The organism is Mycobacterium sp. NGS66, from assembly GCF_059812225.1.
Genome location: NZ_JCALCG010000018.1, coordinates 1 through 115343 on the forward strand (window position 1 = coordinate 1; position 115343 = coordinate 115343).

Below are 115343 nucleotides of genomic sequence, written 5' to 3' on the forward strand. Positions count from 1 at the left end.
GCCAAGCACCGAGAGCAATAGGCTACCTACGAGTCTCGACCAACAGACAGGCCGAAAACGGTTACGGCCTACAGGCACAACGGGATCAAGTCGAACAGTTCTGCAGAGACCACGGCCTGCAGCTGGTTGGCCTGCACATCGACGTGATGAGCGGACGCAAGACCGATAAGTTGTACGGACGCATTGCCGCTTTGAGCGCTATCCAGGCCGGTATCGCGAATGTGTTGGTAGTCAACACCCTTGACCGCTCATCCCGCAGTATGGCTGACGGAGCGAAGCTGGTAGCCGATGCCAAGGCCGAAGGCTGGCGCATTGTGGGCCTGGACGGAACCGATAGCGACACAGTATCGCAACTGGTCGCACACGCCAGACTGCTTGTAGCAGAGGAAGAACGCGAGCTCATTTCCAAGCGCACCAAACAGGGGCTCATCAAGGCCCGGCAAGCCGGAAAGCAGCTCGGCAAGCCCTCGACCATTGATCGCGCCACGGTACGGCGCATCGTCCATTTGCGCGCTGGCGGTCTAGGGACCAAGGCAATCGCGAGAGCTTTGGACCACGACGGCATTTCTGCACCGCGTAGTGACACATGGAGTTACAGCACGGTGCGCGGTGTGCTGGAAAGGGAAGGTGTGGCTTGATGAACCGCGAGCAACAGCAGGACGACAAGCAGGACACCCCGGCGGAGACTGAGCCGCAGCCCTGCGGTGAGCCGACGTGCAAGGACTACTGTCCTCCGGAGCCGATAGACGACGAGGACTCGCCCGCAGAAGAGAGGACCGCTCACTCCACAGGAACGGAGCTCGCATAATGGCCGCAACGATTCGCAAGCGCGTAACAGGCAAGCTGGATAAGTTCGGCAATCCCGTTGTGTCCTATCAGGTGCGCTGGCGTGAGCCTGTTCGTGATGATTTCGGTGCACCGACTGGCCAGTTCAAGCAGACCTCAGAGACGTTCGACACCGAGCGTAAAGCGAAGACTCATCTCCGCAAGGTCGAGGATCAGCTGGAAAGTGGACGCGGTGTAGACCCGAGCAGCCAGAAGGCCAAAGCCAATCGACCTTTAGGCGGCTACGCGAAGCAGTACTTCGAGAGCTTGGTCGGCACTGTAGACGACTCGACCATCGAGGGTTACGAGAAGATTTATCGCACCCACATTGGGCCTGTATTCGGTAGCAGGCCAGTTGCTTCCATCACGACAGCCGATGTGACTTCGTTCCGCGCTGCCCTGCTAAAGCCGCATCAACGAGACCAGGGCGGGCAGAAGGTGACGCGCTCTCCTAAGACGGTGAAGCACATTATAGGAACTCTGCGGCGCATCCTGGACACCGCTGTCGACGACCAGGCCATTGCCGGCAATCCGGTGATAGCGGGCCGCAGGTACACCACCAAGCGCCGTGTTACCTCAGACGGCAAGGCACCCTTCAAGCACCGTCCGCTTACAGCTAACCAGGTAGCGGCGGTAGTCGACTGGATTGAGCGAAACGGCTCCCAAGGCCGCGGCAATCAGGTGTACGCGCTGGCGGTGCTGTTCGCGGCGCATACCGGCGTTCGGGCCAGCGAGCTACAGGGTCTGCAGATACAGGACGTCACCTTGTCCACCCTCCCCGCCACGGTTGGGAGCATCCGAGTAGTTCGCACCGCCAAGCGCAAGGGCCGGGAATGGATCTACGGCACGCCCAAGAGTGAAGCCAGCTCGGATCGCGTAGTGCCGCTAGCGCCGTGGCTGGCAGATGATATGAGGGACTACTTGTCCCGAATTCACCCGTTCTCTGCCACCAACGCGGCGGGCAACAAGTACATACCGCACGCTCCCCTGTTTCCTGGCCGTCGCAATCGCTATGTGTTCGATTGGGCCAAGCCGGTTCACGCGGGCAGTCTGCATGAGCACTATTTCGCGCAGGCCTGCCGGGAATGCGGTCTAGGGTCCGTACGGTTTCACGATCTGCGCCACACCTTCGCAACGATGAACCTGAGCGCAGGCGAGCACTACATGCAGGTAAGCAAGTGGCTGGGTCACTCCACCTTCGTACTGACGCTAACCACCTACGCGGACTACATCAACGAGGACGAGCTGTCGGCGCCGAAGGTCGGCCGAGGCGTCCCCGCCAAATACTCGGTCGGCACCACGAGGAACCGCTCCCGCTCAGAGAACGTCATACAACTACATGGGTAGCCAAGGAGCAGCACCAACGTGGGTCAGTGATCTTGACTCGGTGTTGCTCGACGAAATCATTGCCTGGACCTCGCAGGATGTGCCCGGCCGCACGACTAAGCTGCACGTCATGGCCAGCTTGTTCGGCAAGAACAAATTGCGCGAGCGCGCGCAGAAGATTGCGACGGCAGACGTGCAGTGGGCTATCGACATAGTCACGACCTGACACAACGACTATCACCACGGCTCGCTCAAGAAGGACAAAGAGACCAGTCGAGAGCAGCAGTACAACCAGGACTTCTTTATCAAGGTCCTGGGCTATAAGGAGAAGCCTGCGAACCCATACACCTTCGAGCCCAAGAGCACGACGGTCGAGGGCGACTTCCCCGATGCACTGTTAGGACACACGGATGTCCTGGCCAAAATTGCAAACGTCTCCGCCGTGGTGGAGCTCAAAGGTGCGGCGGTCGATCTTGACAAGCCGCAGCAAGGCCACAACAACCGAAGCCCAGTCGAACAAGCGTTCGATTACAAAACGCAATACCGCTCGTGCCCGTTCGTCGTTGTTAGCAACTTCTACGAGTTCCGGCTGTACAACGACAACCGGCTTGACCGCGAGGTCTGGACGCTGGACGACCTTGTCGATCCAGAAGACGACTACCTCAAGTTCAAGACGTGGTATGTGCTGCTGCACGCGGACAATTTCACGGCGGCACACGGTAAGTCGGAAACAGAACTTCTCCTCAGCGACATTCGCATGGAGCAGGAGGACATCAGCGAGCAGTTTTACGCTGACTACAAGTTTGCACGTGAGGAACTGCTGCGTGACATCTGGCGGCGAAACCCAAAAACACGCACCCAGTTCGACCGAGCAATTGAGAAGGCGCAGACGATCATCGACCGCATCGTCTTTGCGTGCTTTGCCGAGGACAGCGGTCTGCTGCCAGACGATATCGTCGTGCGTGTCGAGCAGTTCGCCGAGAGCTCACCGATCGATGAGCCAGACCAACTTTGGGCATGGTTGAAGAGATTCTTCTCCGCAATCAACAGTGGTAGCGAAAAGCTAGGAATTCCAGACGGATACAACGGCGGATTATTCGCCGAGGATGCCGCGCTCAACGCGCTTGAAATCTCGGACGAGCCCCTGAAGCGGCTTACCGCGTTGACCAAATACGGGTTTGTGGAAGACCTGACCGTCACGATCTTGGGGCACATCTTCGAGCAGTCAATCACTGACTTGGAGGCGCTGAAGCGCGAAATCTGGAACGACGAAAACATCTTTGAGAAGCCGCTGCCGGAACCGAAGGTAGGCAAGCGGAAGAAAGAGGGCATCTTTTATACGCCGGACTACATCGTTCGGTACATCGTTGACAACACTCTGGGCGAGTATCTGCGGCGGAAAGAGGATGAACTCAAGGTCAAGCACCGACTCAAGGAAGATCTGACGCCGAAAGTCTATGAAGACCGCCAGCGCAAGGTTTACGTTGAGTACCAACATATCCTGCAGAACATCAAGGTTCTTGACCCTGCTTGCGGTAGCGGTGCCTTCCTTGTCTATGTCTTCAGCTACTTGCTGGCCGAGAACTTGCGCGTTGATGACATTCTTGAAATCGGCCTATACTCGCACGAAGATTTTGTACGAAATATCCTCAGCGACAACATTTTCGGTGTTGACGTCAACGAAGAATCAGTGGAGATCACCAAGCTGAGTCTCTGGCTCGCAACCGCCCAGAAGGGTAAGAAGCTGACGGCATTGGATGCCACGATCCGTAACGGCAACAGTCTCGTGGATGATCCAGCTGTGGTGGGCGACAAGGCTTTCGTTTGGGAAGAGCAGTTTCCTGAAGTGATGAAAAACGGCGGCTTCGACGTGATCGTCGGCAATCCGCCCTACGTCCGCTCACGCGACAACGTGCTCGACGAGATCGACGAATGGGTGCGAGCAAAGTACAACACCGTTCAGGAGAAAGTTAACCTCTACATGCTGTTCATGGAGCGGTCTCTCCAATTGCTAAAGGATGGAGGCTTTTTCGGCTTCGTGGTACCAAACTCCTGGCTGGGCATGGAGTCTGCACGCAAGCTTCGCGAGCTACTCCTGAAGGAAACGTCGTTGCACAGCTTCGTCAACTTGGTGGGTGAGAGCTTCCCCAAGATCAATGTCGAGACAGTGATTTTCACGCTGCAGAAGAAGCCACCGGAAGGAAACACGGTCAAGTTCCAAACCGTGTACGAGCAGCGTATCGAGAGTACTGACTACGAAGTCGTGCCGCAGGAGCGATGGCTGGGGACGCAAAAGCTCATTATCGACCTCAAGAGCAAGCAGGCTGAGCACAAACTGATGGACCGGCTTGACAAGCTTGAGCAAAGGTTCAAGGACAAGTACGAGCCGCGAGTCGGCTTGCAAGCCTACGAGACCGGAAGAGGCACCCCGGTTCAGTCGAAGGAAGATGTCGAGAACCACATTTACGACTACGACCACAAGTTTGACGATGACACCTACCGCTACTTGGCAGGCGGTGATGTTGGCCGTTACAAGCTGCTCTGGTCTGGCCTGTGGATGCGCTGGGGCGTGTGGCTCTCGCAGCCGAAGGAATTCAGATACTTCGACGGGCCGCGTGTGCTCATTCGCGAGATCAGCGGCGTGTACCCGCACGTGCTCAATGCGGTTTACACAGAAGAGACGTACCTCAACAACAAGAGCATCCTGAACCTTCTGCCGAAGGATGGAGGCTACTCGCTGAAATTCGCCGCCGCGCTCCTCAACTCTAAAGTGATGGGTTTCTACCACCAGAGGCGCGCATCGAAGGGCAACCGGACGCTGTTTCCCAAGATCGTCAACGATGACCTGAAGAACTACCCCCTGCCTAAAGCCTCGTCCGAGGTGCAGGACAAGATCGGCGCGCTGGTCGACGAGATGCAAGTGCAGCAGGCGAAGCTGCTTAGCGATTCCGCGAAGTTCAACGATCTGTTGAAGGCCGAATTCGGTAAGGGTCTCAAGAGCCGTCTTGTCGGCTGGTGGCGGCTGCCGTTCGATGAGTTCCTTCAGGTGATGGCTCTTAAAGGTTCCCTGAAGAAGAAGGACGAGTTGCGCGAGGTCTACGACAAGTACCAGGCCCTCTGCACCACGCATACCGAAGAGATACGGCGGCTGGACTCCGAGATCGACAAGGCGGTCTACGGGGTCTTCGGCCTGGACGACGACGAGATTGCGCTCGTAGAGACCAACACGTAGCCCGCGAGCCGTTTCGTCCTCGTTGGACCGCACGTTGCCGTCGCTGGCGGTACGAAGCACAGCACAAACATCTGTGGACGCGATGTGGACGCGGAGGGCTGGCTGGCCCCTGACACCTACTGTGTCCTGGCCACGAGACATCCCTGACCTGCCAGAACACTCGTGCCCCCAGTCGGACTCGAACCGACACTGGGCGGATTTTAAGTCCGCTGCCTCTGCCAATTGGGCTATGGGGGCTGTGCAGCTTAGAGCCTATTTCGCGCCTGCCGTCGGCTCCTTTTCTGGTCGATAGCCTTTACCAGCGCGTCAGCCACGCCGCTCAAATTTTCGTTGAGGAGATGGCGTGTCGGTCGAACGTAATCGCCGCTGTCGCGTGTCCATGGAGCCGTCGCACGAGGTTGACGTTAGCCGCCAGCGCTGACCGCCAGGGACGCGGTGGTGTGCCTCATCCGTGACTGCACTCTCAGTGGCTTCCACGTGGGATCCCGTTGTCTAGCAGAGCATTTACCTGAACCACCACCGAAGGATCGATCCCACCCGACCCCGCGTTTAACGATGCCCGATTCCGTGTCCGACCCTGGTCGTCATCGCTCGAGTTGGACGCTTGACATCAATGAGTGCGATGCAGATCGCGAGAACAGCCGTGGTTGCGACTTCCGTAATAAGTGGGGCGGAGTTGAGTAAGTGGCGGTCATAGATCGCGGGTATACCAAGCGAGTCCCTGACATCGCCGACGATCAGGCCCGGAAACGCCAAGCCCACAACGGCAGCGACAAAGGCGACCAGCGCGCATCCGCGCGCAATGAACCCGAGCCAGCGCAGCCGCGTCGCGCCGATGATCGTGGCAGCGGCCGTAACTGAGGCGATCAGGACAAACCATCCCGGAACACTGACGACGCGTACCTTTGTGCCGTCAAGGCCAGGGAATTGGCCGACGAACAGGCCGAGACCATTCCACCGCAGCAGCGGGTTGCCCATGTAGCCGAAATCGATCCACGGCAGCAACGTCAATCCGGCGGACGAGATGGCCGCGATAAGGGCCACTGCGATGAGGATCCCTTTGGTTCGCACGGCCGAACACTACTGCACCCCCAGCATCAATACCGCACCAAAGACACCTTGTGGTGCCCCAGCGCGACCGAGTCCGGATCAGTGGCATCGCGCCCCACCCTCGCACGCCGAATCCGCGATGTGCATCACGGACGAGGGTCGGCTAGGATGCGCGCGCGGCGCGCCTATTCCTAGGTTGCTGAGCTCGCGAAGGTGACATCTCTATGTCGCCCGACGGAAGCTTGTTAAAACTGCAAGCCTTCTCGTTAAGAAGCCGTAAACGGCTGTCACCCTGGCCCTTTCGATCCGGAATGTGGAGTCAGGGGTCGTTAGCCTTACCGCCAACGCACAGGGGCCGTTACGCGAACGCACAGGGTCGATTTACCGCCTGGGATAGACACTTTCGAACGACGAGGAGCAATAGATGTCGTTTCTGACAGCACTTCCTGAAGAGTTGCTCGCCGCACAAGCGCTGTTGGGGGGAATCACCAGTAACCTGACGGCGCAGAACTTGGGTGCTGCGGCTCCCACGACCACGATTCTTCCCGCAGCAGCTGATCCGGTGTCGGCGCAACAGGCTGCGATATTCGCGACTTTCGGATCGCAGTACCAGACGATCGCCGCCGAAGCTCAGACAATTCAAGAGCAGTATGTGAGCACCCTGGGCACCAGCTCGACCACCTACAGCGCAACGGAAGCCGCGAACGCCGCCCAAGCCGCTCTTCCTGGTGGCGGAGGCCCCCTCGACTTCCTCTCCTGGCTCCTCGGCGGACCCGTCCCGACCAGCGCGCCAGGTCTCGGCGGGGCGTTGGGCCTGTCCGGTAACTTCGCCAACATCCTCAACATCGGCGGCGGGAACTGGGCGTCTGCTGGATCTAACCTGCTTGGTCTTGGCAGTTTGCTGAATGCGCCTGAGGCCGATGCGGCTGCGGCCGCGGAGCTGGCCAACGCGACGTCGCCGGCCACGGCTGGGGTTGCGCCGGCCGGCGGCATGGCCGGTATGGGCGGCGCGATGCCGGTGGCCGCGGTGGGCCAGGCCACCATGGTGGGCAACAGGTTGTCAGTCCCGCCCAGTTGGGCCGGCACGGTCACTTCGGCAACCAGCTCTGCGACGGCCCTACAGACAGTCGGCTGGACCGCCGCTGCGCCACAGGCCGGCGCAGGGGCGATCGTCCCAGGCATGCCCGGAATGGTTACGGGCGCACGTAGCAGCGCCGGCTTCGGTGCCCCACGCTACGGCGTCAAGCCCATCGTCATGCCCAAGCCGACAGCCGTTTGAGAACCGGCGCCGACCATTCGCACATAGTCCACAACCAGCAAGTCGACAGAAACGGGATACAGAACGATGGTCTTGGATTTTGCGGCTATACCGCCTGAAGTCACTTCCGCCTTGATGTACGCCGGCGCGGGCGCGGGACCGCTCATGGCCGCCGCGACAGCTTGGCACAACCTGGCCGCCGAGCTGACCACCACTGCAACCCAGTGGGAGTCCATAATCGCCGCACTGACGACCGAGCAATGGACGGGAGCCGGATCGGCAGCGGCGGCAGCCGCCGCCCAGCCCATCGTGAGTTGGCTGACCACCACGGCGGGGGCCGCCGAGCAGGCGGGCGTCCAGGCCACCGCGTCGGCCGCCGCTTACGAAACGGCCTTTGCGGCCACGGTGCCCCCGCCGGTGATCGCCGCCAACAGGTCATTGCTGGCGACGCTCGTTGCGACGAACTTCCTGGGCATCAATACGCCCGCGATCATGGCAACCGAGCTCCACTACATCGAAATGTGGATTCAAGACGCCACGATGATGTACACCTACCAGGCAGCCTCATTGGCGGCCGGCGTCCTTCAACCGGTCATCCCGATGGCGCCGGCGACCAACCCGGCCGGCGAGGGCCTGCAAGCCGCGTCGGTCGCTCAGGCCAGCGCGTCCACGCCTGTGCAGGCGTTGGCGAATGCGGTCGCGGCTCCGGCAGCTCTCGCTACCCCGACCGACCTCATCAACTCGATCGACGGCTTCCTGGGCACCCCATCCGTTTTCAACGCCATCAACGGCGTGGTGAACACCGGTGCCTGGTTCACCTTCGCCGCCATCCCGAACGGGCTCGCGATGGGGAAAACAATGGGCACCGTCGCAGGGTTCACGCCCGCCGCCCTCGCCGACTCTGTTGCGCCCGTCGCCGGTGAGGCGGCGGTGGCGGAAGGGGCAATGGTGAGTTCGGTGATACCGACCGGCGGCTTGGGCGCGGCGGCGACGGCGAGCCTGGGCCAGGCGGGCACGGTCGGCGGATTGTCCGTGCCGGCCGGCTGGTCCGCCGCCACTCCGGCAAGCACCGTCGGCGCGACGGTTGCCGAAGGTAGCGGCTGGACCGCCGCCGCCGAGGAAGCCGCACCGGTTGCCGCAATGCCTGGCGGGCCGGGGATGGTCGCAGCGGGCAAGGGCGCCGGTGCCTACGCCTCCGGGCCGAGGTATGGCGTCAAGCCGATCGTCATGCCGAAGCAGGTCGTCGTCTGATTCGACAAGGGAGGACACGTCAGCCGTCTGAGCAGGCCGCACTGACTATTCAAGTGGTTTTCGCAACTTCGAGATAAGGAGACATTCATATGGCAACGCGCTTTATGACCGACCCGCACGCGATGCGGGCGATGGCGGGGCGTTTTGAAACCCACGCCCAGACAGTTGAGGACGAGGCCCGCCGCATGTGGGCGTCCTCGCAGAACATCTCGGGTGCGGGCTGGAGCGGTGCCGCCGAGGCAACCTCCTACGACACCATGGGTCAGATGAATCAGGCCTTCCGCAACATCGTGAACATGCTGCACGGTGTGCGCGACGGCTTGATCCGCGACGCCAACAACTACGAGCAGCAAGAGCAGGCGTCGCAGCAAATCCTCAGCAGCTAGCCCGAAACTTGTTGTCGCCCAAGACTTTGATAGGAGAACAGCGATATGACCATTAATTACCAGTTCGGCGATGTGGATGCCCACGGCGCCTTGATCCGTGCCCAGGCTGCCTCGCTGGAAGCCGAGCACCAGGCCATCATTCGCGATGTGCTTGCTGCCGGTGACTTCTGGGGCGGTGCCGGTTCGGTGGCCTGCCAGGAGTTCATCACCCAGTTGGGACGCAACTTCCAGGTGATCTACGAACAGGCCAACGCCCACGGCCAAAAGGTCCAAACGGCCAGCAGCAACATGGCCAGCACGGACAGCGCCGTCGGCTCCAGCTGGGCCTAGTTCGGTCGCCAAAGCCCCTGAATCCCTACGGATTCGGGGGCTTTCGCGTTTGAGCCTTGTCTCGCCCATCGCCACACCGGCCACTTCGGTACCAAAAGCGGGGCCATAAATGCGGGCCGGCCTCTCTAGAGACTGAGGTGGCTGATGTGACTGGTGTGCTTGCCGACGGGCACGGCACCGGTCTGATCAGCAGTGAAATTCCGTGCCCGGTCAAACCTCCGGCAGCATCGTGAAACCGATTGCGTAATAACGACATTCGCGCCCATGGCAACCATAGGCCGGTCGGCGGGCCGCACCGCTTGGCACGCGGACATTTGAGTACTCTATGAACTCGGTGACAACCGGATATGCGCTTGGAAGAATGAAAGCGATGACCGCAATAACGGGTTACGCGAGCAACCAGCGGCCACGCCAGGCCATCCTCGGGCAGTTGCCACGCATCTATCGAGCCGACGGGTCACCGATCCGTGTTTTGCTGGTTGATGACGAACCGGCGCTGACCAATCTGGTGAAGATGGCGTTGCACTACGAAGGCTGGGACGTCGAGATCGCCCACAACGGGCGCGACGCCATCGCCAAGTTCGACAAGGTCGCTCCGGACGTCCTGGTCCTCGACATCATGCTGCCCGACGTCGACGGCCTGCACATTCTGCGGCGGGTGCGCGAATCCGACGCTTACACCCCCACACTGTTCCTCACCGCCCGCGACTCGGTCATGGACCGGGTCACCGGCCTCACCGCCGGCGCCGACGACTACATGACCAAACCGTTCAGCCTCGAGGAGTTGGTCGCCCGACTGCGCGGTTTGCTACGACGGTCCAGCCAGCAGAGTCCGCCGGCCGGCGAGTCGCTCAAAGTCGGCGATCTGAAAGTCGACACCGCCAGCCGGGAAGTCACTCGCGCAGGCCAGCCGATATCGCTTTCCTCGACCGAGTTCGAGCTGCTTCGCTTCCTGATGCGCAACCCCCGCCGCGCCCTGAGCCGAACCGAGATCCTCGACCGCGTCTGGAACTACGACTTCGCCGGCCGCACCAGCATCGTCGATCTGTACATCTCGTACCTGAGAAAGAAGATCGACTCCGGCCGGGAGCCCATGATCCATACTGTGCGCGGTGTTGGATACATGCTGCGACCGCCCGAATAATTACTCGATGAGCGACGACCGGAACACTCCCCGGTGGCTTCCGCGTTCGCTGCGCCGCCAATTGCTGTTGGGCGTATTGCTCGTCGTCAGCGTCGTGTTGGTCGCCGTCGGCGTCGTCTCCGTGCTGACCCTCCGCGGCTATGTCACCACCATGAACGACGCGGAGGTGGCCAAATCCCTGCACGCCTTCACGCACTCATACGACCGCTACCGCAAGGGCGAACATTCCCCGGCGCACGCCACCACTCCCCCGGTGGCCGAGGCGCTGCTCGAGTTTCCCGGGCAAACCCCGGGCAATCTGATCGCCGTCCTGCACGACGGCGTCGTGGTCGGCTCTGCCGTGTTCTCCGAGGACGGGTCACGGCCGGCGCCGCCGGATGTCGTCCGCGCCATCCAAGCCCAGAAGTGGACCGACGGGCCACCGCACACCGAGAAGTTCGGCAGCCTGGGCTCCTACCGCGTCGACTGCAGCATCCAGGGATCCGACGTACTGGTTGTCGGGGTATCGCTGAACCTGGCCAAGCAGATCATCGCCCGCAAGAACATCACCACCACCATCCTGGTGTCGACCGCGCTGCTGATCACGGCGGGACTGACGATTTGGGTGGTCGGCTTCGCCCTGCGACCGCTGCAACGTGTCGCGGCGACCGCCGCGGAGGTCGCCGCGATGCCGCTCACCGGCGACGATCACCGCATCAGCACCAGAGTGCGGCCGCAAGACACCGACCCGGACAACGAAGTGGGAATCGTCGGACACACCCTGAATCGGTTGCTGGACAACGTCGATAGCGCGCTGGCGCATCGCGCCGAATCCGACCTGCGGATGCGGCAATTCATCACCGACGCCAGCCACGAACTGCGGACCCCACTCGCGTCAATTCAGGGGTACGCCGAACTGACCCGTCAAGACAGTTCGGCACTACCGCCGACCACCGAGTACGCGCTGGCCCGCATCGAGTCCGAAGCACGGCGCATGACGTCGCTGGTCGACCAACTGCTGCTGCTCTCCCGTCTGAGCGAGGGAGAAGATCTGCAGACCGAAGACGTCGACTTGGCTGACGTCGCCATGACGGCGGTGAACGACGCGGCGGTTGCAGCGCCAACACACAACTGGGTCAAAAACCTGCCCGACGAGCCCGTGTGGGTGCGCGGCGATCAAGACCGGCTACACCAACTCGTCAGCAACCTGCTCACCAATGCCCGGGTGCATACGCCGCCCGGCGTGACGGTAACCACCGCGATCACCCGCCACTATCACGACTCCGGCGCGCCGTTCGTCGAACTGACGGTCGAGGACGACGGGCCCGACATCGACCCCGAGATCCTCCCGCGGCTATTCCAGCGGTTCGTTCGCGCCGACAAGTCCCGGACCAACGGGTCGGGCAACGGACTCGGGCTGGCCATCGTCAGCTCGATTGTCAAGGCGCATCACGGCTCGGTGACCGCCGAGTCCGCCGGTGGCCGAACCGTCTTTCGGGTGCGGATTCCGCTGATCGACGACCCGGTCAAATCCCGTGCGTAGCCCCACGTTCGACGCGCCGGTGATTCGATTTCCGCGAAACCCGCGCGGCAAGCCGTAAAGAAACCGTTAAGGACGAATGCGCGGGGGCGGCCCGCGGCCTAGCCTCATCCGTGTCCTGCCGATTGGGTCAATGGTGCCCGCAAATCGATCGTCGATCGCACTGACGAAAGACAGCTATGTCCGTGGTGATTTATCTGTTGCTGACGGTGGCGGCCTTTGCCGCGCTCGGCGCCGTGTTGAACTTCGGATTGAAGTCACAGTTGTGAGCGCCGCCAACGTCGTTGGGCTTACCTTGTCCGTGCTGATCGCGCTGCTGCTCGGTGCTGCTCTGGTCTTCCCGGAGCGGTTCTAGTGAGCGCCAACACGGCGGGTGTGGTGTTCCTTACGCTGCTTGTGGTTGCGCTGGCGGCTGTACATGTGCCGTTGGGCGACTACATGTATCGCGTCTACAGCTCCCAAAAGCATTCGCGCACCGAACGTTTCATCTACCGACTGATCGGCGCCAACCCGGAGTCCGAGCAGACCTGGGTCACGTATGGCCGCAGCGTGGTGGCATTCTCGGCCGTCAGCGTGATCTTCCTGTTCATCCTGCAGCTGGTTCAGGACAAGTTGCCGCTGCATCTTTCGAACCCGGCGACCAAGATGACGCCGGCGCTGGCATGGAACACGGCCGTCAGCTTCGTCACAAATACCAACTGGCAGGCCTATTCCGGCGAATCCACTCAAGGCCATCTGGTGCAGATGGCCGGTTTGGCGGTGCAGAATTTCGTGTCTGCCGCCGTCGGCATGGCCGTCGCTGTTGCGCTGGTGCGTGGGTTTGCCCGCCACCGCACCAACGAACTCGGCAATTTCTGGGTGGACCTGGTGCGCGGGACACTGCGCATTCTGCTGCCGATGTCCGTTCTGGCTGCCGTGGTACTGGTGGCCGGCGGCGCCGTGCAAAACTTTCATCTCAACAACCAGGTGGTCACCACGCTGGCCGGTGGCCAACAAACCATCCCCGGTGGACCGGTCGCCAGCCAGGAAACGATAAAGCTGCTGGGCACCAACGGCGGCGGCTTCTACAACGCGAACTCCTCGCACCCGTTCGAAAACCCGACGGCGTGGACGAACTGGCTGGAGATCTTCCTGTTGCTGGTGATCGCGTTCTCGTTGCCCCGCACCTTCGGCCGCATGGTTGGCAGCAAGAAGCAAGGCTATGCGATTGCCGCCGTCGTCGGCGTAATGGCAGCCATCAGCGTCACATTCATGATGGTTTTCCAGTTGCAGCACCATGGCACCGTCCCGAGCGCGGTGGGCTCGACGATGGAGGGAGTCGAGCAGCGTTTCGGCGTGGCCGAATCCGCCGTCTTCGCCGACACGACCACGTTGACGTCAACCGGCGCAATCGATTCCGTGCACGACTCGTACAGCAGCCTGGGCGGCATGATGGCGATGTTCAACATGCAGCTGGGTGAGGTGGCGCCGGGCGGCACCGGTTCTGGCCTGTACGGCATCCTGATCCTTGCGGTCATCACGGTCTTCGTCGCGGGCTTGATGGTCGGCCGGACACCGGAGTACCTGGGCAAGAAGATCAACCCCCGCGAAATGAAGCTGGCTTCGGGCTATTTCCTGATCACGCCGCTCATCGTGCTGGTGGGCACCGCCGTCGCGATGGCGCTGCCAGGTGAGCGCGCGGGCATGGCCAATACCGGGCCGCACGGCTTGTCTGAAGTGCTTTACGCGTTCACCTCGGCGGCCAACAACAATGGCTCGGCGTTCGCCGGTCTTTCGGCCAATACCGTTTGGTACAACACGGCTTTGGGCCTGGCCATGCTGTTCGGTCGATTCCTGCCGATGATTCTGGTGCTGGCGCTGGCCGGCTCGCTGGCGCGTCAGGGTGCGACCCCCGAATCCAGCGGCACCCTGCCCACCCACAAGCCGCAATTCGTGGGTCTGCTGGTGGGTGTGACGGTCATCCTCGTCGCCCTGACGTTCCTGCCCGCGCTGGCGCTCGGCCCGCTCGCTGAAGGGATCCATTGAGTGGCGACCATTACCATGCGGCGTCGCGGCGGCCACTCACCCGGTGAAAAGCTGCAGGGCGGGTTGCTCGACCCACGCCTACTGCTGAAGTCACTACCCGACGCGCTGCGCAAGCTTGATCCGCGCACCCTGTGGCGCAACCCGGTGATGTTCATCGTGGAAATCGGCGCCGTATGGTCGACGGTGCTCGCATTCGGTGACGACAGCTGGTTCAGCTGGCTGACCGTGTTCTGGCTATGGCTCACAGTGCTTTTCGCCAACCTGGCCGAAGCGGTCGCGGAAGGGCGCGGCAAGGCTCAGGCCGACACGCTGCGCAAGTCGAAGGCCGATACCATCGCGCACCGGCTCAAGAACTGGTCGCCCGGCTATCTGGAAAGGGCCGGCGGCGCAACCGAAGACATCGCGGCGCCGCTGTTGGCGCAGGGTGACATCGTCGTGGTGGCCGCGGGCGAGGTGATTCCCGGCGACGGCGATGTGGTGGAAGGTATTGCCTCAGTGGACGAATCGGCCATCACCGGTGAGTCGGCGCCGGTGATCCGGGAGTCCGGCGGCGACCGCTCAGCGGTAACCGGCGGGACCACGGTGCTGTCGGATCGCATCGTCGTCAAGATCACCCAAAAGCCGGGTGAGAGCTTCGTCGACCGGATGATCGCACTCGTCGAAGGCGCGAATCGGCAGAAGACCCCCAACGAGATAGCGCTCAACATCCTGCTCGCCGCGCTGACCATCATCTTCGTGTTCGCGGTGGCGACGCTGCAGCCGTTGGCGATCTACTCCAAGGCCAACAACCCCGGTGTGCCGGACAGCCAGGCCCTGGACGGTAATGGGATCAGCGGCATCGTGCTGGTGTCCTTGCTGGTGTGCCTGATTCCCACCACCATTGGTGCGCTGCTGTCGGCGATCGGCATCGCCGGCATGGACCGACTGGTGCAACGCAACGTGCTGGCCATGTCCGGCCGCGCCGTCGAGGCCGCCGGTGACGTCAACACCTTGCTGCTGGACAAGACCGGAACGATCACGTTGGGCAATCGCCAAGCCTCGGAGTTCATCCCGATGCCCGGGCGGACGCACGGTGACCTGGCAGATGCCGCGCAACTATCCAGCCTCGCCGACGAAACCCCCGAGGGCCGTTCGGTCGTCGTCTACGCCAAAGAGGTCTACGGGCTGCGGGCTCGCACTCCCGGCGAGCTGGCCAACGCCTCCTGGGTGGAATTCAGTGCGGCGACTCGGATGTCGGGCGTCGACCTCGACGGACGCCAGCTGCGCAAGGGTGCCGCCAATTCGGTGGCCGAATGGGTGCGCGGTCACGGCGGCACCGTTCCTGCCGAACTCGGTGAGATTGTCGACGGCATCGCAGCCGCCGGGGGCACTCCACTTGTTGTGGGCCAAGTCATTTCGGTCGGCGACAGCGTGGCTAAAAGCGCAGACGTGCTTGGCGTGATCCACCTCAAGGACGTGGTGAAGCAGGGCATGCGCGGCCGGTTCGACGCGATGCGGCTGATGGGCATCCGGACCGTGATGATCACCGGCGATAATCCGTTGACCGCCAAGGCGATCGCCGAGGAGGCGGGAGTCGACGACTTCCTCGCCGAGGCAACGCCCGAGGACAAATTGATGCTCATCAAGCGGGAGCAGCAGGGTGGGCGCTTGGTCGCGATGACCGGCGACGGCACCAACGACGCCCCCGCGCTGGCTCAGGCCGACGTCGGCGTGGCGATGAACACCGGCACCTCGGCGGCCAAAGAGGCCGGCAACATGGTGGATCTGGATTCCGATCCGACTAAGCTCATCGAGATCGTCGAAATCGGTAAGCAGCTGTTGATCACCCGCGGCGCGTTGACCACGTTCTCCATCGCCAACGACATCGCCAAGTACTTTGCGATCATCCCGGCCATGTTCGTGGCGCTGTTCCCCGGACTGGACCTGATCAACGTGATGCGGTTGCACAGCCCGCAGTCCGCGATCCTGTCGGCTGTGATCTTCAACGCGATCATCATCGTCGCGCTGATTCCGTTGGCGCTCAGAGGCGTTCGCTATACGCCCAGCAGGGCGTCCAAGCTGCTCAGCCGTAATCTCTACATCTACGGCCTGGGCGGCATCGTCGCCCCGTTCATCGGCATCAAGCTGATCGACTTGCTGGTTCAACTGCTCCCGGGGATGGCCTGAAATGAAAGTCACCAACACGGTTCGCCAACACTGGGCCGCGCTACGCGCGCTGCTCGTGCTGACCGTGATCCTCGGTTTCGGCTACCCACTGGTCATCTGGCTGGTCAGCCAGTTGCCGGGGCTGCACGACAAAGCCGAGGGCTCGATCCTCACCGCCGCGGGTAAACCGGTGGGCAGCAAGCTGATCGGCCAGTCGTTCACCGACGCGTCGGGCAACCCGCTGCCGCAATACTTCCAGAGCCGACCATCGGAAGCCGGCACCGGCTATGACCCGTTGTCGAGCGGTGGCAGCAACCTGGGGCCGGAAAGCGTCGTCGATATTCCGGCGGATCCGGCCAAGGTCGCCGCCGGGGCCAGCGCCACCGACGCCGGGTTCAAGCCGAGTCTGTTGACCAAGGTCTGTTCACGCAGTCTGGCCGTCGCTCAACTGGAAGGTTTGGGCAGGGAAGGCGGCGCGCGTCCGTTCTGCACCGGCGGCGGAGTGGGAGCGGTGTTGTCGGTGATCGGGCCCCGTGATCCGCGTGGCGGCGTCGTACACCCCACGCGGGTCGTCAGCGTCAACGAACCATGCGCCACGACACACCAGACGTTCGTGGACATTTACCAAGGCGTGCGGGTCGAATGCGCACGCTACGGCGAAGACTATGCGACCGGCCAGCTGGTGCCGATTCGCGGAGCCGCACCGGAAAATCCGCGAGTTCCAGCCGATGCGGTGACCGCCAGCGGCAGCGGCCTGGATCCGGATATCTCACCGGCCTACGCCGACATTCAGATCGCCCGGGTGGCCAAGGCGCGGCACGTGACACCCCAGCAGATTCGTGAAGTGGTGCAGGCCAGCCTGCACGGCGGGTCATTCGGCCAGCCGGCGGTCAATGTCCTGCAACTCAATCTGCAACTCGACCACCGCTATCCGGTCGCGAGCTAGCGTCGCGGGAGGATGATGGTTGACGTGACCGACGACGTCAGCCTGCGGGAGCAGCATCCCAAGCGCGGGGAGCTGCGCATCTACCTGGGCGCGGCCCCCGGCGTCGGCAAGACGTACGCGATGCTCGGAGAGGCGCACCGGCGCTTGGAACGTGGCACCGACCTGGTGGCGGCCGTCGTCGAGACGCATGGCCGACGCAAGACCGCTGAACTGCTGGAAGGCATCGAAGTCATTCCTCCGCGCTACATCGAATACCGCGGCAGCAACTTCCCCGAGCTCGACGTTCCAGCCGTGCTGGCGCGTCGCCCGCAGGTCGTGCTGGTCGACGAACTGGCCCACACCAACACCCCGGGCAGCAAGAACCAGAAGCGCTGGCAAGACGTCGAAGAGCTGCTGGACGCCGGTATCACAGTGATTTCGACGGTCAACATCCAACACCTGGAAAGCCTCAACGACGTCGTCGCGCAGATCACCGGCATCGAACAGCAGGAGACCATGCCGGATTCGATCGTGCGCGAGGCCTCGCAGGTCGAACTCATCGACATCACGCCGGAGGCATTGCGGCGCAGGCTATCCCACGGGAACGTCTACGCTCCGGAGCGGATCGACGCGGCGCTGTCGAACTACTTCCGCCGCGGAAACCTCACCGCGCTAAGGGAGTTGGCGCTGCTGTGGCTGGCCGATCAGGTCGATACCGCGCTGGCCAAGTACCGCGCGGAGAACAAGATCACCGATACCTGGGAGGCCCGCGAGCGGGTCGTGGTGGCCATCACCGGGGGGCCGGAGTCGGAGACGCTGGTGCGCCGGGCATCCCGGATCGCGTCGAAGTCCAGCGCCGAGCTGATGGTGGTGCACGTGATACGCGGCGACGGACTCGCCGGCCTCTCGGAGGCCCGGATGAGCAAAATCCGTGAGCTGGCGAACAGCCTGGATGCGTCGCTGCATACCGTAGTCGGTGACGACATACCCAGAGCGCTACTCGATTTCGCGCGTGAGATCAACGCCACCCAGCTGGTGATCGGCACCTCCCGGCGGTCGCGGTGGCCACGTTTGTTCGACGAGGCGATCGGTCCCACCATCGTCCAGTTGTCCGGCAAGATCGACGTGCACATCGTCACCCATGAGGAATCGCGACATGGCTTTCGGCTGGCGTCGCTGGCGCCCCGGGAGCGACGTGTCGCATCCTGGCTGGCTGCGTTCGCCGTCCCGTCGGTCATCTGCGCCGTCACGGTGACCCTGCTGGATCCCTATCTGAACACCGGCGGCGAGAGCGCGTTGTTCTTCGTCGGGGTGCTCCTGGTTGGTCTCTTGGGAGGCGTTGCGCCGGCGGCACTTTCGGCGGTGCTCTCCGGGCTGCTGCTGAATTACTACCTGATTGCTCCGCGGCACAGCTTCACCATCGCAGAACCCAACAGTGCCGTAACGGAATTGGTGCTGCTGCTGATCGCGGTAGCGGTCGCGGTCCTGGTCGACGGGGCGGCCAAGCGCACCCGCGAGGCTCGGCGCGCCTCGCAGGAAGCCGAGCTGCTGACCCTGTTCGCGGGCTCGGTGCTGCGCGGCGCCGATCTCGAGACGCTGCTGGAAAGGGTGCGCGAGACCTATTCCCAGCGGGCGGTCAGCATGCTGCGTGAACCCTCTGAGGAAGACCGCCGGGGTGGCAAGCACAAGGGCTACATCGTCGCCAGTGTGGGCAAAGACCCGTGCCTGACGGTTGATTCCGCGGACACCGCGATCGAGGTCGGCGATGACGAATTCTGGATGCTGATGGCCGGTAAGAAGCTGTCTGCCCGCGATCGCCGGGTGCTCAGCGCGGTGGCCCGGCAAGCCGCGGGCCTGGTCCGGCAGCGCGAATTGGCCGAAGAGGCCAGCCGTGCCGCCGCTATTGTGCAGGCCGACGAGCTGCGGCGCTCGCTGCTGTCGGCGGTCAGCCACGACCTGCGCACGCCGTTGGCGGCCGCCAAGGTCGCGGTGTCGAGCTTGCGCGCCGAGGACGTCGCGTTTTCCGCGGAAGACACCGCCGAATTGCTGGCGACCATCGAGGAATCCATCGATCAGCTCACCGCGCTGGTCGGTAACCTGCTCGATTCGTCGCGCCTGGCCGCCGGCGTGATTCGCCCCGATCTGCAACGGGTGTATCTGGAGGAAATCGTGCAGCGCGCCTTGGTCAGCATCGGCAAGGGCGCCACGGGTTTCAACCGATCCGCGATCGATCGCGTCAAGGTGGACGTCGGGGATGCCGTGGTGATGGCCGATGCCGGGCTGCTCGAACGGGTCTTCGCCAACCTGATCGACAACGCGCTGCGCTACGCGCCCAACTGCGTGGTCCGGGTGAACGCGGGACAGGTGGGCGATCGCATTCTGATCAATGTCATCGACGAAGGTCCCGGGATTCCGCACGGGGCCGAGGATCAAATCTTCGAGGCTTTCCAGCGATTGGGTGATCACGACAACACCATGGGTGTCGGCCTGGGAATGTCCGTCGCGCGTGGTTTCGTAGAAGCCATGGGCGGCACGATCCAGGCCGGCGATACGCCTGGCGGTGGACTGACCGTGGTGGTGGATCTCGCCGCGCCGTGTCGAGGCGGTTTGTGATGACCCGGGTTCTGGTGATCGACGACGAGCCGCACATTTTGCGTGCGCTGAAAATCAACCTGTCCGTGCGGGGTTACGAGGTCATCACCGCGTCGACGGGTGCAGGCGCCCTGCGCGCGGCCGCCGAGCACCGACCGGACGTGGTAATCCTCGACCTAGGTCTGCCCGACATCTCGGGCATCGAGGTGCTCGGAGGGCTGCGCGGCTGGTTGTCGGCACCGGTGATTGTGTTGTCGGCGCGCACCGACTCCTCGGATAAAGTCGGGGCGTTGGATGCCGGCGCCGACGACTATGTGACGAAACCGTTTGGCATGGACGAGTTCTTGGCGCGGCTGCGCGCCGCGGTGCGACGCAACACCGCGGCGTCCGAAGTGGAGCAGCCGATTGTCGAAACAGACGCATTCACAGTGGATCTCGCTGCCAAGAAGGTGACGCGACGGGGCGCCGAGGTGCATCTGACGCCCACCGAGTGGGGCATGCTCGAGGTGCTGGTGCGTAATCGGGGCAAGCTGGTTGGCCGCGAAGAGCTGCTCAAGGAGGTGTGGGGCCCGGCATATGCGACCGAAACCCATTACCTGCGGGTGTATTTGGCGCAGTTGCGGCGCAAGCTCGAGGATGACCCGTCGCATCCAAAGCATCTGCTGACCGAATCGGGCATGGGTTATCGGTTTGAGGCATAGGTGCCTTCTGGGCGCGCCTCGAGTCACACCTGTCACTCCAGCCTCGGCTGAGGAGTTGTGTGTCTTTTGCCCGACTCAGAGCGACAACACTTGTCCGCTCATGTCGCGGGCCTTTTCGCGAAGGGCAAGAACCCGCTGGAGAATCCGATGTTCGGTGCCGCGCGGGACGTACGCCGGACCATATCGACCCCGTCTCGGCCGATGCACTCGCCCTCGTCCGATCTCCCAACGTAGGGCGTCCGAGATGGCCTTCGAAGCGCGGCCGCGCACGGAAAAGCCATGCCAATGCAGCACATCGATCATCTCGTCGATGGTCGCCGGTCCGTTCTGGGACAGATACAGCGTCAGCACATACCGCAGCTCGATTCCGCTTATACAAAGACCCATGCATGAACCGTCGCATGGCTGTATCACATCCGCCATTCACTGTGCATCTACGGCCTTCAGTGTGTAACCACGGCGTCCAGTGTGTAACCACGGCGGCCCCAAGGCCGAAATCGCGCCCTGCTTACACTCTCAAAGCCGTTGATTCACAATGGAATGTCGGCGAGCGGTCAGGTGGCATGCGTGTCGCAGAAGTTGTCGCTGCGAGGCGGGCAAAAATGTATACACTCTTCTTTCCGATACGCATGTGACGAACGCGACTCAACCAACGATCGACAGCGCGATCCCGTCCAAAATGTCATGTTCGCTCACCGTCAGCTCGTCGATACCCGCCCGCTCCTGCAGTTCGCGCGCCAGCTCTTCCACCACGATTGCACCCCCGCCGATCACGTCGGCCCGGCCTTCGTGCATCGGCGGCAGCGCGGCGCGCTGAGACCGGGTCATGCCGATCAGCCCGTCGCAGACGGCCAGCAGATCACCCATGGCGACCCGCGAAAGATGGATGGCCGCAGCGTCATACGCCTTCATATTCTGCGCCAGCGCGGACAGTGTGGTCATGGTACCGGCGAGCCCGACCCAAGTGCGGGCCCCTTCGACGGGCACCGTCTGCAGCGCGATGTCAAGCCGTTCACGAACCACCCGCCGTGCCGCGGCGACTTCCTCAGGTGTGGGTGGGTCCGAGTGCAAACACCGCTCGGTCAGTCGCACGCAGCCGATGTCGGCCGAATAGCTTGCCACCACCCGCGATTCGCCGAGCACGATCTCCGTCGAGCCGCCACCCAGGTCGACGACGACGAAAGGTGCACCGGCGCTGTCCAATTCGTCGACCGCCCCATGGAACGACAACGACGCCTCGTCGCTGCCGCTGATCACTTCGGCGACCGCGCCCGGGATGACCGCGCCCAACACATCGGCCGTCATCGCGAAGAAGTCGTCGCGATTGCTGACATCGCGAGCGGCCGACGTGGCCACCATCCTCACCCTTTCCACGCGGTGCGCCGCGAGCAGTGCGGCGTAGTCGGTCAACGCGGCCCGGGTTCGGGCCAGCGCATCCGGTGCGAACTGGCCCGTCGCGTCGACCCCTTGCCCCAACCGGACAATCCGCGTTTCGCGATGCACATCGCGCAGCAGACCGCCGTCGAAGTCGGCGATCAACAGCCGAATCGAGTTGGTGCCGCAGTCAATTGCGGCGACCCGGGTCAGGGCCAATTCAGCACCTCCGCTGTTCCCGGCTCGGCGGACAATATCGCCAACGCCTCGTCGCCGAGTGGATTCACTCCTGGCCCCTTGGCCAGCGAATGCGCGATCAGCACGTGCAGGCACTTGACCCGGTCGGGCATGCCACCGGCGGAGACGGCGGTGCCCAACGGCTCGATCGCGTCGCGCTCGGCCAGATAAGACTCGTGAGCACGCCGATACGCGGCGGCCAGTTCGGCGTCTCGGCGCAGCCGCTCGGTCATCTCCCGCATCAGTCCGCTCGTCTCCAGCCGGCTCGCAGCCGCGGTGAGGACGGGATGCGTCAGGTAATACAACGTCGGAAACGGCGTGCCGTCGGGAAGTTTCGGCGCGGTCTTCACCACGGCGGGCTGGCCATCGGCGCAGCGGTAGGAGATCTCGAGCACGCCCCGAGGCTCGCGACCGAGCTGACGCGCCACCGCCTCCAGGTCGGCCCGATCAACCACCGGGCGACGTGGGCTTCGGAAGTCCCGGTGGCCCAGGCTCTGTGGACGGAACCGGCGGGCCGGCGCTGGGAGGCAAGTGTGGCGCATCGGCAATCGTGTGCCACAGCGAGGTGTACCAGGGGTTGTTGCCAACCGGTTTCGGTGTGTCGGGCCCCGGCTGCGGAGACAGGGTGGCGGTCGCGGGAACTTGGACTTGGAACGGGATGTCCCCCGGCTTCACAAAACCCAGACGCTCGCGGGCCTGCGCCGCGATATAGGCGGGGTCGGCGAGCTTGTCCTTGCGCTGTTGCAGCTCGCCGATCTGTTGGCGCAGTGCGGCTTCGGTCGCGGCCAGCTGATTCATCTCCGTCTGCTGCTGAAAGTAGGTGCGTACCGGGCCGGCGATGGTCAGCGTGAGCACGCAGACGACGATCGCCAGGATCGCAGCCCGTCGCGCAGTGAAGCCCAGCCGCTGCTCGGACCGCTGTTCCACCGATTCGGTGATCGACTGCTTGATGGGTTCGATGACTTGCTCACGCAGGGAAGCGCTGCCGTGCTGGTTCTGCGCGGGTTTGGCCGGCTTGGCTGTGCGACGGGCCCGGGCCGAGTCGCCTGCTTTCCCTGGGCGCGAGCCCGGGGAGCGACGTTTCCCGTTGGCAGCCAAGCTAATTCACCCTACTTCGAGTCCAGGGCGAATCGCGGAAAGGCGAGATCACCCGCATAGCGGGCGGCGTCGCCGAGCGCCTCTTCGATACGCAACAGCTGATTGTATTTGGCGACGCGCTCGCTGCGAGCGGGAGCACCGGTCTTGATCTGCCCGCTGCCGACCGCAACTGACAGGTCGGCGATCGTCGTGTCTTCCGTCTCGCCGCTGCGATGGCTCATCATCGTGCGATATCCGCTGTGGTGGGCCAATGCGACGGCGTCCAGTGTCTCGGTCAGGGTGCCGATCTGATTCACCTTGACCAGCAACGCGTTTGCCACACCCTTTTCGATGCCTTCTTCGAGGCGTTCGGGATTGGTGACGAAGATGTCGTCGCCGACGATTTGCACCCGGTCGCCGATGGCGGCCGTCAAAGCGGCCCAACCATCCCAATCGTCTTCGGACAGCGGGTCTTCGATAGACACCAGGGGGTACGAGCCGAGCAGGCCGGCGTAGAACTCGGCCATCTGCTCGGCGCTGCGGGTTGCGCCCTCGAATTTGTAGCCGGAGCCTTCGGTGAAGAACTCGGTGGCCGCGGCGTCCAATGCCAGGGCCACGTCGGTCCCCAACTTGAAGCCAGCCGCCTCGATGGCGCGGCCGATCATGTCCAGCGCAGCGGTGGTGCCGGCGACATCCGGGGCGAAGCCGCCCTCGTCGCCCAGGCCGGTGGACAGTCCTTCCTTCTTCAGCACCGACTTGAGCGAGTGATACACCTCGGCGCCCCAGCGCAGCGCTTCGGCGAAGCTGGGGGCACCGATCGGGGCCACCATGAACTCCTGGATGTCGACGGCGGTGTCGGCGTGCGCGCCGCCGTTGAGGATGTTCATCATCGGCACCGGCAGGATGTGCGCGTTGGGGCCGCCGATGTAGCGGAACAGCGGCAGCTCGGCGGAATCCGCGGCGGCCTTGGCGACGGCCAGGGAAACGCCCAGAATCGCGTTCCCGCCCAACCGCGACTTGTCCGGCGTGCCGTCCAAATCCACCAGCGCCTGGTCGACGAGGCGCTGATCGTCGGCGTTGAGTCCGATCACCGCGGGGGCGATCTCGTCCAGAACGGCTTGCACGGCATTTTTCACGCCCTTGCCGCCGTAACGGTCACCGCCGTCGCGCAACTCGACGGCCTCGTGCTCCCCGGTCGAGGCGCCCGACGGCACCGCTGCCCGGGCAAATGTTCCGTCGATCAGAGCCACCTCGACCTCGACCGTCGGGTTGCCGCGGGAATCGAGGATCTCGCGGGCACCGACCTGCTCGATTATCGGCACTGGCTTCTCCTTTGCGTGCTAGCTCTCTGAAAGGCCCCCGGCAGCCCTTAGCGTACGGCCTGGGTCAGCGATTCATCCTGCTACAGCGGGTGGTGGGCGGCGTAGGCGGTCGCCCAGTCCCGCACCGCCCGCGCGTAGACGCCCGAGTTGTTGTAGGCCCGCAGCGCCGTGATCCACCCCTTCGGCGTCGCGAGATCCTTCCCGCGCCAACACAAATATCCCGCCGCCGAGAGTGCGGCATCTTCAATGTTGTCCGCGCTGACCACCCCGTCGTTGTTGGCGTCGACGCCGTACAACCGCCACGTCTCCGGAATGAACTGCATCGGCCCCATTGCGCGCGCCACCCCGCTTCCGTCCGAGGGACCGTCGTCGACGATCCGCAGGGTGCCGCCGGTTCCGTCGAGGTGGACACCCCGGATCGGAGGAGTCACGTCCCCGTTGGGGGCTAGCGTCGCGCCCCGGTAGGTGCCGTGATGGCTCTCCACCTGCCCGATGCCGGCCAGCGTGGTCCAGGCGATGCGGCACTTGGGGTTTTCGACCTCGGCCACCCGCGCGGCGTAGGCGTACGCCTCAAGGGCGACGACCGGTATTTCCAGCACCGGCGCGCGCTTTTCCGCCCACTCACGCAATTGGTCCGCGGGTCGGCCGCTGGCGTAGGTGTCCACCGGCGGAACCGGATCCCCGGACGGCGGCGGCACCCCGTCGGGGATGAAAAGGCTGAGGTGCCAGGTGCAACTGGACGCCAAAAGCATGGCGGTCGCACCGATAACGGCGACCGCCCGCAACCAACGTCTCGGCGACACAGTGCTTACTTTGGGTTCCTTGGCTTCCCGCGCATTTCGTCTTGCTTCCGTTTTTGGCGCTAGACCATCGTCCCACGCGATCGTCGGCAACCCCGTTTCCACAGGCCGCCACGGCGAGAATTTCGGCAATTACCGACGGCCTTTACGCTTCTTGGACCCGCCGCCAGACGCCTTGGACTTCTCGGCTTCCTCGACTTCTCCCGCAGAGTCCTCGGTGGCTTCCTCGACTTTCATGGACGGTGCAGCGGACGGCCAGTACGCGCGCCATTCGTCCTCGGTGACCACGCCCAGCGGGGCCACGTCGAATTCCTCGGCAACGTCGTCCCCGCGACGCGCGGCGGCAATGGACCGCTCCACGCGGCGTACCGTGTCGGCGAATTCCAAAACCGCGGTGCGCAGCGCGTTTTCCGCATCGACCTGGGTTGACACCGAAATCGTGGTGATATCGGCGGGAATCAGATCGGCGGGCAGGCCGGCGTTTTCGACTCGCTCAATCACCTTCTGCGCCAACGCCAATGCCGGCTGGCCGGTGTGCACGTCGTCCATCACCGATAGACGTGGCTTTTCGGCGGCCTTGCGCTCTTCCCACTGAGCCAACTGCGCTTCAAGCGAAATGGGATTTCCAGCAAGCACTTCCGGCACCCGGTTGCCCAGCTTCCGGATCAGGGTGGTTGCAACGTCGTCGATAGTGAAGGGCAGTTGCGGCGCGTCCTCGGCGATTCGGGCATGAAACAACACCTGCAGCAAAACATCGCCCAGCTCTTCGCGCAGCTGATCGGCGTTGCCGCTGCGGACCGCGTCCAACAGCTCGTAGGTCTCCTCGAGCAGGTACCTGCGTAACGAGTCGTGGGTTTGCTCGCTCTCCCATGGTCCGGAGATGCGTAGCTTGTCCATCAACGCGACTGCGTCGACCAGCCGTTCGCCCCGCGGCGTCTCCGGCGCGGAAATGAGCCGTGCCCCGGCGGCCAATCGCGCGGTGACGGCGGGGTGGGTGGGATCGGACGACACCAACACCGGTGCTGGGGCTTCGGGGTCTCCGGAGTGCACCGGGCGCGCGGCGGGCAGCGACCAAGGCACCGCGACGGGCATCTCCTCGGTGTACTGCACCTCGCCGCTGAGGAATTCGATGGCCTCGACGGGCACCAGCGACGGGCGGCGTGGGTCGCACAAGACGACGATCATGTGCGCTCCTCACTCGAATTCGCTGCCGGGCCCGTTATACCAATCTCCTGCTGCGGTTTGCCTTGAAGGGCGGTCACCAAGTCCGCGACCAGCTGCAGCAATTCCACATCGCGCAGGCGCGGCGCCCCGACACCCCCCGACCGCGGAATGGGCACCTGGACCGTGGACGTGGTGGCGCGATAGTGCGCCCCCGGATGCATGCGCTTCAGACGCACCTGGGCCGAATCGGGCAAATTCATCGGCGACAACCGCACCGTCGCCGCCGACGGCGCCGAAACCTCGGTGATGCCGGCGGCACGGCACAGCAGCCGTAACCGCGCCACCGCGACCAGCCGCCGGGCGGGTTCGGGCAGCGGGCCGTAGCGGTCGGTGAGCTCGTCGACCACAGCGGCCACGGCCGCGTCGTCACCGGCGGAGGCGAGGCGACGGTAGCCCTCCAGCCGCAGCCGGTCGCTGGCGATGTAATCCGGCGGCAGGTGCGCGTCGACGGGCAGGTCGATGCGCACATCCTTGGGCTCCTCGGCGGTGGTTACCGTCTTCCCGTCGGCGGCCGCCCGGTACGCCTCTACGGCCTCGCCCACCAGCCGCACGTATAGGTCGAATCCCACACCGGCAACGTGTCCGGATTGCTCGACGCCGAGCACGTTGCCCGCGCCGCGGATTTCGAGGTCCTTCAACGCGACCGCCATTCCCGCGCCCAGTTCGTTGTTCTGCGCGATGGTCGCCAACCGGTCGTAGGCGGTTTCGGTCAGCGGGGCGTGCGGCGGATAGAGGAAGTAGGCGTACCCACGTTCGCGACTGCGCCCCACCCGGCCACGCAGCTGATGGAGCTGGGACAGCCCGAACGTGTCGGCCCGCTCGACAATCAGGGTGTTGGCGTTGGAGATGTCCAGGCCGGTCTCGACGATCGTGGTGCACACCAGAATGTCGTAGTCGCGGTTCCAGAACCCCTGCACGGTACGTTCGAGCAGCTCCTCGGGCATTTGCCCGTGCGCGACGACCACCCGCGCCTCCGGCACCAGATCGCGCACCCGCGCGGCGGTCTGGTCGATGGAGCTAACCCGGTTGTGCACGTAGAAGGCCTGCCCGTCACGCAGCAGCTCACGCCGTAGCGCGGCGGCGACCTGCTTGTCGTCGTGCGGCCCGACATAGGTCAGCACCGGATAGCGGTCTTCGGGCGGCGTCAGGATCGTCGACATCTCACGGATCCCGGCCAGGCTCATTTCCAGCGTGCGCGGGATCGGAGTGGCACTCATGGTCAGCACGTCGACATGGGTGCGCAGCGACTTGATGTGCTCCTTGTGCTCGACGCCGAAGCGCTGCTCCTCGTCGACCACGACCAGGCCGAGATCCTTCCAGCGCACCCCGGTCTGCAGCAGCCGGTGGGTTCCGATCACGATGTCCACCGACCCGTCGGCCATGCCGTCGAGCACCGCGCGCGACTCCGTCGTGTCGGTGAACCGGGACAGCCCCTTGACGACCACCGGGAAGCCGGCCATCCGCTCGCGGAACGTCTCCAAGTGCTGGTCGGCCAACAGCGTCGTGGGTACCAGCACGGCGACCTGTTTGCCGTCCTGGACCGCCTTGAACGCCGCTCGCACCGCGATCTCGGTCTTGCCGTAGCCGACGTCGCCGCAGATCACCCGGTCCATCGGAACCGGCTTCTCCATGTCCGCCTTGACCTCGGTGATGGCGGTGAGCTGGTCGACGGTCTCGGTGAAACCGAAGGCGTCCTCCATCTCGGCCTGCCACGGTGTGTCCGGACTGAACGCGTGGCCGGGGCTGGCCTGCCGCTTGGCGTACAGCGACACCAACTCGCCGGCGATCTCGCGGACCGCCGAACGGGCCTTGGTCTTGGTGTTGGCCCAGTCGCTGCCGCCGAGCCGGCTCAGCGCCGGCGCCTGACCACCGACGTAGCGGGAGAGCTGGTCCAGCGAGTCCATGGGGACGTAGAGCTTGTCGGACCCGCCGCCACGCTTGCTGGACGCGTACTCGAGCACCAGGTATTCGCGGCGCGCACCACTGACCGTGCGTTCGACCATCTCCACGAACCGCCCGATGCCGTGCTGGTCGTGCACCACCAGGTCGCCGGCCGTCAGCGCCAGCGGGTCGACGGTGTTGCGCCGCTTGGCCGCCAGTCGCTTGCCGTCGACGTTCGTAACCCTGCTGCCGGTCAGGTCGGTCTCGGTGATGATCACCAGGTTGGCGCTCGGCACTATCACGCCGTCGTGCAGCGGCCCCTTGAGCACCCCGACCACGCCCGGTTTCGGCGCGGCGCCGCATTCCAGCATGGCGGCGGGCGTGTCGGATTCGGCCAGCCGCTCCACGACGCGGTGCGCCGTCCCGGTCCCGGGCGCGACCACCGCGGCGTAGCCGCCGGTCGAGACGTGCCCGCGCAGCATCGCGAAGATGGCGTCGATGTCCTGCTGATGGCCCCGCGCAGACGGCGCCGCCCGAACGTCTAGCTCGATTGCCGCCTCGTCGGACAGCTGGCTCAGCGTCCACCACGGATGACCGGAGCCGGCCGCGGCGACGCGAACCTCGTCCAGCTCGGCAAACCCCGACCCGCCGAGCTGTCCGACGTCCAGCGGCGCTTGGTCATCTCGGGAACCCATTGCTGCGACCGACCACGACGCTTCCAGAAATTCGCGCCCGGTCTTGATCAGGTCGGCGGCGCGGGTGCGCACCTTCTCCGGGTCGCACACCAGCACCGGTGTGCCGTCGGGTAGCTGATCGGTCAGCAGCGCATGGTCGTCCGGCTTCAGCACGGGCAACAGCGCTTCCATGCCGTCGACGGGGATGCCCTCGGCCAGCTTGGTCAGCATGTCCGTGAGGGTGCCGGTGATCGCGCCCTCGTCGGCGGGGTGCCGTTCGGCCAGCGCGGCGGCGCGGGCCCGGACGTCGTCGGTGAGCAGCAGTTCCCGGCAGGCGACGGCGACCAGCGTCTCGACCGCGATGTCCGGGATCGACCGCTGGTCTGCGACGGAGAACATCCGCATCTCGCTGACCTCGTCGCCCCAGAATTCGACGCGGACCGGGTGTTCGGCGGTCGGCGGGAATACGTCCAGGATTCCGCCGCGTACCGCGAACTCGCCGCGTCGGCCCACCATGTCCACCCGGGTATAGGCCAGGTCGACCAGCCTGGCGATCACCTCTTCGAATCCGATCTCGGCACCGACGGTCAGGCTGACCGGTTCTATCAGGCCAACTTGCGGGGTCATCGGCTGCAGCAGTGACCGCACCGGTGTGACCACGACGCGCAGGGGCGGTCCCAGCCGGTCGTCGTCGGGATGAGCCAACCGTCGCAGCACCATGAGTCGGGTGCCGACGGTGTCGACGCCAGGTGAGAGCCGCTCGTGCGGCAGCGTCTCCCAGGACGGAAACACCGCCACCGCATCGCCGAACACGCCCCGCAGTTCGGCGGTCAGGTCGTCGGCTTCCCGGCCGGTGGCGGTGACCACCAGTAGCGGGCCCTGCCGCGCCAGCGCGCAGGCCGCGAAAAGGCGCGCGCTGGCCGGTCCGACCAGCGTCAATTCGTCGGGTCGATCGGAGGCGCGCGCGATGAGCTGCTGGAATGTCGGCGCGGTCAGCGCCAATTCGACGAGCCCCGCGATCGGGGTATCTGGGCTAGCAGGCCCCGGTGCGGTCATGATGCATCCCATTCTAGGGGCGGCAAAGACCGTCAATTTCGGGCCGGGCAGCGTCAAGAAACCGTAAGGAAAGCGTGCTACGCCCCCGGCTGCGCGCAGGTTGAATGCATGACGTTGCTGGACATGGATGTCGCCGACGCCTTCGGCGCCCCCACCTATGTGATCGACGAAAACGACTTCCGGCAGCGTGCGCGCCGCTGTCGCAAGAGCCTGCGCGGCTTTGAGGTGGTGCATGCCGGCAAGTCGCTGCTGAGCCCGGCGGTGGCCCGCTGGGCGCGCGAAGAGGGCCTGGGCATCGACGTCTGCTCAGCCGCCGAGCTGGCGGTCGCCCTGGCCGGCGGCATAGATCCGGCCCGCATCATCCTGCACGCCGAAGTCTTGTCGCCCGAGGAAATGCGCGCGGCGGTGGCCGTCGGGTTAGGGCGCATCGTCGTCGATTCGGGCATCGACATCGCCTACCTCGCCGGCCGGGCGAAGCGGCGCCAGCGGGTGCTGGTGCGGGTGACCCCGGACGTGGACCTTTATGGCCACCGCGCGGTCACACGTGTTCTGGCGCACCCCACCCTCGACCTGATCGGGCTGCATTGCCACATCGGCTCGCAGGTCACCGAACCGGGGCGGTACGGCGCGACGATTCACCGGCTGATCGCCGCCATGGCGGACATCCGGGCCAGGCATGGCGTCATCCTGACCGAACTGGACCTCGGTGACGCGAAGCTCAGCCTGGATCAGCTGGCCGCGGTTATCGAGGACGCCCTCGACGAAGCGTGCGCCGCCGAGCATTTCCCTCGGCCGGCCGTCGCAGTCGAGGCCGGTTAGCTACTCGTCTTGGAGATGCGGATCGGCCTCGAGATGCGTCAGGCCGTTCCACATCAGGTTGACCAGGTGCGCGGCGACGACTTCTTTCTTGGGCTCCCGAGTATCGAGCCACCATTGCGCCGTCATCGACACCGAGCCGACCAACGCCTGCGCGTACAGCGGTGCCAGGTCGGGGTCGAGGCCCCGGCGGGCGAAGTCACCGGCCAGGATGGAGCTGACCTGGCTGACGGCATCGTTGAGCAGGCTGGAATAGGTGCCCGAGCTGATCGAGGCCGGCGAGTCGCGGATCATGATCCGGAAGCCGTCGGTGCGCTCCTCGACGTAGGTGAGCAACGCCAGCGCCACCCGCTCGACCCGTACCCGGGACCGGTTGTTGGTCAGCGACGACGTGATGCCGTCCAGCAGCGCCGACATCTCCCGGTCGACGACCACCGCATACAGGCCCTCTTTGCCGCCGAAATGCTCGTAGACGACGGGCTTGGACACGTTGGCCCGCTGCGCGATCTCCTCGATGGATGTGCCGTCATAGCCCCGTTCGGCGAACAAGGAGCGTGCGATGCCGATGAGTTGGAGCCGGCGTTCGCTCCCCGTCATCCGCGCGCGGGGAGCACGCACTTCCTTCTCGGGTGCTGCCACGTCAACCAGGGTATCGGTTTGTGCGCTGCGTCTTGACCCGTTCACCGCGGCGTTGAGCCTGCGGCTATGGCGCGGTCCACTCGACATTCCTCGCCCTGGCCGCAGGCTCAGCGCCGACATTTCATACTCGACTAAAGTCTTTGAGGGCGCAGCCCGCCGTTGATAGGCAATCCGTCGTGGTGTAATCGGCAGCACCTCTGATTTTGGTTCAGATAGTTCAGGTTCGAGTCCTGGCGACGGAGCTCCATATCGACCCGCGAGCGCGCGTGAAATGCCACGCTTAACGGCGTGTCGGCGTACAAACATGCACCCTCGCGACCGAAGGAGACTCTATGACTGACACCGCGGTCGTGGTCTTGGCGGCGGGGCCCGGTACCCGGATGCGATCGAACACCCCGAAGGTGCTGCACACCCTGGGCGGGCGCAGCATGCTGTCGCATTCGCTGCACACCATGACGAAGCTGGCACCGCAGCATCTGGTGGTGGTGCTCGGCCATGACCATCAGCGGATTTCCCCGCTGGTCGCCGAGCTGGCCGACACCCTGGGGCGCGGCATCGAGGTCGCGCTGCAGGACAAACCGCTGGGCACCGGGCATGCCGTGCTGTGCGGCCTGTCGGCGCTGCCCGCTGACTACAGCGGCATTGTCGTCGTCGCCGCGGGCGACACCCCGCTGCTAGACGCCGACACGCTGGCCGATCTGATCGCCACCCACACCGCTACATCGGCCGCCGTGACGGTGCTGACCACGACGTTGGACGATCCGCACGGTTACGGCCGCATCCTGCGCACCCAGGACGACGAGGTGATGGCGATCGTCGAGCAAACCGACGCCACAGCCTCACAGCGAGGCATCCGCGAGGTCAACACCGGCGTCTACGCCTTCGACATCGCCCCGCTGCGGTCCGCGTTGAGCCGACTGAGCTCCAACAACGCCCAGCAGGAGCTCTACCTGACCGACGTCATCGCCATCCTGCGCCGCGACGGCCAGACCGTCAGCGCGCGGCACGTCGACGACAGTGCCCTGGTGGCCGGAGTCAACAACCGCGTGCAGCTGGCCGAGTTGGGCGCCGAGCTGAACCGCCGCATCGTGGCCGCCCATCAGCTGGCCGGGGTCACCGTCGTCGATCCGGCCACCACCTGGATCGACGTCGACGTGACGATCGGCCGCGACACCACCGTCCACCCCGGAACCCAGCTACACGGGCGGACCCAGATCGGCGGTGGCTGCGTCGTCGGCCCCGACACCACGCTCACCGACGTCACCGTGGGTGACGGCGCGACGGTGTGCCGGACGCACGGAAGCGAATCGTCGATCGGCGACGGCGCGACCGTCGGGCCGTACACCTATCTGCGGCCCGGCACCGTGCTGGGGGCCGACGGAAAGCTGGGCGCGTTCGTCGAGGCGAAGAACTCCACCATCGGCGCCGGCACCAAGGTGCCGCACCTGACCTACGTCGGTGACGCCGACATCGGCGAGCACAGCAACATCGGCGCATCCAGCGTCTTCGTCAACTACGACGGCATCACCAAGCGACGCACCACCATCGGCTCGCACGTGCGTACCGGGTCGGACACCATGTTCGTGGCCCCGGTGACCGTCGGCGACGGCGCATACACCGGCGCCGGCACGGTCGTCCGCGAAGACGTCCCGCCGGGCGCGCTGGCGGTCTCGGCCGGCCCGCAACGCAACATCGAGAACTGGGTGCAGCGCAAAAGGCCGGGAACTCCCGCGGCCCAAGCCGCAGAGCGCGCAGCTCAACGGTCCGATTCCGAACAGAAACCCTGAGTTCGTTTCCTGGCTACCCGGCAATTTTCGGTACTCTTCGCTACGTACCATGGGTAGTCCGCCTTGATCTCGATCGATCCCGAACGCGCGAGGGCAGCACGTTGAGCCACGACTGGACCGATAATCGCAAAAATCTGATGCTGTTCAGCGGCCGCGCGCATCCAGAGCTGGCCGAGCAGGTCGCCAAAGAGCTCGACGTCCACGTCACCGCTCAAACGGCGCGCGAATTCGCCAACGGCGAGATCTTCGTGCGCTTCCACGAGTCGGTGCGTGGCTGCGACGCCTTCGTGCTGCAGTCCAATCCAGCGCCCGTCAACCGGTGGTTGATGGAACAGCTGATCATGATCGACGCCCTCAAGCGGGGCAGCGCCAAGCGGATCACCGCCGTGCTGCCGTTCTACCCCTATGCCCGTCAGGACAAGAAACACCGCGGCCGCGAACCCATCTCCGCGCGGCTGGTCGCCGACCTGCTCAAGACCGCGGGCGCCGACCGGATCGTGACAGTGGACCTGCACACCGACCAGATTCAGGGCTTCTTCGACGGACCCGTCGACCACATGCGTGCGCAGAACCTGCTGACCGGCTACATCAAGGACAACTATCCCGACGGCAACATGGTGGTGGTCTCCCCCGACTCCGGCCGGGTGCGCATCGCCGAGAAGTGGGCCGACTCGTTGGGTGGTGTTCCGCTGGCTTTCATTCACAAGACCCGTGACCCCCGGGTGCCCAACCAGGTGGTGTCCAACCGCGTGGTCGGTGAGGTCGCCGGACGCACCTGTGTGCTGATCGACGACATGATCGACACCGGCGGCACCATCGCCGGCGCGGTAAAGCTGCTGCACGACGACGGCGCCGGTGACGTGATCATTGCCGCCACCCACGGTGTGCTGTCCGAACCGGCCGCCGAGCGGTTGGCCGGTTGCGGAGCGCGTGAGGTGATCGTGACGAACACCTTGCCGATCGGCGAGGAGAAGCGGTTCCCGCAGCTGACGGTGTTGTCGATTGCGCCGCTGCTGGCCAGCACCATTCGCGCTGTTTTCGAAAATGGCTCAGTCACAGGGCTTTTCGACGGGGACGCCTAGATGGGTTCTGGTTCGGGTTCGGGCGGCACCGTCATCTACCACAATCCCAAATGCAGCACCTCCCGCAAGACGCTGGACTTGTTGCGGGACAACGGTATTGAGCCTTCGGTAGTCCAATACCTGAAGACACCGCCGTCGCGGGACGAGCTGGTCCGCATGATCCGTGCCGCCGGGATCGACGTTCGCGCCGCGGTACGCAAGCGTGAACCCTTGTACGCAGAGCTTGGGCTCGCGGACGCCAGCGACGACGAGCTGCTCGATGCGATGGCCGAGCATCCGATTTTGATCGAGCGACCGTTTGTCGTCACGCCGAAAGGCACTCGGTTGGCCCGGCCGATCGACGCCGTCCGCGAGATTCTGTGAAGCGCTTTGCGGCCGCGGTCGTGCTGACCGCGTTGGGGGCGGTCGCTTGCGGGCCGAAATCCCCCGATTTTCAGTCGGTGTTGTCGACGACGAGCAGCACGGCTGTGACCACGACCACCACCACCGGCAAGCCGGTTCCCCTTTCCGAATATCTGCAAAGCGTGGGCGTCAACGGCGAGCCGGTGCCACCGGGCGACCTGCCCGACCTCACCGTGTCCATCCCCACCCCGCCGGGTTGGGGGCCGCACGGCGATCCGAACGCGCACCCGAACGCGGTGATGCTCGCCAAGGGCGACAACTTCCCGGCGGCCCTGCTGGTGGTGTTCAAGCTGCGCGGAACCTTCGATCCCGCCGAAGCGATCAAGCACGCCAATGCCGATCTGCCCGAAGGCTTTCACCAACTGAACGCCTCGACGGCGCCCTTCAACGGCTTTCCCTCGTCGATGATCGAGGGCAGCTACGACGCGCGCAGCGGACGCATGCACAGCTGGAACCGGATCGTCTTGCCGACGGGCTCGACGGGCGAGCGATACATGGTCCAGCTGACGATCACCAGCATGGCCGAGGAAGCGGTCAAGCAGAGCGACGATATCGAGGCCATCATCAAGGGATTCGTCGTCGCGAAGAAATAACGTCCACCGCGAAAATGCAACTAGCTACACGTTTCTCGAGTAAGGCCGTCGGTAGTTGCAATTTCGCGACGGCTCCAAGGGTAGCGCCGGCATCTCCGCGTGTTGGCTCATGGCAGCCAGCATCGCCACCGCAACCTATGCAAAACATCCGCCAGAGCGCGCAGATACCCTCCGCAGGCCCGCGTAGGGTGCCACGATATCGAGGTGACCGATGGTCCACCGATCGAAGAATTGCTGGATCGTGCGGTCGCTGCGATCAATCGCGGTGACCGCGCCGCCGCGACCGCGCTTGCGGCCCAGGTGCTGGCTGCTGACAGCGCCAACGCCGACGCCGAAGACCTATTGGCCGTGCCAGGCAATCCTGGTGAGCTCCGGCGATTGACCATCTTCTTTGCCGACTTGGTGGATTCGACGGTGTTGTCGACTCGGGTGGAGCCCGAGACCTATCGCCTGCTGGTGGGTCGCTATCGCGAGCAGGTACTGCGTGCCGTGAATCGCTACGAGGGTCACGTCGGCTCAACCAAAGGCGACGGATTGCTCGCGGTGTTCGGCCATCCGATCGCCCACGAGGATGATGTGCGCCGCGCGATACAGGCGGGCCTCGAAATCACCCGCGAAGTAGCCAAACTCAGTGAACAGGCCCGCCGCCGCTTCGGAATCGACATCAACGTCAGGATCGGGGTGCATCGCGGCCTGGTGTATCTGGATACCGTCCAGGACGACGTTTACGGGCTGGCCGCCAACCTGGCGGCACGCGTCTGCGGTCTGGCCCCGCCGGGCGCGGTCGTGATTTCTGACGCCGTCGAGACGTTGGTACGCAACAACTTCGAGTTGGAGGCTCGGCCGGCAGCGCTGGTCAAGGGCGTCGAGGATCCCATTACGCACTACCGCGTGGTGGCCGAGCGCGCGTCGGCGCCAAATGCGGGTCACGGTCCATTGGTTGGACGTGACGCCGAGCTGACGTACCTGCAACAGTCTTGGGAGCAGGCGAAAGCCGGAACATTGGGCACTCCGGGGTTGGTGTTCCGGGGCGAGCCCGGGATAGGGAAGTCCCGGCTGGTTGCGGCTGCTGTCGAATTGGCCGACGGGGCCGTGGTCCTGGAGTTGGCCGGGTCGCCGTTTCACACCGACGCGGGCCTGTACCCGGTACGCACGTTGTTGGAGCATCGCTGCGGCATCGCCCGCAGTACCGACCACGCTCAACGACTGCGGTTGCTGGACAACGAAATTCGCGCCCGCGGCCTGGATCCGCAGAGCACGGTGCCACTGTTGGCGCCGGTGCTGGGCATCGATACCGGCTACCAGCAGGTGGCTGCGGAGGGCCGGAAACTCTACGAGCTGATCGCGCAGGCGGTGCACACCTATCTGCTGACCTGCGTCGGCGACGGTCCCGGGCTGGTGGTGGCCGAGGATGTGCATTGGTTCGATCCGTCGACGCGCGAGGTGCTCAGCGCGCTGCTCGGCTCGGCCGGGGGTCGGCTGCTCGTGGTGATCACCGGGCGTCCCGGTAATTGGCTGCCCGCCGGGTGGCCGCACCAGCTGTTCGAACTGACGCCATTGACCGACGAGCAGACCGACATGTTGATCACGGCGCTTGATCCGAACCTCAGCGCAGATGAACGGACGGCCGTGGCCCGACGCTGCGACGGGGTGCCGTTCTATATCGAGCAGGTCGTCAACGGCGTAGGCCAGGCGGGGGTGCCGGAAAGGTTGTACGAGCCGTTGTTCGCCCGGCTCCGCGCCAGCCCCAAAGTGGTGCCGGTGCTCGAGGCGGCGGCCGTCATTGGCCGCCACGTCGACCGGGCTCTGTTGTGCTCGGTGGTCGAACTCGCAGACGATGAGGTTGACGACGTCATCGGCGAGCTGGAAGAAGCCTCGGTACTCGAGTGGTGGGGTGCCGATACCTGGCGGTTTCGCCATGAACTACTCCGCGAGGTCGCCGCCGAACTGGCGCCTCCCAGTGTGCGCCGATCGCTGCACGCCAAGGTGGCCGACGCGCTGACCGAAAGCGCGGACCCGGATTGGCAGCTGATCGCGGGGCACAACGAGACCGCCCAACGGTTCAGCGAGGCCGCGGCGGCCTTTCAGCAGGCAGCGGAGGGTGCGCGGCTTCGCGGCGCACTTGCGGAGGCGCGTACCTACCTGAGCCGGGCCATCGAACAACTCGACCGTGCCACGCCGAGCCCTGACCGCGACAGGCTCGAAATGGGACTACGCCTGGAAAGGGGGCGCCTCGCCGGAGCCACCGAAGGCTATCAAAGTCGCTCTGCCGCAGTGGATTACGAGAGGTGTCTACAGCTGGCCGGCACCGACCTTCGCGACGAGGAACTTTTCGCTACGTTGGCCGCGCTGGCCGGCTACTACGTCTCGCGCGCCGATCTCGACCGCGTGGCACAGGTGCTCGAGTCGCTGCGTGCCGGCGTCGAGCACGGCCGGGACTGGTTCGCTCCGGTGATCGAGGCCTACCGGGGGCTGGTGATGCTGCTGCGCGGCGAATACGACTCCGCTACCAGCCTTCTCCAACGGGCCATCGCCGGTTTGGCCGACATGGACCAGAACAGCGTCTATCTGCACGAGCCAGGCTGGTATGTGGCCAACGAACCGCTGACGTATGCCCACACCCATCTCGCGTTTGCCCGCTGCATGGGTGGTGATTTGATCGGCGCCGAAAGCGAGCTGGCCCAGGCCGCGTACCGAAGCGAGCAGCTCGGATTCCCGGCTGGCCCATACACCGCCTGCTACGCGCAGTTGATCGAGATCGCGATGCGATTCGAAGCCGGCCAGGTCGAGACCGTCGCAAGTATGGCTGCCGAGCTGACTGCTCTCGGTGAGCGGCACGGCTTCGAGGTATGGCGGCTGGTGGGTGTCACCTGCCAGACCGCAGCCCGCGGCCTGGCGGCGCTCGATGCCGGCGATCAGGCCGGTCTGCGCAGTCACATCGCGACCCTGACGTCGCTGCTCGACTCCTTCCGAACCTTCGAGGCGCATTTGTTCGTCACCGGATTCGACGTAATCCTGGGCCGGCTGTTGATCGGCGCCGGTCAACCCGGGGCGGCACGCGAGCGCCTTGAGTTGGGACTGTCGTTGGCTTCGCGCACCGGGATGCGCTGCTATGACGCCGAGCTGCTGCGGCTACGCGCGCAGACGTGGGACGACGAGGCCGCCCGCCGGGCTGACATCGGCGCCGCGCTCGAACTGGCCCGGCGCCAGGGCGCGCGATTGTTCGAGTTGCGCTGCGCGCTGGATGATTACGAGCTTCGCGGTGAGGAAGCAACTTCCGCGGTCGCCAACGCCTTGACGCGCATACCTCGTGACTTTTCATGGCCGGAACTTGCCCGGGCGCCAATAGTTTGAGCGGGGCGCGCAACTTGCCGTCGGCGGCTCGCGAAATTACGACCCCGTTCCGCGCAGATCTACGCGCTGGCGCGGATGGTCTTGGGCTGGTTCCGCCGGATAGTCGACGCCATGACGATCCAGACCGCACTCGAGTGCCCGAACGTTTTCGAAGCCGGGCTGCCCAGCATCGCCTACGACCACCTCACCGATCCTGAGGAAGCGCACGGCGTCCTCGCCGACGCCCGCGCGCAAGCCCCGATCGCGATCGGCCCCTATGGCCCCGAGCTGTTGAGCTACGAGCTGGTCCGCGCGGTGTTGCGCGACAACCGATTCGTCACCGCCCACGCCATGGGGCTGGCGGCGCGCGGCGTCACGTCAGGTCCGCTGTGGGACCGGGCAGTCAACAACATCCTGGGCATGGACGGGGTTGCGCATCACCGCCTGCGTCGACTCGTCTCAAAGGCGTTCTCACCGCGGGCCGCCAAACGGCTGCGCACCCTGACCGTCGAAGTCATCACCGGACTTGTCGAGCCGTTCACTCGCGTCGGCCACTGCGACGTCGTCGCCGATATCGCCAAGGGATTTCCCACCCAGATCATCTGTGCGCTGCTGGGCGCGCCCGCCGAGGATTGGCCGCTGTTCTCGGACTGGACCGACGACATCAAGAAGTTTCTCGAGGCCGGCGTCGCCGACGACGCCCCGCTGATCGAAGCGGCGTGGAATGAACTCGACGCCTACTTGGAGGACCTGATCGACCGTCGGCGCTCCTCACTTACCGACGACCTGATCTCCGATCTCATCCGCGCCGAAGAGGACGGCGACCGGCTCACCCACGACGAAATGCTCATGCTGTGCGCGACCTTGCTCGGCGCAGGTACCGATACCACTCGCCACCAGCTGGCCGCGGCGGTGCAAACCCTCTGCGCCCACCCGGCCCAATGGGCGATGGTTGCCCGTCATCCGGAATTGGCGGCCGATGCGGTCCATGAGCTAATGCGTTACAGCCCAATCATTTTCGGCACTATCCGGGAAGCGGCCGAGGACGTCGAGCTGGCCGGGGTGCGCATTCCCGCCGGCACGCTGGTACTCGCCAACACCGCCTCGGCCAACCGCGACCCGGAGGCCTACGACGACCCGAACCGTGTTGACGTCACGCGGGCCAACCCGGCGGCTATCCTCAACTTCGGCGGCGGAGTGCACTACTGTCTCGGCGCTCACCTCGCGCGGCTGGAGTTGACGGAAGCCCTTCGGGTCATCACGGCGCGGATGCCCAACGCCCGCGTCGCTGGCCCGGTTCCATGGAGAGCCATGAACGGAATCACCGGACCCCTGTCCGTGCCCTTGGAGTTCGACACCATTTAGGCTTCCCAGCCATGGCCGACTGGACCGCTGCCGACTTGCCGTCATTCGCCGGGCGCACCGTTATCATCACCGGCGCCAACAGTGGGCTCGGGGCGGTGACGGCGCGCGAGCTGGCGCGCGTGGGCGCCAAGATCGTCATGGCCGTCCGCAATACGGAAAAGGGCGACGCCGCCGCGCGCCAAATAACCGGCCAAGTCGAGGTGCGTCGACTCGACCTGCAGGACCTGGCATCGGTGCGACAGTTCGCCGAAGGCGTCGATAAGGCCGACATCCTGGTCAACAACGCCGGCATCATGGCCGCCCCGTACGCCCTGACCGCCGACGGCTTCGAGAGCCAGATCGGCACCAATCATCTCGGTCATTTCGCGTTGACCAACCTGCTGCTGCCCAAGCTGTCCGACCGGGTGGTGACGGTGTCGTCGATGGCGCACTGGCCCGGCCGCATCCGTCTCGACGACCTCCACTGGAAAAGCCGCCGGTATTCGGCGTGGTTGGCCTACAGCCAGTCCAAGCTCGCCAACCTGCTGTTCACCAGCGAGCTGCAGCGCCGCCTCGATGCCGTCGGTTCGCCGCTGCGCGCGCTGGCAGCCCACCCCGGCTACTCGCACACCAACCTGCAGGGCGCCTCGGGCCGCAAGCTCTCCGACACGATCGTCTCGGCGGCCACTCGGATAGTCGCCACCGACGCGGATTTCGGCGCTCGGCAAACGCTGTACGCGGCGTCGCAAGACCTGCCGGGTGACACGTACGTCGGGCCCCGGTTCGGCTACGTCGGGCCAACACAACCGGTCGGACGCAGCCGGGCGGCTCGAGACCTGGCTATGGCCCACGCTCTCTGGCAGGTGTCCGAGCAGCTCACGGGCACCAAGTTTCCGTTCTGAGCCGCACGCGAGCTGCGCGAGCCTGCGGCCAGGGCGACGAAATCGGCGAGGCAGTAGCCCTGGATGCAGGCTCGACGCCACCAGCGCAGGCTCGGCAGCAACTGTGACAGAAGTGACAACGGGCAACTCGCAATTTCCGCTCCCACCCGCGCATGCGCTAACCTGACCAGGCGTCACGGCGAGGGTGGCAGGCCAAGCAGCCAGCACCGTTATCGACGGAGACCGACATATTGTCGCGATCCTGGCCGTGGTCACCGGACACATAGGAGCGACACGATGGCAAAGTCAGCAGTCAACCAACTCGCCGTCAAGTTACGTAGCGAGACCGGCAAGGGCGCGTCCCGACGGGCCCGGCGCGACGGCAAGATTCCCGCTGTCCTCTACGGTCACGGCGCCGATCCGCAGCATCTGGAACTGCCGGGTCACGACTTCGCCGCCGTGCTGCGGCACTCCGGCACCAACGCGGTACTGACCCTCGACATCGAAGGCAAAGAACAGCTGGCGCTGACCAAAGCGCTCGACATCCACCCGATCCGGCGCACCATCCAGCACGCCGACCTGTTGGTCGTGCGTCGCGGCGAAAAAGTGACCGTCGAGGTCAACGTGGTCATCGAGGGCGAGGCCGGACCCGACACGCTGGTCACCCAGGAGACCAGCGCCATCGAGATCGAGGCCGAGGCGCTGTCGATTCCCGAGCAGTTGACCGTCTCCGTCGAGGGCGCCGAGCCGGGAACCCAGTTCACCGCCGGGCAGATCACCCTGCCGGCAGGCGTCAACCTGATTTCCGACCCCGACTTGCTGGTGGTCAACGTGGTGAACGCGCCGACGGCTGAGGATCTCGAGGAAGAGGGCGCGGGCGAGGAAGCCGAGGCCGCAGAGGGTGCCGAGGGCGCCGAAGAAGAGGCCGGCGAAGCCGCGGAAACCTCTGCGGACGAGTCCGAGTAGACCCCGCGGAGACAAAAGTGGCCGAACCCCAATTGGTGGTCGGCTTGGGGAACCCGGGAGAGAACTACGCCCGAACGCGGCACAATCTGGGGTTCATGGTCGCCGACCTGCTGGCAGCACGCCTGGGTGCAAAATTCAAGGCGCACAGGCGTTCCGGCGCCGAGGTCCTGACGGGCCGGCTGGCGGGGCGCTCGGTGGTGCTGGCCAAGCCCCGCTGCTACATGAACGAGTCGGGCCGCCAAATCGGCCCGCTGGCAAAGTTCTACTCCGTCCCGCCGGCCGACATCATCGTCGTTCACGACGAGCTCGACCTCGAGTTCGGTTCCATCCGGCTCAAGTTCGGCGGCGGCGAAGGCGGGCACAACGGGGTGCGCTCGGTGGCGTCTGCGCTGGGTACCAAGGACTTTCAGCGGGTACGCATCGGGATCGGCCGCCCGCCTGGACGCAAAGACCCGGCCGCCTTCGTCCTAGAGAACTTCACCGCCGCCGAACGCGCTGACGTCCCAACCATCTGCGAGCAGGCGGCCGACGCCACCGAGTTGCTCATCGAGCTCGGGCTGGAACCCGCGCAAAACCGCGTCCACGCCTGGTAATGCCGAGCAGACGCAAAATCCCCCATTTCGGCACGAAATCGGGGGATTTTGCGTCTGTTCGCCCTACTTAGGTGACCAGCATCAGGGAGTTGGACCGGCGCAGCTTGCCCGACGGGGTCTTCGGGATGGTTCCCGGACCCAGCACCACCACGTTGCGGGGCCGCACGTCGACCTCGGCGAGCACCTCGTGCGCCACCTGGTGCTCGATGCGCCGCACCTCGGCCGGGTCTTCGAAAGCGTTCGACTCGACCGCTACGGCAAACGTCTCGCGGGAATGTCCGGCGTCGAGCCGCACGGCCACCGCGCAACCCGGACGGACACCCTCGACCCGGCCGGCGGCCCGCTCGATGTCGGTCGGGTAGATGTTCCGGCCGGCCATGATGATGACGTCTTTGACGCGGCCACACACCACGACGTGACCGTTCTCCATCAAATAGCCGAGGTCACCGGTGTCGTACCAGCCGTGTTGGTCTTGCGCCGGCAGGAATCCGCCCATCGTGATGTAGCCGGGGGTCACCGACTCACCGCGCAACTCGATCACCCCGACCCCGCGGTGCGGCAGGATGTTGCCGTCGTCGTCGACGATGCGGGCCTCGATGCCCTGCAGCAGCGGCCCCAGTGAGGCCAGCCGGCGGGTGTTGCCCTTGGTGGCCGGCACCGCCCGACGCAGGGCGGCCAGCAGGTCGGCGTCGACCTCGTCGACGACCAGGCCGGCGCCGCACTCGGAGAACGCCACCGCGAGCGTGATCTCGGCCATCCCGTATGCCGGCAGGATCGCTCCGGGGTTCAGGCCGAACGGCCTACCGGCGTCGACCAAATCCTCGACGTCTGCAGGCTCCACCGGCTCTGCACCCGACAGCGCGAAGCGCAGCGTCGACAGGTCGAATTGCCCCGGCTTGGCCTGCTTGCGCAGCCGCTTGGCGAACAACGAGTACGCGAAGTTGGGGGCCGCCGTCATCGTGCCCTGGTACTTGTCGATCAGCTTGGCCCACAGCAGCGTGTCCCGCATGAAGTCCATCGGGGTGACCTTGACCAGCTCGCCACCGAAGTACATCGGCACGGTCAGGAAGCCGATCATGCCCATGTCGTGGAACAGCGGCAGCCAGCTGACCATAACGTCGGTCTCGGCGTTGTACTCGGCGCTGATGAACATCGCCTCGAGATTGGCGAACAGGTTGCGGTGCGTGATCTGGACGGCCTTGGGCGAGCCGGTCGAGCCCGACGTCAACTGCATCAGCGCCAAGTCGTCCTCGCCGACCTCGATGGGGTCGATCGGCTCCGACGCCAGCAGCTGCTCAACGGTCAACACGGTGATGCCACGCTCCTGCAGCACCGGCGCGGCGGCCAGGAAGGGCTCGGAGACGACCACGGCCTTGGCCTCGATCATGTCGACGACGGTCGTGGTGTCCTCGGCCCAGATCGCCAGGTCGGTGCGGGGGGTGGGCTGGTGCAGCATGGTCAGGCTGGCGCCGCGCATCCACAGGCCCTGGGCAGTCGGCGCGATTTCGACCGGCGCACCCGCGAGCACACCGACCCCGTCGCCGCGTCCGATGCCGGCCGCCGCCAATCCACCGGCGATCCGTCGCGCGCGCTCGTGCACCTCGCCCCAGGTGTGCCGGACCGGGGTGTGTGGCTCGCCGGTCACCATGCCCTTGGTGGTCTCGCGCGCGTTGCGGAACATCTTCTCGGTAAATCTGCTCACAACCAACTCCTCGGTTCCGGCACTTTTCCCAAGGTCCGGGATCTCATGCTCCGCCTGCCGAGCTCCACATTCTCGCAGGCGCGCGCACACATTTCGGGCGCGGTTATGTCTCGAAACAATGCTGAGCCGACGAACGCAAGCGCGGACCGCCCAGCGGAGCACACTTGCCGATCGTCATTCGTCACCGCGGGATATCTTAAGCTCCTCTTAAGGAACTGCCAAACTATGACGCGAGGTGAGTGCTAACTCACACGCCGATCATCTGGAATCCGCGGGCGCGGGCACCACCCGGGCGCCGGCCACCGGCCCGGTGGCCACCCGAACGCTGCGGCAGACACCCGCCCCGGACAACTGGGTACCGACGTCGATCGCCGACGCCTCGGAGGCGCACAGGAACGCGCAGGTCGGTCCCGACCCGGAAACGATGCCGGCCAGCGCGCCCGCCTCCACGCCCGCCCGTAACGCCCGCCGCAGCGTCGGGTCCAGGCTGACCGCGGCCGCTTGCATCTCGTTGCCCAACAGCGGTGCCAATTGTTCTGGATCCCCGGCAGCCAAGGCCGCCAGCACCGGGCCCGGTTCGTCGAGTCGGGGCGGATCGCCGGCAGCGCGCAGGCGGTCCAGCTCGGCGTACACCGCCGACGTGAGCAACTCGCTGTCGGCAAAGGCCAGCACCCAGTGGAACGTGTTACGGGACAGCACGGTGGCCAGCTCCTCGCCGCGGCCGGTACCCAAGGCGGTACCGCCGTGCAGCGCGAACGGCACGTCGCTGCCCAACCGCGTCGCGAGCGTGCGCAGGTCGCGACGGGGCAGCGCGAGTTCCCACAGCGCGTTCATGCCGACCAGCACCGCCGCCGCGTCCGCGCTGCCGCCTGCCATCCCGCCAGCGACCGGGATGGCTTTGTCGATCATGATCGACACGTCGGGCGCGCGGCCGACGTGTTCGGCCATCAGCTCGGCCGCCTGCCAGGCCAGGTTGCGTTCGTCGGTGGGCAACGTGTCGGCGCCTTCGCCGACGATTTCCAGCGACAGCACGTCGGCGTTGCGCACGGTCACCTGGTCGACCAGCGAGACGGCATGGAAAACGGTCGTCAGCTCGTGATAGCCGTCCTCGCGACGATCGCCGACCGCCAGGTAGAGGTTCACCTTGCCGGGCACCCGCACGGTCGCCGACCCGGTGGGCACCCACAGCTCAGCGGTGTTGCCCTCAGACATCGATTTCCCGGAGGCCGGCCACCGCAGCAGACTATCGCTGCCGGCAACGGAGCCACACGCGACGGGCCGAAAGGCCGCGGGGGGTTACCCGGCCGCGGCGGCGTTGTCGGATCGCTGCAGGAGCCGGACGAAGTCGTCGATGGACAGTGTCTCGCCGCGGCGAGCCGGGTCGATGCTGGCGGCGAGCAGTCGAGTCGCCGACTCGTTGCCCGAGCCGGCCCACTGGGCGAAAGCATTGCGAGATGTCTTGCGCCGCTGCGCAAACGCAATATCCACCAGCTCGAACACTCCGCGGCGGAAGGCTTCGTCAGCGGGCCACGGGGAGGTCGTATACCGGTCGATGCGCACCAGCCCGGAGTACACCCGCGGGATCGGCCAGAACACCGTCGGCGACACCGTCCCACAGCGACGCACCCGGCCGAAGAATCGCACTTTGACGCTGGGCACGCCGTATTCCTTGCCGCCCGGCTCGGCGGCCAGGCGCTCGGCGACCTCGGCCTGCACCATCACCGTCACGGTGCGGATGGACGGGAACTCCGCCAGCAGATGCAACAACGCCGGCACCGCGACGTTGTACGGCAGATTGGCGACTACCGCTGTCGGCGGCTCGGCAGCCAGATCGTCACGGCGCAGCGTCAGCACGTCCCGGTTCAGCACCGTCAGCCGCTGGATTTCGCTGTGCGAGTGCTCCGCGACGGTCTGCGGCAGTCGCTCGGCCAATACCGGGTCGACTTCGACCGCGGTGACGGTGGCGCCGCGGTCCAGCAACGCCAGCGTGAGCGAACCGAAGCCGGGCCCGACTTCCAGCACTACGTCGGAGCGGCCGATCCCGGCGGTCGACACCACGCGTCGCACCGTGTTGGCGTCATGGACGAAGTTTTGTCCGAGCGATTTTCGTGGCCGGAATTCGAGTTCTCTGGCCAGCCGCCTGATCTCGGTGCGCCCGAGCAGCCGGATGGTCAGTGTGCGCCAGCCCGTCCGCTGCACACCGGCCAGGCGCCCCAGCCCTGGCGCTGCTGCGTCACCTGAGCGATGGCGATCTGCTCCTCACGGGTGGCCAGGTCGGCGCGCGGGGCGAATTGCAGCCCGCCGTTGCGTTCCCAGGTGCCCTGGTCGAATTGCACACCGCCGTAATACCCGTTACCGGTGTTGATCGCCCAGTTTCCGCCTGCCTCGCAGCTGGCGATGGCGTCCCAGATATCCCCGTTGGATATCGGCGGTAATTCCGTGCCGGGCTTGGTCCCGATCCGCACCACCGCTTCGCGGGCCGGCGTCACCACCACGTTGGCGACGGGCAGCCGACCGGTCTCCACGCCGTTGACCAGGGCCACCGCGAAGGTCACATCCTGCACCCCCGGGCTGCCGGGGTCTTCGACGATCTGCCGACTGGCATTGAGCTCCGGGTCCTCGATGCGACGAGAGCTCGGCGGCAGCGGGACGCGCTCGGTCACCCGCTGGATGCGGTGCCGGGTCACCTGAATTTCCATACCGTCGACGATCGGCGACGTCGCGTTGGGCACCACCTCGTCGCTGTCCTGCAGCGCTGCGCCGGCGGCATTCAACAGCCCGGCCACATTCGGTGCCGGCAGGTGCACCGTGCGCACCGCGCCGGCATCGTTGATCTTCACGGTCTTCGCGCTGACCACCGGCAGGGCCATGCCGCTCAACGGAACCCGGCTGCCGCGCGAGGCGGCGGCCGGGGCGGTGTCGGTCATCGCGAGCTGGGCAAGTGCCTCGTCGACGGTCGATGCCGTGGTCCAGACCTGCCGGGACTGTTGGCCGTCCAGTGAGATCTGCAGCGGCCGGCTGCGTCTCAGCACGATGTTGTCGGCGTTGTGGACTTGCACGTCGGCGGCGGGATACAGGTCGTCACGCTCGCCGACGGTGAAGCCGTTCTCCTGGACGATGTCGATGACCCGGGACTTCATGGTCGTCACCCGCAGCACGGTCCCGTCCACGGTCAACGTCACCTTTTTGGCCGTCGAGATGGCGTAACCACCCGCGAACGCGAGCGTCAACAGCAGCCCTCCGACGAGTAACCGCAGCGCCGGCGACGGGGTTTGATTCAGTTTTGCCAGAACACCTAACGATCGCTTATCCCCGACTTCAGCAACCAATTCATCGACCTTTTCGTGCTTTACGCGCCAAAAAAGGGCCCGGCGGCCCACCTCTACGATCACAAGACGGTAACGAATCGGCCAAGACTCGGCAACTCCGACGGCCGCGCGCGGATGAATGTCAAGCAAACGCCGACGAATTACGCGGTCGGTGGCTCAAGCCCATAGACCCGAGCGGCGTTGCTCGTGGTGATTCGCGCCAACTCTACGTCAGAGCTGTCCACCAGCTCGGCAATGGCACGCACCGTATAAGGAAGACAGTAGGGTTCGTTGGCTGAGCCGCGGTAGGGATGAGGCGCCAGGAACGGCGCGTCGGTTTCCACCAGAAGCTGCGCGGCGGGTATCAGCGGGACGGCTTCGCGTAGCGCACGCGCGTTGCGAAAGCTCGCCGTCCCGGACAGGCTGAGCAGCCACCCGGCGTCGACGCACCGGCGAGCCATGGTGCTGCCGGACGAAAAGCAGTGAAAGATCACCGTCTCGGGAGCGCCCTCGGCGGCCAGCACGTCCAGCACTTCCGAGTCGGCGTCGCGGTTATGGATCATCAGCGGCTTGCCGGTCCGCTTGGCCAGATCGATATGCCAGGCGAAGGCCTCACGCTGCGCGGCCGGCTCGGCGCAACCCTCAAGGCGGCCCGGCCAATACATGTCCATGCCGGTCTCGCCGATGGCCACCACCCGCGGATGAGCCGCCAGTCGCTCGATCTCGGCACGGGCGTCGTCGGTGAGCGCGTTCGCGCGCGTCGGGTGCAGCGCCACCGCGGCGTACACCCGCGGGTCCCACTCGGCGGCGCGGGTCACCCAGCGCGCCGAGTCCAGGTCGTCGGCGATGGTCACCACCGCCACCACACCGACCGCCGCCGCCCGCTCGACGATGGCTCTGACATCTGCGGCGCCCCCGGCACCACAGGCATCCAGGTGGGTATGCGCGTCGACCAACGGCGCCAGCGGCTCGGGAGCGGGAGGCGGCCGTCGGTCACCGGACCGGTTGGAGCTCACGCGCACACAATAAGGTGGACTTCGCGATGAAGCCCTACTACATCACCAACGCGATCACGTACCCCAACGCCGCACCGCATTTGGGGCACGCATACGAGTTCATCTCCAGCGACGTCATCGCAAGATTCAAGCGCCTCGACGGCTTCGACGTGCGTTACTTGACCGGCACTGACGAGCACGGGCTCAAAATGGCGCAGGCTGCGGCGGCCGAGGGGCTGCCCACCGCCGAGCTGGCTCGCCGCAATTCCGATGCGTACCAGCGCCTGCAGGAGATGCTGGACATCTCGTTCGACCGGTTTATCCGTACCACCGATGCCGACCATCACGACGCGGCCAAGGAGATCTGGCGACGCATAGAAGCGGCCGGTGACTTCTATCTAGACAGCTACGCCGGCTGGTACTCGGTGCGCGACGAGCGGTTCTTCGTCGAATCAGAGACCGCCGAGGTGGACGGAATCCGGATCGCCGTGGAAACCGGCACCCCGGTGACCTGGACCGAGGAGCAGACCTACTTCTTCCGGCTGTCGGCATATGCCGACAAGCTGCTGGCCCACTACGAGGCCAACCCGGACTTCATCGGACCCGAGGTACGGCGGAACGAGGTGATCAGCTTCGTCTCCGGCGGGCTGCACGACCTGTCCATCTCGCGCACCTCGTTCGATTGGGGGGTGCAGGTGCCCGGGCACCCCGATCACGTCATGTACGTCTGGATCGACGCGCTGACCAACTACCTGACCGGGGTCGGCTTTCCCGATACCGATTCGGAGTCCTTCCGCCGCTACTGGCCGGCCGATTTGCACATGATCGGCAAGGACATCATCAGGTTTCACACCGTCTACTGGCCGGCGTTCTTGATGTCGGCGGGAATCGAGCTGCCGCGCCGGGTTTTCGCGCACGGGTTCCTGCTCAACAGCGGCGAGAAGATGAGCAAGTCCGTGGGCAACATCATTGACCCGGTCGCGCTGGTCGACAGGTTCGGGGTGGATCAGGTGCGCTACTTCCTGATGCGCGAGGTGCCCTTCGGCCAGGACGGCAGTTACAGCGACGAGGGCATCATCACCCGGATCAACACCGACCTGGCCAACGAGCTGGGCAACCTGGCCCAGCGGTCGTTGTCGATGGTGGCCAAGAACCTGGGCGGCGTGGTGCCCGAGCCGGGCGACTTCACCGCCGACGACACCGGGCTGCTGGCCATTGCGGATGGCTTGCTGGATCGGGTGCGCGCCCATTTCGACGCGCAGGCAATGCATTTGGCGCTAGAGGCGATCTGGCTGATGCTCGGCGACGCCAACAAGTACTTTTCTGCGCAGCAGCCGTGGGTGCTGCGCAAGAGCGAGGCCGAGGCCGACCAGGTCAGGTTCCGCACGGTGCTGTACGTCACCTGCGAGGTGGTACGCATCGCGGCGCTGCTCGTGCAGCCGGTGATGCCGACGTCTGCCGGCAAGCTGTTGGACTTGCTCGGCCAGGGTGAAAGTCAGCGTTCGTTCGCCGCGATCGGACGGCGGCTGGCGCCCGGTACCGCGCTGCCGGCGCCCACCGGCGTTTTCCCGCGCTATCAGCCGCCCGGCGACGACGTCGAGTGAGCGGGAATTTCGATTTCTGCTGACGTGCCCGAGCGAGCGGGTAGCGGGGTGTGCGGCGCGAATCGCTCGACGTAGGCAGCCATCCAGTTCTCGTCTCCGCGGAGGAATGGATAGTCGGTGACCACCATGTGCCGCACGGCCAGCATCGGGAACGGTGCGTCCAACGGCCTGAAATCCGGGTTGTGCAAGCCCTTTTCCTGATGGCCAGGGTAAAACTGGCCGACCATCAGGCCGCGCTTGACGAACGCGTTCTTGCATTCGTCCTGGACCGCATCGATCTGGCCGAAATCCGTCACCTCGGGAAAGACAACGACGACGGCTTTGTAGATGGACTCCGGGCGCTCGACGGGCGGAAGTGTGGGCAGGGTCGCTGCGATTTCCTCGAGCAGGCCGACCATCCTGTCGTGGTCCAGGTTGTTCCCGCGGACGAATGCCATCCAGAACAGGTTCTTCTTGATCGAGGTGCCGGTGAACGGGCAGACCGCACCCGTGCGCCCGAGGTTCGGGTGAGACTTGCTCAACCAGTTCTTCGCCCAATGCCTGACGGTTTCGAACTCCTCCTCCGACGCTGCCGGCGGGACAGCATCGGCCAGCGTGGACAGCAGCACCGAAGGCTCGCCGATATCCCTTCTCAGGGTGGGCCGAAACGTCCTGAACCGCAACCTATTTCGCTGCATAGGTGCTCACCATCTCAGCCGCGTCAACAAGATCCGGGGCGCTGGCGCCCGCGCGTTGCCGCGTTGCCGTCGCAGGCTGTCCGGATGTCGATTCCCTCGCTTTGACAAGCGACTCGAGCATGATCGTTGCGAGCACTCCCGCTTGAGGCTGCTGAAGCAGCCCGGCATGGTCACCGGCAAGACGATCCGCAGCCAGGGGTCCCTCGTGAAATGCGCTCCAGCCCAACAACTCTTCCGCTGCGGATGCTGCGGAGGCCTCGCTCATGAACAGGTGCATCGGCACCTGATGTCCGGGCTGCCGATAGCGGCCTGCCATATATGCAGCGCCGCGGCAGTCGAAGTCGCGCTGTGCCCGCAGCGAACCGCCCTTCAGCGCTCGAACCGCCACCTCGGCATGTTCGGCCCATCGCTCGCCCGCGAGCCTTTCGCATAACCGGCCCAGCCGCGATCGCGATATCGGCGGCGTCGTCGATGGTGCCTCGATGTCCACAATGCCCAACCAGTCGATGTGCCGGCCCGCATGGCTGGCCTGCCGGGCCACCTCGTAGGCCAGGAGGCCGCCGAGCGAATAGCCGGCCAGCACAAGCGGACCGGCGGGCTGCCGGTCGCGTATTACCGAAAACGCTTGTCTGGCATGGTCTTCGACGGTGACCGATCGGTCGAACCGACCACCTGGCTGTTCGGGGATCAGCACGTGTACCGGCTGCGCGACACCCCACTGCGCGGTGAAGTGTCGCACGCTCATCGCCGAAGCGAGATCGGAAAAGATGAAATGCAGTGGAGGGCTGGGTGTTACGTCGTCTGCGGCGGGGCTTTCGGCGTCGAGTAAGCTCGCCAGTCTGGCAACGGTCCGACCGCCATCGACGAACGCTGCTACCGACAGCTCGACGCCGAATTCGCGCGCAACGTCAGACATCAAGCGGGCGGCCAGCACGGAATGACCGCCCAAATCATAGAAATCCGAGTGGACGTCGGTGACGGGCATGTCCAGCAGGTCAGCCCACAGCGCGGCGAGGCGCCGTTCGGTGTCGGTCCGCGGAGGCCGGGCGCCGACTCGGCCGGTTCCCGGCCGCGATGGCGGTGCGGGCAGAGCGGCGTAGTCCAGCTTGCCACTGGTGGTTGTCGGCAACGCGCTGAGATACACGAATGTGCTGGGAACCATGTATTCGGGCAACCGGCGGCGCAGCCAATCACGCGCCTCGGCGTCGCTCGGGCGCCCGCGCTCGCCAACGATGTACGCGATCAATCGCTTTTCGCCGTTGGGTGCCTCGCGACCGACCACGGCGCACCCTGCCACGTCTGGGTGCTCGCACAGGGTTGACTCGATCTCGCCCGGCTCTATGCGAAAGCCGCGGATCTTGAGCTGGTCGTCGTAGCGGCCCAGGTGTTGTAACCGGCCGTCGGGTAGGAACCTGCCGCGATCGCCCGTCCGGTAAATCCGCCCGCTGTTGAAGGGATCGTCGCCGAATCGGCGTTCATTCTCGTCGGGACGATTCAGGTAGCCACGACCGACCCCGACGCCGCCGACGACGATCTCGCCGGGAACACCGACCGGTTGCAGCTGGCTGCGCGCATTGGTGACATACACCCGCACGTTCGCCAGCGGTCTGCCCACCGTGATGATGTCGCCCGCGGCCAGCCTTGCGACGCTGGTGCCGGCCGTGGCCTCGGTGGGGCCGTAGCCGTTCCAGACCCCTGCGCACCGTTGCAGCAGGGCCTCGGCCAGTCCGGTGCTGAGCGTTTCACCGCCGGCCGCGGCTCTGAGCCGCCGATCGCCCGGCCAGCCCGCGGCGACGAGAGCCCCCCAGGTGGTTGGGGTGGCGAACATGAAAGTCGCGCCGCTGTGCGCCATCAACCGGCTCAGCGCAGCCGGGTTGACCGCTTGCGGTGCGGTGGCCAGCACCACGCGCGCCCCACACACCAGCGCACAGAAGATGTCGAAAAGCGCCATGTCGAAACTGATGGACGACACCGACAGCACCGTGTCGCAAGCAGTTATGCCGAACTCCCGACACAACTCTCGGGTCAGGTTGCTGACGCCGCGATGCTCGATCAGGACCGGCTTGGGGCGACCGGTAGATCCCGACGTGCAGATCACGTAGGCGAGATCGGCTGACGACACCATCGTCGACGAGGCATCCGGGTCCGGCTGGTAGGCCGCTACGTCCGCCAAGTCGATGACGGTCGCGGTGAGGGCGTCCCTGCCCGTCGGCAGCTCACCATCGGTCAGAATGATGCTGGGCCCAATATCGTTGAGGCAGAACATGTTCCGTGCCGCTGGTTGCTGGGGATCCAGCGGCAGAAAGGCCGCGCCGGATTTGAGGACTGCCAGAATGGCCGCCACCACATCGGGCGTGCGGTCCAACACCAGCGCCACCACGGTGCCGGGCCCGGCGCCCGCCCGCATCAACGACGATGCGATGACCGCCGCGCGGTCGTCCAGCTGCCGATAGGTCAAGGCGGCTTCGCCGACCTGCACCGCTATCGCATCGGGCGTACGTTCCACCTGCGCGCCGATGACCTCATGCACGCACTGCGAAAAGATGCCGTCGTCGGTGCTCCGATTCCAACCCAGCTGACGTCGGCGCTCATCTGGGGTAACCAGGTCGTGTTGGGCCAGCGGCACTTGCGGCTCCACCGCGACGGCATCGAGCAGACGGAGCCAGTGAGATGCCATCTCGCGTGCCGTGTCAGGGTCGAACAAATCCGCATTGAAGACGAGCCCACCGCCAATGCTTCCGTCGGACCGCTCATCCAGCTCAATGCTCATGTCGAACTTCGCCGATCCCACGGCATGCCGAACGACGGCGTCCATCGCATGGACCGACCACCCGTCAGCAGGCGATATCAGCGGCTGAAAAAGCAACATGGTTTGAAACAGCGGGCTAGCGCACGGGTCTCGCCCGAGGCCGAGCTCAGCCACCAGCGTGTCGAATGGCACCGCATCGTTGAGCGCATCGGTGATCACCCGGCGGATCCGGCCTACCAACGCGGTGAAGCTCTCTTCGCCCGAAACGCCACATCTCAAAACCACCGGTGTCACGCAGTTGCCGGCCACCGACGGCATGTCGTCGCAGTCGCGCAGATCATGTGCGCTGCCAAAGACGACGTCGAACGAGTCGGTGTACAGATGTAGCCACCATGCATATGCGGCCGCCAGCGCGTGAAAAACGGTCGCGCCGGTCGCCTGAGCCGCCCGCCGCAGCCCTTGCACGGTGCTGTGTTGTATCGCAAGCGGAATCGTCCCGCCGGCGAAAGACGGAGCTGGCGGCCGGGGGTGATCATGCGGCAGATCGCTTGGTGTGCAGCCGGCAAGCCTGCTGCGCCACTTGGCAATGCGTGCGGCTACCTGCTGACCCCGAACCCAATCGAGCTCCCATTTGGTGTAGTCGGCGTACTGCGCCTGCGGCTCGGGCAGCGCCAGCGGCTTGCCGCTGGCGTAGCTGCGGTACAGGGCCGTCAGCTCGGGGAAAAGCACTCGTTGCAGCGTCGTCTCGTCGAACACCAGATGGTGGACGCCCAGCTGCAGCCGGTAGTCATCCTCGGCGATGCGGATCAGCCGCGGCCGAATCAACGGTCCCTCGGCCAAGTCATAGGGACGCGACGTGTCGGCCGCGGCGATCTCGGTGGCTCGGTGCACGGCGTCTTCGCGACTCAGGTGCGTCAAATCAACGAGGGGCAGCGAGACTTTCGTCGGCTTCCGGACGAATTGGTGCGGCACACCGGCGATCGTTCGAAAAGTCGTGCGCCACACTTCATGTCTTGCGACCACATCGGTGAGCGCGCGGCGGAGCGCTGCTACGTCGAGGGCGCCCTGCTTGCGGATGGTGACCAGCTCGTTGTACGCGGGTGGGTTCGGCGCGAGCCGGCTGAGATACCACACTCGAGCCTGGGAGACCGACAGCGGCAGCGTCGACGATCCGGGCCGTCCGCCGACGGAGCATGTCTCGGTCACGGGAGGCTCACCCATCGCTCGCCCTGCATGGCCCCGAGTGCCGCGTCTTGGCCGTCGTCAGGTACCACACATGCTCCTCCTGTGCGGGGCGGCCGGCAGATACGGCGGTACATTCCCGCAACAGGACCATACCGACTATGCGCTGATACACTGCTTATACATACCATATCGCTGTAAATCCGCGAGTTGTCAAGATTTGAGTATCATGTGCGCCACCCCCGATGGACCAGGCAGCGGGCCCGGAGCGGGTCGACGAATAGGCGGTGGCCAGCGGGCGCCAATGCCGCGGAGGGACCGGCGATCCCGGCGTCGGGGCCGCGTAGGGCACGGCGGGCGTTCCGAGCGGACTGGGTGGGCCGAACGCTGGCGGTAAAAGTATTGCAGTGCAGCAGAGTTCAGAATTCCGTGGAGAAACCGTCGGTAGCGTTTGACGCAATGGGTAATAATCGGCCTCGTGGAACGACGACGCAGCCGGCAACAATCCGAATCTCCAATGACCACGTTGGAGCAGTTGCCGGCGCTGGTGATTCTGGAGCGAATTCCGGTTCCGGTGCTGGCCATCGGCAGCGACGGCAGCATTATGTTCGCCAACACCGCCTTCGCGGAGATGGTCGGCCGCGAGCCGGAAGAGGTCTTGTCACTGCGGTTCCACGAGATTTTCCATCAGGCGCCGGTGTCGGAATCCTTGCTTTCCGTCGTTCACGCGCTGGCGAACATGGTGGTCGAACTGGCACACAAGGACGGCTCGGTGGTGCGGGCGTTGATGAGCAAGTCCGCAGCCATGCGCGCAGACGATCGGTTCGCCCTCGCGACGTTCCAGGATTTGACCGAGCAGTTGTGGGAAGACGGGCACTGACCACGCCGCCGAGGCTGCCGGCTACTCCCGCCCATGGCGCAACGATTCACGCGCCAGGAATTCCCGGAAATACGGAGCTGCTGCCTCGGTGGCGATGCCGGCGAGCAGAATTGCCCACAGTTGACCGATCCGTTCAGCGAAGTCGCCGGCGAAGCCGTCGCCTCCCCGGGAGTCGTCCGGAACCGCGTTGTGCAGCAACCGCATTCCCAGCACGGCGCCGATGATCGATTCGCTGACCGTCGTCGGCTCGACGTCTGGTCTGAGGTCCCCCTCGGCGGCCGCCCGCCGGGCCTGCTCGTTCATCAACTCGACCAGGCCGGCGCCAAAGCGCCCGGCGGCTTCGTTGAATCCGCCCAAAGCGGAGGCCAGTCGCTCGGCCGCCCGGGCCATTTTGTCGGAGGTGAGCACCTCGGCGATGGTGAACGTGCCGTGGATCATGTTCTCCACCGCCGGCGACGACGACCCACAAACATTGCGGAACGCTGCCGATATCGTGTTCGAGCCTTCTTCGATGATCGCCGACGCCAGCGATTCCTTGGAATCGAAGTGGTGATACAAGGCGCCCTTCGTCATCCCGGTCCGCTCGATGATCGTGCCCCACGCGGCAGCGGCGTAGCCGACCTCGCCGAACACTTCGATCGCGGCATCGAGTATCCGTCGCCGGGTAACTTCAGACCGAACCTGGCGGGCCATCGCTCCTGCACCTCCGGAGTTTGGTGTCGCATCGCGTAGATTCCGGATGTCGGAGCCCATATTCCCCGGCCAGGGACCTAACGACTGAAGACGTTACACGCTCGCCTCCGGCGAATCACCGGTCTGGTCAGCGGAATCGGCGCCGGCCAAGCTGGTGTTGATGGCGAGCGCTGTTCGACGCCTGACGAATTGGCTGAAGTAATCGGTCCGGTCCGGTTGCAGGATGCCGTCGAGCACCATGACCCAACTCTTCTCGAAGTGGGTCAGAAAGCGTTCCGGCTCGTCCAGGTTGCTCGTCTGGCGTAGACCCAGATGCAGCGAGACGATGAGCCGAGCCAAATCCACCGGATCACAGCGTTTGTCGACGTCACCCTCGGCGATAGCACGCTCGGCTGCGGTAGCGAACCCGTTGATCCAATCCTCGAACAGCCGCTGCTGCAACCCTTCCGACCGGCCCACCGACTCGAGCAGGTTTATCGCCGCTCGGACCGCATCGGACGTGATGTCATGGATGACTATCAGGTAGGAGGCATCGATGAGGGTTTCCAGACCCGAAAGCCTGCGTGCCAGAACACCATTCAGCGTGTCGGCACCGTCGACGGCCTGCCGCTCGATGATCGCCACCGCCAGCGCGTGCTTGGACCGGAAATGAAAATACATTGCGCCTTTGGTCAGTTCCGCATCGGCAAGGATGTCATCGAGGCCGACGTCGTGGTAGGCCCGCCGAGCGAACTGGTGTGCGGCGGCCCGCAGAATCTGCCGCCGCGTGGTGTCGGCGCGTCCGTCAGTCGAGTTCGTCATGGGCGATGCGGCAACGAGCCGCCGGTGATTTTGGTCACGGTCCGCCGCAAGCGCGCCGAACGGGGTGGGCGAGCCGGCCGCGGCAGCCCGGCCTTCGCATTCACGTTGCCCTCCTCGAGCAAGAGGCGCACCTGGTCAAGAAAGCGCACGTCCGACGTGTCTGGGGTGGCTTTTTCGAGGTTAGCAGCCCGCCGCGGACCGGCGGAGTTGCGACGCTGTTATCCCAACTGCCGGTGGAGATACTTATAGTACGTGTGTCAGGTGCATACCATGCTTGAAGTATGTATAGTCCCCGATCATATTGCTGCCAGTTTGTTGACGAGGTGGCTAGGGCCAGGGTTAGGGGAAGCGCATGTCGTTCTTGACCACACAACCGGAAGCACTCGCGGCATCGGCCGGCGCCTTGCAAGGCGTCGGCTCATCCGTCAACTCCGGAAACGAGGCCGCGGCGGGTCCACTGACCGGAGTCGTTCCCCCGGCTGCCGATCGGGTTTCGGCGCTGATAGCAGTGCAATTCGCCGCGCACGCCCAGATGTACCAGGCGGTGAGCGCCCAGGCCGCGACGGTTCACCAGCAGTTCGTCGACACCTTGGCCATTAGCTCCGGTTCCTACGACGCCACCGAGGCCGCCAACGCGGCCGCGGCTCGCTGACCCGAACGGACGCTACCCAATGCTGGATTTCGGCGGGTTACCACCGGAAGTCAATTCGACGCTGATGTATGCCGGTCCCGGGCCCGCCTCGCTGATGACTGCGGCGGTGACCTGGGACGAGTTGGCTGCCGAACTCACCTCGGCCGCGGCGGCGTACCGCTCGGTGATCGCCGGACTGACCAGCGGGCGCTGGCTGGGCCCGTCGTCGCTGTCCATGGCGTCGGCCGTCGGACAGTATGTGGCGTGGACAAGCGGAACTGCCGCGCGTGCGGCCGAGGCGGCCAGCCATGCCAGGCTGGCCGTGGATATCTACGAAGCCGCCTTCGCGATGACGGTGCCACCGTCGGCCGTCTACGCCAACCGGGCGCAATTGGCGACGCTGGTCGCAACCAACTTCCTGGGCCAGAATTCGGCCGCCATCGCGGCTACCGAGGCCGAATATATCGAGATGTGGGCCCGGGACGCGGCGGCGATGTATCAGTACGCCGCCAATTCGGTCGAGGTCTCCGACGTCACTCCGTTCACGTCACCACCACAGGTCGACAACCCCGCCGGGTTGACCGCGCAGAGCACCTCGGTCGCGAACGCCGCAGGCGAATCAGGGGCGACGCAGGCCACGCTGGCGCAGGTGGTGAGCTCGATTCCGACCGCGCTGCAAGGACTTTCGACGCCGGCGGGGACCACCGGCTCCACCGGGCTGCTCAGCGGACTGACCGGCGGCCTGTCTGATCCGTCGGCCTCGCTCGGCATGGCGACGAACTTGTCGATGCTCGGCCTCGCCCCACTGTTCGGCCTGTCCAGCGTCCTGGGCATGGCCCAGACCATGCAAAGCATGGCGACCACCGCGGCGACGGAAGTGGGCGGGGCCGCGGCGGAAGCGGCGGCGGGTGCGGCCGAAGCCGCAGGTGCTGCCGAAGCAGCACTGGGCGGGAGCGTGTTGGGCAGCATGGGTCAGGCGGCCGCCCTGGGCTCGCTGTCGGTGCCGCCGGCCTGGACCAGTGTCATCCCGACGGCGCATCTGACCAGCGCCGGAGTTGCCTTGCAGAACGGTGGCATGGGCCCGCTCTCCCAGGCCCCGCCGGCGCTGCTGGGCGGGTTGCCGGGGTCGGCGCGGGGGGCGGCCCCGGCGGCAGGCCCGCGCTATGGACAGGTACCGACCGTGATGGCCCAACCGCCGTCGGGCGGTTACGGCTCGGCCGTCGTCTAGGAAGCCAGGCCATGCTAACCCAACATTCGCTAACCCACTGGCGGGCCGCCATTCATACCTCAAGTATGTGGCGGCCACGATATCGGCATCTCGGGTATGTAGACGCAACAGGTAGTCGAGTAGAGGGATGGGTGTCATGAAGGTCGTGCTTTTTTGCGGCGGCTACGGCATGCGCATGCGTAGCACTGATGGCGATCTGGTCCCCAAACCGCTGCAGATGGTCGGACCCCGGCCGTTGTTGTGGCACGTGATGCGCTACTACGCGCATTACGGGCACAAGGAGTTCATCCTGTGTCTGGGCTACGGCCAGACCCTGATCAAGGACTTCTTCCTGAATTACCGTGAGATGGAGTCCAACGACTTCGTCATGCGCGCAGGCAGGATCGAGCTGCTCGACTCCGACATGTCGGACTGGACCATCACTTTCGTCGACACCGGTCTGGAATCGCCGATAGGCGAACGGCTTCGGCGGGTCCGCAAGTACCTGGGCAGCGACGAGCACTTCCTGGCCAACTACGCCGACGTGCTGACCGACGCACCACTGGACACCATGATCGAGCGGCTGATCGATAGCGGCGCAGCGGCTTCGATGCTGACCGTCCCGCCGCAATCGTCGTTTCACTGCGTGGATGTCAGCGCTGACGGCGACATCAAAGAGATTGCGCCGGTGACCAAGTTTCCGATCTGGGTGAACGGCGGTTACTTCGTGCTCAAGCAGGAAGTCATCGACCTGATACCGGAGAACGGCGACCTCGTGGGCGACGCGTGCATGGCGCTGGCAGGGACCGGTCGGTTGCTGGGTTACCGGCACGACGGTTTCTGGAAGCCGGCCGACACGTTCAAGGAGCGCGCCGAGCTCGACGCCGACTACAACGCGGGAATCCGGCCGTGGATGGTGTGGGAGCGATCGCCGCAGGAGTGCCCGGCATGATCCCACTCACCACAAAAACCCTCAATTCCGTTGCCGCCATTGGCGCGCACTGCGACGACATCATGATCGGCGCCGGCGCCACCCTGATGCAGATCGCCCGGCACAATCCCGGAGTCGACGTGCACGTGCTCGTGTTCACCGGCGCCGGCACCGAGCGCGAGATCGAGGAAAAGAACGCTCTCGCGACGTTGGGCGCGAACGCGAACGTGAATTTGACCGTGCTCGACCTGCCGGACGGCCATCTGCCCGAACACTGGCGACACGTCAAGCGTCATCTCGGCGAGTTCCGCCGCAGCTGTGAGCCCAATCTGGTGGTGGGTCCCCAACGTCACGACTTCCACCAGGATCACCGTCTGCTGGCCGAACTCGTCCCGACCGAGTTTCGCTCACATCTCGTGCTGGGCTACGAAATCCTGAAGTGGGAGTCCGACCTGCCGAATCCTTCTGTCTACGTGCCGATTCCGGACGATGTGGCGCGTCAGAAGGCACTGTTGCTGACCGAGAGCTATCCGTCCCAGTTGCAGCGTGACTGGTTCGACGACGAAGCGTTCCTGGCGCTGATGCGAGTCCGCGGGGTGCAGTGCCATACCCGCTATGCCGAGGCGTTCGTCGTCGAGAAGGCGGTGCTGACACCGGGCCTCAACCCATCGCCGACGTAGCCAGCCGCAGCGAAACCCACTTGAAACCGACCGAAGGGAAACCGCATGCGTGTGCTGGTTACCGGCACAGACGGATATCTGGGCTGCCTGCTCGCGCCATTGCTTGTCGAAGACGGTCATGACGTCGTAGGTCTGGACACCGGCTATTACCGGACCGGGTGGTTATGCCCCGGCTCACTCGCCGGCACGCCCGGTCTGGAGCCGCCGACACTGATCAAAGACATCCGCGACGTGGTCGTCGACGACCTGCGCGGGTTCGACGCAATCGTGCACATGGCCGAGTTGAGCAACGACCCGATCGGCGACCTCATCGGTGACGTCACTTACCAGGTAAATCACCGGGGCAGTGTGCATTTGGCCGACTGCGCCAAGCGAGCCGGCGTCACGAGGTTCGTGTACATGTCGTCGTGCAGTGTTTACGGCATCGCCGACGGCACGGTCGACGAGTCCAGCCCGGTCAATCCGCTGACGCCCTATGCCAAGTGCAAGGCACTGGTGGAGCGCGATCTCAGCGCGATGGCCGACGATGACTTTTCGCCGACTTTTCTGCGCAACGCAACGGCTTTCGGCGCGTCGCCGCGCATGCGGTTCGACATCGTGCTGAACAATCTGGCCGGTCTGGCGTGGACCGAACATCGCATCGCGATGACCAGTGACGGCACTCCGTGGCGGCCGCTGGTGCACGCGCTCGACATCGCACAGGCGATCCGCTGCGCGCTGCGCGCCGATCGGCAGAACGTGCACGCACTGGTGGTCAACGTCGGCAGCGACGAGAACAACCGCACCGTTCGCGAGATCGCCGAGACGGTCAGCGCCGAGTTCCCAGGCTGTGAACTGACTTTCGGGCCGCCCAATGCCGACAATCGCAGCTACCGAGTCGCGTTCGGCAAGATTCGCGAGGTTTTCAGCGACTTCCGTGCCGCCTGGGACGTGGCCGCCGGGGCGGCCCAACTACACCGCGTGTTCGAAAGCATCGCCATGGAACCCGAGACATTCCACGGCCGCGGACACACCCGGCTCAAGCAAATCGAGTACCTGCTCAAGACCGGGCAGGTCGACGAACGGCTGTTTTGGAAGGAGGCCTCGTGAAGTACACGCCCACGAGCGTAGCGGGGGTGACGATCATCGACATAGAGCCGCACCGCGACCACCGCGGCTTCTTCTCGAGATCGTTCTGCGCCGACGAGTTCGCGCGCTATGGGCTGATTTCCGATGTCTGCCAAACCAATATCTGCTTCAACAACACCCGTGGCACGGTGCGCGGCCTGCACCGCCAGGTACCGCCGTACGCCGAAGCCAAGCTGGTGCGATGCACCCGGGGGGCCATCATGGATGTCGCACTCGACGTTCGCCCGGAGTCGCAGACGTATGGCAGGCACGTGATGGTGGAACTGAGCGCGGAAAACCGCCGGGCGCTGTTCTTGCCGCCGTATGTGGCGCACGGTTTCCAAACTTTGACCGACGACACCGAAGTCGTCTATCAGGTCAGCGGCCCCTACGAGCCCGCTGCCGAAGAGGGATTCCGTTGGGACGACCGGGCTTTCGGCATCAAGTGGCCGCTTCCGGTCACCGTGATGTCCGAGAAGGACGCCAGCTGGCCGGCATCGGGCGAGGCGCCAGAGATCGCGCCGACCGAAAGTGCGGCGTCATGACGACCTGTACGTCGCCGCCCCAGATGCGGGCAAGGAAACGGGGATAGGCCGATGGGCCACGATACTTTGCACCGGGTCCCGATCCGCATGGTCGTCAGCGGCAGCGTCGTCGAGCGCTGCGACGCAGGCGAGGTGCTGTCGATCATCGCTGCGCGTCTGCAATCCCCTGGTCCCGGTTTGGCGGTGGGATCGGTGAACCTGGACCACCTGCACCACTTTCGCAGTGCCGGCGCCGTGCCCGCGGGCCGCCTGGAATGGCTGTTGCTGGCAGACGGCATGCCGATAGCGTGGCGGGGCCGGTTACTGACCGCCAGGCCGTGGCCCCGTGTCACCGGCGCGGACCTCCTGCCGGCCGTGTTGGCGTTGGCCGCAGATGCCGGCCAGCGGGTCGGGTTCTTCGGCGGCAGCACAGCGACCCATTACCAACTGGCGCAGCACGTGCACGACCGCTACCCCGGGCTGCAGGTCTCGGGCATGTGGGCACCCGACGCAGCCGATATCGAAGCAGACTCAGGCACTTTGGCGGCGGCCATCCGCGATGCCGAGACCGACATCCTGGTGGTCAGCCTCGGCAAGCCCCGCCAGGAGCAGTGGGTCGACCGGTATGGCCATGCGACGGGAGCGCGGATATTTCTGCCGTGCGGCGGCGCGGTGGACTTCCTGGCCGGCACGACGCGCCGGGCTCCGCAGTGGATGCAGCGGTTCGGCTTGGAGTGGTGCTACCGGCTCAGTCGCGAACCACGACGGCTGGCTCGCCGATATCTCCTGCAGGGGCCGTTCGCATTGTTGCGCGCCACCCGAGCCCAACTCATCTGTTACCCGGGCGTCTACTACGCCGGCCCGCCCGCCCATGAGCACGCCGTGCTGCCTGCTGCCGCATCCGAAGCAGCATCCGCGTAACCGGAAGGCACTCAGCATGACCACGACGCTAGGAGCCCGAGACGGTGGATCGCCGGCCAATGCACAGCCGGTGCAGCTGCCGCGCTCCAAAGTGGTATCGCGGTGGCAGCAGCAGTATGCCCGCCGATTGCGCATCACCGACTCGTTAATCGTCTGCGCCGCAGTCGTGCTCGCCCAATATGCCCGGTTCGGACGCGAACTGAACACCTCGGGCTATCCCGCCCCGGTGATGACGCTGTTCTCCTGTTTGTTTGCCGCGCTGTGGCTTTCGTCAATCGCCGTATTCCACACCAGGTCGGCGCGGATCATCGGGGCGGGGATCGACGAATACCGGCGGCTGGCCAGCGCATCCTTCTGGACGTTCGGGATCATCGCGATGGTCACGCTGCTGGCCAAGATCGACCTCGCTCGCGGCTACCTGGCCGTCGCCTTGCCCGTCGGCACGCTGGGTTTGTTGGCCAGCCGCAATGCGTGGCGCAAGTACGTCTGGCGCCAGCGGGCCAAGGGCCGTTACCAGACACTGGTATTGGCGATCGGCGACCGGGCCGGCGTATCACAACTGGCATATGAGCTGATCCGCAGCCCGAAGGACGGCTATGTGGTGGTCGGGGTGTGCATCCCCGGATACGGCCCGCCCCGCGGGGATGTGCTGGTGGTTCAGGGCCGCGAAATACCGATCCTGGGTGACGAGACCAGCGCGCTGGCCGCGATTGGGGATTGTTGCGCGGACACGGTGGCGGTGACGCGCACCGAACACTTCGGCGTGCAGGGCATCCGGAACCTGATGTGGCAGCTGGAAACGATGGACATCGACCTGGTGGTCGCGCCGGGCGTGATGGACGTCGCCGGAGCACGGTTGACCTTGCGACCGATTGCCGGCTTCCCACTATTGCATGTCGAGAAGCCGCAATACGAAGGCACACAACGCTTTCAGAAACGTGCGTTCGACTTCTGCTTCGCGCTGGCGGCGCTTATCGCCACTGCCCCGCTGCTCATCACCGCCGCCATCTGGATCAAGTTGACCAGCAAGGGGCCGGTCTACTATCGCGCCGAACGTATCGGCCAGGACGGCGAGCCGTTCACCATGCTCAAGCTGCGGACCATGGTCGACGGCGCCGACCAGCAACTCGCGCGCTTACTGCCGCTCAACGAAGGCGCGGGCGGCATGCTGTTCAAGATCCGCGACGACCCCCGCGTCACCCCGATCGGAAAGTTGCTGCGCCGATTCAGCATTGACGAGTTGCCCCAGTTCATCAACGTGCTCAAGCGGGATATGAGCGTGGTCGGCCCGCGGCCGCCGCTGCGCCGAGAGGTCGAGAACTACGCCGGCGAAGTCAAGCGGCGACTGCTGGTGAAACCGGGTATCACCGGCTTGTGGCAGGTGAGCGGGCGCTCGGATCTGTCTTGGGAGGACTCGGTGCGGCTGGACCTGTCCTATGTCGACAACTGGTCCATGGCAGGTGATCTGGTGATTATCGCCCGGACACTCAAGGCCGTCCTGGCCCGGGACGGGGCCTACTGATGACGGATAGCCATGACTGAGCCGGCAATGAAGACCGCCTGGGCCGTCGACCCCGAATCGCCGGTCGCGACAACGCCTGCCCCGGTGCAGCCGACGCGGATTGCCTATGCGGTGCTCATCCAAATGATCTGTCGTGCACTGGGAATGCTGGCCTCGGTGATCTCGGTGGCGATGACGGCTCGTTACCTTGGCCCGGGGCGTTACGGGCAGCTCACCATCGCGGTCGCCTTCATCGGCATGTGGACCAGCCTGGCCGATCTGGGAATCGGCACGGTGATCGTGCGCCGTGTGACCGCCGGTCGAGGTGACCTGGAGCGGCTGGTCCGGGTCAATAGCGGCCTGTCACTGGTGTATTGCGTTCCGCTGGCGACGGTTGCGGCGCTGTGCGGATTGATGATCTACCGGGACACCGACGTGCGGGTGATGCTGGTGGTGTTGTCCGGGCAGCTGTTGATGCTGACCATGAAGACCCGATTCGAGCCGGTGTTCTTGGCCACCGTCCGGTTCTCCGCGGTGGCCTTCTCCGACGTCGCCGGGCGGCTGGTCACCCTGGCACTCATCACCTGGCTGGTGACACATCGAGCAGACGTCATCTGGTTCGCCGTCGCGCAGCTCCTGCCGCCCCTGCTGCAGCTCGTGATCCAGGGCGCGGCCGCGGCCCGGCACATCTCCCTGCGCCCCGTCTTCGCCCCGGCCGAAGCCAAAGACCTACTGCGGGAAAGCCTCCCGCTGATGGGTGTAATGGTGGTTGGGATCCTCTATTGGCGCACCGACGGTGTGATCCTGTCGTTGGTGAGCAGTCATGCCGAGGTCGGCGTCTACGGGCTGGCCTACATCATCGCGTTCAACACCGAAGCGTTGTCGACCTTCTTCCTCAAGTCGACGTTGTCGACGGCTACCGGCCTGTTCTCCCGCGACGTTGCGGCGTTCGCCCACTTCATGCGGCGCAGCGTCGAACTGATGTATTTCGTGGCCATCCCGGTCGCCGTCGTCGGCGCAGTACTGGCCGGGCCTCTCATCGGACTGTTGGGTGACGCGGCCTACGTCGGCCGTGGGACGCCCACTCTGGGGTTGCTGTTCATCGCGGTCGCGTTGCGATTCGTCTCCGCGACCTTGGGCCAGGGCCTGTTCGCCAGCCACCAGCAGCGCTACTTCTTCCGGTTGTTCCTCGTGGCACTGGCTTTCAACATTGCGCTGAACCTGGCGCTGGACGGGCGGTTCGGCGCGGTTGGCGCCGCCGCCGCGTTGGTGTGCACCGAGCTGTTCGGGTTGGTCTTCGCCAGCTTGCGTCTGCGCCGTCAGTGCGACTACCGCGGCCCGGGCCTGTTCCTGCTGCGGACACTGATCCCGACCGCGGCCAGTGCCGCTGCCGCACTTCTGCTTTCGGGCCAGCACGTGGTAGTGACCCTGGTGACCGCTGCCGCCGTGTATCTGGCCGTCAGCCTGGCGATCGGCCCCGTGAACTGGTCGATGCTGACCTCGCTCTACCGGAATCAGGTGGCGACATGACGACGGAGATGTCTCGCACATGCCCGACCGTCGGCACCGAAAACGTGCCCGCCGCCATGCCGCAGCGGCCGCTTGCCGTGCTGATCGTGACCTACAAGAGCCACGATCTGGTGGAGCAAAGCCTGGCCAGCGTCGCCGAGCAGCTGCCCGGGCTGCCGGTCTATGTCTACGAGAACAGCGGCGATGCCTACCCTGGCCGTCAGGAGCTGGCGGCCCGTCATCCCGAGGTGCATTGGGTGCTCGGATCGGTGAATCTTGGCTTTGCGGCGGCCTTTAACGCGCTGGTGAAACACACACCGCCCGACACCGATCTGCTTTTGATGAATGCCGATACCCGGCTGCGTGGCCCGCTGACCCGTACCCGGGAGTTGCTGCAACAGCCCTGGGTGGCCGCCGTGTCGCCGACGGTGCGTGACGCTGCCGCCCCACGCCGGGTCACGTGGGATGTCGCGCGCCGACGTACCAAGCTGGTCCGTGCCCTGGTGGCCGCCAGCGGTTACTCGGACTTGCTGCGGGGCACACCGCTCTCACAGCTGTATGCCCGACAGCCGGCGGAATCGCAAGAAATCGATGGCTATATCGCGGGTGCGTGCCTGGCGATCAGCCGTGCGGCCTGGGATTCCGTCGGGGGCTTCGACGAGGAGTTCTTCCTGTACGGCGAGGACGTCGACTGGCAGACGCGCGCCCGCGCTGCGGGCTGGCGCGTGGTGCTCGCCGACGAGCTCGGCGTTGATCACGGCACCGCGTCGGTGAACGCTTCCGGTGGCCCCGATTCGGCGCATGGCGGCGACGTCTCGGCCGAGGAGCGCCGCCGGAACCGAGACCTGCTGCGCGCCAACACCGCGCTCATGCTGGAACGTCAGGCCACCGTCCACCACGGCGACGTATACCTGGCCGGCACAACCCTATTGGACCGCCTGCAACGCTCGAAACGCGCCGCACGCCGAGCGGCGTGCGCAACGCCGAGCACGGGCCTGCCGGCGATCGTCATCACCACCAACCGGCTGGTCTACGGCGGCGCCGAACGCCAGAAGTCGGTGCTGGCAGCCGAATTGGCGCGCCGCGGCTACCCGGTCACCATCGCCTGCGTCCAACGGTTCGGCCCGTTGATCAAGGAGATTCCGCACAGCGTGCGCGTGGTTCGCCAGCCGTGGTGGGCGCCGCACGTCGACCTGCCGGCCGGTCCTGCGGTGGTGATCAGTGGGGACACCAACACCGAGACGGGATTTGCCACAGTGTGGCGGGCGTCGGGCGGCAACCGGCGCTGGCTGGTGGCCCCGCACACTCACCCGGACATGCCGATCTACTCCCGTCCGTTGGTCGCCGCCATGAACCGCGCAGACGGTTTCGTCATGCTGGCTCAGCGACATTGGGACATGCTCGGCGAACACCATCGATTCACGCGGCGGCACTTCGTGGCACCCAACGGCGTCGTGGTTCCCGGACCACCCACACCGCGGATGCGGGCCGCCGACGAGCCGGTCCGGCTGGTCATGCTGTCCCGGATCGAGGAGTTCAAAAATCCGCATCTGCTGATCGAGGCGCTCGCGGGTCTGACCGAAATGCCTTGGACGCTCTCCATATTCGGCGACGGGCCCGACCGCGCCAGGCTGGAGGCCCGTACCCCCGCCGAGTTACGCGATCGGGTGCACTGGCGCGGATGGTCGGACGGCCCCGGACCAGCCCTCGCGGCCGCCGACCTGCTGTGCATGCCGAGCCGCTGCGAGACGTTCCCCTTGGTCATCCTCGAGGCGATGGCCCGCGCCATCCCCGTGGTCTCATCGGCGGTTTGTGCCGTGCCGGAAATGCTCGATTTCGGCAAGGCAGGATTCCTGGTCGACGACATCACGGTGGCGGGATGGCGGAAGCGGCTGGCCGAGATCCTGTCCGACCCCGCCGCATTGCCATCGGTCGGCCGGCGGGGCTTCGAGCGAATGACCAAGCACTACACGGTGGAAGCAATGGCCGATGCCTACATCGATGCGATCGACGAGGTGCTAGGCGCACCAGCAAGAGGTGCCGCATGAGCATCGGATCAGGCTGGAAGACAACGATTTCCGGAAGAATTCGGCGCGACGAGCACCGTCATCCGACGGCCGGCGAAGAGTTTGCGCCGATGTACGAAACGGTGATCTTGGGCGGCGGTCCGGCCGGAACGGGAGCACTCGTCTGGGCCGCGCGGCACGGGCGCCTGGGCGCATGGCTCGACAGCGGAGTCGCCCTGGTCGAGCAGGCCAGCCAGCTCGGCGGCACGCTCGGCCAATACCCACTGAACGCAGGCTCGCTGGGCACGACATTCCTGGAATGTCTCGACGGGCCGCACTGTGAGCCCCTGTTGGCGGAGCTGAGGGCCGATCCCGTGACGGCCCAGCTGGAACGCTGGCGCGGGTGCAGGCCGGCGCTGCGGCTGGTCAGCCGTTTCCAGCGGTGCCTCGGTGCCGGCCTGCTAAGGGAGTTCGCCCGCCATCCGAACAGCCGCGCCCTGACCGGCGCAACCGCGCTGGCAATCCGCCAAGAACGCGACGGATCGATCGCTGTGTTGGTCGCAACCGACGACGGGGGGCGCAGCGTCATCCGCGCGGCCAGCGCCGTCGTCGCACTGGGCGGGCGGCCGAATACCGCGTGGACTGGCGTAGAGCTCGGCAGTGGCCTGTACTTGGGCGATTGGCGGAGCAAGATTTTCGCCAGCCATCGGCTGCTGACGCGCGGCGGCGCTCAGGAGGTGGCGCGACGGCTCGCCCGCACCGACCGTGAGCCGCAAGTGGTCATAGTGGGCGGGTCGCACAGCGCCTTTGCGGCGGCATGGACGCTGCTGGAAGAAGTCCCCGGGCTGAGCTTCGGCCCGCGCGGCGTGCACATCCTCCATCGCAGCGAACCGCGCCCCACGTACGTTTCGCGCGGTGCGGCATGGGCCGATAACTACGAGTTCTCCGAACGCGATGTCTGCCAGGCCACCGGTGAGGTGCACCGGCTCGGCGGATTACAGGGCGACGGCCGCGAAATATGGCGGCGTATACACGGCAAACCGGGAACACAGCGGGAGGAGCGCGCCCTCATCATGCCGATTGCCGGCCTGACGCGTGCCGAGCTGAAGAGACTGCTCGACGACGCAGACCTGATCGTCCCGGCCCTCGGATATCGCCTGGCGACCATCCCGATCTACGACGCGAACGGCCGTCGGGTGCCGTTGGCCAGCACCGGCCCGGCCGTCAGGGCAGACGCTCGCCTGCTCGCCGCCGACGGCACCCCCGTTGCCGGCGTATTCGGCGTGGGGCTGGGCAGCGGTTTCACGCCCTGGGGTGCCATGGCCGGGGAAGCGTCCTTCGCGGGGCAGCACAACAGTCTGTGGCTGTATCAGCACGGCCTGGGCGGGCTCATCTACCACAGCACGCGACGACTGGCACAGCAGATACGCAGTGCCCCAGCAACTTTCGATCCCGCGTTCGCCGCGATCCCAATGGACGCCCGTTCGCAAGATTTCGCGTCGTCGGCAACCAAGGAGGTCTGAGCAGTTGGCTGTCAAGCTATCTAACCCGTTGAGTGCGATGCGAAAGCCCCAGCCCGCACCCGCGCCGCCGACGCCGACGCCGAGTGAAACGAGATCGCGCACGCCGAAAATCGAAACTGGAATGACTTGCCGCCTATGCGATTCGGACCGGCTGCTCAGCGTCTTGGACCTCGGGGCGACTCCGCCGTGCGAAAAGTTCCTCACGGCCGACGAGCTCGACCTGCCAGAACCCACCTTTCCGCTGCATCTGCGGGTGTGCGAGGACTGTCTGCTCTTGCAGATCCCGGCTCTGATCACGCCCGAGGAGACATTCAACGAATACGCCTACTTCGCCTCCTACTCGGATAGCTGGGTGCAGCATGCCAAGAGCTATGTCACCGACACCGTACGACGCCTGAAGCTCGGTCCGGAATCTTTCGTGGTGGAGGTCGCCAGCAACGACGGCTACCTGTTGCAACATTTCGTCACCGCGGGCGTGCCGTGCCTGGGCATCGAGCCGTCGCTGAATGTGGGTGCGGCCGCCCGCGACCGCGATGTGCCCACGGTGTCAGCGTTTCTCGACCCGCAGATAGCCCAGGGCATTCGCGACGAACATGGCCCGGCTGACCTGGTGGTCGCCAACAACGTCTATGCACACATCCCTGATCTGCGCGGCTTCACCCGGGCCTTGCGCCGGCTGCTCGCCGACGACGGCTGGCTGAGCATCGAAGTGCACCACGCGCTGCATCTGGTGAAACTTGGCCAGTTCGACACGATTTACCACGAGCATTTCCAGTACTACACGCTGTTCTCGGCCATCAACGCCCTCGCCACCGCCGGGCTGGCCGTCGTCGACGTCGAAGTTTTGCCGACCCACGGCGGGTCGATCCGGGTCTGGGCGCGGTCCGCCGAAGTCGCCGGGCCGCCGACAGACCGGGTGGAAAAGGTGCTGCGCGCCGAGGATGCGGCCGGGCTGCATCGCGCCGACGGCTACCTACAGTTGCGTCCGCAGACCGAGGCCACCCGCCATGCGCTGCTGCGGTTCTTGTTGCAGTGCCGTGCCGAGGGCAAGCGCGTGGTCGGTTACGGTGCGCCCGGCAAGGGCAACACCCTGCTCAACTACTGCGGGATTCGCAGCGATCTGCTGGAATACACCGTCGACCGCAATCCCTACAAGCATGGCCGTTTCACGCCCGGCACCCGCATCCCGATATACGAGCCGGAGCGCCTCGCCGAGGACCGGCCGGACGTGGTGCTGGCGCTGCCGTGGAACCTCGAAACCGAACTGACTGAGCAGCTCGGTTACCTCTCGCAGTGGGGCGGCCAGCTTTTCTTCCCCCTTCCGACCTTACATCCGGCGCGACGACCATGATCCGGAATGCGTTGTACGCGAAGCACATTGATACGCCAGACGCGTGTCGCGGTGCGGCCATGACCTGTCGGGCCTGTGATGGTACCCACCTTGATCGCGTCCTCGACTTGGGCACGGTGCCGGCGGCAGACCATTTTCCGCTGGCCGGCGAACCCGTGACCCCCGAGGAGACGTCGCATCCGCTCGCGATGGATCTGTGCGTTCATTGCGGACTGGCCCAACTCGCGCACGACGACACCGAGACAGCCGAACCGCGCGGCGTCGAGCCTCAGGCCTTGCGCGACCAGGCTGTGGACGCTATCCGGCAGGTGGCCGGCGCGGGCTGGTTACGCGGAAGCACCGTTCGCGAATTCGGCAGCCCACATGGCGGGTCGTGGCTGCCGCTACTGGTCGACCGCGGTTACTCGACGATCGAGCGTGCTACCGAACCAGCCTCCGTGGTGCTCGATTCCTTTGGCATCATGCATGATTCGGACCAGCGTGCGGCATTCCAACTGCGCGCCGACGCGACCGCGCCGGACGGGGTTCTACTCCTGCAATTCCACTCGTTGTTGACGATTGTGCAGAAGGGCCAGTGGAATTCGCTGCGCCACGGCCACTTTGCTTACTACTCGCTGACGGCGTTGACGCGGCTGCTGGCGGCGGCCGGCATGAGCATAGCCTCAGCGTGGGAGTTCGACCTGTACGGAGGAACCGTCTTGGTTGCCGCGGTGCACGGCAACGCCCAACCCGACCGGAGCGTCACCGACATCTTGCGGCGCGAAAGGGAGTTCGGCATCACCGAGCCGGCCGTCGTACAACGACTGCAGCACTCCGCTCAAGACCACATCGCGCGGCTGCGGGACTGGCTGCTGGCGCAGGCAGGCGGCGGGCGCACGGTCTACGGGTATGGCGCCGGCTCCCGCGTCGGTGCGCTGTTCAGCATCGCGGGGGTCGATCGGCGGCTGGTGCGCGCTGTCGCCGACGCGTCACCGGCCAAACAGGGGCGCCGGATACCCGGCACCGACGTGGTTATCGTCTCGCCCGAGCAGCTCATCGCGGCGGATCCCGACCGGGTGCTGCTGACACTGCCGGACCTCTACGACGAGGTACGGCAGAAGTTTCCGCAACTCGACGGGCGCTGGTCAGTCGACATACTGAATTGAGACCGCCAATGCACCTAGTAGACGACAAGCCAACGCTGCCGAATTTCGCCGAGCACCACGAAGACACCAAGAACCACCCCCTTGAAACGCCGTCCGCGCCACAGGAATACGTGCAACGGTATCTGTCTCGGCAGCTAGCGCACCGGCGCGGCGACCGGAAGTCATTGCGCATCATCGACATTGGCTGCGGCCGCGGCGACACCGTGGCGTGGCTGCGCGGGCAGGGTTGGGACGCCTATGGGATCGATATCTCGCCGGAGTACATACAGCGGGGCCGCCAATACCTGGAGGCGCACGGTGACGATCCCACCCGCTTGCGGGTAATCAACCACGACTTCAGCTATCCGTTCGCAGACAACATGTTTGACGTAGTGTTGTCCGACCAGGTCATCGAACACATCGCAGATCTGGAAGCATTCGCCGCAGAGGTGGCGCGGATCTCGGCACCAGGCGCGAGCGGGCTGCACATCTGGGACGCCAAATGGCGTCCCGTCGAAAGCCACCTCAGGTCGCCGTTCGTGCACTGGCTGCCCAAGGGCCGGTTACGCCGTGCCGCGGTGGCGGCGGCCCTGCGATGCGGGCTCGCCGCACCATATTTCACGCAGTTCCCGTTTCGTGACCGGGTCGAGATCTTTCACCGGTTCAGCGAGGAGGAGACCTATTACCGGTCATTGCGCAGCAGCATCGCCACCATGGAGCGGCACGGATTGCGTTGTGACGCACGGCTGAGCGCACAGGACAAGATCGGGCTTCGTCTTCCGGCCGCGCCGAAGGCGACGCTGCCGGCGCTGGGATGGCTCTACCGGCACATGCTGACGGCGGTGGTGGAGACACGCAAGTGATTGGCCGAGCAGACGCAAAATCACCCTTTTCGGCACGAAAACGGGTGATTTTGCGTCTGCTCGCGGAAGGGCGGCGGCAGTGAATTCGCTTAGGGTGCTGTGGCTTTCGCCGTGGATGCGGCCCCTGGCGCGGGTCCAGGCCGACGCCTTGCGCCGACGGGGAGTCGACGTCCTGCTGGTGACCACCGACCACCACCATCCGGAAGCCGACGCGGCTCGGCCCTACGAGCTGGTGCTCGACCCGCGTGTCCGCGCCGCGGCCACCTGGCCGGCCTGCCTGGGCGCCTGGCGCAGGGTGCGCGACTATCGGCCGCACATCGTGATCGCCGAGTTGGTCAACGATCCGCGCTGGATGGCCTTGGCCGGCTCGGCACCGCGCCTCCAGTTGGTGCATGACGACAACCCGAAAGACGCCGTCGAACAGCGACGCCCGTACGAGCGCGCGGTGTTCGACCGCTGGGGCGCCCGCTCGACGGCCACCGTCGTCTACAGCCAGCATGTGGCCGCCGCGATCGCCGGCCGGCGAGACGTGGCCGGTCACCCGATCCACGTGCTGCCGCTCAGCAGCGACCTCGCTGCCGACCTGGTGCCTCCCTTCGTCGACGCCGACGGCCGCCGCGATCTGGTGATGATCGGACGGCTGAATCCGTACAAGAACCTCGACGTGGTGTTGCGGGCCTGGCAGCAGCATGTGGCCGGGCCGGCGTGGCGCGGCGATGAGCTGGTGCTCATCGGCGACGGCGCCCTGAACCCCGACACCTTGCCCGAACACACCCGCTGGCAGGCCGGCAAGTACCGCTACGTCGACATCCTCACCACGCTGGCACGCGCAAAGGGTTCGGTTGTGCACTACCGGCGCGCGTCCCAGAGCGGGGTGCAGGTGGTGTCGATGCAACTTGGCGTCATGCCGATCGTGTCGGTGGCCGGCGGACTGCCGGAGTTCCAGCCGCCGGGGTGCCCACCGATCGGTGTCGACGACGTCGACGGGCTCGCGGCCGCGTTCGACGAGCTGGCCGATCCGTTGACCGCGGCGCGGCGCGGCGCCGAAGCGGTGCGCCACTTCAACCAGCGATTCGCGGTCGACCACTGCGCCGACGGCCTGCTGGACGTCATCACCGAGGTGCTGCGCCGTTCCCCCCGCGTGCCGGCCGTCACCGGGACGGCGCGATGACGCCGCAATCGGTTGGCACGGTGCCGGCCCGGAGGCTGCCGGGGATGGCCGCCGCCGCCCGCGCCTTCGGCCGCCCTCGCCGCCGCGCCACCGAGCCGAAATCCGGTTGGCTGCCCGCGAACTTCGATCGCTTCATGGCGATCCGACGATTCAGCGCACTAGACGGTTGCCGGGCCTTGAGCGTGATTGCGGTGGTGTGGCAGCACACGTCGGGCAGTCCGGCTCCGTCGTTCCTGCAAAAGGGGTTCCTGGGGGTGGACTTCTTCTTCGCGATCAGCGGCTTTCTCATCACCAGCCTGCTGCTGCGCGAACGAGATGCCGTCGGCGCGATTTCGTTGCGCAAGTTCTACGCACGCCGCGCCCTGCGCATCTTCCCGCTGTACTACTTGGCGCTGCTGATCTACGTCGGGCTGGTTGCTGCGACCCGACGGCACACCCCGGAAGGTATTCAGTTCTTCCATCATCTGCCGGCGTTCGCGACGTATACCTACAACTGGTTCTCCAGCTCCGGCCATCAAGTGACGTTCAATTTCGCCTGGTCGCTGGCCACCGAGGAACAGTTCTATCTGCTGTGGCCGCCGCTGCTGGTGACGACGCTGATGATCACCGGCGGCAAGCGGGTCTGGCCGTCGCTCGCCGTCTTGGTCGTGCTGATCGCCGTATCGCAAGGCGTCGGCCTGATGACGGACGCGTCGGTCATGCCGTGGCGCATTCCGGCGAGCCTGTCGCTGCCGATCCTGCTGGGTGCCGCCGCAGCGCTGGTGCTCACCACCAGGCGTGGTTTCGCCGCGGTGAGCGCGGTCGCCGGGCGCCTGTGGTCGGCGCCGGTCGCCGCGCTGCTGCTGGCGTTGGCGATCATCGCAGACACGCCGCTGCAGGTCGTCGAGGTCCTGATGGTCTTGGTGGTGGTCGCTACCTGCATCGTCGAGTGGACGCCGTTGCACCCCATGCTGCGCTGGCGCCCGCTGGCCTTCGTCGGAGTGATCAGCTACGGCGTTTACCTGCTCCACAACCTGTGCGCGAACGTGGCCCGGATAGTGACCGGCGAGCACGAAGGAATCCCGCTGTTTGTGGTCACTCTCATCGCGGTGATTCCCTTGGCGTACTTGAGCTTCCGGTTCTTCGAGACCCCCGTGCTGAAGCTGAAACGCAAATACGAGACACGCGGCGAGCATGAAGGTGACGAGTTGTCTCGCCTAGCGGCACTGTCGCGGAGCGATCCCGAACCAAAAGCGCCTTAGCTCAACGGATTGCAGGCCGGTCACCGGCCAGGTCGGTCCACAGCTGAGTCAAACGCTGGTGCCAGCGTTCCAGCGCGAAGTCGGCGGCGCGGCCACGTGCCGCCTCGGCCAAGCGCACTCGCAACCGCTCGTCATCGACCAGCGCGGTCAGCGCCCGGGCGATCTCGTCCGGACGACCCGGTGGCACCAGAAAGCCGTTCACGCCATCTGTGACCGCCTCGCCGATGCTGCCGACCCTCGTCGTCACCGGCACCAGTCCATAAGCCATCGCCTCCAGCAGCGCCATCGGCAGACCTTCGTCGTAGCTCGGAAGCACGAAAATGTTTGCCTCGCAAAGCAATTGGTCCCGAGACGATGAGTCGACCCAGCCCGGCACCGAAATCGTGCCGCTCAATCCGGCGGCGTCGACCGCCGCTTGCACCCCGGCCACGTCACCGTCACCGGCGAGGGTCACCCGCAACCGGTTGCGAACGGACTCCGGCAATGCCCCGATTGCGGCGATCACGTCGTAGCTGCCCTTACGCAGCCCCAGCCGGCCCAGCGCCACCACGTGCACCCGCTCCACGCCGGCTTGCGCCACCGAGGACTCGGGAATCCGGACAGCGTTGTGCAGCACGGCAATTCGCTCGGGATCGATGGCCAGTCGGCTCGCGTACTCCGCGACGTGACCGTTACCCAGAACCATCCACCGGTCGGCGACCAGCATGCGTCTGACCGCCGCCCGAACCGGCGCGGGTTGCCGGTCGAACCAGCCGGCGAAGTCGTAGCTGTGCGCGTGGATCACCGCGGGCACGCCAGCCGTCCGCGCCGCCCACAGGGGCATTGCCTTGCGAATCACGCTGCCGCCGTGGGCCAGATGAACGTGCAGCACGTCGACCCGTCGGCGCAGCACCAGCCAACTGGCGCGCAGCATTCCGCGGCCACCGACAACGAGGCGCTGCACCAGTGAGCCGTCCACATACGTCGGCACCACCGTGATCGACATTCGCTCGTCGGGATGCTCTGTCATCAGGGCGGCCACGGTGGCCATCCCGCCGCGGCTGGCTGTGCCGGCCGGCGCCGGACCGACCACCAGGACCCGCAGGGTGCCCGCCGGCGAGCTCACCGGGATATCCCGGCCGGCACGGGCTCGGCCGGCTCGGACTCGGCAACTACGTCGTCGGTCTGCTGTGTCCCGCCGCGCAGGCTGGCGAACGCCATCGCCGCGCCCAGTGCCAGGCCCAGCGTCAGGCCGTTGGGCGACTCCTCGGGCAGCGGGTCGACGTTGCACATCACCAGCAGACCGACCGAGACCGCCGCACTGATCTTGGCCGGCACCGAACCGCGACGCAGCGCCCGCACCACTGGCACACCGGCGAACAACACAAAGGCCGCCATGCCCACCGCCCCGGCCTTGACCAACCACCAGAGATAGAAGTTGTGCGCGTAGGTGGTGCCCAGCGTCTCGGTGAACCCGGTCGGGTCGTTTCCGAACGGCAATTGATACGCATACCCCAACCCGTGGCCGAACACCGGCGCTTTGCCGATTGCGGGAATCAGATGGTCGTTTTCGGCCAACCTGTCCAGCGTCGACTGGTCGACGGCCAGCGCACTGGCCGACACGCCACCGAGGACCCGGTGGCTGTAGGCCGTGAGTTGATCACTCAGCCATGCCCCGGCCGCCGAATGCTGCAGCAGGAACAACGCACCCGGCAGAGTGACCGCCAGGATCGCCGCGCCGACGGCAAGGAAGCCGAAGGTGCGGCGCAGGGCCGACCAACCCAGGTTGGCCAGAAACGCGACAACAGCGGCGATGGTCGCGGAGATGAGGGTGTTCCGTGAGAACGCCAGCAGGGCAATGACGAGGGCGGGAACGCCAAGGACGAGGTAGGTCGCGGGCTGGACCCGGCCGACGATGGTCGCGGCGACCAAGGCGGTGAGCACGGCGACGGCGGGAGTCAGGGCCGTGGTGATGACGCGGGTCACCGACTCACCGGTCTCCACACCTACCTCGCGACCGACCAGCGTGATGCCATGCAACGAGCCCATCACCGCCATGCCCGCCGAAAACCACAGCATCACCGCGATCGCGCCCATGACTCCCTTGATGTAGTCGCCGGTGACGATCAACAGTGCCAACACGAACCCGGCGACCATCTCCAGCAGGAACGTGGCTTCGCGCACCACAGCCGCCGGGGCATGCCCGGTTTCGAAGCCGACGGCCGCGAAGTACAACACGACGACCACGAACATCGCCGGCAACACGAAGTCGGTAAACCGCGGCCGCACGAAGGGAATGAGATAGCAGATGCCCAGCAACAAGGCCAGGTGATAGGCGTAGATCGACACCGGCCCAAACACTTTGCCGACGTGTAAGCCCTGCGGCAGCGACGCCATCGCCAAGAACAGCGCGACCCAGACCATGGCCTCCGGTCTCGACCAGTACACGACCAGGCAGAACATCGCGCCGATCACCATCAAGCCGTAGACGGTGGTGCGCACCGAGAACACGCCGAACAAGAAGCACCCGAACAGGAACAGTCCCAGCAAAGCTGCGTTCATTGCCAGGCGCTGGCGGCTGCGCAGGTACAGAATCACGCTGAGCCGCTGACCTTGGCCCGGTAGGTGCGCGTCGATGCCCTGGCGTGCCGGGCCACCCGGGCATCGGTCAGCACGGTGCCGACCAGGTTGGCCCCGGCGGCACGCAGTGCGGTCAACGCGTCGGCGAGTTCGTCCTGGGTGGTGCGCCCCGCCCGGACCACCAACACCGTGGCGTCGACAGCGCCGGCCAGCAATCCCGAGTCGGCGGTGGCCAGCACCGGCGGACCGTCAACCACCGTGCGGTCGAAAGCGGCCGAAACGTCGCGCAGCACCTGGTCCAGCCGCTCGGGCAGGTAGGCGCTGCACGGCAGGGTGTCGCGGCGGACCGCGCGCGCCGCCAGGACGAACAGCTTCGCAATCGGGCTGGCCTTGACCACCTCGTCGGCGATATCTGGGTTGGCCAGCGCATTGCCCAGCCCCTCCCCGGATTCGACTTTCAGCAGGCCGGCGATCACGGGCCGGCGGGTGTCCCCCTCGACCAGCAGGACATCCTCGCCTAGCTCGGTGAACGCCCGGGACAGATTCAGCGCTGTCGTCGTCGTGCCCTCGCCGCCGAACGGCGCCGCCAGCAAGACTCGACGGGATTCGGAGCCCATGGCGCGCAGCAGCCGGGCCCGCAGGCCGCGAACGGCGTCGTCGAAGGAGATATCGGTGCCATATCGTGGGGCGTTGCCGCGACGTCCGGGTAGCTCCGCCAGCGTCCGCAGACCCGAAAGTTCTTCCAGTTTCTGGCGGGTGCGCACGGTACGGTCGGTGGCCTCGCGGGTCAGCGCCACCCCGATGCCGAGCAGCAGACCGGCCACCACGCCCAGGGCCATGTTGCGCAGCGGCACCGGCTTGAACGGGTGATCGGGCACGCCGGCCTGCTCCACCACCGTCGCCCGGGCGACCGGCCGTGGCTGGGTCGGAGTGGCGGGCTGCGGGTCGGCGGCCGGAGCCGGTGTGGGCACCACGGTCGTCTCACCCGGCTGAGGCTGTCCGTCGGGGTTCGCCGGCGGCGACGTCTGCGGGGCAGGGCTGCTCGCCGGCGCGGCCGGCGCCGGACCCCGGGGACTTCCGCCGAGGGTGCCGACGATCGCCGTGAACTGCTCGGCCATTGCCTGCGCCAGTGCGGCCGCGCGCTTGGGATCGGTGTCGGTGACGGTGATGGTGAACAGCGTCGATTTGGGGGTGAAGGTCACTTGGGTCCGGCTGGCCACGTCGTCCGCGCTGATCGGCAGGTTCAGCTGCTTGACCGCCCGCTCGGCGACCGCATGCCCGCCGGCCACCGCCGCGTAGGACGACAACCGTTCCTGGGCGGCCTGGGTGCCCTGGAACACCTGGGTGAGGTCGGTCTCACCGGAAAACGAGATGAGCACGGTGGCCGACGATTGATAGCTCTTCGTCTGGAATGCGGTCACCGCCGCGGCACCGATCAGGCACGCCAGGAAGGCAGCGGCGAACAGCTTCCAATGCGAAGCCAGAGTGCGCGCGAAAGTGCGGAAATCCACTAATACCCCCGTGGTCGCGATTCCGAGCTGCCCTGCGTCGAACAGTCGAAATCGCGGGTTCGTCTGCTTTGCCCGGGCCGGGCGAAGTCACCGGTCATTATGACCCATGACGGGAGCAAAACCGCAGGCCGCGTCATCGCTGGGCGGCAGCGGTCAGCGCATCGCGAGGAACGTCAAGCGTTGCGATCGAATACCAACCGGAGCCGTCGCGGCCGTCGCGCGCCAACTCCATCGGCGGATAGTTCACCACGTGCGTCCCCTGGGCCTTGTGCTGCTGCCAGGCAACCGAGGCCTGCAGCCGGTAGCGGCCCGGGGCCAATCCCGTCAGTGGCACGGCTACCGACTCGGTAGACGACACCGGAACGGGTTGGTCACCGGAGTTGTCACCGGTGTGGACAAGGGATTTCAACGCCACGGTCGCCGGCAGACTCCGGACGACCGCGCCGGAGAAATCAACCAACCGATAGCCGGGCACCCATCTCTCGGTGGCCGCGGCGGCGCCATAGTTCGTCCAGGTGACCGCGATCCTGGCGGTCCGGTCGCGCATTGTCTGCGACCCCGCCCGGGCCTCCACCGAATACCGGTAGCCCGCCGCGACGTTGGCTTGCGCCCACAACAGGTACAGCTGCGGGTCCATGGCGGTGGTCGAATTGGCGTCCAGAAAGTTCACGCTCGACGTCATCGATACGTGGTAGTTGACCACGTCGCGCAGACCCTTGACGTAATAGGCCTTGGCGTCGGTCTTGGTCGGCGGTGCGCCGCCCCACTCGGTGATCACCGGCGCTTGGGCCAGCCGCTTCTTCAAATCGGCCACGAGCGGGTCTTTGGTCACCACGTAGCGGGATCCGCTGTCGTCGGCCCAGACCGGAAAGGGTGCGTAGACGCCGAGCGCGTCGGAGCGGATGCCCACCGGGGCGACCAGCTTTTTGGTGACGTCGTCGGCGAGCATCTGACGCACGATCTCGGGGTTGGCGACGGTGACGACCAGCTGCGTGCCCGGGAAGGCGTTGACGTTGGCCGCGACCAGCCGCCGGATGGACGCGATGGTGATGTTTTGGTCGCGGAACTGGCTGTAATAGCCGAGGGCGGCCACGCTGTCGTCGGGTGCGGGACCCGGCGCGTTCAGCACGTCGCGCAGATAGGCGATGTGGTCTTCGCTGAAGTCCCCGTAGCCGGAGAACTCGAAAACGCTGAGCCGCTCGTCGTGGTCGTAGCGGCGACCGAGCGCGGCCAGCAGCTGTTCAAACCCGTCCAGATATCCGGGGTCATTCCAGTTGGGCACAACTTGCGTCACGCCGCGCGTGGATGAGCCCGCCGGCGGCCCGGCGTACTCGGTGCTCGCGCCGGGAAGGGCGCGGACCCAGTCCGGGATCTCGATGTTGGTGTCGTTGGGATAGACGGCGTCACAACAGGAGTTGTAGGCGTAGACGCGAAGCGTAAGCCGCATGTTGCGGTCGGCCAGCTTGGCCAGCGCATCGTCGATCACGCTGAAGTCGTACTTGACCTCGTCGGGAGCATTCGCCGGCAGCGACCGCGGATCGCGTGGTTGCAGCTGCCGCCATGACACCCGCATGCTCGCGTCGTATGACGCCGGCCAGGCCGGATACCGCTGCTGCGCGGAATTGCCTTGCGGGAACAGGGGAACCAGCAAGTCTTCGTATTGACCGCGCAGGGGATTGGCGATCTCCTGGACGCCCGCGGGTATCGCCGAACTGACGATCGCGTTCAGCGGCCCGAGCTCGGTTCGGCGGCTACCGCCGCAGCCGTTGAGCGCCAGCGTCGCGCACGCGACAATCAGCAGCGCCTTCGTTCGCAACACCGTCGGCAAGACTAGATGGCTCCGAGCGACAAGGCTTCGCGGTCGGCGAGGAACGGCATCGGCATCCAGCGCGCCGACAATAGCGCCTCCATCGCATTGCCCGGCACGGGTCGCGACAACAAGAAGCCCTGCGCACGGTGACATCCGTGTTGCATCAAAGTCAGTGCGGCAGCGGGTGTTTCGACTCCCTCGGCGACCAGCTGCAGCCCGAAGGCCTCGGCCAGCCCGATGATGGCGCGAACGATGGCCAGGTCACCGGCGTTGGTGCCCAAGTCACGCACGAAACCGTTGTCGATCTTGAGCATGTCGACGGGCAGGGACTTCAGGTGCGACAGGACCGCGTAACCGGTGCCGAAGTCGTCGATGGCGATCTGGACGCCGACCTCCTTCAGCTCGGCGAGGGTCTTGCGGGTGGTTTCGATGTCTTGCACCACCGCGCGCTCGGTGATCTCCAGGCACACCGATCCGCCGTCGATACCGAATTCCTCGATGGTCTCGGCGACGCTGCGGACGAAACCGCGGGTGATCAGTTGCACCGGCGAGACGTTGATGCGCAGGGTTGCGCTCTGCCCGACGCCGTTGGCGCGCCAGCGGCTGAACTCCGAACAAGCCGCCCGCATCACCCAGCGGCCCAATTCCCCTGCCAGATTGGTCGATTCGGCCACTCCGATGAACGAATCGGGCAGCAACAGGCCCCAGATGGGGTGTCGCCATCGCACCAGTGCCTCGGTGGCCACGATGGCGCCGGTCCACAGGTCGACCTCGGGCAGATAGTGCAGCAGCAGCGCTTCGCTGTCGATGTCGCCTTGCAGGTGCAGCTCGATGTCGTTGCGGAACGCACTCTTCAGCGACATGTCGTCGGTGGACAACGCGACCTGGTTGCCGCCGCCGCGCTTGGCCGTCAGCACCGCCTCGTCGGCGCGGCGGAGCAGGTCGGTGCTGTTGTCGCGCCCCGGCATGCCCACCGCCACTCCGATGCTGACGGTGCGGGTGATCATGTGGCCGCCGATGGCCAACCGCTCGCGCAGCATCGCGCCCAGCCGGCGGGCGAACGACTCCGCGGTCCCGGCAGACATCGCCTGATCGGGAATGACGACGAACTCGTCGCCGCCGATTCGGGCGATCATGCCGTTGCTTCCGGCGCACACCCGGATCCGTTGGGCAAAGACCCGGATGAACCAGTCGCCGGCGGTGTGCCCCAGATAGTCGTTGATCGGCTTCAGCCGGTCCAGGTCCAGGTACAGCACCGCGACGGGCCCGCCGCTTGCCTTGGACAGTCGCTCGGAGAGGTGCGCGACCAGCGCGCGCCGGTTGTACAGGCCGGTCAGGTCGTCGTGTTCGGCGAGGTAACGCAGCTTTTCCTCGGCAGCGATACGAGCCTGCACTTGCGCAAACAAGGCCGCTACCGCCTCGAGCGTGTTGATCTCGTCTTGCTTCCACTTGCCGCCGCCGGCCTTGACGAACGCCAGCACCCCGGTGGTGATGTCATGCGAGACCAGCGGAGCGGCGGCGACCGACGGCGCTGTGCCCGCATCGGCTCCGCGCCGCTGGAAGGGCCGGTTGCCGTTGTCCGGGCGGATCACGACGGGTTTGCGGCCGTGCTCGCACTGCGCAAGCACCGGGTCGGCGCTGGTGAAGTGCACAACAGCCAGCGGGTCGGGATCCGGGACGTCGGTTCTCGGCGGCCACTCGGCAACCAGTATCGAGGCCCGGATGTCGTGGTCGTGGTGACGCAGGAAACTACCGGTCAAACCCAGCTGGTCAACAAGCTGTGCGAGCACGCTTTCCGTGACCTGGGTGGCAGTCGAGGCGGTGGCCTCCATCAGCTGCTTGGCCACGGAGGTGACGACCAGGTCCAAACTGCGCGGCACGAGGTCCTCCAAGGGCTGCCCCGCTGGACACTCCGCCATCCGGCGCCCACCAGGGACTTGTCGTTACAAACTGCTTTCCCGATGCACGCCGGCGCGCAGCCGGGATCCCCGATTGTTCACTTGCTCATGGTTATTCGGCCCGGGGTAGGCAACGAACCGGCAAAGCGTATCACGCAGGGCCCGCTCTGGCTCGGTTCAATCCGGCCTGCGACCTGCGCTGAAAGCGCTTCCCCGAGGTTGTCCGCCGGCTCTCACCCCGCGCCGGCCGGCGTGGGTTAGGGTTGACGCCTCAGCAAACGGCGCAAATACCAGTCAGGGGCCGGCGATGCCTGTCGCAAGCTCGATCAAACGTTGGCTGGCGCCGGCAGCCAGGGCGGTCGCGCCGCGCCGGTTCTGGCGGCGCAAATACCGCATCCTGCAGCGTCTCGGCGAATCGCACCCCGACGTCATGCTGGCCCGCTCGCTGTGCGACCCGGACCGCATCTCCGTGGACATCGGGGCGTCCATCGGCGAATTCACCATCGCCATGCTGGAATCGTCGCGCGCGGTGATCGCGTTTGAACCGCGCCCGGCGCAGGCCCGCGACCTGACGGCGATGTTCGAAGCCGTCGACGCCCCGGTTCGGGTCGAGGCGGTGGCCCTGTCCGACCAGCCGGGTGTCACCACGATGCGGGTGGTGCCCGACGACCCGGGGCGCAGCACCATCGACGACAGCAACACGCTGAGCGACGTGGGCGGCGGTGGCGATCCGGTCCAGGCCATCGACGTTCCGGTGCAACGCCTCGACGACTTGCAGCTGGACAACGTCGGCCTGGTCAAGATCGACGTCGAGGGTCACGAGCTGGCCGTGCTGCGCGGCGCCGCGGACACGATCACCCGCAACCGGCCGGCGGTTCTGGTCGAAGCCGAAGAACGCCACCATCCGCACGCTGTCGCGGCGATCAGCGAGTTCCTGACCGGGCTTGGGTACGCGGGCTATTTCGACGTGGACGGCAGCCGCCGGCCGGTGCAGGAATTCGATGCCAACGAGCATCAGAACCCGGCGAACATCGGCGGCCGCGAAGACGGCTGGGTTCGCCGCGGCGTGTATGTCAATAACTTCGTCTTCCTGCCAAAGGACGCGTGAGACACGTCACAATCGCGGCCCAGCATGTCACGCCTGGCCGGTTCTCGGTGTCTGAAGGGCACAAGCCCGATCAACAGGAGACAGCAATGACCAAGAGAACTCATGTCGTCGTCGTGGGCGGCGGATATGCCGGCACCATGGCCGCCAACCATCTGCGGCAGCGCCCGGACATCGACATCACCCTGGTGAACCCGCGGCCGGTGTTCGTCGAACGGATCCGGCTGCATCAGCTGGTCGCCAGCACCGGCACCGCGACCGTCGACTACGGTTCGCTGCTCGGCGAGGGGATCCAGCTGATCGTCGACAGCGCCGACCACATCGACGCCGACGCCCGCCGGCTGGTCCTCTCGTCAGGCGCCGCACTGGACTACGACTACCTCATTTACGCGGTAGGGAGCACGGGTGCGACGCCCCAGGCGGTTCCCGGCGCGGCTCAATTCGCTTACTCGGTGGCCGATCTGGAGAGCGCGCAGCGGCTGCGCTACGCGCTGACCGACCTGCCGCTCGGCGCTCCCGTCGCGGTGGTCGGCGGCGGGCTGACCGGCATCGAAACGGCGTGCGAGCTGGCCGAACGGGGCCGCCCGGTGACCCTGATCTGCGGCGGAATTCTGGGGCCGTCGCTGAGTGACCGGGGCCGGCGCAAGGTCGCCAAACGGCTGCAGCGGCTCGAGGTGAACGTGCTCGAGTTCAATCCAGCGGGCGAGGTGCAGTGGGACGCGGTGGTGCTGGCCGACGGCGCCGTGGTGCCCAGCGCGGTGACGGTGTGGACGGCTGGGTTTGCCGTGCCCGATTTGGCCGCGCGCAGCGGCTTGGCCACCGATTCGATGGGCCGGCTGCTCACGGATGAGACGCTGACCAGCGTGGACAACGAGCGCATCGTCGCCGCGGGTGACGCCGCCGCCCCGTCGGGCCTGCCGCTGCGGATGAGCTGTCAGGCCGCCGGTCCGCTGGGCGCGCAGGCCGCCCGGACCGTGCTCAGCCGCATCGCCGGCCGCGCCCCCGAGCCGCTGAACCAAATATTCGTCGGCCAGTGCATCAGCCTGGGCCGCAGCGAGGGCATCTTCCAGATCTCGCACAGCGACGACACCCCACGCAACATCGCGGTGGCCGGCCGAATGGCCGCCTCGGTCAAGGAAGCGGTCTGCAAGGGCACGGTGTGGCAGCTGCGGCACGAGGCGGCCAAGCCCGGCTCCTACCGCTGGCTCAAGGGCGGCATGCGAAAGGCGCAATTGGCCGCCTTCCAGCCCGTGCCGGAGCAGGTAGCGCCGCGATGATTTCGTCGACCGGCGATGGTGAACACGCCGAACGGTTCACGCTGCTGCGGCCGTTGCTGTTCACCATCGCCTACGAAATCCTGGGCTCGGCAACCGAAGCCGACGACGTGCTGCAGGACAGCTACCTGCGCTGGGCCAACGTCGAACTGGCAAGTGTGCACGACACCAAGTCCTATCTGGCTCAACTGGTTACGCGTCAGGCGCTCAACGCGCTGCGGGCCGGTGCCCGGCGCCGTGAGGAGTACGTGGGGCCGTGGCTGCCCGAACCGCTGCTCCTCGAAGAACAGGACCCCTCGTCGGATGTTGTTCTGGCGGAATCGGTTTCGATGGCGATGCTGGTGTTGCTGGAAACGCTGAGCCCCGACGAACGCGCGGTGTTCGTGCTGCGCGAGGTGTTCGGTTTCGACTACGGCGAGATCGGCGAAGCGGTGGGCAAGCCGGCGGCGACGGTGCGGCAGGTCGCGCACCGCGCGCGAGAACACGTCCGGGCCCGGCGCAAGTGGGGCGGTGCCGCGCGGGAGCCGATCGACCCGCAACGCAACGCCGAGATCACCGCGCAGTTCCTGCAGACGGCGGCCAGCGGCGACGTGGAGGCGCTGATGGCGATGCTGGCGCCGGACGCCACCTGGATGGCCGACGGCGGCGGCAAGGTGAGCGCGGCCCGCAAGCCGGTGATCGGAGCCGAACGGGTCGCCCGAGCCATCACCGGGCTGATGCGTAAAGCCGGCACCGGCGTGCGCGTCGAGATCGTCACCTGCAACAGCGCCCCGGCGGTGTTGTTCTACCTCGACGACCAGCCGGCGATGGTGGTCACGCTCGAGATCGCCGACGACGTCGACGGGCCGAAGATCACCAACTTCTACGCGATGCGTAACCCAGACAAGCTGGCCGCCCTGGCTACCCCCCGCGAGATCAGCCGCGGCTAGAAAGCCAAGGTTCTGTCAAGCTAGGGCGGTGTTAATCGAGCGGCTCGGCGACCTTGGCGGCGCACCCCGCGTGCTGCGCGCCGTCGGCGACGCGACCAGCCGGCTCGATCTACCGCCTCCGGCCGCGCTGACCGGCGAGTGGTTCGGCGCGCTGGCCGTCATCGCACCCAGCGTCTCGGTGCAGCCGGTCGAGGCGGACCAGGCATTCGAGATCCGCACCGGCCCGGACGGACCGGACGGCATGGCGGTGGGCGGCGGCTGGATCGGCTACCGGTCCTACCCCGACCCCGGCGCCGACGGGCGCGGCCACCGGATCCCCGAAGCAGCCGGCGGCTGGACGGACTGCGTGCTGCGCCGCGACCGCGACGCGCAATGGTGGTATGAGAGCTTGTCGGGCGCGCCGATGCCGGACTGGCTGTCCGCCGCCCTCACCGCATCGGCGCCGCCGCAAGAATGCCGGATCGACTGGGGAGGCGCCGACCGCGAGACCCACCGCGCGGGAGTACTCGCCTGCCTGGAGGCAATCGGTGCCGGCGAGGTCTACCAAGCCTGCGTCTGCACACAATTCACCGGGAAGGTGGCCGGAGCACCGCTGGACTTCTTCGCCGACGGGGTCGCCCGCACTTCTCCGGCCCGGGCGGCCTACGTCGCCGGACCGTGGGGAGCGGTGGCCTCACTGTCTCCGGAGCTGTTTTTGCGGCGTCGAGGCGGCGCGGTGGCGTCCAGCCCGATCAAGGGCACGCTGCCGCTGGATGCCTGGCCGTCCGCGCTGAGGGCGTCGGCCAAAGAGGTCGCCGAGAACATCATGATCGTCGACCTGGTCCGCAATGACCTTGGGCGGGTGGCGATTACCGGCACGGTCACCGTGCCCGAACTGCTCGTGGTCCGCCGCGCGCCGGGCGTATGGCACCTGGTGTCCACCGTGTCGGCGCGGATTTCGGCCGAGCTTGCCACGTCGACGCTGCTGGACGCCGCCTTCCCACCGGCCTCGGTCACCGGAACACCGAAACTGCGTGCCCGTCAGCTGATTTCGCAGTGGGAGCCTGTTCGACGCGGGATATACTGCGGCACAGTCGGTTTGGCGTCGCCCGTAGCGGGGTGTGAGCTCAACGTCGCGATCCGTACCGTCGAGTTCGACACCGCGGGAAACGCGGTGCTCGGCGTCGGCGGCGGCATCACCGCCGACTCCGACCCCGACGCCGAATGGGAAGAATGCCTGCACAAGGCGGCCCCGATCGTCGAGCTGCCCGCCGCTGCGCCCGTCGGCTGACCTGGTTGCCGCTTGCGCGTGAATCCTGGGCTTTGCGCGTGAATCGTGGGCGTTGCGGGTGAGTCCTGGGCGCAGATTCGCGCCTTTTCCCGCCGTGGATTCACCGCGAAAGCCGTGAACTCACACCCCAAAGCCGTCCGCTCACACCGAAGCCGTCGACCCACCGGACGTCAGTCGTCTTGCTCGCGTGATTGCAGCACCGCGGCATACAGCTGGCGGGTGCGCACCTCCGAATGCCGGCCGGCGACCAGGCTGCACGCATCCTTGATGCGGACGCCGCCGGCGACCAGTTCCTCGACCTCTTCGACCAGCGTGTCCACCAGCGACGACGGGTCGGCGTGCGGGAGCGCCCCGCCCAACACGACGGTGATCTCGCCGAGGACGCCGTTGGCCGCCCACTCGGCCAGCTCATCGAGCGATCCGCGCACGACCTCCTCGTGCACCTTGGTCAGCTCCCGACATACCGCCGCCTGGCGCGCACCCCCCAGCTGCTCGACGGCATCGCGCAAGCAGGCGGCCAACCGCCGCGGCGATTCGAAAAAGACACACGTGCGCGATTCATCGGCGAGCGACGCCAGCCAGGTTCGGCGCGCCGACTTCTTCCGTGGGGCAAATCCCTCGAAGCAGAACTTCTCCGCCGGCAGACCCGAAACGGCCAGCGCGGTGATAACCGCGGAGGGTCCGGGCAGACACTGCACCGGCAGTCTGGCTTGCACGCAGGCCACGACCAGTCGATAGCCCGGGTCGCTGATCACCGGCATGCCGGCGTCGCTGACCACCAGGACCGTCGCCCCCGATTCGATCGCCGGGATCAGCGCCGCGGCCCGGGCCGCCTCGACCCGGTCGAAGAGGCTGACCACCCGGCCGGTGATCGTGACGTCGAGCGCCTTGGCCAGATTGCGCACCCGCCGGGTGTCCTCGGCGGCCACCACCTCGGCCTGCGCCAGCGCGTCGATCAGCCGTGGCGAGGCATCTGATGGCTGGCCCAGCGGGGTCGCGGCAAGCAATAGGCGGCCATGGGTCATGACGGACAGCCTACGATCGACGGGATGACCGCCCCGCCCCACGAAATGTCGGACGTCGGCGAGGAGCGTGTGGTTCCCGTCGTCAGCCCCGGGCCGCTGGTTCCGGTCGCGGATTTCGGACCGGTGGACCGGATGCGCGGTTGGATCGTCACGGCCGTGGTCGGGTTGCTCGGGGTGATAACCCGGTTTCTGAACCTGGGCTCGCCGACCGATGCCGGCACACCCATCTTCGACGAGAAGCACTACGCGCCGCAGGCCTGGCAGGTGTTGCACAACCATTGGGTCGAAGACAACCCGGGCTACGGCTTGGTGGTCCATCCGCCGGTCGGCAAGCAGCTCATCGCGCTCGGCGAGGCGCTTTTCGGTTACAACGGGGTGGGCTGGCGGTTCACCGGCGCCGTGCTCGGGGTCGTGCTGGTGGTGCTGGTGACGCGCATCGTCCGGCGGATCAGCCGCTCGACGCTGGTCGGCGGCATCGCCGGGGTGCTGCTCATCTGCGACGGCGTCAGCTTGGTCGCCGCTCGCACCGCACTGCTCGACGGCTTTCTCACCTTCCTGGTGGTCGCCGCGTTCGGTGCGCTCATCGTCGACCGCGACCAAGTTCGTCAACGAATGCACGTCGCGCTGCTGGAAGGCCGTATCGCCGAAACCCCGTGGGGCCCGCGTCTCGGGGTGCGCTGGTGGCGGTTCGGCGCCGGAGTCCTGCTCGGATTGGCTTGTGCGACAAAGTGGTCGGGTTTGTACTTTGTGCTGTTCTTCGGTGTGATGTCGCTGGCCTTCGATGTGGCAGCGCGACGGCAATACCAGGTGCCCAGGCCGTGGCTGGGGGTGCTGGGACGCGACGTGTTGCCCACCGGTTACGCGTTGGGGCTCATCCCGTTTGCCGTCTACTTGGCCAGCTATGCGGGCTGGTTCGCGTCCGAGACCGCCATCGACCGCCATCAGGTCGGCCTGACCATCGGGCCACGCACCTCAAATAGCTTCGTGCCACTGCCGGATGCGATTCGCTCGCTGTGGTACTACACAGCGAAGGCCTTCCAATTCCATGCCAGCCTGACGAATTCCGCGGGCAACCACCACCCGTGGGAGTCCAAACCATGGAGCTGGCCGATGTCGTTGCGGCCGGTGCTCTATGCCATCGACCACCAGAACGTTCCCGGCTGCGGGGCGCAGTCATGCGTCCGGGCGGAGATGATGGTCGGCACGCCGGCCATGTGGTGGCTGGCGGTGCCCGTACTGCTCTACGCGACATGGCGAATGCTGGTGCGACGGGACTGGCGTTATGCCGCGGTGTGGGTCGGCTATTGCGCCGGGTGGCTGCCCTGGTTCGCCGACATCGACCGGCAGATGTACTTCTTCTACGCGGCGACGATGGCGCCGTTCCTGGTGATGGCCATTGCGCTGATCCTGGGCGACATCCTTTACCCGGTTTACCCCGCGAATGCGGTCAGAGCAGTCAGAATGCGGCAGAGCTCCGAGCGGCGCACGCTCGGCCTGATCGCCGTGTCGTGCTACGTCGCTTTGGTGGCGACGAACTTCGCGTGGCTGTTCCCGGTGCTCACGGGTCTACCCATCTCGCAGGAGACCTGGGACATGGAGATCTGGCTGCCCAGCTGGCGCTAGTGCGCCGAGCAGACGCAAAATCGCCTGAAACAGACCTGATTTGGGGGATTTTGCGTCTGCTCGCCGGGGTTAACCGAGCGGATCGCGGGCGACCGGACACGACATACAGCGTGGGCCGCCGCGACCGGTGCCCAGCTCGGAGCCGGCGATCGTCAGCACCTCGATACCCGCATTCTCCAGACGGGTGTTGGTCTGCAGATTGCGTTCATAGGCGACCACCACACCGGGCGCCAACGCCAACGTGTTGTTGCCGTCGTCCCACTGTTCGCGTTCGGCGATCACCGGGTCCAGCCCGGTGTCGATGACCCGCAACTTGTCGATCCCCATCGCATTGGCTGCCGCCTCCAGAAAAGGAGCCGCGTCGCTGATGGTCACACCGTCGGGTGAGCGCTCGATGGTGAACGCCGTGAGCGTATCGACGACGTTGGCGTACATCACCACCGTGTCGGTGTCGACCATGGTGCACACCGTGTCCAGGTGCATCTGCGCGCGCCGCTGGGCGATGGGCACCGCCAGCACGGTGTGCGCCAGATCGTCGTCAAATAGGCTGCGCGCCAACGCTTCCGCGCCGGCCGGGGTGGTCCGCTCCCCGACCCCGACCGCGACCACACCCGGGGCCAGCAGCAACACGTCGCCACCCTCGACCGGGGCGGTACGCGATTCGTACGCTCGTCGCACACCGGTGAACCGCGGATGGTGGGCATAGATGAGGTCGGTCAGCGACGCCTCGCGGATTCGCGCCCGCAGCGCCAGCGACGGGATCACCACCCGCGGGCCGATCCAGATCGACGAGTCGCGGGTGAACACCAGGTTGGGCAACGGCTCGATGACGAAATCCCCGCCGTGGTGCATGCGCAGCACCAGCGACACGTCGGTGCGGGTGTCCGACGGCAGCTCCTCGAACGTCATGCCGGCCATCAACACGTGAGCCAACGCGGCAGGATCCAGGCCGCGCAGGTAAACCGAGAGCTCTTGCGCCAGCGGGGTACCGAGTCGGCGCGCATCGACGGCGGCAGCGACGCCCTGCATCCGGGCGGCCCCACTGTGCTGTAGCGCCTCGGTCAAAAGGTCGGACATCAGCAGCACTTCTACCCCGCGGGATCGCAGTAGCTCGGCGAACTGATCGTGTTCCTCCTGCGCGCGCGACACCCAGGGCAGCCCGTCGAACAGCAACTGGTCGCTGTTGCGGGGGTTGAGTCGTCGCAGCTCGGCTCCCGGCCGGTGCAAGATCGCGACCCGTAGCACGCCGACCTCGGAATTGGTGCCCAGCTCCACAGGACTCACAGTTAGAACCGTAGCCGCTGGCCGCGGCCCAGACTGATCGAACGGGTGTGCGATAAACTTCAGCACGTGGGAACCGCGGTCCAGGGCTCGCTGTTCGAGCACACCGAACGCCGCCAACTCGGCGACGGCGCCTTCATCGAGATCCGCTCCGGCTGGCTTCAGGACGCCGAGGGTCTGCTCGACGCGTTGCTGACCACCGTGCCCTGGCGGGCCGAACGGCGCCAGATGTACGACCGGGTCGTCGACGTGCCACGCCTGGTCAGTTTTCACGACCTGACGAGCGAAGAACCCCCGCATCCGATGCTGGCCCGGCTGCGGCGGCGACTCAACGACATCTACGGCGCCGAACTGGGTGAGCCCTTCACCACCGTGGGATTGTGCTGCTACCGCGACGGCAATGACAGTGTGGCCTGGCACGGCGACACCATCGGTCGCAGCAGCTCGCAAGACACCATGGTGGCCATCGTCAGCCTCGGGGCCACCCGCACCTTCGCGTTACGCCGGCGCGGGGGCGGCCCGTCGTTGCGGCTGGCGCAGGCGCATGGCGACCTGCTGGTCATGGGTGGGTCATGCCAACGCACCTGGGAGCATGCGGTTCCCAAGACGTCGGCGCCGACGGGCACCCGAGTCAGCATCCAGTTCCGGCCGCGCGACGTGCGTTGAGGCAGGCTAGCCGCGGACCGCGCTGACCGCCTTGACGAGCAGATCGCGGGCGCGTTGGGTGTCGACTTTGGCCACCGGCTGGTCGGGCACCACCAGCGGATTGGCGATGACGATCACCTGGTAGTCGCCGAACTGCGCGGAGTAGTCGTACAGTTCGCCGGTGCGGGGACCGCCCGGGACCACGGCCTGCAGGACCCGGTGCACCCCCAGCGTGCGCGCACTCTGGATGCGCGGAGCGTCGACGACCTCCATGCCCCCGCGGACTTGGCCACCGACGAATGCGACCTTGCTGCAATCCTTTCCGGGGTCGGTGAACGGTAGTTCCTTGGACGTCTCGACGGCGATGACGACGAAGCGGTTGCCATTGCCCTCGGCCGACACTGCGGCCATGTTGCCCTGCAGATCCGGTGGCATGTCCGGCCCGGCCGCCACTTTGGCACAGTTCGCCGGGTCGAATTTCAGTCCGTCGGGCAGCTTGCGGGCCGACAGCAGCTTGGGGTCAATCGCCCGTTCTGAAATATCGATGACCTTGAACTCGGGCCCAAAGCTGGACTTGATGCCGGTGACCTTGGCGATGTCGGCGTTGGAAGCGGAACCGGCGCCCGATGAGCAACCCGCGAGCACGCACGTTGATGCGATCGCGAGCGCCACCTTGAACATCGTGGCCAATTTACCCAACCGCAGCCGCTCAACTGCGTAACGCGGACACCGTTTTGACCAGCAGATCGGCGGCGAATTGTGGTGTCAGGGCGGGAAGTACCGAGCCGGGGTCGGTGGTCACCGTGGTGAATGCGTAGTAGTCGCCCAGATAGGCGACGAAAGTGGTTGTCCGCGAATCGATTTCGGCGCCGGACTCCACCGACGTCCGGGTGTCGGCGACCATGCCGACGGTGTCCGCCCCCTCGATGTGCGGGGCGTCGATCAGGTGGACGTCGGCTTCGATGTGCCCGGTGTGCGCGTCGGTCATGGTCCACCGAGCGCACCCGGCGAGAAGGTTGTGATCTGGAGCGACCGGGCCCGGCAGGGCCGGCAACGCCACCACCACCGCGTTGACGATGCCGCCCGAGCCCGACCCCGAGACGCCCTGCGCTTGGCCGCGCCCGTTGCCGGGATCGGCCAGCGTCGCGCATTGCGGCGGCTTGGTCGTGATGAGCGGGGCTTCGGCTTTCAGACCCCAGATCACCCGCGGCGCGGCGGCGACGGCCATGCCGCTGGTCACCTCGTAGCCAGGAGGCAGTTCGCGACCCATCCGCTTGATGTTGGCCGGGTGTACGCCGGTGCCGTGAGCCGACGGCGACGGGCTGACGACGGGCGCCGGCGGTTCAGCACACGCGGCGATCAGCAGTGTCGCGCAGACAGTGCACGGGCCAATCCAGAACGGCCGCATGCTCGTTCATAGCACGTGTCAGCCGACCGCCTCGATGACCTGTCGCGCGACGCGCTTGATTTGGTCGATCATGTCGCGCCCGAGGTGTAGGTCGCGGATTCGCGGCACATCGACGACGGTGGTGATGACCCCGACGTCTTCGCGCTGCCAGACCGCCCCGTAGTGGTCCATGATCGTTCGCATCGCCAGGTTGTCCGAGAGCATCCGCGCGGTGAACCTCTCGACTCCACCGACCCGGGCTGCGACGGACAGCGCCTCAACCAAGAAACTGCCGATCCCCCGGCCCTGGTATGCGTCGGCCACCAGGAACGCGATCTCGGCGACGGTCGGATCGCTTTCGTCGCGCACGAAACGCGCGTCGGCCACCGGGTTACCGTCGTCGGTGACCACCCAGACGAAGTGGTCGACGTAATCGACCTCGGACAGGTAGTGCATCAGCGCCGGGGTGGGCACGCGAGCCGTCATGAACCGCCGGTACAGCGTCTCGCTGGAGAACTGGACGTGGCCGCGAATGGTCCGCTCGTCGTCGCCCGGCAGGACCGGACGCAACAGCAACTCCGTTCCGTCGCGAACCCGGATCGAGATCGGCGTGATGAATGCGGCCAGCCGCTGGCGCACCGTGCGCAGCAGCCGTTCCGCGACCCCGGGGATGTGTACCAGGCGGGCGAAGGCGTCGTTGTCGCCGATCCACCCGGTCAGGGGCTCGGTCGTGGTGACCGTAGCGGTACGCGGAATGTTGCGCAGCAGGGCGATCTCGCCGACGATCATGCCGGGGAATGCGTGCTCGACGATCACCACACCGTCGTCGCCGACGTGCTTGATCTCGACTGCGCCTGACGCGATGAGCAGGAACGAGATTGCCCGCTCGCCTTGCTGCATCAGCAGTTGACCGGCCGCGGCCCGCAGCGGCTCGACGGTGGCCGCCAGCGGCAGCAAATCCGCAGCGGGGACTCCCTCGAAGATGTCCATCGCCGCGAGCTCTTCCACTCGCGGGCCGGTCAGCTCGGCCACCGCACTATCCCGGGGACTCGCCGCACTGCCATGAACCCGCCACCTGATCACGTCCCATCCGCGTCAGGCGCAATGCCCGGCTCGCGGTCCGACGCGACTCAGGTTATGGCGTCTGCCGCGGCGGCGGCAAGCAGACCCGTTAGCCTGACAGCAGTTCACCAGCTAGAACGAACGAGCAAACCGGAATGGACCCGCAATGGACAAGAGTCCGCTCGAGTTGACGCGCGCCCTACTCACGGGAACCCCGGAGTTGCGGCACGGCTTCCTCGACGTGCTGGGCGAATCGGCCGACTCCCCCGCGCCGACGTTTGCGCAACGGGCGATGCACAGCCCCTTCGTAGCGACCGTGTACGAGCGGCTCTGGCGGCCCGCCTCGTTCTACGTCGCCAGCGGGGTCACCACCGGAGCCGAGCAGCGCCGCGCGGCTTCGGCCCTGCGGTTGTCGAGCGCTCGCCGGCTGCTCGATGTCGCTTGTGGCCCAGGCAATTTCACCGGGCCGCTGGCCGCACAACTTCCCGACGGCGGTCTGGCCGTGGGATTCGACATTTCCGAGCCGATGCTGACCCGCGCCGTGCTCGACAACAGCGGGCCGCGCACGTGTTACGTCCGCGGCGATGCTCACATGCTGCCGTTCGACGACGAAACATTCGATGCCGTTTGCTGTTTCGGTGCGCTCTACCTGATGCCCCAGCCGTTCCGGGTGGCCCACGAGATGGTTCGGGTGCTGCGGCCCGGTGGCCGGATCGCGATCCTCACCAGTTACGCCGGCCAGCCGCCACCGGTCCAGCGCGTTCTGAAGGCCGGCGCCGGCATCATCGGGCTTACCGTGTTCGACCGGCACGCCTTCGTCGACCTGTTCTCGTCGGCGGGGCTGGTTGACATCGAGCAGGAGACGCAGCGGTTATTGCAGTTCGTCGTCGCGGCGAAGCCCGGTTGAGCCGGATCCTCCGTCGCCGAAACTGCAGCCAGGGCGCGCTGACGGCTCCGATCCGCGCCCTGGGCGCAGGATCGGCGCCGCCACTGCAGCGTCGCAGGATGGAAGCGCTGGCTAAGCCGTCGGGTCCGGAGCACCGACAGATTCGACCCGCACCGGCACACCGGTGAGCCATGCCATCCCCGACAGTGACTCGACGTCCTGCAGCGCGCTGGACGTCAGCCGGTTGACGTTGGCACCGCCGGCCTGGTTGGCCAATTGCCAAGTGCCGCTGCCCTTGTGACCCCAGCCGTGCGGGACGGCGATCACCCCGGGGACGAGGTCTTTGGTGGTCCTGACCACGATGGTGATTTCCCCGAACGGGGAGCACACCCGCACCACGTCGCCGTCGGCGACGTGCATGTCGGCTGCGTCGTCGACGTGGATCAGGGCGCGATGTTCACGCATCGACGACGGGCGCATCAACAACGGGGAGTTGTGCATCCACGAGTTCTCTGAGCGCGGCTCGCGCATGCCGATCATCCGCAGCGGGTAACCTTCGGGGGCCGCGCTTCGTGACAGCTTGTCGACCTCGGCGGCAATGTCCTTATGTGCCAACCTGATCCGCCGCCGCCGATACGCCACCGCGTCGCGCAGCACACCGGTGCGGATGTGTGGTGCGACGACGATTCCGTGTGGATGCTGCTCGGTCAGCCGGCGCAACGTCAATCCGCCGCGGCGCAGGCCGAAGAGATCACCGCCTTGCGACATCCGGATCAAGCCGTCGATCAAGATCCGCGGAGACAACTCGACCCCGAACAGGCCCAACATCTTTCGCAGAGCTGCCAGTGCAGCGAACGCTGGGACGGTGCGGGACAGGCGAGCGGCGATGTTTTCGACGATGTCCCATTCCGGACGTGCCTGGCCCGCCGGCGCCACCACGGCTTTGGTGGCCTGGCGAAATGGTGTGGCCTGGAAGGGTTGAAACACGAATGGAAAGTCGTCGCGTTCGTACATGGTTGTGACGGGCAGGATGTAGTCGCAGTGCGCGGCGGTCTCGGTGACGTAGAAGTCGAGAGCCACCGCGAGTTCCAGTGTCTCCAGCGCCTTTTCGAGCTCGTCGCCGTTGGGAACCGACAGGACGGGATTACCCGCCGAGACGAACAGCGCCCTGATCTGGCGGTGGCCCGGTGTGGTGATCTCTTTCGCCATCAGGGCGGCCGGCTCGGAGCCGATGGCATTGGGGATTGCACCGATGCGTGAGCGCTTTCGATAGGAGCGCCGCAACGCAACACCCATCAGGGTTTTTAGCCATCGCTCGCCCACCGTCTCCATCGAGCCGAAGACCGAGCCGCCCGGGGTGTCGAGATTTCCGGCAACCAGGTTGACCGCGTCGATCAGATAGTTGGTAAGGGTGCCGTATCGACCCACGCAGGTGCCCACCCGGCCATAGACGGCCGCGCGCGACGTGCCCGCCAACTCGTGCGCAAGCGACCGCACGCTGCCCGCGTCGATGCCGGTGTGCGCGGAAGTCACTTCCGGGGTGAAGCGGTGACACAAAGCCTGCAGCCATTCGATGCCGTCGGCTTGCCGACTCACGCGCGCGTAGTCGACGAGGTCGTCGGCGAACATCACGTGCAACAGGGAGAGCAGCAGGAAGGAATCGGTGTCGGGGATGATGCCCAGCCATTCGAACGCTGCGGCGGTTTCGGTTCGGCGCGGGTCGACGACCACGACGCGGCCACCGCGCTTGACGATGTCATGCAGGCGGTCCTTGATCCGCGGGGCGGTCAGGAAACTGCCATGCGACACAACGGGATTCGCACCCATCAGGACCAGTAGTTCGGTGCGGGTCAAGTCGGGAATCGGTACCGACGTCGGCACGCCGTAGAGCAGTTGGCTTGCGATGAGCCTGCTGTTGGTGTCCTGCGAGGAAGCGGTGAAGTAGTGCGCGCCGCGGCCAATGCCTTTGATGAACATCAGCGCGGCCAAGGTGTGCGCGTAGCTGAATGCGCCGGGGTTGCCCATATACCAGCCGACGGCTCCCGCACCGCCTGACCGGAGGATGCCGGTGAGCCGGGCTGCTATCTCGGACAGTGCCTCGTCCCATGTCACCGGTTCGAACCCGGCCGAGGTTCGGCGCAGCGGGATGGTGACGCGGTCAGGGTCGTTGTGCACTTCGGTGAACGCGATGCCCTTCTGACAGGCGAAACCGGAGGACAACGGATGTTCTTTGTCTGGGCGGAGGGAGACCAGTCGTCCGTCTTCGACCGAGGCGATCATGCCGCATAGCGGTTCACAAATCCGGCAGAACGTGGGCTTGTGCTCCGGCGCGGCTGTCACCTGCCACACGATACGGTAACTTTTACAGTTTCTCTTTCGGAAATTAGCTGGGCAAGGGATGCTCGTCGCCAAAGCGCTTCGGAATTGCGCCGCTCTGTGGCCGAGTCAGCTAACTTGTGCCGACAGCGTGCGATGACGCGTCGTCGCGACCTTTCTCGCGGCCGAATAGCGATTTTCACGATCACTTCTAAAAACTTCGTCTTATGGACAGATGGAGCGCCAGGGGCGGAGTAGGGTTAGTGCTTCTGGGACAGATGGGAGGGGTGTGCCCTGCAAATAAGTCCCAATGGCGACATTTATCAACGCATCGCGGACCTGGCTCGCAACCTCCACAACAGCCCGCAAGATTCGGCCGACCTGGTACTGGCGCGCATGGTCGAATATGCGGTCAGCGAGATTCCCGGCGCGAAGTACGCCGGCGTCACCCTCGCGAGATCTCCCAGCCAACTGGAGACTCCGGCAACGACTCACCCGTTTCCCGCCATTTTGGATGTAATACAGCAACGTTATGGACAAGGCCCCTGCCTGAGCGCGGCCTGGCAGCAACACACGGTCCGTATCGATGATCTTGCCGATGACCACCGCTGGCCGTCGTATCGGCGCGACGCGCTCGAGGCAACACCGATCAGGTCGATTCTGTGTTTCCGCCTCTTCACCTCAGACGAGATGGTTGGCGCATTGAATCTTTACGCGGACGAGCCGCATGCCTTCGATGAGGAGTCCGAGGAAATCGGATACGTCTTCGCGACGCACGCGGCCCTGGCCTGGGACACGGTACGCCGCGAAGAGCAGTTCCGCAGCGCGCTGGCGAGCAGAGACGTCATCGGGCAGGCCAAGGGAATTCTGATGGCGCGCTTCGGGATTGACGCGGTCCAGGCGTTCGAGCTGTTGAAGCGGGTGTCCCAGGACAGCAACACCAGACTGGTGGAAGTCGCCCGCAAGTTGACGACAATGAAAAACTTCGACGAATTGATTAGGTGACCAGAGTCGGCTCGGTTAGCTCCGGAACGTGCGCCACTCACCGAAGGTCACATCTTCACCGTTCACCTGGGTGATCTTCATGTGCGCCGTATAGGGACCCTCGGGACCAGTGAAATGACAATCGAATTCGTTGCCCACCTTGGCTTCTACGCCTGAGGGACACTTCACGTCGGCCGGCGTGAAGCCGGTCTGCTGCGATAGATGATCGGTAATCCACTTCGCCGCCATGTCGGGTTTGATCACCGTCTTTTGTCCGCAGCCCGCAAGCTGCAGAGCCGCCATACCGACAAGTAGTGCTGCGGCCAGGCGGGCTCGTGAAGTTTGCGTCATGCCACGAGATTTTGCGCTTGGCCCGTCGATTGCGTCAAGGATCCCGAAACAAGGGCCATGCGAATTCAGCGGACAAGAATGCGTCACGGCCGCCCGCCAGCAGCCGCGCCGGTACCGTTGTCACAGCGATTTCGCTTGGAGGCCAGTGCTTTTCGCTGCGCCGTGAAAGGCGAATCGGTGGTGCGGCCAATTTCGCCGGCTTTCAAGTATGGCGTACGGTTTAGCGGCGGCTTAATACGGTTCAATTGGCCATGCTCGCCGGCGGGTCCGACGGAAGAATGTTGACCCGTCAGAGCCATCCGGTGCGAGCGGCGGCAACCGGCTCCGCGGGGGCAGGTGCCAAGGTTCCGTCGCGCACGCCGTCGAGCATCCGTTTCACCACCGCGACAATCTCCGGGGCGGTCGCGGCGAGTCCAGCCTTATCGGCCTCGCTGACCTCGTCGGGCTCGACACCGGACCGAGCCAGCACGGCGGCCGGATCGGCCAGCTGATCGGCGAGCCAGGACAGCGGGTCGGCTGACAGCTCGTCGACGAAGTGCCGACGTCCGGGCTCCCAACCATCAAAGCGGGGATGGTGATGGGCCCGGTCCAGCGTCCCGGGCGGGCTCTCGGTCGACCCGAAAAGGTCCACCCGCCATACCGGGCGGCCGAATGCGATCGGGATGCCGGCGTAGATCGACCCCTGTGGCGCGGCGCGGTCGACGAGGCGAAGTTCCAGTCTTACTCCGCGTTCCGGCGTTTCCTGGCCGGCCAGCGGAGCCGGGTCGACGAAATACATGTCGCCAACGACCACACCCAGGGTTTCGAATCCGAACGCTGCGAGCATCGTGCGCCTTCCTTCCGTGTATCACGCGGGTACGCGGCAGACCAGGCCATTTCTGGCTATGCGGAGCCAGGCTGCGTACTGTCCATCTTTTGTTTTACCGATTGCGCGCGGTCGCTGGTCAGCGCGGCCAACGCCGCGTCGATGACCGTGTTGGTCGCATACCCGTCGTAGGCGCCCGCTCCGGTGCTTGATCCTGCGGCCACGGCGCTTAACCACGCGGCGTCCTGGCACCGATAAGCCTGGCGGAAACGCTCCATCCACGCGCCTGGCTGCAGTTGCGCCATGTCATTTTCTCCATCGTCCGAAACGCGGTCGGTCCGGGCAGGTGAGGCGAGCCTCATTGCACCGCGACTGCCTAAGAGATCGCAACTGATTTCGTAGTTCAGTCCTGGGCCGCGAGCGAGTTCGACCACACCGAGTACCCCCGATTGCGAGGTCAGCGTCAGCACCACGGTCACCGTGCAGCCGTCCTCACTGGTTTTGGTGATGGCCGAAACCTCCCTGACGTCTTCGCCGCAGAGCCAGCGGAAGACGTCAATGTCGTGTGAAGCAGAGCTGGTTATGAGTTCGTGCTCGTCAAACTGGATGACAGCCAACGGGTTGTGGTGGCGCTGACCGATCAGCACCGGCTCACCGACGTTGCCGCGATGTATTGCTTGGTGGAGGCGCTGGTACGAGGCGTCGAACCGGCGCATGAAGCCCACCTGCACCAGTCGGCGGCCAGCCTCGGCGTCGACCAACTGCAAGGACTGTTCGGCCGATGTGGTGAGCGGCTTTTCACACAGCACGAACAGGCCGCGGGCGATGCACGCGCGCACGATTTCGAAGTGGGTCTCGTCAGCGGTTGCTACCACGACGGCGTCGATGTCGGCGTTGTTGACACAGTCCAGCGGGTTGTGGAAAACCTCAGCGTTCGGCAGCCGAGCAGCGGCGCGTTCGGCGAACGGGACATGACTGTCTGCCAGAGCACTGATCTGACCCAGCGAGTCCAGACTGGCGAAGATCTCCAGGTGCTCCATGCCCATCTTGCCCAGCCCTATCAGGGCCAGCCGCACCGGCGAGGCGCTCACTCCCGGCCGCCTGACGTCCGGCAATGTGCGGGGTCGACTTCGGTCCAGGTGCCGCCGGAGACCGAGGCGACCACTGCGGCGTGAATCATCGCGGCGCGCAAGCCATCCGCGAATGTGGGCAGCCCGTCAGGGGCAGCGCCGGTGCGGACAGCCTCATAGACGTCGGCGACAAAGAGGTTGAAGCAGTCCTGGTAGCCCTGCGGATGGCCCGGTGGCAGTAGGGAATATCGCGCACTGCGCGGATCAAGCGCTTTCTCGTCGCGCATTATCACCGAGTTCGCCGGTAATCCGCCGACGATCAGCTCATCGGGATGCTCCTGATCGAATTGCATCGCGAGGTCAACACCGTCGAAAGAAAAGGACAACTGGTTCTTTCGGCCCGGGGATGCCTGACTCACGACCACGCTGCCAAGCGCGCCACGATCGGTGCGGAAGACGACCACGGCACCGTCGTCTTGCCGGATGCCTTTCCGCGGCGCGGCGCCCTCAACAGCGAACAAAGCCTTGATGCGATGGCCGGTGACGAACTCCATCAGATCGCACCAGTGTGAGCCGATATCGGCGAAGGTCATCGAAACACCGGACTGCGCTGGGTCAGACCGCCACCCAGTCAAATCGGCGTTGGCCATATGGTCTTGCAGATATCCACCATGCATCAGCCACACCGCCGACTCGCCGATCCGGCAACGGGCTTCACGCACCATCGGGTAAAAGCGGTAAATGAATGGCACTGCTGCCACAGTCCCGGCTTTCTCGGCGGCTGCGACCAAGGCGGCCGCATCGGAAACGGTTGTCGCTAAAGGCTTTTCGCAGATGACATGCTTTCCCGCAGCCAGCGCGGCGGTGGCCAGTTGCACGTGCACATTGTTGGGCGTGCAGATGTGCACCACATCGACGTCGTCAGCGGCAATGATTTCTTCCGCAGTGGATGCGCGCGCCGCCCCTAGCCGTCGTGCGGAGCGCTCGCTGCTGTGCGGTGTGCTGCCGCAGACCGCGACGAGCTGTCCACCCGCTCGACGCACCGCGTGAGCATGCACAGACCCCACCATGCCGACGCCGAGGATCGCGCTGCGTAGCGAGTATGGCTGGCTCACCGATGAGCTCTTCCGTGTGAGGTGGGCTGCCGGAAATCGTAGCTGGACAGCTGGCTAAGCCCGGCGCCGCGTCGACTTGGACGCGGTTGGCGACCGGGCTTGACACCGCGGCTAACCGTGGCTGCATTAAGAATCTTGCCTTTTCTAGCCTGTTGACGAAGCTGCTGCGGACGGCTGGAAGGCACTCGGAGGATATTTCCGCTGCTGGCAGCGTCCGGCGCGCAAGCCATGTTTGATCGCGTGCCGCGACATCCGTTCGCGACGTCGGATCAGTTGGCTGATCTTCGCCGTCAGAGCGTTCATTGGTGTCGCCAGTTCATTAACGCTGAACGATCGGATTTGTCGACCCCAGCTAATCAGCCAACTGTCCGAACAGCGCATCGACGACGACGCGCCGGTCCCGGTCCGCGGTGGGCCAGCCGGCCACCCCTACAGCGAAGTAGTGCGCAAGCAGATCAGCATCCGCACCGCCAAGACGGTTCGCTAGGACCGCACGCTCCTCTGGGCTCAGGCCGTTCCACATGTCTCTTCCCAACAGCGCGGCAGCGGCCATGCGGAGATCGAAGTGATGGAGGTCGAGTGCCCACACGTTATCTTCGGCATAGACGCGGTCGACATCCTCGGTATACCAATACACGGCAAGTGCTAGGTCAGGCGCATCCTTATATTCGTTCCTAGCGCAACGATCAAGCCATGCGTGCGACTTCAATGTCGCGTACCCCTCCGGTCGGGGAATGCGGATTTGTACCGTGTCAGACAATGGGAGTACGTCTGCTCGCTCATATACGTCGTTGAAGCCATGTACATTCAGAGCCTGCTTTCCTGGCGGCTGACTTGAAATTCCCGGCGGCGCTTCAATATCCCAAATGGAACGACATCCGTGGGGATGCCCGCGATCATGAACCGATGCCCTGTGTGGCCTGTCGAGGGAAATCGCTCCTGAACTTTGGCGAACTGGCCCCAGTCTTGAAACGCGATCGCGACGTCTGTGTCATTAGTACTGCGCGCATGAGCGCCGCACCCAAAAGCCCAGCTCAGCAGGTCGCGACAGCGGGCTCCCACCAGCATTATCTGTTCGGCAGGGACGATTTCCGAGAGTTCCGCGACGACTGGTTCGACCTCGGTGAGGAACCCTAGGTCACAGGTTGACCAGTCGTTCATCGTTCTTCCTCATCTCGCCGGCTATTTCTATCTGGCGCGATTCATTCGAGGCCAGCAAATCGGCGTATACCAGAGCAGGCGGCGCGGTACCAATTTTGCTGAGGGAATCAAGATTGCGCCAGAACAGCTCGCGGATAATGATGTTGCCATGTGGGTCGCTGTGCCAGCGACTCGTCAGCATCAAATCGCGCAGAGGCTGTTTCTCTCCATGACTGTCGATGTACAGGACTAGCGATTCTGGATTTCTTATTGACCCCGGTACAGCCTGCTCACCGCTGATCGCGACGTTAAGGCCTCCTGGAGCAGACCAACGGTTGACGTCGCCGCGCACGACAGCAAGTCTGTTAGCTCTGCCAAGACCGGCTGGATAAGCGGATGCCCACAGATCAAGCAGTGCACCTCTCCGGATGAGGCGCCGGCGGGAGCCGAGTTGCTCGACATATCCGATCAACTCCAGCGCGTCCATTGTGTCCTTGGCCATACCTAGAGACACTCCCGATGTCTCGGCGATCTCCCGCAACGGCGCGTCTGCAAGCGCAGGCTTACTCAATAGCACTGAGACGACCTGAGCTCGCTTAGGCGTGAATGGATTTGCAGGACCCGACTTGCGATGCTGACGAGGACCCATTGATTTAGGCTCTCGTCGCCCCCGAACATCGATTAGTAGCTCGTGCCCATGAAGGTAGGCATTTCCTGCCTCGTCGACGTACCAGATCCCTCTAGTTCGCATCGTGTCCGCGCTCGACGCATGGATACGAGGGCCGACGACTAGCAAAGGAACATCCAGCGGAACCAAGTTTGCCGCCTTGAGTGCGGCGAACGCCGACATCTCTGGCATGTACAGAGCAGCCACCTCGATGATCCGACCGTCAACGTCCAGCGCCATCGGCACTGGGTTAGACCAGGTCAATTGCGACAGATCCCCGCGCGGTCGAATTTTATACTCGGCGAGGCGGCGCTCGACCGACTGAGCAATCGAGTCAGGAATAGCATCCACGCGTTCATTCTACCGGCATGTTCAATAAAACTGAACATACGGGAATTTTGAACGCATGCACCCTATCGACGGAAGTGTCGAACGGCGTCATCACACTGCTTACCGCGGGGCGCAGGATCTGGACGACGCTTCCAACCGCCTGGACGCGGCAAGTCAGCTACTGCGGATGCTCTGCGGAACGGCGGAATTTCCCTAGCGGGCTTCATCGGCCCTGACCTGCCCGAACTGTGTGGAGCTAAGGGGATTCGAACCCCTGACCTACTCGATGCGAACGAGTCGCGCTACCAACTGCGCCATAGCCCCTGATCGCTAGCAGGCTACCAGTTCCGCGGCGGGCGCTACTGGCCGACGGCCCTCGGCAGGTCCCTGGGCCAGCCGAAGTTGCGCATCGACACGGTGTCGTCGAGATGCTCGAAGATCGGGTCCTCGTCGTCGATCTCGAGGACCACTGCACCCGGGCGCCGCAGTCGCGAAGGCACGTCGAATTCGCGGTCGTAGGCGTTCTCCACCCCGAGCCGCGCACGTGCCAACCGCAGGGCACGGCGACGACGGATCTTCTCTTCGATGCGGGTCTGGCGGCGCAGATAACCCAGGTAGAGAACGGTGATGACAGTGGCGCTGCCACAGGCCCACCAGGCCGTCGGCGTCACTTCGAATGCCGCAATGGCAGAGCCGACCAATACGACAGCCATCGCCACCAGCATGCGTTTGCGGAACGCATACTTGCGGGCGCTGACGGCCGCGGCGGTCTTCGTGTCAAGGCGGCGGCGCCGGGAAACGGCAGGCGCGACGGGCGGCGCCGAATCCTCGTCCTCCTCGGGCTCCAAACCCGATGAGTCCTCGACGTATTCGTATTCGTCGGCGTCTTGCTCAGTCTCGGCTTCGGGCTCGGTCCCCTCGCCATCGACCGCATCGTCAGCCGCAGCCGACTCGGCCACCACGGTGCCCGCCGGCAGCGCCGCTGAGTCTTCGACCACGTCGACGTCCAGGTAGTCGGGCTCGCTGTTCTCGACGGCCGCGTGTTTCATGACGACCGGCCGCGAATCGGCCTGCTGTTCGTCCTCGTCTTGCTCCTGGTCCGCATCGGCGTACGCCCCGTCTACGGGCTCGTCTTCCCACTCGACGTCGGGCTTCCAGTCCGGGTCGCTGCGATGGCCGGCGGCCGGACCGCTGCGCTTGAGCAGCCGGGAAGCAGCGCCCCCGTTGAGCACTCGGGTCGCCAACGCGACATCGCTGGTGCGCCGCACTGCGTCACGTTTGCTGATCAACATCGGAACCAGCACGAACAGCCAAAGCACCACCAGTGAAATCCACAACAACGATTGCGGGATGCTCGGCATGATGACTGCTCCTTTCGCGGCGATTCCCGGCCAGATCCGTCGATGGCCTGTGCCGCACACGGCAAACGTCCAGGACAATTACACACCTGTAATTTGCCCATTACAAGCACCAAGAGTCACTCGTGTCACGTCAGCAACACGCCGCCGGCTACCCCGATCAGGCCACATTTGTCCCAACAGTTACGTGAAGGGTCGTGTGTGTCGCCTCAGCGATGTGCTAGCGCCGGCGATATCACTTTCTGGAACGACTGGGTCCCACCCGCGCCGGTACTGAAGTGGCAGCTGTGACTACGAGGGCCAAGCGTCAACGTTTCACGCCCAGCTGGCATGACCGGCGCGAACCAGGCTCGACGTCACCGATCCGTACACCTCTTCGACGGTGATGGCCAGCAGCAAATGGTCCCGCCAGGCTCGGTCCACCTCCAGATAGCGGCGCAGCAGACCCTCTTCGCGAAACCCGACCTTTGCCAGCACGGCCCGACTGGCCGCATTCTCCGGACGCACGGTGGCCTCGACGCGATGCAGCATCACCGGCCCGAAGCAGTGGTCGAGACCCAGCGCCAGCGCGCCTGTCGCCACCCCGCCGCCGGTCGCCGATTTCGTTACCCAGTAGCCGATCCACGCCGACCGCAACGCCCCGTGGACGACGTTTCCGATAGTCAACTGGCCGCAGAACTGACCGTCCAGCTCGATCACATACGGCAACATGCGACCCTTGTTGGCCTCCGAGCGCAAGCTCGAACACACCGCGGGCCAAGCACTCAGCGCGTGCCGGACAGCCCAATCGCCCTCGGTGCTGGGCTCCCACGGCTCCAGGTGCGCCCGGTCGGCCAACCGGGTGCGGCTCCACTTCACGCCGTCGCGCATCCGTACCGGGCGCAACCGGATCACGCCGGCCGTGACCCGCAGCGGTCCTACCGGCTGGGGCCAGCCCGGATGCCGAGACGTATCACGAAAGAGGTTCACCGGAGTATGCCGTAAGTCCAGCTCAACCGCGCTGAGCAAGAAATGCGACATCGACGATTTCGCCGGTTCGGATTTGCTCCGCTCCGGTGGGGACCACTACCAGGCAATTCGCTTCGGCGAGGGTGGCCAGCAAATGCGATGACGCTCCCGGAGCCCCGCCCAGCGCCTGAACCAGGTATTCGCCGGTGTCCTGATCCCGCATCAGCTGACCGCGCAGATAGCCTTTGCGACCGGCCACCGAGGTGATCGGCGACAGAGTGCGGGCCTGCACAATCCGGCGCATCGGCTGCCGCTTGCCCAGCGACAGCCGGATCAGCGGCCGCACCATCACCTCGAAGACCACCAGGGCGCTCACCGGATTGGCCGGCAGCAGAAAAGTCGGCACACCCTCACGCCCCAGCTGCCCAAAGCCCTGCACCGATCCGGGGTGCATGGCGACGCGGGCCACCTCCATCTCGCCGAGCTCGGAGAGCACCGCCCGCACCGCCTCGGCGGCCGCTCCCCCGACGGCCCCAGCGATCACCACGATCTCGGCGCGATTGAGCTGGCCCTCGACGATTTCTCCGAGCTCCTTGGGTTTGTTGCTGACGATGCCGACGCGATTCACCTCCGCGCCGGCATCCCGGCCGGCTGCGGCCAACGCGTGTGAGTTGACGTCGTACACCTGCCCGTTGCCCGGGGTCCGCGAGATGTCGACCAGCTCGCCCCCGACGGCCATCACCGACAGCCGCGGGCGCGGATGCACCAGAACCCGCTCGCGGCCCACCGCGGCCAGCAGCCCCACCTGGGCCGCGCCGATGATCGTCCCGGCACGGACGGCTACGTCGCCGGGCTGGACGTCGTCTCCGGTGCGCCGCACGTATGCGCCCGACGGCGCGCCGCGCAGGATCCGAACGCGCGACATCCCGCCGTCGGTCCAGCGCAGCGGCAGCACGGCGTCGGCCAGTGTCGGCAACGGCGCGCCGGTCTGCACGCGGGCGGCCTGCCGGGGCTGCAGCCTGCTCGGGGTGCGCGAACCGGCCTCGATCGTGCCCATCACCGGCAGCGTCACCGCGTTGGACCCGTCCGCGTCGTCGGCATCGGGGTCGGCTGCGCCATCGATGCTGGAAACGCCCGACTCACCGACACCGAGCACGTCGACGCTGCGCACGGCATAGCCGTCGATCGCGGCCTGGTCGAAACCCGGCAGCGGTCGTTCGGTCACCACTTCTTCGGCGCACATCAGCCCTTGCGCTTCGGCGATCGCGACGCGGATGGGCCGCGGCGCCACCGCGGCGGCGGATATTCGGGCTTGCTGCTCTTCCACAGATCGCACAAGCGCGCCTTCCTGCCTCGAGCCGCGGCGGGCGCCACGTCGGGCGAAGGAGCCCGGTCGCCAGCTACTGCTCCGTCAGGCCCAATCGCGCCACCAACCACCGCCGCAGATCCGGGCCATAGTCGTCACGATCCAATGCAAAGTCAACCGCAGCCTTGAGGTAGCCGCCGGGATTTCCCAAGTCGTGTCGAGATCCGCGGTGCACGACCACGTGTACCGGGTGACCCTCGGCGATCAATAGCGCAATGGCATCGGTGAGCTGCACTTCTCCACCGGCACCGCGGTCGATGCGGCGCAACGCATCGAAGATCGCACGGTCGAGCACATAGCGGCCGGCCGCCGCGTACATCGAGGGAGCATCCTCGGCCTTCGGCTTCTCGACCATGCCGTTGACCTTGAGGACGTCGGGGTTATCGCCGTCGGGAACCGGCTCCACGTCGAAGACGCCGTAGGCGCTGATCTCGTCCGGCGCGACCTCGATGGCGCACAGCACCGTGCCGCCCTGCTCCGCGCGCACCTGCGACATGGTTTCCAGCACACCGGTGGGCAGCACCAGGTCGTCGGGCAGCAGCACCATGACGGCGTCCTCGTCGGCCGACAACGTGGGTTCCACGCAGCTGATGGCGTGTCCCAACCCCAGCGGCTCGGCCTGCACCACCGACTCGACCTTGATCAGCTCGGGGGCCCGACGCACCTTGGCCAGCATGGCCTTCTTGCCGCGCGCCTCGAGCGTGCCCTCCAGCACCAGGTCCTCGACGAAGTGGGCGACGACGCCGTCCTTGCCCTCGGAGGTGATGATCACCAGCCGCTCGGCACCGGCCTCGGAGGCCTCGGCCGCAACCAGCTCGATGCCGGGCGTGTCGACGACCGGCAGCAGCTCCTTGGGCACGGTTTTGGTCGCGGGCAAGAAGCGCGTACCCAACCCGGCGGCGGGGACGATCGCCGTGCGGGGAACATCGATTTGCGTGTCTGCAGGGAATGCCATCGGTTCACACCATAACCGTTATGCGCTCGTCTAACCGCGATGGCGGCACGGCACCCTCTGCTGTCATCGTTGAGGACATGGCGACCCCGAGCAAGGCGGTGTTGCGCGAACAGCTGCTGGCAGCCCGGCGGCAGGTCGCCGACGACGTTCGCGCCGCCGAGGCCAAGATGCTCAGCGAGCACCTGCAGTCAGTGGTCAGCGCGGGAAGCACGGTATGCGCGCACGTGCCGGTGGGCGCCGAGCCCGGTTCGGTCGAAATGCTCGACGTGCTGTTGCGGCGGGCGGGACGGGTCCTGCTGCCGGTGGCGCGTACCACCGCCGGAGACGTGCCGCTGCCGCTGCGGTGGGGCGAGTATCGCTCCGACGGGCTGGCGCAGGGTCGGTGGGGTTTGCTCGAGCCGCTTGAGCCGTGGCTGCCCGCGTCGGCCCTGGGCGAGGCCGAACTGGTGCTGGTGCCGGCGCTCGCCGTAGACCGATCCGGGGTGCGACTGGGCCGGGGCCGAGGCTTCTACGACCGCTCGCTGGCTGCCCGAGATCCGCAGGCACGGCTGATGGCGATCGTTCGCGACGAGGAATTGGTCGACGAGCTGCCCGCCGAACCGCACGACGTCGCCATGACCCATGCGCTCACGCCGCGGGGCGGCGTCGTTCAGTTGGGACGGGAATGAGACACGTCACCTGGCGGTTCTAGCACTTAACACGCTAGAGTGCTAACACAGTCTGACTTATCCGGAGGTTCTCGTGCCGACCTACAGCTACCAGTGCACGTCGTGCGCTGACCGCTTCGATGTTGTACAGGCCTTCACCGACGACGCCCTGACCACGTGCGAGAAGTGCTCGGGTCGGCTGCGCAAGCTGTTCAACTCCGTGGGCGTCGTGTTCAAGGGCAGTGGTTTCTATCGCACCGACAGCCGCGAGTCGGCGAAGAAGAACGGTTCGAGCAACGGATCCGCGTCCGGCGAGTCCACGGCGGCGTCAGCGTCCAGCGAGAGCAAATCGTCGACCTCGAGTGAGAAGTCGACCACCCCCGCCCCGGCCACCGCGGGCGCGTCAAGCTAACGAGTTATCCACAAGGCCGGTCATTGCCCGGCTTCCGTGACGCTGCGTCACGTCTACCTTTGCCACTGTGCCCGAAGCATCGCTGAATCCGACGCTGCTCAGCCGGATCTCGACGTCGTTGCGACCCGATTGGACTAGGAGCGTGATCGCCCGGCGAGTGGCCGCGGGCGGCCTCGTCGTGTTGGCCGGCGTGGCGGCGCTGCGCTCGAATCCGGAGGGCGAACGTTCGGACGTGGTGGTGGCGCAGCGCGACCTGCGTCCGGGAACGACGTTGACGGCCGACGACGTGCGGGTCGAAAAGCGTTTGGCGACAACGATTCCCGACGGGTCGCGCACGGACGTTGCTACCGTCGTGGGTTCGACGCTGACCGGCCCGGCACGGCGCGGCGAGGTGCTCACCGATGTCCGGCTGTTGAGCAGCCAGCTGGCTGAGTCGACGGTCGGACCTGGCGCCCGCCTCGTGCCGCTGCATCTGGCGGACAGCGCGCTGATCGACCTCGTTCGCGTCGGTGATGTCGTCGACGTGCTGGCCGCACCGGCCACCGAGGGGCAGCCAGCCACTGCTTCCGCTCCCCGCGTTTTGGCCACCGATGCCGTCGTTGTTCTGGTGTCCGCCAAGGAAAAAGGCGGGACCGCAGCGGATGACCGCGTAGTGTTGGTTGCGCTGCCGGCTCGGGTGGCGAACACGGTGGCAGGCTCGGCGTTAGGTCAAGCGGTAACCCTCACCCTGCACTGAGCACCTGCCCGCGGGTCCGCACAAAGGCCGCAGCAAACTCTGTCCAGTCCAGAAAGGTCCACCCATGTTAAAAGGGTTCAAGGAGTTTCTCTCGCGGGGCAATATCGTCGACCTGGCCGTCGCGGTGGTCATCGGTACGGCGTTCACGGCGTTAGTGAAAAGCTTCACCGACGCCATCATCGAACCGCTGATCGCACGGATTGGTGTGAAGCCGGACGCCAAGTACGGCATCTTGAGTATCGATATCGGCGGCCCGAAGCCTATCGACTTGAACGTTCTCTTGTCGGCCGGAATCTATTTCATCCTGGTGGCGGCGGTGGTCTACTTCCTCGTCGTGCTGCCGTACGACAAACTGCGCAAGAAGGGCGAGGTCGAGCAGGCCGACGACGCGCAGGTCGTGCTGCTCACCGAAATTCGCGACCTGCTGGCTCAGAACGGTCAGTTCGCATCGTCGGGCAAGCACGGTTCCTTCGAGAGAGCACCGACACCGGACCACGGGCCCCGCGCGGACGCCGAAACGTAGACCAAGCAGCCCGGCTGAGCTAGATCTCCAGGCTCGACAACTGGCCGATGATCTGCGCGGCCAGCGGGTTCAGCGTCGCCATCCCGTCGCGCACGGCGTACCGGGAACCGGCGAGGTTGACCACGAGCGTGCTGCCGGAAACACCGGCCAGACCGCGTGACAGGGCCGCGTCGGTGATTCCGGCGGACAGCCCCGAAGCCCGGATGGCTTCGGCGATGCCGAGGATCTCCCGATCCAGCAGGTCGCGGGTGGCCTCCGGGGCGACGTCGCGCGGCGTGACTCCGGTCCCGCCGACCGACACCACCAGGTCCACCCCGCCGATCACGGCGGTATTCAGCGCGTTGCGGATCTCGATCTCGTCGGCCTCGACCGCCACCACCCCGTCGACGACGAACCCCGCCTCCGTCAGCAGTTCGGTGACCAGCGGACCGCTATGGTCCTCATCGCCATGCGCGGTGCGATCGTCGACCACGACGACGAGTGCCCGGCCGACAACCAATTCCGCACCCTTTTCCATGGGGGACACCGTATATCCGAGGTCGGACAACTGCCCTTCGGCTCTCATCACTGTTCCGCCTTGCCGAGCGTGACTTGCACAGTGCGGGTGCCACCAGAGGGATCTTGATAGGTCAACGACACCTTCTCACCGGGCGCTTTAGAGCGCACGGCCGCAACCAAAGCGTCGGCGCTGTTGATCGGGCGCTGGTCGACTCGCGTGACGACCACTCCCTTCGGCACTCCGGCACCCGCGGCCGCTCCGCCCGGGACGACTTCCATGACCTTGGCGCCAGGCGTGCCCTTGTCCGTGATCACCTGAACGCCCAGGGATGCGTGCGACGCCTTGCCGGTGCTGATCAACTCGTCCGCGATGCGCTTGGCCTGATCGACCGGAATTGCGAAGCCGAGACCAATCGAGCCGCTCTGGGACTCGCCCGAGTCGGCACCCATGGTGGCGATCGCCGAATTGACACCTACCAGCTGCCCGCTCATGTTGACCAATGCACCGCCGGAGTTACCGGGGTTGATCGCGGCATCGGTCTGAATCGCGTCCAGCACCGTGTTCTGGTTCCCCGATTCACCGGTCGTCGATACCGGACGGTTCAGCGCGCTGACGATTCCGGTGGTCACCGTCCCCGCCAAGCCCAGCGGTGACCCGATCGCGACCACCGGCTGACCGACCCGCAGATCCGCCGACGAGCCCATCGCGATGGGGGTGAGGCCGCTGATACCAGAGACCCGCACGACGGCGATGTCACTGGTGGGATCGGCGCCTACCACGGTGAACGGCGCGGTACGGCCGTCAGAGAAGGTCACCGTTGTCTTCGGAGCACCACCTCCGGGCAGCGGACCGCCGGGCCCTGGCGGCGCCTTGGGGTTGGCGGCCGAGATGACGTGATTGTTGGTCATGATCAAGCCGTCGGCGGACAAGATGATGCCGGAGCCCTCCTCGGACTGCCGACCCAGGTCGGTCTCCAGCATCACGACACTGGGCACCACCTTGGCGGCAACCTGTTCGACGCTGCCGGGCGGCATGTTCGCCGCCGGAACGCTAGGCGCCGCGCCCGGCAATCCCGCCGCGTGGCCGCCCGGTGACTGCTGGCCCAGCTCCACGACCGTGGCCGCCGCACCACCGATGCCGGCCGACACCACCGCGATCGCCACCGCACCAGCGAACAAGCCTGCGCGCGAACGTCTTTGACGTACCGGCGGGCCGGGCATCGGCGGGAGCATGCCGTGAATCGGACCCTGCCCGGTGCCGCCCATCCCAGGTATCGGACCAGCCCCAGTGCCGTGAAAGCCCGGTATGGGCCCTGCGCCAGTGCCGCCTGGTATCGGCCCCGAGCCGGTGCCGCCGATCCCTGGCACCTGGCCTGCGCCCGTGCCAGCCGGTATGGTGCCCGTCCCCGTTCCGCCGAAGGTTGGACGGTACTGCTGCGACGGCTGCTGATACCGCCAGTCGAACTGCTGGTTGTAGCTGTCCTGTGATCCCTGGGCGTAGGCGGGCGGCACAGGCCCGCCAGGCCCGGCACGGTATCCCGGCTGCTGCGGCGGTGGCGAATACCTCGGGTGATTCGTCATGTCGCTAAGTCGCTCTTCCTTGCTTTTACTGTCTATTCATCGTGTCGGCCTGACTGCCAACACTAACCGCACAACTACCTTGCGCGCGCGGACTGAGAGTCCACTGAGATAACGTTCGCCGAATCCGGAGAGTTCGCAGCGGCTCCCGCCGTTTTCGCGGCCGGATCGGTCCGGCCACCCACCGACGCCTCGGGGAACTCCGCTGTACCCGCACCCGCCGCTGCGGCCTCGGTATCCGCAGCAGGCATCGGCCGTCCGGGTAACAGCACGTAGATGGTGGTTCCCGGAGGCTGGCCTCCCGGCACGGTGTCTTCCACCCGGAGCAATCCATTGTGGTTGAGTACCACCTGTTTGACGATCGCAAGCCCCAAACCTGAACCCGGCATCGCCCGCGCCGTCGTCGATCGGTAGAACCGTTCGAACACCAGTCGCCGTTCGTGCGGCGGAATACCGGGACCGTGATCGGAAACCACCAGCTCGGCGTGCGATGGGTCCAGCTGGCGCAGGGTGACGCCGACACGGCCGCCCGGCGGACTCCACTTGGCCGCGTTGTCCAGCAAGTTCAGTGCGGCGCGGGACAGACCGGCCGCGTCGCCGTAGACCTGCCAGGGGGTCACCTCGACATCGAATTGAATGTCGTTGCGCCGCCGCCTGACCCGCTCCAGCGTGCGGTCGATGACGTCGGACATATCGACCGGTTCGTGCACCACCTGGCCCGCGTCGCGGGTGAGGTCCACCAGGTCGCCCACCAGGGTGGACAGCTCCTCGATCTGGGCCAGCACATCGGTGCGCAAGCCGACCATCTCCTGCTCTGGCAGCCTGGGGGCGCCCGGTTCCATCGAGGCCATCAGCAGCTCGACATTGGTGCGCAGCGACGTCAGCGGGGTGCGCAATTCGTGCCCGGCGTCGGTGACCAGCCGCGCTTGCCGTTCGCGGGACTCGGCCAACGCCCGCAACATCAGGTTGAAGGCTTCGGTGAGCCTAGCCAATTCGTCGCTGCCGAAAACCGGGATGGGCCGTAGGTCGTCGGTGCGCGCCACCCGCTCGGCGGCTTCGGTGAGGCGAGCCACCGGCCGCAGCCCGGCCCGGGTGACCATCCCTCCGGCCACCGCGGCGACCGCCACACCGATTCCGCCGACCACCAGCAGCACAAAGCGCAGCTTGGTCATCACGGCTTCGGTGGGCCGCAGACTCTTGGAGATCAGCAGTGAGCTGCCGTTGGGCAGGTGGATGGCCAGTATCCGCTGGTTGTCGGCGGTGCGGCGGGACATGAATAACTCGCCGCGGATGACCGCCTTCTCGGCGGGTCCCACCGGCAGCGTCTGCCCTGGCTGGTTGGCGACGTATCTGAACTGACCTGGGCTCACCAGCATCGCGTTGACGTCGGAGTACGCGGTGCCTTCGATGGCTCGTTCGGGATCGGCTGCCAGCGAACCGCTGGCAATCAGCAACTGGGCCCGGCTCTGCAGCTGGTTGTCGATGTCGTTGTAGAGGGCCGCCGAGATCACGGCGTAGACGGCGAATGCCATCAAGATGACGACCATCGCCACCATCGACATCGCCAACAGCATGACCCGCCACCGCAGAGACAACGAGCTGGTGGCC

General features: G+C 65.8%; 99 protein-coding genes, 3 tRNA genes and 3 pseudogenes (1 of these 105 running past the window's edge). 58 read left to right on the forward strand and 47 right to left on the reverse strand.

Going from position 1 to position 115343, the window contains the following annotated elements; translation table 11 throughout:
• From AC5Y2L_RS25345 to AC5Y2L_RS25365, 5 genes and pseudogenes are all read left to right on the forward strand, one after another.
• The coding region (locus AC5Y2L_RS25345; protein WP_499938084.1) for a recombinase family protein at positions 1-638 on the forward strand (638 nt) is incomplete at its 5' end.
• Between the two features lie 169 nt (positions 639-807).
• A complete protein-coding gene (locus AC5Y2L_RS25350) occupies positions 808-2172 on the forward strand; it encodes a tyrosine-type recombinase/integrase (RefSeq protein ID WP_499938082.1) in 1365 nt (454 codons plus the stop codon).
• Between the two features lie 40 nt (positions 2173-2212).
• A complete protein-coding gene (locus AC5Y2L_RS25355) occupies positions 2213-2377 on the forward strand; it encodes a hypothetical protein (RefSeq protein WP_499938080.1) in 165 nt (54 codons plus the stop codon).
• 51 nt (positions 2378-2428) lie between these two features.
• A pseudogene (locus tag AC5Y2L_RS25360) lies at positions 2429-4339 on the forward strand (Eco57I restriction-modification methylase domain-containing protein); the annotation flags it as partial.
• A 150-nt stretch (positions 4340-4489) separates the two neighbouring features.
• A complete protein-coding gene (locus AC5Y2L_RS25365) occupies positions 4490-5383 on the forward strand; it encodes a TaqI-like C-terminal specificity domain-containing protein (protein ID WP_499945228.1) in 894 nt (297 codons plus the stop codon).
• 163 nt (positions 5384-5546) lie between these two features.
• On the opposite strand, the gene AC5Y2L_RS25370 is transcribed toward AC5Y2L_RS25365, so the two are convergent.
• The 3 genes and pseudogenes from AC5Y2L_RS25370 to AC5Y2L_RS25380 all read right to left on the reverse strand — a co-directional run bounded on the left by AC5Y2L_RS25370 (position 5547) and on the right by AC5Y2L_RS25380 (position 6454).
• Positions 5547-5620 (reverse strand) — tRNA-Leu (locus AC5Y2L_RS25370).
• A gap of 50 nt (positions 5621-5670) precedes the next feature.
• Positions 5671-5832 (reverse strand): annotated as a pseudogene (locus AC5Y2L_RS25375) (site-specific integrase); the annotation flags it as partial.
• A 100-nt stretch (positions 5833-5932) separates the two neighbouring features.
• Entirely contained in the window at positions 5933-6454 is a 522-nt protein-coding gene (locus tag AC5Y2L_RS25380) for a hypothetical protein (protein ID WP_499938078.1), read from the reverse strand.
• A 403-nt stretch (positions 6455-6857) separates the two neighbouring features.
• On the opposite strand from AC5Y2L_RS25380, the gene AC5Y2L_RS25385 reads away from it, so the two are divergent.
• The 12 genes from AC5Y2L_RS25385 (at position 6858) to AC5Y2L_RS25440 (ending at position 20709) form a co-directional block, all read left to right on the forward strand.
• Positions 6858-7712: a PPE family protein, SVP subgroup gene (locus AC5Y2L_RS25385; protein ID WP_499938076.1), complete on the forward strand. Its 855-nt coding sequence runs from the start codon at positions 6858-6860 to the stop codon at positions 7710-7712.
• Positions 7713-7778: 66 nt separating this feature from the next.
• The gene (locus tag AC5Y2L_RS25390; protein ID WP_499938074.1) at positions 7779-8942 is read left to right on the forward strand and encodes a PPE family protein; all 1164 of its coding nucleotides are present in this window, start codon (positions 7779-7781) and stop codon (positions 8940-8942) included.
• Between the two features lie 89 nt (positions 8943-9031).
• On the forward strand, positions 9032-9328 hold the full coding sequence (locus AC5Y2L_RS25395) for a WXG100 family type VII secretion target (protein ID WP_499937806.1): 297 nt from the start codon (positions 9032-9034) through the stop codon (positions 9326-9328).
• Between the two features lie 45 nt (positions 9329-9373).
• Positions 9374-9658, forward strand: a complete 285-nt coding sequence (locus tag AC5Y2L_RS25400) for a WXG100 family type VII secretion target (protein ID WP_499938072.1) — start codon at positions 9374-9376, stop codon at positions 9656-9658.
• A gap of 370 nt (positions 9659-10028) precedes the next feature.
• Positions 10029-10802, forward strand: coding sequence for a response regulator transcription factor (locus tag AC5Y2L_RS25405; RefSeq protein WP_499938070.1), 774 nt, complete (start codon positions 10029-10031; stop codon positions 10800-10802).
• A gap of 7 nt (positions 10803-10809) precedes the next feature.
• Positions 10810-12324: a sensor histidine kinase gene (locus AC5Y2L_RS25410; RefSeq protein WP_499938068.1), complete on the forward strand. Its 1515-nt coding sequence runs from the start codon at positions 10810-10812 to the stop codon at positions 12322-12324.
• Between the two features lie 262 nt (positions 12325-12586).
• Entirely contained in the window at positions 12587-12676 is a 90-nt protein-coding gene (locus AC5Y2L_RS25415) for a potassium-transporting ATPase subunit F (protein ID WP_499938066.1), read from the forward strand.
• Positions 12676-14346, forward strand: a complete 1671-nt coding sequence (gene kdpA, locus AC5Y2L_RS25420; RefSeq protein WP_499938064.1) for a potassium-transporting ATPase subunit KdpA — start codon at positions 12676-12678, stop codon at positions 14344-14346. The genes AC5Y2L_RS25415 and kdpA overlap by 1 nt, the downstream gene beginning before the upstream one ends.
• 15 nt (positions 14347-14361) lie before the next feature.
• Positions 14362-16512: a potassium-transporting ATPase subunit KdpB gene (gene kdpB / locus AC5Y2L_RS25425; protein ID WP_499938099.1), complete on the forward strand. Its 2151-nt coding sequence runs from the start codon at positions 14362-14364 to the stop codon at positions 16510-16512.
• Between the two features lies 1 nt (position 16513).
• Positions 16514-17437, forward strand: a complete 924-nt coding sequence (locus AC5Y2L_RS25430; RefSeq protein ID WP_499938063.1) for a potassium-transporting ATPase subunit C — start codon at positions 16514-16516, stop codon at positions 17435-17437.
• A 12-nt stretch (positions 17438-17449) separates the two neighbouring features.
• On the forward strand, positions 17450-20029 hold the full coding sequence (locus tag AC5Y2L_RS25435; RefSeq protein WP_499938061.1) for a DUF4118 domain-containing protein: 2580 nt from the start codon (positions 17450-17452) through the stop codon (positions 20027-20029).
• The gene (locus tag AC5Y2L_RS25440) at positions 20029-20709 is read left to right on the forward strand and encodes a response regulator (RefSeq protein ID WP_499938060.1); all 681 of its coding nucleotides are present in this window, start codon (positions 20029-20031) and stop codon (positions 20707-20709) included. Before AC5Y2L_RS25435 ends, AC5Y2L_RS25440 begins: the two co-directional genes overlap by 1 nt.
• Before the next feature lie 75 nt (positions 20710-20784).
• Here the strand turns inward: AC5Y2L_RS25440 and AC5Y2L_RS25445 are convergent, their stop codons facing one another.
• The 8 genes from AC5Y2L_RS25445 to mfd form a co-directional block, all read right to left on the reverse strand.
• Positions 20785-21096, reverse strand: a complete 312-nt coding sequence (locus tag AC5Y2L_RS25445; RefSeq protein ID WP_499938059.1) for a hypothetical protein — start codon at positions 21094-21096, stop codon at positions 20785-20787.
• A 258-nt stretch (positions 21097-21354) separates the two neighbouring features.
• Complete coding sequence (locus tag AC5Y2L_RS25450; RefSeq protein ID WP_499938057.1) at positions 21355-22302, reverse strand: Ppx/GppA phosphatase family protein; 948 nt, start codon at positions 22300-22302, stop codon at positions 21355-21357.
• Positions 22293-22775: a DUF501 domain-containing protein gene (locus AC5Y2L_RS25455; protein ID WP_499938056.1), complete on the reverse strand. Its 483-nt coding sequence runs from the start codon at positions 22773-22775 to the stop codon at positions 22293-22295. Before AC5Y2L_RS25455 ends, AC5Y2L_RS25450 begins: the two co-directional genes overlap by 10 nt.
• The gene (locus AC5Y2L_RS25460) at positions 22768-23418 is read right to left on the reverse strand and encodes an FtsB family cell division protein (protein ID WP_499938055.1); all 651 of its coding nucleotides are present in this window, start codon (positions 23416-23418) and stop codon (positions 22768-22770) included. The genes AC5Y2L_RS25455 and AC5Y2L_RS25460 overlap by 8 nt, the downstream gene beginning before the upstream one ends.
• Before the next feature lie 11 nt (positions 23419-23429).
• A complete protein-coding gene (gene eno / locus AC5Y2L_RS25465; RefSeq protein WP_499938054.1) occupies positions 23430-24719 on the reverse strand; it encodes a phosphopyruvate hydratase in 1290 nt (429 codons plus the stop codon).
• 80 nt (positions 24720-24799) lie between these two features.
• Positions 24800-25522, reverse strand: a complete 723-nt coding sequence (locus AC5Y2L_RS25470; protein ID WP_499938052.1) for a lytic transglycosylase domain-containing protein — start codon at positions 25520-25522, stop codon at positions 24800-24802.
• Between the two features lie 129 nt (positions 25523-25651).
• The gene (locus tag AC5Y2L_RS25475) at positions 25652-26704 is read right to left on the reverse strand and encodes a nucleoside triphosphate pyrophosphohydrolase (protein WP_499938050.1); all 1053 of its coding nucleotides are present in this window, start codon (positions 26702-26704) and stop codon (positions 25652-25654) included.
• Positions 26701-30354 carry a transcription-repair coupling factor gene (gene mfd, locus AC5Y2L_RS25480; RefSeq protein WP_499938049.1) on the reverse strand — a complete coding sequence of 1218 codons (3654 nt, stop codon included), beginning with the start codon at positions 30352-30354 and terminating at the stop codon, positions 26701-26703. The genes AC5Y2L_RS25475 and mfd overlap by 4 nt, the downstream gene beginning before the upstream one ends.
• 126 nt (positions 30355-30480) lie before the next feature.
• Here mfd and AC5Y2L_RS25485 point away from each other — a divergent pair.
• Positions 30481-31170: pseudogene (locus AC5Y2L_RS25485) on the forward strand (diaminopimelate decarboxylase family protein); the annotation flags it as partial.
• Positions 31171-31173: 3 nt separating this feature from the next.
• Here AC5Y2L_RS25485 and AC5Y2L_RS25490 read toward each other — a convergent pair.
• Positions 31174-31767, reverse strand: a complete 594-nt coding sequence (locus tag AC5Y2L_RS25490) for a TetR/AcrR family transcriptional regulator (RefSeq protein WP_499908895.1) — start codon at positions 31765-31767, stop codon at positions 31174-31176.
• A gap of 212 nt (positions 31768-31979) precedes the next feature.
• Here AC5Y2L_RS25490 and AC5Y2L_RS25495 point away from each other — a divergent pair.
• The 10 genes from AC5Y2L_RS25495 to pth all read left to right on the forward strand — a co-directional run bounded on the left by AC5Y2L_RS25495 (position 31980) and on the right by pth (position 42790).
• A tRNA-Gln gene (locus tag AC5Y2L_RS25495) sits at positions 31980-32051 on the forward strand.
• A gap of 90 nt (positions 32052-32141) precedes the next feature.
• Complete coding sequence (gene glmU, locus AC5Y2L_RS25500; protein ID WP_499938047.1) at positions 32142-33596, forward strand: bifunctional UDP-N-acetylglucosamine diphosphorylase/glucosamine-1-phosphate N-acetyltransferase GlmU; 1455 nt, start codon at positions 32142-32144, stop codon at positions 33594-33596.
• A 101-nt stretch (positions 33597-33697) separates the two neighbouring features.
• Complete coding sequence (locus AC5Y2L_RS25505; protein ID WP_499938045.1) at positions 33698-34678, forward strand: ribose-phosphate diphosphokinase; 981 nt, start codon at positions 33698-33700, stop codon at positions 34676-34678.
• A complete protein-coding gene (arsC, locus tag AC5Y2L_RS25510; protein ID WP_499938044.1) occupies positions 34679-35041 on the forward strand; it encodes an arsenate reductase (glutaredoxin) in 363 nt (120 codons plus the stop codon). It begins immediately after the preceding gene.
• Positions 35038-35673 (forward strand): LpqN/LpqT family lipoprotein, encoded by a 636-nt coding sequence (locus tag AC5Y2L_RS25515; RefSeq protein ID WP_499938042.1) that lies wholly within the window; start codon positions 35038-35040, stop codon positions 35671-35673. Before arsC ends, AC5Y2L_RS25515 begins: the two co-directional genes overlap by 4 nt.
• Before the next feature lie 204 nt (positions 35674-35877).
• Positions 35878-39027, forward strand: a complete 3150-nt coding sequence (locus AC5Y2L_RS25520) for an ATP-binding protein (RefSeq protein ID WP_499938040.1) — start codon at positions 35878-35880, stop codon at positions 39025-39027.
• A gap of 111 nt (positions 39028-39138) precedes the next feature.
• The gene (locus AC5Y2L_RS25525) at positions 39139-40371 is read left to right on the forward strand and encodes a cytochrome P450 (protein WP_499938039.1); all 1233 of its coding nucleotides are present in this window, start codon (positions 39139-39141) and stop codon (positions 40369-40371) included.
• 11 nt (positions 40372-40382) lie between these two features.
• The gene (locus AC5Y2L_RS25530) at positions 40383-41252 is read left to right on the forward strand and encodes an oxidoreductase (RefSeq protein WP_499938037.1); all 870 of its coding nucleotides are present in this window, start codon (positions 40383-40385) and stop codon (positions 41250-41252) included.
• Between the two features lie 276 nt (positions 41253-41528).
• Entirely contained in the window at positions 41529-42197 is a 669-nt protein-coding gene (locus tag AC5Y2L_RS25535) for a 50S ribosomal protein L25/general stress protein Ctc (RefSeq protein ID WP_499938035.1), read from the forward strand.
• Positions 42198-42214: 17 nt separating this feature from the next.
• On the forward strand, positions 42215-42790 hold the full coding sequence (gene pth, locus AC5Y2L_RS25540; protein ID WP_499938033.1) for an aminoacyl-tRNA hydrolase: 576 nt from the start codon (positions 42215-42217) through the stop codon (positions 42788-42790).
• Positions 42791-42857: 67 nt separating this feature from the next.
• Here the strand turns inward: pth and AC5Y2L_RS25545 are convergent, their stop codons facing one another.
• The 5 genes from AC5Y2L_RS25545 to AC5Y2L_RS25565 all read right to left on the reverse strand — a co-directional run bounded on the left by AC5Y2L_RS25545 (position 42858) and on the right by AC5Y2L_RS25565 (position 48822).
• Entirely contained in the window at positions 42858-44492 is a 1635-nt protein-coding gene (locus AC5Y2L_RS25545) for a fatty acyl-AMP ligase (RefSeq protein WP_499938031.1), read from the reverse strand.
• Between the two features lie 258 nt (positions 44493-44750).
• Positions 44751-45704, reverse strand: a complete 954-nt coding sequence (locus tag AC5Y2L_RS25550) for a 4-(cytidine 5'-diphospho)-2-C-methyl-D-erythritol kinase (RefSeq protein ID WP_499938030.1) — start codon at positions 45702-45704, stop codon at positions 44751-44753.
• Positions 45705-45788: 84 nt separating this feature from the next.
• Positions 45789-46700 carry a 16S rRNA (adenine(1518)-N(6)/adenine(1519)-N(6))-dimethyltransferase RsmA gene (gene rsmA / locus AC5Y2L_RS25555; protein WP_499938097.1) on the reverse strand — a complete coding sequence of 304 codons (912 nt, stop codon included), beginning with the start codon at positions 46698-46700 and terminating at the stop codon, positions 45789-45791.
• Positions 46664-47782 carry a resuscitation-promoting factor gene (locus tag AC5Y2L_RS25560; RefSeq protein WP_499938096.1) on the reverse strand — a complete coding sequence of 373 codons (1119 nt, stop codon included), beginning with the start codon at positions 47780-47782 and terminating at the stop codon, positions 46664-46666. The genes rsmA and AC5Y2L_RS25560 overlap by 37 nt, the downstream gene beginning before the upstream one ends.
• A gap of 179 nt (positions 47783-47961) precedes the next feature.
• Complete coding sequence (locus AC5Y2L_RS25565) at positions 47962-48822, reverse strand: TatD family hydrolase (RefSeq protein ID WP_499938028.1); 861 nt, start codon at positions 48820-48822, stop codon at positions 47962-47964.
• A 20-nt stretch (positions 48823-48842) separates the two neighbouring features.
• Between AC5Y2L_RS25565 and metG the strand changes: the two genes are divergently transcribed.
• A complete protein-coding gene (gene metG, locus AC5Y2L_RS25570; protein ID WP_499938026.1) occupies positions 48843-50399 on the forward strand; it encodes a methionine--tRNA ligase in 1557 nt (518 codons plus the stop codon).
• Here metG and AC5Y2L_RS25575 read toward each other — a convergent pair.
• The gene (locus AC5Y2L_RS25575; protein ID WP_499938024.1) at positions 50372-51076 is read right to left on the reverse strand and encodes a DUF6875 domain-containing protein; all 705 of its coding nucleotides are present in this window, start codon (positions 51074-51076) and stop codon (positions 50372-50374) included. The two genes, metG and AC5Y2L_RS25575, sit on opposite strands and share 28 nt — an antisense overlap.
• Positions 51063-55031, reverse strand: a complete 3969-nt coding sequence (locus AC5Y2L_RS25580; protein ID WP_499938022.1) for a non-ribosomal peptide synthetase — start codon at positions 55029-55031, stop codon at positions 51063-51065. Before AC5Y2L_RS25580 ends, AC5Y2L_RS25575 begins: the two co-directional genes overlap by 14 nt.
• Before the next feature lie 493 nt (positions 55032-55524).
• Between AC5Y2L_RS25580 and AC5Y2L_RS25585 the strand changes: the two genes are divergently transcribed.
• A complete protein-coding gene (locus AC5Y2L_RS25585; RefSeq protein WP_499938020.1) occupies positions 55525-55887 on the forward strand; it encodes a PAS domain S-box protein in 363 nt (120 codons plus the stop codon).
• A gap of 21 nt (positions 55888-55908) precedes the next feature.
• On the opposite strand, the gene AC5Y2L_RS25590 is transcribed toward AC5Y2L_RS25585, so the two are convergent.
• The gene (locus AC5Y2L_RS25590) at positions 55909-56580 is read right to left on the reverse strand and encodes a TetR family transcriptional regulator (RefSeq protein ID WP_499945164.1); all 672 of its coding nucleotides are present in this window, start codon (positions 56578-56580) and stop codon (positions 55909-55911) included.
• A gap of 93 nt (positions 56581-56673) precedes the next feature.
• Positions 56674-57381 carry a TetR family transcriptional regulator gene (locus AC5Y2L_RS25595; RefSeq protein WP_499938017.1) on the reverse strand — a complete coding sequence of 236 codons (708 nt, stop codon included), beginning with the start codon at positions 57379-57381 and terminating at the stop codon, positions 56674-56676.
• Between the two features lie 352 nt (positions 57382-57733).
• Between AC5Y2L_RS25595 and AC5Y2L_RS25600 the strand changes: the two genes are divergently transcribed.
• From AC5Y2L_RS25600 to AC5Y2L_RS25675, 16 genes are all read left to right on the forward strand, one after another.
• Entirely contained in the window at positions 57734-58033 is a 300-nt protein-coding gene (locus AC5Y2L_RS25600; protein ID WP_499938015.1) for a PE family protein, read from the forward strand.
• A gap of 19 nt (positions 58034-58052) precedes the next feature.
• The gene (locus tag AC5Y2L_RS25605) at positions 58053-59240 is read left to right on the forward strand and encodes a PPE family protein (protein WP_499938013.1); all 1188 of its coding nucleotides are present in this window, start codon (positions 58053-58055) and stop codon (positions 59238-59240) included.
• A 136-nt stretch (positions 59241-59376) separates the two neighbouring features.
• Positions 59377-60171, forward strand: a complete 795-nt coding sequence (locus tag AC5Y2L_RS25610; RefSeq protein WP_499938011.1) for a glycosyltransferase family protein — start codon at positions 59377-59379, stop codon at positions 60169-60171.
• Positions 60168-60830, forward strand: coding sequence for a PIG-L deacetylase family protein (locus AC5Y2L_RS25615; RefSeq protein WP_499938009.1), 663 nt, complete (start codon positions 60168-60170; stop codon positions 60828-60830). The genes AC5Y2L_RS25610 and AC5Y2L_RS25615 overlap by 4 nt, the downstream gene beginning before the upstream one ends.
• A gap of 45 nt (positions 60831-60875) precedes the next feature.
• Positions 60876-61919 carry an NAD-dependent epimerase/dehydratase family protein gene (locus AC5Y2L_RS25620; protein ID WP_499938007.1) on the forward strand — a complete coding sequence of 348 codons (1044 nt, stop codon included), beginning with the start codon at positions 60876-60878 and terminating at the stop codon, positions 61917-61919.
• Complete coding sequence (gene rfbC, locus AC5Y2L_RS25625; RefSeq protein WP_499938005.1) at positions 61916-62482, forward strand: dTDP-4-dehydrorhamnose 3,5-epimerase; 567 nt, start codon at positions 61916-61918, stop codon at positions 62480-62482. The genes AC5Y2L_RS25620 and rfbC overlap by 4 nt, the downstream gene beginning before the upstream one ends.
• 51 nt (positions 62483-62533) lie before the next feature.
• Positions 62534-63382 carry a WecB/TagA/CpsF family glycosyltransferase gene (locus tag AC5Y2L_RS25630; protein WP_499938003.1) on the forward strand — a complete coding sequence of 283 codons (849 nt, stop codon included), beginning with the start codon at positions 62534-62536 and terminating at the stop codon, positions 63380-63382.
• 16 nt (positions 63383-63398) lie between these two features.
• On the forward strand, positions 63399-64904 hold the full coding sequence (locus tag AC5Y2L_RS25635; protein ID WP_499938001.1) for a sugar transferase: 1506 nt from the start codon (positions 63399-63401) through the stop codon (positions 64902-64904).
• A gap of 12 nt (positions 64905-64916) precedes the next feature.
• A complete protein-coding gene (locus AC5Y2L_RS25640; protein ID WP_499937999.1) occupies positions 64917-66413 on the forward strand; it encodes an oligosaccharide flippase family protein in 1497 nt (498 codons plus the stop codon).
• A complete protein-coding gene (locus tag AC5Y2L_RS25645) occupies positions 66410-68440 on the forward strand; it encodes a glycosyltransferase (RefSeq protein ID WP_499937997.1) in 2031 nt (676 codons plus the stop codon). Before AC5Y2L_RS25640 ends, AC5Y2L_RS25645 begins: the two co-directional genes overlap by 4 nt.
• Complete coding sequence (locus tag AC5Y2L_RS25650; protein ID WP_499937995.1) at positions 68437-69921, forward strand: hypothetical protein; 1485 nt, start codon at positions 68437-68439, stop codon at positions 69919-69921. The genes AC5Y2L_RS25645 and AC5Y2L_RS25650 overlap by 4 nt, the downstream gene beginning before the upstream one ends.
• Positions 69922-70042: 121 nt before the next feature.
• Positions 70043-71272 (forward strand): class I SAM-dependent methyltransferase, encoded by a 1230-nt coding sequence (locus tag AC5Y2L_RS25655; protein ID WP_499937993.1) that lies wholly within the window; start codon positions 70043-70045, stop codon positions 71270-71272.
• Between the two features lie 59 nt (positions 71273-71331).
• Positions 71332-72417, forward strand: coding sequence for a class I SAM-dependent methyltransferase (locus tag AC5Y2L_RS25660; RefSeq protein ID WP_499937991.1), 1086 nt, complete (start codon positions 71332-71334; stop codon positions 72415-72417).
• Between the two features lie 8 nt (positions 72418-72425).
• Positions 72426-73259, forward strand: coding sequence for a class I SAM-dependent methyltransferase (locus AC5Y2L_RS25665; protein WP_499937989.1), 834 nt, complete (start codon positions 72426-72428; stop codon positions 73257-73259).
• A 94-nt stretch (positions 73260-73353) separates the two neighbouring features.
• Positions 73354-74430: a glycosyltransferase family 4 protein gene (locus AC5Y2L_RS25670; protein ID WP_499938094.1), complete on the forward strand. Its 1077-nt coding sequence runs from the start codon at positions 73354-73356 to the stop codon at positions 74428-74430.
• Positions 74427-75671 carry an acyltransferase family protein gene (locus AC5Y2L_RS25675; protein ID WP_499937987.1) on the forward strand — a complete coding sequence of 415 codons (1245 nt, stop codon included), beginning with the start codon at positions 74427-74429 and terminating at the stop codon, positions 75669-75671. Before AC5Y2L_RS25670 ends, AC5Y2L_RS25675 begins: the two co-directional genes overlap by 4 nt.
• Position 75672: 1 nt before the next feature.
• Here AC5Y2L_RS25675 and AC5Y2L_RS25680 read toward each other — a convergent pair whose 3' ends face one another.
• The 5 genes from AC5Y2L_RS25680 to AC5Y2L_RS25700 all read right to left on the reverse strand — a co-directional run bounded on the left by AC5Y2L_RS25680 (position 75673) and on the right by AC5Y2L_RS25700 (position 83431).
• Positions 75673-76776, reverse strand: coding sequence for a glycosyltransferase family 4 protein (locus AC5Y2L_RS25680; RefSeq protein ID WP_499937985.1), 1104 nt, complete (start codon positions 76774-76776; stop codon positions 75673-75675).
• The gene (locus tag AC5Y2L_RS25685) at positions 76773-78212 is read right to left on the reverse strand and encodes an O-antigen ligase family protein (protein ID WP_499937983.1); all 1440 of its coding nucleotides are present in this window, start codon (positions 78210-78212) and stop codon (positions 76773-76775) included. Before AC5Y2L_RS25685 ends, AC5Y2L_RS25680 begins: the two co-directional genes overlap by 4 nt.
• Positions 78213-78244: 32 nt before the next feature.
• Complete coding sequence (locus tag AC5Y2L_RS25690; protein WP_499937981.1) at positions 78245-79741, reverse strand: tyrosine-protein kinase domain-containing protein; 1497 nt, start codon at positions 79739-79741, stop codon at positions 78245-78247.
• Positions 79742-79874: 133 nt separating this feature from the next.
• Entirely contained in the window at positions 79875-81569 is a 1695-nt protein-coding gene (locus AC5Y2L_RS25695; protein ID WP_499937979.1) for a hypothetical protein, read from the reverse strand.
• 2 nt (positions 81570-81571) lie between these two features.
• Positions 81572-83431 carry a putative bifunctional diguanylate cyclase/phosphodiesterase gene (locus AC5Y2L_RS25700; protein ID WP_499937977.1) on the reverse strand — a complete coding sequence of 620 codons (1860 nt, stop codon included), beginning with the start codon at positions 83429-83431 and terminating at the stop codon, positions 81572-81574.
• A 325-nt stretch (positions 83432-83756) separates the two neighbouring features.
• Here AC5Y2L_RS25700 and AC5Y2L_RS25705 point away from each other — a divergent pair, with 325 nt between their 5' ends.
• From AC5Y2L_RS25705 to AC5Y2L_RS25720, 4 genes are all read left to right on the forward strand, one after another.
• Complete coding sequence (locus AC5Y2L_RS25705) at positions 83757-84557, forward strand: FkbM family methyltransferase (RefSeq protein WP_499937975.1); 801 nt, start codon at positions 83757-83759, stop codon at positions 84555-84557.
• Between the two features lie 86 nt (positions 84558-84643).
• Entirely contained in the window at positions 84644-85831 is a 1188-nt protein-coding gene (locus AC5Y2L_RS25710) for an NAD(P)/FAD-dependent oxidoreductase (RefSeq protein WP_499937973.1), read from the forward strand.
• On the forward strand, positions 85828-86757 hold the full coding sequence (locus tag AC5Y2L_RS25715) for an RNA polymerase sigma-70 factor (RefSeq protein ID WP_499937971.1): 930 nt from the start codon (positions 85828-85830) through the stop codon (positions 86755-86757). The genes AC5Y2L_RS25710 and AC5Y2L_RS25715 overlap by 4 nt, the downstream gene beginning before the upstream one ends.
• Before the next feature lie 28 nt (positions 86758-86785).
• Positions 86786-88027 (forward strand): aminodeoxychorismate synthase component I, encoded by a 1242-nt coding sequence (locus AC5Y2L_RS25720; RefSeq protein WP_499937969.1) that lies wholly within the window; start codon positions 86786-86788, stop codon positions 88025-88027.
• Positions 88028-88197: 170 nt separating this feature from the next.
• Here the strand turns inward: AC5Y2L_RS25720 and rsmI are convergent, their stop codons facing one another.
• Positions 88198-89052: a 16S rRNA (cytidine(1402)-2'-O)-methyltransferase gene (gene rsmI / locus AC5Y2L_RS25725; RefSeq protein ID WP_499937967.1), complete on the reverse strand. Its 855-nt coding sequence runs from the start codon at positions 89050-89052 to the stop codon at positions 88198-88200.
• A gap of 69 nt (positions 89053-89121) precedes the next feature.
• Between rsmI and AC5Y2L_RS25730 the strand changes: the two genes are divergently transcribed.
• Positions 89122-90675, forward strand: a complete 1554-nt coding sequence (locus tag AC5Y2L_RS25730; RefSeq protein ID WP_499938093.1) for a dolichyl-phosphate-mannose--protein mannosyltransferase — start codon at positions 89122-89124, stop codon at positions 90673-90675.
• Between the two features lie 69 nt (positions 90676-90744).
• Here AC5Y2L_RS25730 and arcA read toward each other — a convergent pair whose 3' ends face one another.
• Positions 90745-91959 (reverse strand): arginine deiminase, encoded by a 1215-nt coding sequence (gene arcA / locus AC5Y2L_RS25735; protein WP_499937966.1) that lies wholly within the window; start codon positions 91957-91959, stop codon positions 90745-90747.
• 66 nt (positions 91960-92025) lie between these two features.
• Between arcA and AC5Y2L_RS25740 the strand changes: the two genes are divergently transcribed.
• On the forward strand, positions 92026-92622 hold the full coding sequence (locus AC5Y2L_RS25740; protein WP_499937965.1) for an alpha-ketoglutarate-dependent dioxygenase AlkB: 597 nt from the start codon (positions 92026-92028) through the stop codon (positions 92620-92622).
• A 6-nt stretch (positions 92623-92628) separates the two neighbouring features.
• Here the strand turns inward: AC5Y2L_RS25740 and AC5Y2L_RS25745 are convergent, their stop codons facing one another.
• Genes AC5Y2L_RS25745 through pat form a run of 3 tightly spaced genes read right to left on the reverse strand, consistent with a single transcriptional unit; the run spans position 92629 to position 94978 of the window.
• Positions 92629-93282 (reverse strand): DUF5642 family protein, encoded by a 654-nt coding sequence (locus AC5Y2L_RS25745; protein ID WP_499937963.1) that lies wholly within the window; start codon positions 93280-93282, stop codon positions 92629-92631.
• A 28-nt stretch (positions 93283-93310) separates the two neighbouring features.
• Positions 93311-94009 carry a DUF5642 family protein gene (locus AC5Y2L_RS25750; protein ID WP_499937962.1) on the reverse strand — a complete coding sequence of 233 codons (699 nt, stop codon included), beginning with the start codon at positions 94007-94009 and terminating at the stop codon, positions 93311-93313.
• Positions 94010-94027: 18 nt separating this feature from the next.
• Positions 94028-94978, reverse strand: coding sequence for an acetyltransferase Pat (pat, locus tag AC5Y2L_RS25755; protein WP_499938091.1), 951 nt, complete (start codon positions 94976-94978; stop codon positions 94028-94030).
• 238 nt (positions 94979-95216) lie between these two features.
• Between pat and AC5Y2L_RS25760 the strand changes: the two genes are divergently transcribed.
• Complete coding sequence (locus tag AC5Y2L_RS25760) at positions 95217-95957, forward strand: class I SAM-dependent methyltransferase (RefSeq protein WP_499937961.1); 741 nt, start codon at positions 95217-95219, stop codon at positions 95955-95957.
• Between the two features lie 111 nt (positions 95958-96068).
• Here AC5Y2L_RS25760 and AC5Y2L_RS25765 read toward each other — a convergent pair whose 3' ends face one another.
• The gene (locus AC5Y2L_RS25765; protein WP_499937959.1) at positions 96069-98276 is read right to left on the reverse strand and encodes a molybdopterin-containing oxidoreductase family protein; all 2208 of its coding nucleotides are present in this window, start codon (positions 98274-98276) and stop codon (positions 96069-96071) included.
• 372 nt (positions 98277-98648) lie between these two features.
• On the opposite strand from AC5Y2L_RS25765, the gene AC5Y2L_RS25770 reads away from it, so the two are divergent.
• The gene (locus AC5Y2L_RS25770; protein ID WP_499937957.1) at positions 98649-99257 is read left to right on the forward strand and encodes a GAF and ANTAR domain-containing protein; all 609 of its coding nucleotides are present in this window, start codon (positions 98649-98651) and stop codon (positions 99255-99257) included.
• A gap of 15 nt (positions 99258-99272) precedes the next feature.
• On the opposite strand, the gene AC5Y2L_RS25775 is transcribed toward AC5Y2L_RS25770, so the two are convergent.
• The 12 genes from AC5Y2L_RS25775 to AC5Y2L_RS25830 form a co-directional block, all read right to left on the reverse strand.
• Complete coding sequence (locus AC5Y2L_RS25775) at positions 99273-99587, reverse strand: DUF4333 domain-containing protein (protein ID WP_499937955.1); 315 nt, start codon at positions 99585-99587, stop codon at positions 99273-99275.
• A gap of 289 nt (positions 99588-99876) precedes the next feature.
• Entirely contained in the window at positions 99877-100413 is a 537-nt protein-coding gene (locus AC5Y2L_RS25780; RefSeq protein ID WP_499937953.1) for a hypothetical protein, read from the reverse strand.
• A 56-nt stretch (positions 100414-100469) separates the two neighbouring features.
• Positions 100470-101483 (reverse strand): Gfo/Idh/MocA family protein, encoded by a 1014-nt coding sequence (locus tag AC5Y2L_RS25785; RefSeq protein ID WP_499937952.1) that lies wholly within the window; start codon positions 101481-101483, stop codon positions 100470-100472.
• Positions 101480-102577, reverse strand: a complete 1098-nt coding sequence (locus AC5Y2L_RS25790) for a Gfo/Idh/MocA family oxidoreductase (RefSeq protein ID WP_499937950.1) — start codon at positions 102575-102577, stop codon at positions 101480-101482. Before AC5Y2L_RS25790 ends, AC5Y2L_RS25785 begins: the two co-directional genes overlap by 4 nt.
• A 352-nt stretch (positions 102578-102929) precedes the next feature.
• Positions 102930-103214: a hypothetical protein gene (locus tag AC5Y2L_RS25795; RefSeq protein WP_499937949.1), complete on the reverse strand. Its 285-nt coding sequence runs from the start codon at positions 103212-103214 to the stop codon at positions 102930-102932.
• Positions 103215-103384: 170 nt separating this feature from the next.
• Complete coding sequence (locus tag AC5Y2L_RS25800) at positions 103385-103738, reverse strand: hypothetical protein (protein WP_499937948.1); 354 nt, start codon at positions 103736-103738, stop codon at positions 103385-103387.
• The gene (locus AC5Y2L_RS25805) at positions 103716-104735 is read right to left on the reverse strand and encodes a type IV toxin-antitoxin system AbiEi family antitoxin (RefSeq protein ID WP_499937946.1); all 1020 of its coding nucleotides are present in this window, start codon (positions 104733-104735) and stop codon (positions 103716-103718) included. Before AC5Y2L_RS25805 ends, AC5Y2L_RS25800 begins: the two co-directional genes overlap by 23 nt.
• Before the next feature lie 230 nt (positions 104736-104965).
• Positions 104966-105038: transfer RNA gene (locus AC5Y2L_RS25810), tRNA-Ala, on the reverse strand.
• Positions 105039-105073: 35 nt separating this feature from the next.
• Positions 105074-106075 carry a divisome protein SepX/GlpR gene (gene sepX / locus AC5Y2L_RS25815; RefSeq protein ID WP_499937945.1) on the reverse strand — a complete coding sequence of 334 codons (1002 nt, stop codon included), beginning with the start codon at positions 106073-106075 and terminating at the stop codon, positions 105074-105076.
• A 312-nt stretch (positions 106076-106387) separates the two neighbouring features.
• Positions 106388-107041: a GNAT family N-acetyltransferase gene (locus AC5Y2L_RS25820; protein WP_499937944.1), complete on the reverse strand. Its 654-nt coding sequence runs from the start codon at positions 107039-107041 to the stop codon at positions 106388-106390.
• Positions 107042-107063: 22 nt separating this feature from the next.
• Complete coding sequence (gene glp, locus AC5Y2L_RS25825) at positions 107064-108356, reverse strand: molybdotransferase-like divisome protein Glp (RefSeq protein ID WP_499937942.1); 1293 nt, start codon at positions 108354-108356, stop codon at positions 107064-107066.
• 64 nt (positions 108357-108420) lie between these two features.
• The gene (locus AC5Y2L_RS25830; RefSeq protein WP_499937941.1) at positions 108421-109341 is read right to left on the reverse strand and encodes a UTP--glucose-1-phosphate uridylyltransferase; all 921 of its coding nucleotides are present in this window, start codon (positions 109339-109341) and stop codon (positions 108421-108423) included.
• A 77-nt stretch (positions 109342-109418) separates the two neighbouring features.
• On the opposite strand from AC5Y2L_RS25830, the gene AC5Y2L_RS25835 reads away from it, so the two are divergent.
• The 4 genes from AC5Y2L_RS25835 (at position 109419) to mscL (ending at position 111659) form a co-directional block, all read left to right on the forward strand.
• On the forward strand, positions 109419-110009 hold the full coding sequence (locus AC5Y2L_RS25835; protein ID WP_499937940.1) for a 5-formyltetrahydrofolate cyclo-ligase: 591 nt from the start codon (positions 109419-109421) through the stop codon (positions 110007-110009).
• A gap of 73 nt (positions 110010-110082) precedes the next feature.
• Entirely contained in the window at positions 110083-110400 is a 318-nt protein-coding gene (locus AC5Y2L_RS25840) for an FmdB family zinc ribbon protein (protein WP_499937938.1), read from the forward strand.
• Positions 110401-110467: 67 nt separating this feature from the next.
• A complete protein-coding gene (locus tag AC5Y2L_RS25845; RefSeq protein ID WP_499937937.1) occupies positions 110468-111136 on the forward strand; it encodes an SAF domain-containing protein in 669 nt (222 codons plus the stop codon).
• 64 nt (positions 111137-111200) lie between these two features.
• Complete coding sequence (mscL, locus tag AC5Y2L_RS25850; RefSeq protein WP_499937935.1) at positions 111201-111659, forward strand: large-conductance mechanosensitive channel protein MscL; 459 nt, start codon at positions 111201-111203, stop codon at positions 111657-111659.
• Between the two features lie 19 nt (positions 111660-111678).
• Here mscL and AC5Y2L_RS25855 read toward each other — a convergent pair whose 3' ends face one another.
• The 3 genes from AC5Y2L_RS25855 to AC5Y2L_RS25865 form a co-directional block, all read right to left on the reverse strand.
• Positions 111679-112224 carry a MogA/MoaB family molybdenum cofactor biosynthesis protein gene (locus AC5Y2L_RS25855; protein ID WP_499937933.1) on the reverse strand — a complete coding sequence of 182 codons (546 nt, stop codon included), beginning with the start codon at positions 112222-112224 and terminating at the stop codon, positions 111679-111681.
• Positions 112224-113738 carry a S1C family serine protease gene (locus AC5Y2L_RS25860; protein WP_499937932.1) on the reverse strand — a complete coding sequence of 505 codons (1515 nt, stop codon included), beginning with the start codon at positions 113736-113738 and terminating at the stop codon, positions 112224-112226. The genes AC5Y2L_RS25855 and AC5Y2L_RS25860 overlap by 1 nt, the downstream gene beginning before the upstream one ends.
• Positions 113739-113812: 74 nt before the next feature.
• Positions 113813-115343, reverse strand: the 3' portion of a protein-coding gene (locus tag AC5Y2L_RS25865) for a HAMP domain-containing sensor histidine kinase (protein ID WP_499937930.1). It continues 47 nt past the right edge of the window; only the last 1531 of its 1578 coding nucleotides appear in the window; the start codon falls outside the window, past its right edge; it ends in the stop codon at positions 113813-113815.

What these genes read in the sequence shown, in the direction of transcription:
- AC5Y2L_RS25350 (WP_499938082.1), top strand. Translation starts at nt 808, where the DNA reads ATGGCCGCAACGATTCGCAAGCGCGTAACAGGCAAGCTGGATAAGTTC.
- AC5Y2L_RS25365 (WP_499945228.1), top strand. Translation starts at nt 4,490, where the DNA reads ATGGACCGGCTTGACAAGCTTGAGCAAAGGTTCAAGGACAAGTACGAG.
- AC5Y2L_RS25385 (WP_499938076.1), top strand. Translation starts at nt 6,858, where the DNA reads ATGTCGTTTCTGACAGCACTTCCTGAAGAGTTGCTCGCCGCACAAGCG.
- AC5Y2L_RS25390 (WP_499938074.1), top strand. Translation starts at nt 7,779, where the DNA reads ATGGTCTTGGATTTTGCGGCTATACCGCCTGAAGTCACTTCCGCCTTG.
- AC5Y2L_RS25395 (WP_499937806.1), top strand. Translation starts at nt 9,032, where the DNA reads ATGGCAACGCGCTTTATGACCGACCCGCACGCGATGCGGGCGATGGCG.
- AC5Y2L_RS25400 (WP_499938072.1), top strand. Translation starts at nt 9,374, where the DNA reads ATGACCATTAATTACCAGTTCGGCGATGTGGATGCCCACGGCGCCTTG.
- AC5Y2L_RS25405 (WP_499938070.1), top strand. Translation starts at nt 10,029, where the DNA reads ATGACCGCAATAACGGGTTACGCGAGCAACCAGCGGCCACGCCAGGCC.
- AC5Y2L_RS25410 (WP_499938068.1), top strand. Translation starts at nt 10,810, where the DNA reads ATGAGCGACGACCGGAACACTCCCCGGTGGCTTCCGCGTTCGCTGCGC.
- kdpB (WP_499938099.1), top strand. Translation starts at nt 14,362, where the DNA reads ATGCGGCGTCGCGGCGGCCACTCACCCGGTGAAAAGCTGCAGGGCGGG.
- AC5Y2L_RS25430 (WP_499938063.1), top strand. Translation starts at nt 16,514, where the DNA reads ATGAAAGTCACCAACACGGTTCGCCAACACTGGGCCGCGCTACGCGCG.
- AC5Y2L_RS25435 (WP_499938061.1), top strand. Translation starts at nt 17,450, where the DNA reads ATGATGGTTGACGTGACCGACGACGTCAGCCTGCGGGAGCAGCATCCC.
- AC5Y2L_RS25440 (WP_499938060.1), top strand. Translation starts at nt 20,029, where the DNA reads ATGACCCGGGTTCTGGTGATCGACGACGAGCCGCACATTTTGCGTGCG.
- AC5Y2L_RS25445 (WP_499938059.1), bottom strand. Translation starts at nt 21,096, where the DNA reads ATGGGTCTTTGTATAAGCGGAATCGAGCTGCGGTATGTGCTGACGCTG.
- AC5Y2L_RS25475 (WP_499938050.1), bottom strand. Translation starts at nt 26,704, where the DNA reads ATGATCGTCGTCTTGTGCGACCCACGCCGCCCGTCGCTGGTGCCCGTC.
- mfd (WP_499938049.1), bottom strand. Translation starts at nt 30,354, where the DNA reads ATGACCGCACCGGGGCCTGCTAGCCCAGATACCCCGATCGCGGGGCTC.
- AC5Y2L_RS25490 (WP_499908895.1), bottom strand. Translation starts at nt 31,767, where the DNA reads ATGACGGGGAGCGAACGCCGGCTCCAACTCATCGGCATCGCACGCTCC.
- glmU (WP_499938047.1), top strand. Translation starts at nt 32,142, where the DNA reads ATGACTGACACCGCGGTCGTGGTCTTGGCGGCGGGGCCCGGTACCCGG.
- arsC (WP_499938044.1), top strand. Translation starts at nt 34,679, where the DNA reads ATGGGTTCTGGTTCGGGTTCGGGCGGCACCGTCATCTACCACAATCCC.
- AC5Y2L_RS25525 (WP_499938039.1), top strand. Translation starts at nt 39,139, where the DNA reads ATGACGATCCAGACCGCACTCGAGTGCCCGAACGTTTTCGAAGCCGGG.
- AC5Y2L_RS25530 (WP_499938037.1), top strand. Translation starts at nt 40,383, where the DNA reads ATGGCCGACTGGACCGCTGCCGACTTGCCGTCATTCGCCGGGCGCACC.
- AC5Y2L_RS25535 (WP_499938035.1), top strand. Translation starts at nt 41,529, where the DNA reads ATGGCAAAGTCAGCAGTCAACCAACTCGCCGTCAAGTTACGTAGCGAG.
- AC5Y2L_RS25550 (WP_499938030.1), bottom strand. Translation starts at nt 45,704, where the DNA reads ATGTCTGAGGGCAACACCGCTGAGCTGTGGGTGCCCACCGGGTCGGCG.
- metG (WP_499938026.1), top strand. Translation starts at nt 48,843, where the DNA reads ATGAAGCCCTACTACATCACCAACGCGATCACGTACCCCAACGCCGCA.
- AC5Y2L_RS25575 (WP_499938024.1), bottom strand. Translation starts at nt 51,076, where the DNA reads ATGCAGCGAAATAGGTTGCGGTTCAGGACGTTTCGGCCCACCCTGAGA.
- AC5Y2L_RS25585 (WP_499938020.1), top strand. Translation starts at nt 55,525, where the DNA reads ATGACCACGTTGGAGCAGTTGCCGGCGCTGGTGATTCTGGAGCGAATT.
- AC5Y2L_RS25590 (WP_499945164.1), bottom strand. Translation starts at nt 56,580, where the DNA reads ATGGCCCGCCAGGTTCGGTCTGAAGTTACCCGGCGACGGATACTCGAT.
- AC5Y2L_RS25595 (WP_499938017.1), bottom strand. Translation starts at nt 57,381, where the DNA reads ATGACGAACTCGACTGACGGACGCGCCGACACCACGCGGCGGCAGATT.
- AC5Y2L_RS25600 (WP_499938015.1), top strand. Translation starts at nt 57,734, where the DNA reads ATGTCGTTCTTGACCACACAACCGGAAGCACTCGCGGCATCGGCCGGC.
- AC5Y2L_RS25605 (WP_499938013.1), top strand. Translation starts at nt 58,053, where the DNA reads ATGCTGGATTTCGGCGGGTTACCACCGGAAGTCAATTCGACGCTGATG.
- AC5Y2L_RS25610 (WP_499938011.1), top strand. Translation starts at nt 59,377, where the DNA reads ATGAAGGTCGTGCTTTTTTGCGGCGGCTACGGCATGCGCATGCGTAGC.
- AC5Y2L_RS25615 (WP_499938009.1), top strand. Translation starts at nt 60,168, where the DNA reads ATGATCCCACTCACCACAAAAACCCTCAATTCCGTTGCCGCCATTGGC.
- AC5Y2L_RS25620 (WP_499938007.1), top strand. Translation starts at nt 60,876, where the DNA reads ATGCGTGTGCTGGTTACCGGCACAGACGGATATCTGGGCTGCCTGCTC.
- AC5Y2L_RS25630 (WP_499938003.1), top strand. Translation starts at nt 62,534, where the DNA reads ATGGGCCACGATACTTTGCACCGGGTCCCGATCCGCATGGTCGTCAGC.
- AC5Y2L_RS25635 (WP_499938001.1), top strand. Translation starts at nt 63,399, where the DNA reads ATGACCACGACGCTAGGAGCCCGAGACGGTGGATCGCCGGCCAATGCA.
- AC5Y2L_RS25640 (WP_499937999.1), top strand. Translation starts at nt 64,917, where the DNA reads ATGACTGAGCCGGCAATGAAGACCGCCTGGGCCGTCGACCCCGAATCG.
- AC5Y2L_RS25645 (WP_499937997.1), top strand. Translation starts at nt 66,410, where the DNA reads ATGACGACGGAGATGTCTCGCACATGCCCGACCGTCGGCACCGAAAAC.
- AC5Y2L_RS25650 (WP_499937995.1), top strand. Translation starts at nt 68,437, where the DNA reads ATGAGCATCGGATCAGGCTGGAAGACAACGATTTCCGGAAGAATTCGG.
- AC5Y2L_RS25655 (WP_499937993.1), top strand. Translation starts at nt 70,043, where the DNA reads ATGACTTGCCGCCTATGCGATTCGGACCGGCTGCTCAGCGTCTTGGAC.
- AC5Y2L_RS25660 (WP_499937991.1), top strand. Translation starts at nt 71,332, where the DNA reads ATGACCTGTCGGGCCTGTGATGGTACCCACCTTGATCGCGTCCTCGAC.
- AC5Y2L_RS25665 (WP_499937989.1), top strand. Translation starts at nt 72,426, where the DNA reads ATGCACCTAGTAGACGACAAGCCAACGCTGCCGAATTTCGCCGAGCAC.
- AC5Y2L_RS25675 (WP_499937987.1), top strand. Translation starts at nt 74,427, where the DNA reads ATGACGCCGCAATCGGTTGGCACGGTGCCGGCCCGGAGGCTGCCGGGG.
- AC5Y2L_RS25685 (WP_499937983.1), bottom strand. Translation starts at nt 78,212, where the DNA reads ATGAACGCAGCTTTGCTGGGACTGTTCCTGTTCGGGTGCTTCTTGTTC.
- AC5Y2L_RS25705 (WP_499937975.1), top strand. Translation starts at nt 83,757, where the DNA reads ATGCCTGTCGCAAGCTCGATCAAACGTTGGCTGGCGCCGGCAGCCAGG.
- AC5Y2L_RS25710 (WP_499937973.1), top strand. Translation starts at nt 84,644, where the DNA reads ATGACCAAGAGAACTCATGTCGTCGTCGTGGGCGGCGGATATGCCGGC.
- AC5Y2L_RS25715 (WP_499937971.1), top strand. Translation starts at nt 85,828, where the DNA reads ATGATTTCGTCGACCGGCGATGGTGAACACGCCGAACGGTTCACGCTG.
- rsmI (WP_499937967.1), bottom strand. Translation starts at nt 89,052, where the DNA reads ATGACCCATGGCCGCCTATTGCTTGCCGCGACCCCGCTGGGCCAGCCA.
- AC5Y2L_RS25745 (WP_499937963.1), bottom strand. Translation starts at nt 93,282, where the DNA reads ATGTTCAAGGTGGCGCTCGCGATCGCATCAACGTGCGTGCTCGCGGGT.
- AC5Y2L_RS25750 (WP_499937962.1), bottom strand. Translation starts at nt 94,009, where the DNA reads ATGCGGCCGTTCTGGATTGGCCCGTGCACTGTCTGCGCGACACTGCTG.
- pat (WP_499938091.1), bottom strand. Translation starts at nt 94,978, where the DNA reads ATGGACATCTTCGAGGGAGTCCCCGCTGCGGATTTGCTGCCGCTGGCG.
- AC5Y2L_RS25760 (WP_499937961.1), top strand. Translation starts at nt 95,217, where the DNA reads ATGGACAAGAGTCCGCTCGAGTTGACGCGCGCCCTACTCACGGGAACC.
- AC5Y2L_RS25770 (WP_499937957.1), top strand. Translation starts at nt 98,649, where the DNA reads ATGGTCGAATATGCGGTCAGCGAGATTCCCGGCGCGAAGTACGCCGGC.
- AC5Y2L_RS25775 (WP_499937955.1), bottom strand. Translation starts at nt 99,587, where the DNA reads ATGACGCAAACTTCACGAGCCCGCCTGGCCGCAGCACTACTTGTCGGT.
- AC5Y2L_RS25780 (WP_499937953.1), bottom strand. Translation starts at nt 100,413, where the DNA reads ATGCTCGCAGCGTTCGGATTCGAAACCCTGGGTGTGGTCGTTGGCGAC.
- AC5Y2L_RS25800 (WP_499937948.1), bottom strand. Translation starts at nt 103,738, where the DNA reads ATGAACGACTGGTCAACCTGTGACCTAGGGTTCCTCACCGAGGTCGAA.
- sepX (WP_499937945.1), bottom strand. Translation starts at nt 106,075, where the DNA reads ATGCCGAGCATCCCGCAATCGTTGTTGTGGATTTCACTGGTGGTGCTT.
- AC5Y2L_RS25830 (WP_499937941.1), bottom strand. Translation starts at nt 109,341, where the DNA reads ATGGCATTCCCTGCAGACACGCAAATCGATGTTCCCCGCACGGCGATC.
- AC5Y2L_RS25835 (WP_499937940.1), top strand. Translation starts at nt 109,419, where the DNA reads ATGGCGACCCCGAGCAAGGCGGTGTTGCGCGAACAGCTGCTGGCAGCC.
- mscL (WP_499937935.1), top strand. Translation starts at nt 111,201, where the DNA reads ATGTTAAAAGGGTTCAAGGAGTTTCTCTCGCGGGGCAATATCGTCGAC.
- AC5Y2L_RS25855 (WP_499937933.1), bottom strand. Translation starts at nt 112,224, where the DNA reads ATGAGAGCCGAAGGGCAGTTGTCCGACCTCGGATATACGGTGTCCCCC.
- AC5Y2L_RS25860 (WP_499937932.1), bottom strand. Translation starts at nt 113,738, where the DNA reads ATGACGAATCACCCGAGGTATTCGCCACCGCCGCAGCAGCCGGGATAC.